Origin of the sequence: Nitrobacter sp. 62-23, from assembly GCF_001897285.1 — a bacterium.
Lineage (GTDB): Bacteria > Pseudomonadota > Alphaproteobacteria > Rhizobiales > Xanthobacteraceae > Nitrobacter.
On the sequence record NZ_MKSM01000131.1, the window covers coordinates 1 to 80,886 of the forward strand.

Here is an 80,886-nt window from a genome sequence, read left to right on the forward strand (position 1 = left end):
CAATGCCGCGCAGAGCACGCACGCCGTCCAGCAATTGTTCAATCGCGAAGAGGCGGTGTGGTCGCTGTTCGACGGACGCTTAAAAAACTACTTCGGCGTCAACTACACCAACAGCAGGGCTTACGACATAAGTCCGGGAGATCCGGTTGGGGCAATCACCACCGGCGAACGCCTCAAGTTCGACTGGCACGCGGTGGCCGAGATCGCGCGTGACAACAACCTGATCGTCGGCGCCGAGCAACAGACCGATCGCATCGAGACCACCGACCTGACAGCGCAGAACGGCAACAAGGCCGGCTTCATCGAACTGCAATCGGCTTTTGCGAAACGGTTCTTCCTGGTCGCGAATGTCCGCGAAGATTCCAACGACCGCTTCGGCGAGCATATGACCTACCGGGTCGCGCCGGCGGTCATTCTTCCCGTCACCGAGACGAAACTGAAGGCGAGCTACGGCACCGGATTCAAGGCGCCGTCGCTGAGTCAGTTGTATCAGGATTATCCGGCCTTCGGTTTCTTCGCCAACCCCAACCTGAAGCCAGAGGAAAGCACGGGCTACGACGCCGGTTTCGAACAGCCTCTGTTCAACGATCGCGTGCGGTTCGGCTCCACCTACTTCCACAACGACCTTACCAACCTGATCGACTATAACGACACGTTCACCTCACTGGTGAACGTCAACCGCGCGACCACCGAAGGCACCGAAACGTTCGTCTCCGCGCAGATCACCGGGCGTTTCGGCATCCGCGCCGATTACACCTTCACCCGCGCCGTGGATGCTGCGACCGGCCTGCAACTGTTGCGCCGGCCCAAAGACAAGTGGAGCGTGACGGCGACATGGCTCCCCCTCGATCAGTTGACATTGTCGGCGACAGTGCTTCGTGTCAGCAACTGGATCGACGTCACGCGTGACGGCTCGGCTTCCGGAATTGTCGCACCCGGCTATACGCTCGTGAACCTGCGCGGCGACTATGCCGTCAACGACCAGGTCAAGCTCTTCGCGCGGGTCGATAACCTCTTCGACCGCCGCTACCAGAACCCGACCGGTTTCCTCGCGCCCGGCCTCGGGGTTTTCGGCGGCATCCGGGTGGCGAGTTACGGAGTGCGGTAAGTCTCGAAGGACAATCGGCGGCAATCGGTTGCCCCAATTGTACCTCGGGGAATCCGGTCATCCAAGATTATCGACCACTGGATTCCGGGTTCGTCGTTCACGACGCCCCGGGAATGACGAAGTAGCTCACGCGCGCTAATCGATCGGCCGTCCCGTCATGGCGACGAGTTCTCGAACGAGGCGGTCGGACATTTGTCCGGTCACCGGTAGCCGGCGAGCCTGCTCGAATTTCCGGATCGCGGCCTGGGTGTCGGTCCCGACCGTTCCCGTCGGCTTCAACTGGCCGTAGCCGTATTCCGTCAATGTCCGCTGGACCGTGGCGACGCGGCGCGTCGCGTTGATGAGATCGGCGACGGGATCGCCATGCGGCGCAGTCGGTTTGCCGGGATTGGCAGGAGGATCGGCCGGCTTGACGTCGACCGCATCCGCCTCGACCGGCCGGGGCCGCGGCAACGGATTGGCCTGCGGCAGGGCCGGCGGCATCGTGACCGCGGATCCGAACATCGGCGACGGATGATGGCCGGCCTGCAAGAACATGGCGTTGGCGACGATGACGCCGATGGCGGCGAAAGCAAGCGATCCCGCAAGCAGGTCCTTCGGGCTGTACAGCAGGATGCGCATGGCGAGACCGCGTTCCTCGTCAGCGTCATCTCTCCCGGCAGCCGCGCGGCGACGGCGCGGCCGCGCCGCATCTCCTCCGATAGCTTGTCTAGGCACTCTTCTTCACCCGATGACCGTGATCCTGCCTGCCGGCGCGGGGGGCCGGCGTCAGCGTCGCGACATTGTCCGATGACGGCTCGACTTCAGACACGAACGTCAGCGGCAACATGACGGTCACCGTGGTCCCCTCCTCCACCTTGCTCTGCACATCGATCTCGCCCCGATGCAAGGCGACCAGACTCTTGACGATCGACAGTCCGAGTCCGGTTCCTTCGTGACGGCGCTGGTAGGTTTTTCCCGCCTGGAAGAAGGGATCGCCGATCCGCTTGAGGTCTTCCTGCGCGATGCCGACGCCGTTGTCCGTCACGCGCAGCATCAAACGCGATCCCTCCACGCGGGCCGAGACCGTGACCCGGCCACCGCGCTCGGTGAACTTGATGGCGTTCGACACCAGGTTCAGAACGATCTGCCGGAACGCGCGCGGATCGCCGGTGATCTGCGGCAAGTCCTCCGGAACGCGGGTGACGAGCTCGATGCCGCTGTCGCGGGCCTTGAGCGCGAGCAGACTACTGCTGTTGAGCAGGACCTCGCGCGGCGCGAACGGCTCGGGCACGATCTCGAAGTTTCCGGACTCCATTTTCGACATGTCGAGGATGCTGTTGACCACCGACAACAGATGCTGACCGGAATCGTTGATGAGCTGGGCATACTCCTTGCGGCGCGCCGCATCGAGCAGCAGGGCATCCTCCTGAACCATCATCTCCGAAAAGCCGATGATGGCATTGAGCGGCGTTCGCAGTTCGTGGCTCACGGTGGCGAGAAACCGGTTCCGGGCGGCGTCGGCGCGTTCGGCTGCGGCTCGCGCCAATTCCAGCGCGTGCTCCTGATGCTTTCGCTCGGTGATATCACGCATCACGGCAACGACTTCGGGTTCTTCGGAGGTCGTTGCGGCGGGGACCGGCTCGAGCGGACGGCATCGCATTTCCACCCATATAAAGTCCGCCGGATGGCGCGCCTCTCTCTGGGGACCCCGCGCGAGCTCGCGCCTGAGCCTGAATTCGACGCTTTGCGCGTCGTTGCCGAGCGCAGCCGCCGCAAGCGCGGTGAGATAGGCCGGGCGGTCGGACACGTGGACCCGCTCGAACAGGCCGTGGTCCCGCAATTCCGATACGGGCACGCCAAGCAGAACTTCCGCGGCAGGCGAAATGAACTGCACGGCGCCATTGCGCTTGTGGCGCGAAATCACGTCGCTCATGTTGCGCGCCAGCAGGCGATAGCGACCTTCCTCGACGTTCAGCAGCGAGATTCCGGTGCGCGCCAGCGCCTCGGCGCCGAACGCAATTCCCGCGGCATACAGCGTCGCGGACGCAATGCCGGACGCCATCAGGACGCTGTGCGCCGTCGCACCGGAGTCGAGCGACGGCAGGACGCCGAGGTAGCTCATCGCGATCAGCGCGAGCACGCACGAGACCGCAAGCGCCGATGCAAACCCGATGACGCGGCGGGAGGCGGACAGCGCGGCTTCCAGTGGAATCAGGGCAAGCCAGATCGCCACGAACGATCCGATTCCGCCGGTCGCAATCGCGATCATCATGACAAGGCCGGCGAGCGCGATCGACGACAGCACGTGCGCGGCTTCATAACGGCCGGTCCGCGACAGGAAATAGGCGAGCAGAATCGGAACGACGAGCCAGGCGAACGCCAACACTTCCAGCGCCGTCGGCGCACCGCGGATCGCAAGATAGACGGGAAACGCCGCGAATGCGACGAGGCTTCCCAAGAGACGCGGTCCCATGAACGCCCGATGGCGCGCTCGCGTCAACGCATCGTATCGCGCCGACGGATGCAGCAGGGCGTCGAGACAATCCTGAATAAGGGTCAATGCAGCCACGTCGCTCGCGCTTCGGCCGACGTCGTAGCAGACGCGCCGGAACGCCTCCATTTTCGTTGGCGCAACGTGTCAGAGTGAACTTAAGCGAACGCTAAGGCGGTCCGGTCCGTGACGAAACAACGCGCGCAAATGCCGTTTTCCCGCGCGTCGACAGCAGCATTCGACGAGAATGGTGAACGCGAGGTTTCCAGCATGCTGTAGCCGCCGCATCAATCGAAAATTTACACCGAATCGAGTTCCGCCGCCGCTCGCATGATTTTCTTCGCGGCAAAGACTGCGGACACACCTGTGATTCAGCACCACCTGATACGGAAGGGGACAGATTGCGGAATTCAACGCAACAGGGTGAAAAGCACATAGGGACGCGACATGTTTTTCCTGCTTCGCATGGCCTTCTGGCTCGGGCTGGTGCTCGTGCTGCTGCCGAGGGACAACGCGCCCGAGGCGAACAAGGGTCCCCAGATCAAAGCCTCCGAGGCCGTATCGGCCGCGACGGCGGCCGTCTCCGACATGAGTCACTTCTGCGCGCGTCAGCCGGCCGCTTGCGAGGTCGGCGGCCAAGCCGCGGCCGCGATCGGACAGCGCGCGCAGGACGGCGCGAAAAAGCTGTACCGGATCATCACCGACAAGCGCGCCCCCGATCATACGAGCTCGATCGGGGCCATGGCGTCGAACGCGGAAGCAGGTTCCGAGGATGCGCGGCATGACACGCTGACACCGGAGGATTTGCAGGCGGAATGGAATCTTGGCGCCCCAGCCTCAGTCCCCGCCAATTAGAGCATGATCCCAAAAAGTGGAAACCGGTTTTCAGGAAAAGATCACGCTCAAACAAAAAGATAAGCGAGGAGACTGATTCAACGCAGTTGAAACAGACTCTCGTGCGGGATGAGAAGGCGGCACTCTAAGCCGCCCCATTGGCACGGAACAATTTCCGCAAGGGATCGCAGCGCCCATATCGATTTTACCCTCAAGCGGGCCTATATAGGGCTTGCGATAATCACACATACGGACACTGGACCTGGATGACGATCGACGAGATCAGGGACAACTTCGAGTTGCTGGAGGAATGGGACGACCGCTATCGGTACGTCATCGAACTCGGACGCACCCTCGAACCGATGAGCGAAGCCGAACATTCCGCCGCGAACAAGGTTCAGGGCTGCACCAGCCAGGTCTGGCTGTCGCTCAAGGTCGCCCGCGACACCGACAATGATCCGGTGCTGGCCTATGTCGGCGACAGCGACGCGCATATCGTGCGCGGCCTGATCGCGATCCTGCTGACGCTTTATTCCGGCCGAAAGCCGCAGGCGATTCTCGATACCGACGCCATCGCCGTCTTTGACGAACTCGGCTTTCGCGAGCATCTCACGCCGCAACGCTCCAACGGACTGCGCGCCATGGTCGAGCGCATTCGCAGGGATGCGCGGGAGGCGCTGGCCGACGCGGCCTGACCGGGCGGCGCTTCGCGCCGACCGACCCGCTGGTTCGCAGGGATAGAACAGCCGATCCGGCCGTCATTCATCAGGCTCCCGCCTATCCGACAGTAAAGGCTGCGTCGCTTGCGAGCCAGGTCCGGACGTGCGCGCTCGCCTCGGCTCGTCCTGCGCTCCCCAGGCCATAGTGCCGAGCCAGCCTGTCCAGCGCCAGCTGCAATACGACTTTCGCAGATCGCGGTGGCCAGCCGCGCTCGCGCTCGACATCTTCAAGCCCGCGCAGAAAGCAGCAGACATCGATCAGCAGGCCGGAAAATTCCGGTCCGCACGCCTGCATGGCCAGCCGTACCCGTTGCCGCGACGCGATAATCAGATCGGTCATCTCGCAAGGGCCTGCTCCGGATCCGCGCGGCCGTCCTCCGGTTGGCGACGACCAGTTCGAGGTCACCCGCGGCGTCAGATTCCCGCGCGTGAAATCCGCGCGCAACCGTTCGCCGGCCGCAAACTGATCGCGGCTGATCATCGCACAGCCATCGCGGCCCTTGCGGCGCGCCAGCCAGGCGAGCGGACTCTCGCTGTCGTTGGCCATCACGGTCACAACGCCTGCATCGGTCATGATCTCGCGTTCGGCAAGCGCAAGATGCTGCGCGCGAAACCGATCGACGACTTCGGTCTGGCGGCTCTTCGGCCGACGCGTCGACTTGCCGACGCCGCGATCAGAGGCCGACATGGGGCGTTCCATCGAGGCGGGCACCGGGCGCCGCGCATTTCGTTTCGAGCAGCGCGAGACGGCGGTCCTGTTGCTCGTCGTCGCGGCTGTCTTCGACAACGCGGCATGCGTGGGAAACCGTGGTGCGGTCGCGGTCGAAGGCAAGTCCGATCGCTTCGAAACTCAGGGCGAAACCGACATGCGCCAGGTACATCGCGACCTGCCTGGCGTATGCGGCGCGCGGAGAGCCGCGCGTGGGCGACATGAGGCTTGCGGCATCGAGCCCGAATTCGTCAGCCACCAGCGCCACGATGCCGTGACAGATCTTCTTTGGAGGCGGCGGCCGGACGATTGCGGGCGGCGTGATCGGACAGGTTAGAAGCATGGAAGGAGCCTCCTTTTATAGGATTATATTCATATATCCTACAAGCTCCTTCTATCCCCGAGGATAGCATTTTTCAAAGAAAACAGTGCATCAGGCCGAGTCGCCTCGGGTGATTCAGATATTATTCCTAATATGGGATCACCCCAAAGGCGGAATATTTTCCGGTTCCACCGGAATCAATTTTTGTTTGGACGGCATTTTTCACGCCGGCCGTTATTCCACCCCCAGGTCAAGCCCCGAGGAATAATTCGGCCGAAGATTGTTGGCGTTATTTCCGCCGCCGGCGCTGCTGGCCAAGTCCCATGTTTTTGGCCAGTTGCGACCGCGTCACCGCATAATTCGGAGCCACCATGGGATAATCCGCCGGCAGCTTCCACTTATCCCGATATTGCTCGGGGCTCATATTGTACTGCGTCCGCAGATGGCGCTTGAGCGATTTGAAGCGTTTGCCGTCTTCCAGACAGATCAGATAGTCGGCCGTCATCGATTTCTTGACCGGAACGGCGGGCCTGGCCGGCTCTGCCGGCGATTCGCCCCGGCCGGAAGACACCCGGGTCAGCGCGGCATACACCTGGCTTATAAGCGCGGGAATTTCCGATGCCGGTGTCGTGTTGTTGCTGACGTAGGCCGATACGATCTCCGCCGTGAGATCGAGAAAACTCTTGCCTGCTGTATCGCTCATGATCTCAATTGTCCGGTCGTAAAGCAGCATCGATACGCTCGGAATGACGATCAAAACCTGCCTTTACACGGTAAGTATGAGCGGATTGCCGCGGGCATGACAAGGCCGGCAGGGCAAGAACGGCACGCACGCGCGCGAATTTATCAGAGTACGATCGCGAAAAGTGGAAACCGGTTTTCGGACAGGATGAGGCTGAACTCGACGCCGTTGGATCAGACTCGGGAGGGCCGGTCGGATCCCAGATCGAGATGCGCGCGCAGTCGATCGATCGACGCGAACCGCATCATGCCCTCCGGCAGTTGCGCTTCGATCGTACCGTCGGAATAAAGCGAATAGGCCATCCCGTCGACGACGCCGGACCTCAGCACGCTGACCGCAGAAGCAGTCTGGCCGTGAAGGCCGGTTGAACTGGCACCGCGGTCGCCGGCGGATGCCGACGCGGGCGGTGCGCTGCTGGGCTCGGGGCGCGACCGCTCCGGCCGCGCCCGGGCGTCATCAAATGACATCCGCGACACCTCGGACGCCGGAGCGCGCGTCGCAGGCGGAGACAAGCCCCCCGGAGCGGTCGGTTCCACCCGCTCCCGCTCTTCTCTCATGGACGACGCGAACAGGAAATTGCGCCGCGGTTTCGGTGAAGACGTCGTACCGGGGGGCGCCGGGAACTCCGGCGCGGCGATGTCCGGAACGGCACCGGCCGCGACGCGATCACGGGGCGTATCCGCCTGCCAGCGCGCCGATCGGGCGGACGGCATTCCTGCCGGACCGCTTCCCGCGTTCAGCGCGCCCTGATCGGCATCCCACGGCGGAAAGTTGTCCCCGACGCCCCTGCCCGGCGGAATTGACGCGGGAAAACTGACGCCGCGATCGGCAGCAGCCGTTTCGGAATACAGCCGGTCCGTCGCCGCCTGCAACTCACGGACCACAAGCGACAGGCTGATCATGATCAGTCCGGTGCAGGAAACGACCGCGCCGGACAGGATCAGGGTATTGCCGAAGGAGAACTCCTTGACAGGAAGTCCGAAGGCGGCGGCCACCAGACCGGCCACGAACACGCCGATCCCCACGACCAAAAGCATTCTCATCCCTCAAGCTCCGCCGCCTCGCGCCAGCCGGTGACGATAGCGGCATTGGATGCGCCTCGCCAGCCGCCAATTCGTCGCCGGCAGTGCCGGATATGGCGGCAAAAATCAACAATCGAGGGGCGCCAATGGTTCAATCCGAACGAGCCGGCGACGAGCCATGGGCGAAAAAAATGACCACAACGCGCTCGATCACGATGATTTTGATCGAATCCAGTATTTGAGCGGGCTGCGGGCGAAGCAACTCCATATCTTGCCCAACGATGGAATTGATGTAGGCTCGCGCCATCACCCTCTGCACATCACGTCAAACGCCGTCCAATCCCGGGCGGCGTTTTCACGCGCGCATAAGGATCGCTTCAGCGCGGTGCCTCCGCCAGCGCCGCAAGGATCCGCGCCCATGAGCGGATGCCCTTGTGGAAACTCTTCAGGTCGTATTTTTCGTTCGGCGAATGGATATTGTCGTCCTCCAGGCCGAAGCCGACCAGCACGGTGTCGAGCCCCAGCGTCTTCTTGAAATCCGCGACGATCGGAATCGACGCGCCGCAGCCAATCAGTAGCGCCTCCCTGTTCCATTCGTCGGTCAACGCCCGCTTCGCGGCGGCCAGCGGCTTCATGGTCCAGTCGAGCGCGATCGCGGGCGCGCCGGCGTGGTCGAGGAACTCGGCCGAGCAGTCCGCCGGCACGCGCTCTTTCACGAAGGCGCGGAAGGCGTCGCGTATCTTTTCGGGGTCCTGACCTTCGACGAGGCGGAACGAGACCTTGGCCGAGGCCTGGGCCGGGATCACCGTCTTGGAGCCCTCGCCGGTGTAGCCGCCGACGATGCCGTTGATGTCGCAGGTCGGTCGCGACAGTAGCTGCTCGATCAGCAGACGATCTTTTTCACCGGCGGGGATCGAGAGGCCGATGGGCTTCAGCATCCTGTCCGGCGTCAGATCGAGTTTCGCCCATTGCGCGCGGATGTCGTCCGGCAGGTCTTTCACGCCGTCATAGAAGCCGGGAATCATGATGCGGCCGTTGTCGTCATGGAGACCGCCGAGGATACGGGTCAGCACCCGGATCGGGTTTTGCGCGCCGCCGCCGAAAAGGCCGGAATGCAGGTCGCGGTTCGCCGCCTTGATGATCACTTCCTCATAGACCAGTCCGCGCAGCGACGTGGTGATGGCCGGCGTGTCGGGATCCCACATGCCGGTATCGCACACCAGGGCGAAGTCCGCGGCAAGGTCGCTCTTGTTCTGTTCGAGGAACGGGCCGAAGTTTTTCGAGCCAACCTCCTCCTCGCCCTCGATCAGCATCGTCACGTCGAGCGGCAGCGAACCCGCCACCGACATCCAGGCGCGACAGGCCTCGACGAACGTCATCAACTGGCCCTTGTCGTCCTCCGCCCCGCGCGCCACGATGATCTTGCGGCCGTCGGCATGGTTCGTCACCGCCGGTTCGAACGGCGGCCGATGCCACAAATCCAGCGGATCGACCGGCTGGACGTCGTAATGTCCATAGAACAGGACGTGCGGACGCGACCCGGTGTTGCCGTTGCTTTTGGCGACGATCGCGGGATGGCCCGCGGTGGGGCGGACCTCGGCGGCGAATTTCAGCGTCGCGATATCCTTGGCAAGATGATCAGCCGCCGCCTTGCAGTCGCCGGCGAATGCCGGATCAGCGGAGATCGACTTGATGCGCAGCAGCGCGAACAGCCGCTCCAGGCTGTTGTCGAAATCGGCATCGATGTGGTCGAGGACCGTTTGCAGTTGGGATGTGCCGGACATTTTGTTTTCCCTTACGTTGCGGGTCGTATCTTTCAGAATTTTTTCTCGGCTTTTTCTGCTAGCGCGGACGAATGCGGATCGCTCGCCGATAACGGACGACGGATGTGCCACGCCAAGGCGGCGATCAAAATAAACGTCGCAGCGAGGTTATTTCCGGCGGCTTGAAGAATCTTCGGGAAAAACGGCAGCGACAGCGCCATCAGCGCAAACGACAGTCCGAGCGCCGCGCCGGACATCACCCGCGCCGTGGACCGGGGATCGAACGCGGCGCGATGAAACAGCACGGTGACCGGAAAGAACAGCCACACGAAGTAATACTGACGCGCCAGGGGCGAAGCGATCGTCATCAGGCAGAACAGGATTCCGACTTCCTCGGCGGCCGACCTCGACGTCATCTTCGAGCGCGCCGGAATGATACCGATGAAGCCCAGCCCGAGCGCGGCAAAGACGGACAGCACGATCCAGTTCGCCGCCTTGTAATCGAGATCGACGACATTCATGTACTGCGCCGGTTTGGCCGGATCGATCTGGTTGTAATTCACGGGGCGCACCAGGCGATGCGTGACGGCGATGACGGACTGGTTGACCCAGGACCAATTCTGGGCGTCGCGCTGCCCGAACCCCTGCTCCGAGTTCGAGCCCACCATGCCGCGATACCATGTAGCAAGCTCCGAGACATTGCGCTCGAAGCCGCGGATCGGCGCCGGCACCAGAAACAGGAAAATGCCGAGGCACGCGACCATGCTGGTCGCGCTGGCCCAGCGGCGGCGCCATAGCAGGTAGGGCAGCACGGCGACCGGAAAGACCTTGATGGCCGCGGCGAGCGCGAACATGCCTCCCGACAGCCATGCACGCTCCTGCCAGAGCCAGCGGAAGCCGAGCAGCATCATGGCGAGAAGGACCAGGTTGGGCTGACCGAGATCGAACATATCGAAGACGAAGGTGATCGTCACGATGCCCGGCAGCGCCTCAAGCCACGGGTCGGGCGTTCTGCCCGATCCGGTCATGGCGTTGGAGAGTTGCGCCGTCATCCACCATGCGGCGGCATTGAGAAGGCAGAGCGCGAGATACAGCGGGATTTTTCCGAACCAGCTCGGTACGGCGAGCAGGATCGCCGACAACGGCGGATACAGGAAGGCAAAGCCCTCGTTCGATCCTTTCGGATACAGATCGCCGCCTTGCAGGACCTGCTGACCGGCCCAGTACCATAGCGGATAGTCCTTGGTCTTGCCGTGCCCCCAGATCTCAGGGACCAGGACGTCGGCCGTCAGCAGGATGCAGGCTGCAAGAAACAGGACATCCAGCGGTCGCCGGAGCGATGGCCATCTCAGCACGAGCGTTTTTCCGTTATCGCCGCGGCAACATCTTCGGAGCGCCTTGCGTTATCAGAAGCGGCCCCGCCTGCAAACCGCTGCCGGCGCGCTATCGCCGCAGCAGTCCTCCGAGCGCACCGCGTACCAGCGCGCGACCGACCGATCCTCCGAGCGAGCCGCCGACCGATTTGCCGAGATCGGAGACGATTCCTCCCACCACCTTGTTGGTGACGGTGCGCGTGACGCTGCGCGCGACCACCTGTCCCGTCGAGAGTTTACCGCGCGGCGTGTTGGTCCCGAACACGGTGCCGACAATCGATCCGATCTGGCCGAGAATTCCGCCTTCGGCCGGCGCATCCGCGGTCGCCGCGGTCCCGGCGACCCGCTTCTGGAGCACCTCGTAAGCGGATTCGGAATCAATCGCGGTGTCGTACTTCCCCTTCACCGGACTGTTAGCCATGATGGCCTTGCGTTCTTCGGGGGTGATCGCGCCGATCCGCGCCGACGGCGGTCGCACCATCACACGCTCGACCACGGCCGGCGTGCCATTGCCTTCCAGGAACGACACCAACGCCTCGCCCTTTCCGAGCTCGGTGATGACCTGCGCCGTGTTCAGCTTCGGATTGGGCCGGAACGTCTGCGCGGCGGCCGCGACTGCCTTCTGGTCGCGCGGCGTAAATGCGCGCAGCGCATGCTGTACCCGGTTGCCGAGCTGGGCCAGCACCTTGTCCGGAACGTCGATCGGATTCTGGGTGACGAAATAGACCCCGACGCCCTTGGAGCGGATCAGGCGCACCACCTGCTCGATCTTCTCCATCAGCGCCTTGGGCGCGTCATTGAACAGGAGGTGGGCTTCGTCGAAAAAGAACACCAGCTTCGGCTTCGGCGGGTCGCCGACCTCGGGCAGATGTTCGAACAGCTCCGACAGCATCCACAGCAGGAACGTCGCATAGAGTTTCGGGCTTTGCATCAGCCTGTCGGCAACCAGGATGTTGATCATCCCACGCCCGTCCCGATCCGTCCGCATGAAATCGTCCAACGACAGCGCGGGCTCGCCGAAAAACTTGTCGCCGCCCTGGTTTTCCAGCACCAGAAGCTGGCGCTGGATGGTTCCGACCGTCTGTTTCGAAACGTTACCGTACTGCGTTGTCAGCTCGGCCGCATGCTCGGCGATAAAGGAGAGGATGGCTCGAAGATCCTTCATGTCGAGCAGCAGTAGCCCCTGTTCATCCGCCACGCGGAAGGCGACGTTGAGCACGCCCTCCTGCACGTCGTTCAGATCCATCATGCGGGACAGCAGCAGCGGGCCCATTTCCGAGACGGTCGCGCGCACCGGATGGCCCTGCTCGCCGAAAACATCCCAGAAAATCGTCGAGAACTGATCGGGCTGGAAAGTCAGCCCCATGTCCTTGGCGCGCTTGAGGATGAAATCCTTGGCTTCGCCGGGCTCGGAGATGCCGGACAGGTCGCCTTTGATGTCGGCTGCGAACACCGGCACGCCGGCGCGCGCAAATCCCTCCGCCATGACCTGAAGCGATACGGTTTTTCCGGTTCCCGTGGCGCCGGTGACAAGACCGTGTCGATTGGCGAGCCCCAGGGTCAGCCATGCCGGCTGCTCGCCTTTGCCGATGAAAATACTGTGATCGGTATCGCCGATCCCGGTCGCGGTTTCCGCCATGATCGCCTCTTCGTGATCGCGTCGTCGAGCAGTCTTATTCTACTTCATGTTTCGCACCGATTGAAACCAGCGAACGGTCGCGCGCGACGCTTAAAATCATCACGCTGAACCGATGCGGATCATGTCGTAGCTATGCACCTCTCCTGCAATGGCGAGCCATCGCGCCGTTTTATGCGTGAATCGAACATTCGGTCTTGCATCTCGGCAACACTCGTCACGCGATTTAAGTTCAATCGCCGTTTGTTATGCCTCGTCGCTTGTATTTCGCATCGCAGGAGTAGCAAGATGAAATCATAAACAATGAGCCGGCGAGCAACCGGCGGAGGCGGGGTACCATGAACGAACTGGTCGGGCGGTGTGCCGCGAGAGCTGGCACCGATGCCGCTGTCGCGCGCGTAACCGTCGGCACGATTCCGGACTTTCAGCGCAACGATGGTCCAGCCGGCAAGGTTCAATCATCGATCGGTGCGAGGTCCGGCAGGGACAATACGACCGAACGGGCGCGATCTCTGCCGGCACGCCGTTGCCTCGCCTTCTCGCCTCAAGCACCTTCGTATTCCTGAGCGCCATGACATATCCGATCTCCAAGCTCGAAGGTCTGAGCGCCATCAACGCCAAAAAGCTGAGGTCCGTCGGCATCAGGACGACCGATGCCTACCTGGAGGCGGCCAGTACCTCGAAAGGGCGCAAGGCGCTCGCCGCCAAGACCGGATTTAGCGAACAGCAACTCCTGGAGTGGGCCAATCTCGCCGACTACATGCGCATCCCCGGAATGGGCAACGGCAAGACCAAGCTGCTGCGCGCAGCCGGCGTTACCACGGTACGCGAACTGACGCATCGCAATCCCGCCCGCCTGGCCCAGGCGATGAAGGCCGTGAACACCAAGCGCAGGTTCGTCAGCGTATTACCGTCGGAAAAATCGATCGGCGATCTGATCGCGCAGGCTCGCAAGCTCCCGCTCAAGATCACCTATTGAGCCGTCTTTTTCGGACTTGCACGGCAGTTATGCTTTTGCGTGGTTCTGACGGGCCATGTTCCTGCTCGCTTGCTCTGGATCGCGACCAGGGACCTGCCTCGACGTAGAGGCCGGTCAGCGCGCTCGACCGCTCCCCGCTGACGTTTCGCCGCATCACTTAACCCCCGAAGCGGACGACCCTTCCGAGTTCTCAGAGCCTGTTTGGAAAGTCACCGGGCACGTCCCGGCCGTTCCCCGGACGCAGCGCTGTGTGAAACGCTGCGCCGCTGAGCCGGGGTCTTTGCGAGGTTTTCTGCAACGATCCGGGGTCTGCGCCGTGTCACTTCATGCTGCAACGCGCGCGGGACACCCGGAAAGCAAACATTTCAAACAGACTCTCATAAGACCGAGCGCGTGAATACGCGGGTCGCGCACTCGGCTTTGATGAAGGTCACGCCGTCCTCGCCGATACCGGCAAGATGCGGTGGCATCGAACGCTCCGTTGCGAGGTTCGGATTGTAATCAAAGCATCTGTATTCCGTGAACGACAAAGCAAGACGAGTGAAATACTGGAGGCGGCGGATAAATTTATTATCCGTAGAAAATTTTTTGCAAAAGCAGAGGAATATTATGCTGAAAGGCGAACGTATAAGTGAACTGAAGAGATTTCCCCGCACCATACGAATTGCCCAGTCCGGCGATCCGGATCTGGATGTATTGCAACTTCTGCCCGGAAAGTGGGTCAACACGAAAAAGCTGTTGGGGCGCGGATATAATATGATCGCCCTGCCCTTCGCGTCGTCGGACTTTCCTTTCAACTACCGCCTCATGATCAACCAGTACAACGAGGTGCTGAACTTCACCATCGTCGACAAGGGCGTCAAGAACAGAGGCATTTCCAGGGAGGGCGGGATATTCAACGCCGATCAGGTCGTCGTCGCCCTGGACTACGAACAACACATCAAGCAATCCGCGGCGGATGACTTCCCCAACAGCGGTCTGGCGGGCGGTCCCGATCTGGATATCCACCACGAACCGGGCCTGTGGTTGTTCATGACCAACGAAACCGACAAACGCAGCAGTCTGGCCCGTTTGGCGTCGATCCCGCACGGCGACTCGCTTCTGGCGCTCGGAGCCGGACATGTGTCCAACAGCGCCCCCGTGATCCCCCAGATCAGCGGGTTGCCCACGGGAGTCAACGCTGCGGACAGGGCGGCCTATCTCGCGCCCTATGATCATTTTGAACAGAATCCGTTCAAGGGCAACACCACCGATCCAAGGTATCCCGGCGCGCACCCGAACTTCGCCGGCTTCAATCCGAAAGACCCCAGCGCCTTGCTGCGCAATGTCATTCCCGGAACGATACGCCGCACGACCGAATTGCGGGTCAGCACCCGGCTCGACTCCGGCGGGATCGTGAACATTCCATTTATCGTCAAGCAAGCGAACGCCTCGGAGATGGATTCGATCTTCTGGATCGTCGAGACGGAGGACGGGCACACGCGCAAGACCTACCTCCAGTATCTCCAGGTGGTGACGCTTGATTTCTTCGACCGGTTCTTCGATGAGGGCAACAACCGGGGAGACGGCATGCCGGGACCGGCGCACTGGCCGCATATCAGCATCAACACCATGGAAAAAATTGCGGGACCGAATGCTGAAATGATCGGCGGTCAGCCCACTCCGGAGTGACACAGGCCTCTGCCATGAATGACAAAGGCCCGCCCTCACGGGTGGGCCTTTGATTGACCCGCTGTGCCCGGCTTGATGCCGCGCCTCCGCTTGACACCATGTCCGGGACCGCGCAAAGCCACCGCATGGCAGCGGCCCCATCCATATCCAGCCCTATAACAGATGACACACGTCATCCGCTGCTTCGCAAGCTGCTCTCACGGCCCTATCCGGCTGTCATGGGGGTCCTGAACGTCACTCCCGATTCCTTCTCCGACGGCGGTCAATTCATCGCGCCAGACCGGGCTCTGGCGCAGGCGCGCCGCATGATCGCGGAAGGGGCCGACATCATCGATATCGGCGCGGAATCCACCCGTCCCTACGGCTCGCAACCGGTCTCGCGCGACGAGGAGATGCGGCGGCTGGAGCCGGTGCTGGCCGCCGTTGCCGCGCTCGGCACGCCGGTGTCCATCGACAGCATGAAGTCCGAGGTCATCGCCTGGGCGTTTGAGAACGGGGCCGCCATCGCCAACGACGTCTGGGGTCTGCAGCGCGATCCGGACATGGCGAGCGTGATCGCCGCTCACGATGCGCCCGTCATCATCATGCACAACCGCGACAAACCCGACGCCACCCTCGACATCATGCGCGACATCGCGGCGTTCTTCGAACGATCGCTGGAGATCGCGGCAAATGCCGGGATCCCCGCCGGCCATGTCGTCCTCGATCCGGGCATCGGCTTCGGCAAAACCCAGGAACAGAGCATGATCGCGCTGGCCCGGCTCGACGAACTGCGGACCTTTGGATTTCCGGTTCTGGTCGGCGCGTCGCGCAAGCGCTTCATCGACACGGTGGTGCCGTCGGAACCGAAGGAACGGCTCGGCGGTTCGCTCGCCGCGCATTTGATCGCGGCACGAGGCGGCGCGCAGATCATCCGCACGCACGACGTGGCGGATACGGTGCAGGCGCTGCGCGTCGCCCACGCCATCGAGGCCAGAAGGTAATCAGGGATCATCAACCATGAGCGGCACGATCTTCATTCGCGGCCTCGTGATCCATGCGCAGCACGGCGTCATGCAGCACGAGACCGAAGTCGGCCAGCGCTTCGTGATGGACATCGAGCTTTCGACCGATCTGTCGGAATCCTCCCGGACCGACCGGCTCGCCGATACCGTCTCCTATTCCAGCGTGATTGCGACCGCCAGTGCCGCGTTCAAGGACGCCAATTACAAGCTGCTCGAACGCGCGGCGGGCGCGGTCGCCGATGCGGTGCTGACGGCTTTCCCGCGCGTGAACACGATCAAGGTCACCGTGCACAAGCCTCATGCTCCGATCGCGGCGATCTTCGACGACGTCGGCATCACCCTCATCCGCGGCAGGGACTAGCTGTCGAGATGGCCAGCGTGCTGATCGCGCTCGGCGGCAACGTCGGAGACGTCCGCCAGACCTTCCGCAAGGCCATCGCCAACATCTGCGGCATGGCGCAGGCCGTGCTCGTCGCGCGCTCCTCCGACTACGCCACCCCGCCCTGGGGCGACGAAAATCAGGACCGCTTCGTCAACGCCTGCATCGAAATCGAGACCTGCCTCGACCCGCACGCGCTGCTGTACACGCTGCACAAGATCGAGAAAAAGTTCGGCCGCGATCGCGGCACGGAAACCCGCTGGGGCCCGCGCACGCTGGATCTCGATCTGATCGCCTATGACGATGTCGTCCTCGACCGGCCGGAACTGAAGCTGCCGCATCCGCGCCTGTTCGAGCGCGCCTTCGTGCTGGTTCCGCTCGCCGAGATCGCGCCGGATCGCGTGATCGCGGGGCGAACGCCGGCCGAGGGGCTGGCCGGATTATCGACCAGCGGTATCGAGCACCTGCCCGACCTCGACTGACCTTACCTGGAGCCGGCTTCTGATGGAATCAGAAGCGGGGCTCCATGATTTTGATTTGACGCGTTTTCTTCACGCGAACCGGTCCCCACTTCGCTCGAAAGCGCTCCTAAAGGATCGTTTGGCTTGTCGGCCGCCGCATGGCACTTTGCGTACCGGCTTTTTCGCAACCGAGCGCACCAATGCCCGCTGCTCCCGACGATGGCATGTCCAACCTGCCGCTGGCCGCCGATTTCGCGCCGGCCACAGTGGAGGACTGGCGCAAGCTGGTCGATGGCGTGCTGAAAGGCGCGCCGTTCGAGACGCTGATCGCAAAGACCCATGACGGCCTCGCGATCGAGCCGATCTATGCGCGCGCGAAAGGCGCGAGCGCGATTCCCGGCCGCACCGCCCCAGCGCCCTGGCAGGTGATGCAGCGGATCGATCATCCCGATGCGGCGCAAGCCAGCGCGCAGGCGCTTCACGACCTGGACAATGGCGCCACCGGCCTGACGCTGGTGTTTGCTGACGCGATCGGCGCTCGCGGCTTTGGATTGCCGCCGACAGCGGAGGCTGTCGCAAAAGTTCTCGATGGCGTTTTTCTCGACGCAGGCATCTCGATCGAACTGGAGATGGGACCGCAGTCACGCGCGATCGCCCTGCGCATTGCTGACGACATCAAAACCAAAGGAGCAGACCCGGCTGCTTGCGATATCCGCTTCGGCCTCGATCCGCTCGGCGCCTGCGCGGCATCCGGGTCGAGCCCCTCGCCGTGGAGCGACATCGCTCCGGCGGTTGCCGAGACCGCGAAGAAACTCGCCGCCATGGGCTTCCGCGGCCCCTTCCTCGTCGCCGATGGCCGGGTCATCCACGACGCCGGAGGATCGGAGGCGCAGGAACTCGCCTTCGTCCTCGCATCACTGGTCGCATACCTCCGCGCGCTCGAAAGCGCCGGCATCGATCTCGATGATGCGCGCGGCATGATCCACGCAAGGCTTGCCGCCGACGCCGACCAGTTCCTGACGCTGGCCAAATTCCGGGCGTTACGGCTGTTGTGGGCGCGGGTCGAACAGGCTTGCGGCCTCGCGCCGAAACCATTGTTCATCACAGGCGAGACCGCCTGGCGGATGCTGACGCAACGCGATCCTTACGTGAACATGCTGCGCGCCACCATCGCCGCGTTTTCGGCCGGGCTCGGCGGCGCCGATAGCCTGACCGTGCTGCCGCATACGCTGGCGTTGGGCCTGCCGGACGCCTTTGCGCGGCGCATCGCTCGCAACACGCAACTCATCCTGATCGAGGAATCCAATCTCGCAAAAGTCACTGATCCGGCGGCGGGCTCGGGCGGCATCGAAGCGCTGACGCGGCAGCTTTGCGAAGCAGCCTGGACGCAGTTTCAGGCTATCGAGAAAGCCGGCGGCGCATTCGCCGCGCTCACCCAGAACTTGATCCAGCGCAACGTTACAACGACGCGCGACGCGCGCGAGGCCAATGTCGCAAAACGCCGCGACGTCCTCACCGGCGCCAGCGAATTTCCCAATCTGCATGAAAAGCCGGCGGCCGTGCTCGACGCCGCTCCGTACACGCCCGCGCTCCGCGGCGACGCAAAGATCACCTTCGATGCGCTGACGCCGATGCGGCTCGCCGCGCCTTTCGAAAAGCTCCGCGACAGCTCCGACACATGGCTGAAGTCCACCGGCGCGCGGCCAAAAGTCTTTCTCGCAACGCTCGGCAGCGCCGCCGACTACACCGCGCGCGCGACCTTCGCCAAGAGTTTTTTCGAAACCGGCGGCATCGAGGCGATCGACCCTCCTTCGCCCCTTCCTGTCGGGGACACTGTCGCCATCGTCGCCGCCTTCAAGGCCTCCGGCGCACAGCTGGTCTGCCTCTGCTCCTCGGACGAGGTCTATGCCGATCATGCGGCCGCCACCGCGCAGGCCTTACATGCCGCGGGCGCACCTCATATCTATCTCGCAGGCCGGCCGGGAAAGCTGGAGGCCACGCTGCGGTCGGCCGGCGTGCAGGATTTCATTTTTGCGGGCGTCGATGCTCTCGCGATTCTGAACGACGCCTGGCGGCGACTGGAGCGACAATGAGCGAGCAAGTGAAACCATCGCTGACCGGCGGGTGCCAGTGCGGCGCGATCCGCTTTGCGCTGACGGCCGCGCCGATGCGGATCAGCATCTGCCACTGCCGCATGTGCCAGAAGGCTACCGGCGCGCCGTTTGCGTCTTTCGCCGATATCCCGCGCGAGAACTTCCGCTGGACCAAAGGCCAACCGGCGATGTTTCGCTCGTCCTCGATTGCGGAACGCGCGTTCTGCGCGACCTGCGGCACGCCGTTGAGCTTCAGCCGCATCGGCGGTCCGTGCATCGAGATCATGACCGGCACGTTCGACCGGCCGGATTTGCTCGTGCCGACGCGGCAGTATGGCACCGAGTCCCGGCTTGGCTGGGTCGCGACCATCGTCAACCTGCCGAGCCATACCACCATGGAAAACTACGGGACGGAGAAGATGGCGAGCATCATCAGCCACCAGCACCCGGATCATGATTGAACGACGATGACCCGCATTCCTAATTTCGCCGATGTCGCCTTCGAGCCGGTCGCTCCCGCCGCCGATGGCAGCGCCGAACCATCTGCGGAATCCTGGCTGACGCCCGAGGGCATCCCTGTCAAACCCGTCTACGGCGAAGCCGACCTCAACGGCATCGACTTTCTCGACACATGGCCCGGCATCGCGCCGTACCTGCGCGGCCCCTACCCGACCATGTACGTCAACCAGCCCTGGACCATCAGGCAATATGCCGGCTTCTCGACGGCCGAGGATTCCAACGCCTTCTATCGCCGCAACCTCGCCGCCGGACAGAAAGGCTTATCGGTCGCCTTCGATCTCGCTACCCATCGTGGCTACGACAGCGATCATCCGCGCGTCGCCGGCGATGTCGGCATGGCGGGGGTGGCGATCGATTCCATCTACGACATGCGCACGCTGTTCGCGGGCATCCCGCTCGACAGGATGAGCGTGTCGATGACGATGAATGGCGCGGTGCTGCCGGTGCTGGCGCTGTTCGTCGTCGCCGCCGAGGAACAGGGCGTGCCGCCTTCAAGCTTGTCAGGCACCATCCAGAACGACATCCTCAAAGAGTTCATGGTGCGCAACACCTACATCTATCCGCCTGCGCCCTCGATGCGGATCGTCTCCGACATCTTCGCCTATACCTCGCGCAAGATGCCGAAGTACAATTCGATCTCGGTCTCCGGCTATCACATGCAGGAAGCCGGCGCGACGCAGGATCTCGAACTCGCCTATACGCTTGCCGACGGCGTCGAATATGTCCGCGCCGGTCTCAATGCCGGACTCGATGTCGACCGCTTCGCGCCACGGCTGTCGTTCTTCTGGGCGATCGGCATGAACTTCTTCATGGAAGTCGCCAAGCTGCGCGCCGCGCGGTTGTTGTGGGCCAAGCTCATGAAGCCCTTCGATCCGAAGGATGCGCGCTCGCTTTCCTTGCGCACCCATTGCCAGACATCCGGCTGGTCGCTCACCGCGCAGGACGTCTTCAACAACGTGCCGCGCACCATGATCGAGGCGATGGCGGCGACGCAAGGCCACACCCAGTCGCTGCACACCAACGCGCTCGACGAAGCGCTGGCGCTGCCGACCGACTTCTCCGCGCGTATCGCCCGCAATACCCAGCTTTTCCTGCAGCAGGAAAGCGGCACCACGCGCATCATCGATCCCTGGGGCGGTTCGTACTATGTCGAGCGGCTCACGCACGATCTCGCGGTGAAGGCGTGGGGCCACATCCAGGAGGTCGAGGAACTTGGCGGCATGGCCAAGGCGATCGAAGCCGGCGTGCCGAAGCTGCGCATCGAGGAGGCTTCCGCCAAGACGCAGGCCCGGATCGACGCCGGCAGGCAGGCGGTGATCGGAGTCAACAAATACAGGCCCGAGAACGAAGCGCCGATCGACGTGCTAAAGGTCGACAACTCCGCGGTGCGCCGTCTGCAGATCGACAAGCTGGAACGGCTGCGCGGCGAACGCAACCAGCAAGATGTCGATGCTGCGCTCGCGGCGCTGACGCGCTCGGCCGGCGACGGCAACGGCAACCTGCTGGCGCTCGCCATCGATGCGGCGCGCGCCAAGGCCACCGTCGGCGAAATCTCCGATGCGATGGAAAAGGTGTTCGGCCGCCATCGCGCCGAAATCAGGGCCATCACCGGGGTCTACAAGCGCGAGGCGTCAGCCATGTCCGACAGGATATCAAGGGTGCAGGCGATGATCGACGCCTTCGAGGACGCCGAGGGTCGCCGACCGCGCATCCTGGTCGCCAAGATCGGCCAGGACGGCCACGACCGCGGCCAGAAGGTGATCACGTCCGCCTTCGCCGATGTCGGCTTCGACGTCGATATCGGACCGTTGTTCGCCACCGCCGACGAAGCCGCGCGGCAGGCGGTGGAAAACGACGTGCATATTCTCGGCGTGTCATCGCTCGCCGCCGCGCACCTGACCACCGTTCCGGAACTGAAAGCCGCACTGAGAAAACAGGGCCGCAACGACATCATGATCATCGTCGGCGGCGTGGTGCCGCCGCAGGATTATGACGCGCTTTATAAGGCCGGCGCCGAGGCGATCTTCCCGCCGGGGACGGTCATCGCCGAAGCCGCCGAGGAACTGATCCGCAAGCTCAACGCGCGGCTCGGTCATAGCGATGCGGCGGAGTAGCGCGGGGTCTGTTAAACTCTCCCCACCGTGATGCCCACGCTTGTCGCGGGCATCTACCTCTCTATGATCCGGACACCGAGACAAGGACGGCCGGGACGAGCCCGGCCATGACGAAGGTTGCCATGTTCACCAGCCTCAGTTCTATCGCGAGTCCGCTTCGGAGATTTTCACGTCTCGCGGCAGTCCTGGCATTCGCGGTCGTCGCTCCCGCCGTCGCCGCCGAACCCAAGCCCGACTTCGCCGTCAAGACGCAATACATCGACGCCAGCGTCATCCTGGACGACGGCATCAAATCGAATGGAGCGCTGGCGGCGGATTGCCTTGCCGAAGGCAAGCGTTGGGTGGAACACAACCGCGCCGACGCAGCGAAGGAGTTCAAGGCCTCGCCGGACCTGTTTCGCGATGGTCGCGCATGGACCTTCGAACGCAGCTACAGCCGTGTCTCGCAGGTGAGCGGTCGCTATGTCAGCGTGGTGCGCACCGACTATACCTATACCGGCGGCGCGCATCCCAACACCGATATCAACACCATCCTGTGGGACGACAGCGCCGCCAAACGCATCAGCATCCGGCCGTTTTTCAAGGAGACCGCCGATAACGGCCCGACGCTGAAAGCGCTGCGCAATGCCGCTGTGGCCGCAGTGAAGGCGGAGAAGGAGGCGCGCGGCATCGACGACGCAGGCGGGATCGACTGGTACAAGGGCATCGAGCCGACGCTGCTGAAGGTCGGCGCGGTGACACTTGCCGCATCGACCGAATCCGGCAAAAGCTCCGGCCTCGAATTCCACTATTCGCCTTATGCGGTCGGTCCCTATGTGGAAGGATCGTTCGTCGTCTTCGTGCCGTGGCAGACGTTCAAGGCATATCTTTCGCCGCAAGGTGCTGCGATCTTCGCCGGCGACCGCGCGAAAGCAGCCAAACAGGACAAATGACCCGTCCCCTTTTGGCCAACGACCTCGCGAGCGACGTCCGCGCCGGCAATCGCGCAGCGCTGGCGCGGGCCATCACGCTGATCGAAAGCCGCCGCGCCGATCATGAGGCGACCGCGCGCGAGCTGGTGCAGGCGCTGTTGCCGGATACCGGTAACGCCATCCGCGTCGGCATCACCGGATCGCCCGGCGTCGGCAAGTCAACCACCATCGACGCGCTCGGCATGTTTCTGATCGAGCACGGCCACAAAGTCGCGGTGCTGGCGGTGGACCCGTCCTCGGCGCGCAGCGGCGGCTCGATCCTCGGCGACAAGACGCGGATGGCGCGGCTGTCGGCTTCGGACGCAGCCTATATCCGCCCCTCGCCCGCCGCCGGCACACTCGGCGGCGTCGCGGCCAAAACACGCGAGGCGATGCTGTTATGCGAGGCCGCGGGCTTCGACGTGGTGCTGGTTGAGACGGTCGGCACCGGGCAATCCGAGACCGCGGTCTGCGACATGACGGATTTCTTTCTCGCCTTGATGCTGCCGGGCGCCGGCGACGAATTGCAGGGCATCAAGAAGGGCCTCGTCGAACTCGCCGACATGATCGCGATCAACAAGGCCGATGGCGACAACATCAAGCGCGCCAACCGCGCGGCGGCGGAATATCGCAGCGCGCTGCATATTCTCAGCCCCCGCTCCGAGCACTGGCAGCCGCCGGTCCTGACCTTTTCCGGGCTGACGGGATCGGGCATTCCGGAACTGTGGCAGAAGATCACGGAGCACCGCACCGCGATGCAGGCGTCGGGCGAGTTCGCCGCGCGGCGCAGCCAGCAGCAGGTGAAGTGGATGTGGTCGATGTTCGAGGATCGCATGAAGGCGCGCCTGCGCGGCGACGCCGCGATCCGCGCCAAAGTGAAGGCGACCGAAGCCGCAGTCGCCGACGGTCGCATCACCCCGGCGCTGGCGGCGGACCAGATCGCGGAGTTGCTGCGGTGAGCCTTCTTTTCCTCTTCCCTTGCGGAAGAGGGAAACCGCGCCTCACATGATAAAACTTTGATCCACCATGACCGCTTCACTCCGCATCCTCGTCACCGGCTTCGGCCCCTTTCCCGGCGCGCCGTTCAACCCGACCCTACCGCTGGTCGGACGGCTCGCGCGGCTGCGCCGGCCCGCGCTGGACGATGTCGTGATCGCAACCCACATTTTCCGCGTTACTTACGAGACGGTGGACCGCGAACTGCCGCAACTTCTTGCGGCGTACCGCCCGCACGCGCTCTTGATGTTCGGCCTCGCGACGCGCACGCCCTGGCTGCGGATCGAGACCCGTGCGCGCAATGCGGCAACGGCGATCTGGCCGGACCTGGACGGCGCGCGGATGAACAAACGATCGATTGCGGGCACGGCGGACGCGCGAGCCTTCGGGCCGCATGTCGTCAGGCTGCTGCGCGCGGCGCGGGCAACCGGCATCGACGCGCGCGTTTCGCGCGATCCCGGCAGCTATCTCTGCAATTACCTCTGCTGGCGCGCCGTCGAGGCCACGCGCTATCAAGCTGGGCCGCGCCTCGCCGCTTTCATCCATGTTCCGCCGCTGAAGCGCGACGGCTCGGCCCGTCGCCCCGGCGGGATCACGCTGGACCATCTGACCGATGCCGGCGAGGCCATGCTGCTGGAGATGGTGAAAGCGGCAAGGCGGGCGGGTCGCACTGACTTGGGTTCAAATTCATTGTGATCGGCCGCGCCTGCCCGGCGGTGGACAGTTTTGTTTGAAACGGGCATTGTGCAGCGCAGCAGCGATATCGATATGGACTGCGCACTGATTCTTCCGGACTAAAAAATGACCGACGCGAGCGTGGACGGGTGGGTGTCGCAAACCCATCGGCCGATGGGGTTTCCTGAGTTCGTCGCCATTGTCGCCGGCATCATGGCGCTGAACCCGATCGCGACCGATATGATGCTGCCGGCGATGCCGGATGTGCGCGACGCCTACGGGATCGCCAATCCCAACCACGTCCAGGCGGTGATCTCGGTGTATCTGGCCGGTTTCGGCGCCGGCCAGTTTATCATGGGACCACTGTCGGACCGCTTCGGCCGCCGCCCGGTCCTGATTGGAGGAATGCTGCTGTATAGCGCCGCGGGCCTTCTGTCGGTGATCGCACCGTCGTTCGGAATGATGATGCTGGCGCGCGTGCTGCAAGGCGTCGGAAGCTCGGCCGCCCGCGTCATCGCCACCTCCATCGTGCGCGACTGCTACACCGGGCGACGGATGGCGAGCGTGCTGTCACTGGCGATGATGATCTTCATCTCGGTCCCCGTTCTCGCGCCGTCGATCGGCCAGGCGATCCTGCTGTTTTCGGCGTGGCGTGGCATCTTCGTGGTGCTCACGGTCTATGGCCTCTTGGCCCTGCTGTGGTGCGCGACCCGGCTGCCTGAAACCCTTCCCCAAGCGGGACGCAAGCCGCTGACCGTCGCCAGCGTCTTCGATGCGTTCCGCCAGACCATCACCAACCGGCAGACAATCGGCTATGCGCTCGCCACCGGCGGCGTCCAGAGCGTGCTGTTCGCCTACGTATTCTGTTCGCAGCAGATCTTCACCGGGATCTACGGCCTCGGCGATTATTTTCCGCTCGCCTTCGCCGCGATCGCCATCGGCATCGCCGCCGCGGGTCTCTTGAACTCGCGCATCGTCGGACGGTTCGGCATGCGGGTGATTTCGCACGGCGCGCTCACGGGATCGGTGGTGATCTCGATGCTGACGCTGCTCGCGGCATGGCAGGGATGGCTGTCGTTTCCGGTCTACATGGTGCTGGCGATCGGCACCATGTTCGCCTTCGGGCTGATGTTCTCCAATTTCACCGCGCTCGCCATGGAACCGCAGGGACACATCGCGGGGACCGCCTCCTCGCTGTTCGGCTCCATCACCACCCTGATCGGCAGCGGCGTCGGCGCGCTGATCGGACAGGATTTCAATGGCACCATGCTGCCGTTCGCGACCGGCGCGTTCCTGTGCACGCTGGCCGCTCTCGCGGTCGTGCTCGTGGTGGAGCGCGGACGGCTGTTCGTGCCGCACAATGCGGTGGTTCCGACACCGCCGCGTTAACCCTGTCGCCAACAATCGCCTGCGTCCATCGTCGTCGTTTCAGCGCCGTTTGCGGCTTTTCGCGTTAAATCCTCGCATGGACATCGGCCGCCGCCATATCCTCGGAGCTTCCGCCGCGGGCGTCGCCGGCGCGCTGGCGATGCCGCCGGACGCCGCGCGCGCGGCGCCCCTGACGTCGACGCTGGGGCGCGATGCCTCCCATTACGGGGTGCGACCGAATTCACCGGACGACCAGACCCGCGCGCTGCAACGGGCGATCGACGAGGCGGCCCGCGCCAATGCGCCGCTCGCACTGCCGCCCGGCGTCTATCGCACCGGACTGCTGCGGCTCGCCAACGGCTCGCAACTCATCGGCACGCGCGGCGCGACAACGCTGATGTTCACCGGCGAGACATCGCTGCTGACGAGTGAGGGCGCCGACCATATCGGAATCAGCAATCTCACGCTTTCCGGCGGCGGCATTCCCCTCCCCGAGCGGCGCGGCCTCGTCCATTGCCTTGGCGGGCGCAACCTGAGGATTCTGGATTGCGAAATCACCGGCAGCGGCCGCAACGCGATCTGGCTCGAGAACGCCGCGGGCGAGATCTGCGGCAACATCATCGAGAAAACCGCGACCACCGCGATCGTCTCGTTCGATGCGCTCGGGCTGATAGTCGCACGCAACACCATTCTTGACGCCAACGACAACGGCATCGAGATCCTGCGCACCGCGATCGGCGACGACGGCTCGATCGTCACCGGCAACCGCATCGCACATATCAAGGCCGGCCCCGGCGGCTCCGGTCAGCACGGCAACGCCATCAATGCGTTCCGCGCCGGCAACGTCATCGTCAGCGGCAACCGCATCAGCGATTGCGACTACTCGGCCGTGCGCGGCAACTCCGCCTCCAACATCCAGATCACCGGCAACAGCGTCAGCGGCGTGCGCGAGGTGGCGCTGTATTCCGAGTTCGCCTTCGAGGGCGCGGTGATCGCCAATAACACCGTGGACGGCGCGGCGCTCGGGGTCTCCGTCTGCAACTTCAACGAGGGTGGCAGGCTCGCGGTCGTGCAAGGCAACATTATCCGCAACCTGTTGCCGAAGCGCCCGATCGGCACCGCCCCCGATGACGACGCCGGCATCGGCATCTATGTGGAGGCGGACACCTCGGTCACAGGAAACGTCATCGAGAACGCGCCGTCGTTCGGCATCGTGGCCGGCTGGGGCAAATATCTGCGCGATGTCGCGATCACCGGCAACGTGATCCGCAAGACTTTCATCGGCATCGGCGTTTCGGTGGTGGACGGCGCCGGCACGGCGCTGGTCAACAGCAACCTGATTTCGGATACGCCGCGCGGCGCGGTGGTCGGCCTCGATCATGCCAGGCCGATGACGCCGGATCTTACGGCAAATGGCGCTACCAAATACGCGCAGGTCGCGGCCAACGGCAACGTGGTGCGTTGAGGATCGATCGTCCTTCCGCCGCTCCGCTACAGCGCGTTGTAGCGCAGCACCGGGTAGCGCTCATGGAGGATGCGCGGGTCCGGCGCGATCGCGGTTGCCGGTTCGGTATCCGATGCCGATGCCATTTGCTTTCTTACCGGCGCGTCATCGTTCGCCTCGACCAACGCATCCTCAGGTAGTGACACGATCGACGCCAGCGCGGCATGCACCGCCGCGGTTCCCAAAAGCCTGGCCGGCGATTGCCCGGTCTCATCCTGCGTGACGGGAGCGGCCCTCACGGCCTGATCGCCGCGCGGCCGATCGATCGCCTGACCGTGCGGCGTCACCGTGCGCCGCGCCAGCCCGCGCCAGGTCTCGACGGCGGCCCTCGCCTCGCGAACGTTTTCCATGAAGGCGCGCTCGGAATGATAGCGCCGCCACCGGCCGCTTTCGTAAAGCTCAACGAGATAGCCAAGCCGCTGCTCGGCGATCTTGCACCAGCGATCGAGGATGTCCTGGGCGAAGTCCGGGGCATAGGCCTGAACGTGCTCCGGGGTATGCCCGGCGTCATATCGTTGGGTCATGGAAAAGTCCGCAGGGGGGAGAACGGACGCAGACGCAACGAACGAATCACGCAGTGCTTGATGGATATTCTGTGGAAAAGATCGGCGAAGTCCAGCACTTTGCGGCACGAATATGACGCTGCCTGTTGGGATTTCCACCGATGCGATCGTCTCAGCGATTCAGAAAGAAGATCGCTGGAAATGGAGAGACCCGCCAGAGAGGACAGCCGCCGACCGTCGATCGTTCGAAAATCCATTATTATTTATGGGCATTTCTGGAAATCGAGCGGTTCAAGGCGAAAGGCCATAAAGCGTAAAAAAAGCCCGACCGCCGATCAAGGCAGCCGGGCAAGTGGGGGGAAACAGGCCCAGGGCGGGCCCGAGTATCGCCAGGATGGTCTCCTACCGGCGATTCATGACGGCCCCCGTACCGGACCGAATCGAAGCGGGATCATGCTAGCCGCACGTGCGGCTCAAAAAATTGCGCTAGATCAATGCCTCTTGAACCGGATGGGTATGCTTGCCGGTTTCCCGAATCGGGTGGCCATGGATGGGTCGATCCTGACCATGCAGGGCGCGGAAGTTCGGCGACATTCACTCGGCCTTGCACCCGGCCTGGTCCGTCTCCCCTCGGCCGTGGCGGGCCTTTCCCTGGAAACAGCTTCACCCCGTCGTATTCTCACGCAAAGCCACTCATGTGCCCGTTGACGCATGCGCCTGCTGACGCTTGCGGATGCCATCCGATCGTTCACGCCCGCGCTGCCGCTATCCTGAGAGGCGTGTTTCTGATTCAGCAGAGCACGATTCCCAAAAGCGGAATTTGTTTTTGAAAAATATTGTTATTAATCAATAATATAAAAGACGAATCTGTTGATGTTGTTGAAACAGACTCCAGCCCTTTCCTCTTCTGATGGAATCAGAAGCGAAGCTCTTTTTTGACGCGTTTCTTTACACGAACCAGTAGCTTCGCCTGAAACGTTCCAGCAACGGAGGAACTCAATGAGCTGCAATGCTCAGTGAGTTGTAATAATAAGGAGCTGCAATAATGAAGAGACCCGCCCGGGGGGACAACCGGGCGGGTCAAGCCATATGGGCGCTGGGGTGGATGGGCGCTCGCGCCTGATACAGCCTCAGGGAGTTTTGGCTCCCACATTGCTTCTGTCGTCGCGCCTCCGGAAAACGTTCAAGGCGGTTCTTATTTTTTTACGATCCGGAAAGACTGATTATTTGGCGGAGGCAGCATCCGCAGGCAGGTCGGTGCTCGCCGCGGGCGCGGGTAATGACCGGTCCGCAGGGGTCGCGGGCTCCGCCTCGCCGGGGGTTGAAGCGGATGCGGCAGCGGCATCGGATGCGGTGGCGGGCGACGCGGGGTCGGACACCGTACTGACCGGCGCGGTTTCGTCCGCCGCGGAGACCGCGCCATCCGCCGCGGCCTTCACGGCCCCGTACCCATTCGCCTCGCCGGCGCCGAACAGATCGTCGCGGCCGGGCGCGCCGAGATCGCGCGCGCTTGTCGTCAGGATGGCGCGAACGTCCGCCGGCTTCAGCGCCGGATTGCGCTCCAGCACCAACGCCGCGAGGCCGCTGACATAGGCGGCGGAGAACGAGGTGCCCGATGTCATCTGGTATTTTCCGCCGGGCGCGGGAAGGAAGATATCGACGCCGGGAGCAGCGACCGCGATATGGCCACCGCGGTTGGAAGCTGCAAACAGACGGTCGTCGACATCGGTCGCGCTGACCGCGATCACACCGGCGTCGGCGGCCGGATAGAGCGGCGGCGATTTGGGACCGGCATTGCCGCTCGCGGCCACCATGACGATATCCTTTGCCACCAGGGCGGCGACACCGCGCGAGACCAGCGTATCCTTAGGACCGGCGAAGCTCATATTGACGACACGCGCGCCATGAGCCGCCGCATAGTCGAGGCTCCTGAGGATCGTGAACGACGTGCTCTCGGCCGCACCTTGCGTCACGCCGAACGCGCGGATCGCAAGAATTCGAGCCGATGGCGCACTCCCCATCAGCCGCGCATGGGCGACGATCGCGCCGGCAATGCCGGTGCCGTGTACGTGCGGCCCATCCCTGGCATCGAGCGCATCGAAACTCCCGGCAATCGAGCCTTCCAGTTCGGGATGATCGGCGTCGATCGCGGAATCGATCACCGCGACGACGACGCCTTTGCCGTGCGCCAGCGTATGAGCTTCCGGAATCCTCAGCTTCGCCAGCGCATATTGCGCGGGGTCGCCTTCGGCGACCGCAGCCGCCGCATTCTGGTCCTGCAGGACGTAACGGAAATTCGGCTGCACCGAGCGGATGGCGGCATCGGCGCGCAATTCCCGCTGCACATCCTCGACCGGTCTGCGGCCGGCAATGCGGAACAGGCTGACCGTGCTGCCGGTCAACGCAACATTCTGCGAGGCGATACGTACAAGCCGGTGCCTCCGCGCCAGCGCGGCGAGTTGCGCATCGGGCATGGCGGCGGTTTCGGCCACGATCTGGCCGGGCAGATAGTTGCGCGGCGCAGCCGTTTGCCCCGCATTCCGTCGAGGTCCGCCATTCTGATCCCGCGGCGGCGGGCCATTGCCTCCGAGGTCGGCGACAAACGGACGTCCGTTGCATTCGCCACTCATCACGCCGTCGCCGCGCGCGCAAACCGGATAGGTGTTGGGGGCGTAGCGAACATAGGGCAGGCCTGAGGCGGTGACCGCGGTGACCGGCTTCCGCGGTTTCGGCTTGCGGTCAACCGTCTTGCGGCGCGGGGGGCGCGATCGCCGGCCATCCGCCGGTTCGTCCTCGCGTTCGATGATGCGATAAGGAGCTTCGCTATAGGGAGCTTCGATCGCCCCCAGCGGCAGTCCATAACCCAAACCGCCATACCCCAGCCCGATGCCACGATGGCCCCAGCCCGGGTGGTAGCCGCCACCCATCCCGCCGCGTCCGGGCCTCATGCCGTCGCGCGATCCGAACGCCGAAGACGCCCTGGATCCTCCTTGCATGATGGTTTGCGCGTGAACTGCGGGAGCATCGAATCCAGCGAGCCAACACAGACCCGTCAAGGCAGCAGCGAGCACGGCGCTCCATCTCGCTAGGCTCATCACGCGCTGACGCATCGCGCAATCCTCCATCGTGGCCCTGTAGTTTTCGAGCAAAAGTTTTCGAGCATCCTCGGGCTTGACCCCGGGAATGGATACCGGTTCGCGTGAAGAAACCCGACTTAAATCAAAATCTTGAAGCTGTTGCCTCTGATGGCATCAGAAGCGACAGGCCCCTAAAGAGCCCGCGCCATGGCCTGCTATCCGGCGGGAACCGCAAGATTGACGATCCTCTCACTCTGAAGCCTGCTGATCAGTTCACCGGAGTCCTTCGCGGCCTTGCCGTCGAAACGCAACTGGAACAGGCCGCCTCTGGATACCGAAACAATCGTCGCCTGATAGGAATCGAGCAGCGCGCTGATGTCGGACATGCGCGCCTCCGGCGCGAACCGCACCAACGCTTGCGGGCCCGAATCCGTGGTCAGCCCGCGGGTCAACGGCTTGTCCGGCGCAGAGGAGGACGCGGTCTGGAACGAATGGTCTCCGTCCCTCGCCAGCATTGCGGCGATCACGCCGGCCTGAAGCAGCACTACGAGCCCGCCGACCGCGCCGCCCGCGGCCAGCATACGGGGCGAAAGTCCGGCAAAGAACTGCGATATCCGCACCGACAGGCCACGCGACATCGAAGCGCTTCGCGCCGGTTCGGCATCGATCGCGGCGAACAGCTTTTGCATCGCGCGCGCGGACGGCGCGCCCAGGTTTTCATTCAGCGAAATGGTTTCGGCATACTCCTGCTGGATGACCAGATACTGTTTCGCGAGGACCGGATCGTGTGCAAGCGCTTCCTCGACCCGGCGCGTGTCGCGCACGCTCAGCGTGCCGGCCGCATGCCACGGCAGCAGCGCCTCGACATCACCGGGGGCGTCCTTCACGATCTTCTTGTTCGCCGCCATCATGGCCAACCTCGTTCTACGCCGGCTGCCTTCAGCAGACCGGCCAATTTCTTGCGCGCATAAAACAACCGCGTCTTCACGGTGTTCTCGGGAATACCGACAATCTCTGCGACCTCTTCCACCGACTTCTCGTGGTAGTAGACAAGATCGACGATTTCCCGATGCTCAGCTGAAAGCTGCGTCAGGCACTCACGCAATGCGTTACTCGTATCCTTCTTCTGTACCGCCACCTCGGGATCGTCGGATTGATCCTCGATCGCATTGGCGGTCTCATCGTCCAGTTCGGCGTCCTTCCTGCGGCGCAGCGCCGACAGGGCCTTGAACCGCGTGATGGCCAGCAGCCAGGTAGAGACGGCGGATCGGCCCTCGAACTTGCCGGCCTGACGCCAGACATCAAGAAAGACCTCACTGATAAGATCTTCCGCGACCTGTTCGTTTCTCACGAGCCTCAGTCCGAAACGAAACACCTTGACGTGGTGCCGCCCATACAGCACCTGCATAGCGAGGCGGTCGCCTTGAGCGATCCGGGCGATCAATGTCTCATCCGATGCCGCCTGTGCCGCACTCACGGGCCGTCTCGTACAATTGGTCGGGGTTGCGGGGCTGAAGGTTCGACTGGCAACGCAAATCTTCTCAAATTGTCGGCATCGGAATCAGGCGCGAGCTAGCGGTCCTATACTACCATTTGCAACCCTAACAGAGTTCTGAATCGATCGTCGCGGACAGGCTTTGGCCCAACGCAGGTAGCACTCTACCAAGGATGAACCCGAATCAGCGGAAAGAGCAAGATGAACGGTAAAGGGCAAGATACCCTGAATGCCTGAAAGAGGATGGTGACACAAGCCAAGCGGGCTGGCGCCGTGGTCCCATGAGCGGAAATCTCGTGAAGAAATAAGCTTTTAGCGATCCCGCCGGCCGGCCAGAAGATACCAAAGCTAAAGACTTTTCCCCCTAGATTCCCACCAAGCTGCGTCGTCCACAGGCTGTATCCGGTCCACGCTCCTACCCGTACCGGTCCGGTCGCGACTCGGATTCAGGCGAGCAGAATATCGCTGCGTACGACGTGGGAACTCCAGGATAGAGACATGGCTTCCAAATCGACTGCCTCCCCAGCAAGTCTGCTCGACGAACTTCAGACCGTTCTCGCCCATGGCACGGTGGCGCGGCGGGTCGAAACGCTGCGCCGGGTCACCGACCTGTTCCTGAACAACGCGGTCGACTATTCCGACGACCAGATCAGCGTCTTTGACGACGTGTTCAATTGCCTGAGCCGGCACATCGAGACCTCGGCCAAAGCACTGCTCGCCAGACGCCTGGCTCCCATTGCCAAGGCTCCGCCACAGATCATTCACGCCCTCGCCTTCGACGATCAGATCGAGGTCGCAGCGCCCGTGCTGTCCCTGTCCGAGCGGCTCGGCGACGACGCGCTGGTTGAGAACGCCAGCAGCAAGAGCCAGGCTCATCTACTGGCCATCTCGATGCGGAGAGTCCTGAGCGGCGCGGTTACCGACATTCTGGTGGAGCGAGGCAACCGCGAAGTCGTCAGGAGCACCGTTAACAATCCGGGCGCGGAATTCTCCGAGCAGGGTTTCACGCGGCTCGTCGCCCGCGCCGAGACCGACGATGATCTCGCGGTCTGCGTCGGAAAGCGGCCGTCGATCCCGCGGCATCACTATCTGAAGCTGATCGCGAAAGCCTCCGCCTCGGTGAAGGCGCGTCTCGCCGCGGCCAACCCCGGTCGGGTGAACGATGTTTCCGCCGCCGTGAGCGAAGTGGCGCGGCAGGCCCGTTCGGCGCCCGGAGCCATCGGCGAGGATACCACCATCGCGCACGGGCTGGTCAGGTCTCTGTACGAAGACGGCCGACTCGATGAAAAGGAAGTCGCCTCATTCGCGAAGGCCGGGAAGTTCGACGAAACCAACGCCGCCATCGCCTGCCTCGCCAAAGTCTCGGTCGCCGTCGCCGAGAAAATGATGATCGAATCCAAAACCGAAGGCGTGCTCATTCTGGCCAAGGTCAGCGGGCTGTCCTGGCCGACCGTCAAAACCATCATTGCCATGCGCAAGGACCTGGCGGACATCGAAATCGCGGATATCGATGCCGCGGAGCGGACCTATGAACGTCTGCGCCCGTCCACGGCGCAGCAGGTGCTGCGTTTTCACCGGACGCAACAGGCGGCTGACCCGAGCCCCGCCTGACGCGCTGAACGCCTGTTTGAAAAGTTTGCTTCCGGGTGTCCCGGGCGCGCTGCGGCACGAGGTGATGCTGCGCTGCGTCCGGGGACGGCCGGGAGATGCCCGGTGACTTTCCAACAGACTCTCAGCCCAAACAGACTCTCAGCGCCGCGATTTCGCCACGATCGTTGAAATTCCCTTTTTTTGCCCCGGTATGGCCACGGCCGGCGTTTCTTTTGTCGACCGATCGGCTGACAAACGGGGAGATTGCCATGAGTATCAAGGCCAGCGGGCGCTCGGCGTTGATCATCGCCGCGGGACTTTGGTTGGGTTTCGCGGGACCGATGCGCGCGACCGACAGCGCGGCGGAACCGGCCGGTTTGACCTCCCACACTGAAAGCGCCGGAGCACCGGTCAAGCTCAGCCCCAACAACAAGTCACACAAGCGGCACGCACGAACGCGGAAATCGACCAGGCCGGAAACGAAAGCCCACGAGACGACAGCGGCTGAGCACAGCGACAGGCGGACCCCGCTGCCGCCGGCGGTCGCCGACGCAAATGCCAACGCCGAAATGCCCGGCGGAATCGAGGATTCGCCCAAGACCGAAGCCGGTGCGCTCGCCAGCAGCGCCGGCCAGATGCTGTCCATCAACCAGGGCAATCCTGCGCCGCAAGCCGGCGATACAAACGCCGCGGCCGTTGCGGAAATCGTTTCTCCCGACGAACTCAACGAAATCGACCGCGCCCTGATCGACGACAAGCCCGCCGAAGCTCATCTCGCTTTGGCGTCCATCGACATCGCGCCGTCGGCGAGCAGCGCCGATTCCGCTGCGCAGGCGGTGACGGCGAGCGATAACTCCACCTGGAACCACACCTCCCTGATCGGCAAGATCTTCATCGCCTTCGGCGGCCTGCTCACGCTCGGCTCCGCCGCGCGGATGTTCATGGCCTGATCTCGCGTTCGTACCGCCCGAAAGCCGGCCGATATTTCCGTTCTCCCCGCTGTGGTCCGCCGCCCCTCGCTGGGACCAGCGTTTGCATCGGCGTCGCAGGCCAGCGCACCTTGCGGCGTCGCTTGACCGCGGGCACATTGCCAACCGACACACATCCGTCGCGGCATGCAGCGGGAGAAGCGGGATGGCCATGAGCACGTTCGAGCACATCGTCGTCGAGAGAAAGGACGCGGTCGGCATCATCAGGCTGAACCGGCCGAAAATGCTCAATGCGCTGTCATTCGCGGTGTTTCGCGAAATCGCCGACGCCATGGACGATCTCGAGGCCGACGACGGCATCGGCTGCATCCTGATCACCGGCAATGAAAAGGCTTTCGCAGCCGGCGCCGACATCAAGGAAATGCAGCCGAAAAACTTCATCGACATGTTCAGCGAGGACTTCCAGGCGATCGGCGGCGACCGCGTCGCCAGATGCCGCAAGCCGACCATCGCAGCGGTGAGCGGCTATGCGCTCGGCGGCGGCTGCGAACTCGCCATGATGTGCGACATCATCATCGCCTCTGACACCGCGAAATTCGGCCAGCCCGAAATCACGCTCGGCACCATACCCGGCATCGGCGGCACGCAGCGTCTGGCCCGCGCCGTCGGCAAGGCCAAGGCGATGGACCTCTGTCTCACCGGGCGGATGATGGACGCGGCGGAAGCCGAGCGATCGGGTCTTGTGAGCCGTATTGTGCCCGTCGACACACTGATGGGCGAGGCAATCGCAGCAGCCGAGAAGATCGCCTCGATGTCCCGTCCCGCCGCGGCGATGGCCAAGAGCGCTGTCAATCGCGCTTTCGAGACGACGCTGTCCGAAGGACTGAACGTCGAACGCGACCTGTTCCGTTCAACCTTCGCGCTGGAGGATCGCGCCGAAGGCATGGCGGCGTTCGTCGAAAAGCGCAAGCCGTCGAACAAGAACCGATAACCGGAAAACCCGCGTCGGCGTATCCGCTCCGGGCAGACGGCGTGATACGCGGCTTGACCGGCGTATCAATCTATCTTCGCGATATTCTTTTGAATACCGCCCCAGAGCCTTTCCGCTTCTGATGGAATCAGAAGCGAAACTCTATGTTTTGATTTGACGCGTTTTCTTTACGCGAACCGGTAGCCACTTCGCTTGAAAACGCTCTAACGACGGCTTATGTCCCGCGGCTGCGCTTCAGCGCGCCGTTGAGCAGCGCACGATAAAGCCTGTCCGAAAACCTGTTCGGATGATCGAGCCCCATGCGCGCCAGCGCGGGCTGCATCGACGCATCGCCGGGGCGCAATCCCTCCATCAGCAAACCGGCGAGAGCCAATGGCGAGCGCGATGCATCGCGCAAGGATTCGAGCGCGGGGATCAGCCGCTGCTCGACTTCGGTGAAATCGCTGCCGAACGGAAACGGCGGCAACAGGCCAGCCGCCTGCGCGGGCTTCAGCGCGGCGGCGATACGCGCTGGCGTATTGTCGCAATGCACTGCCGGAATCCGGTGATCGCGCGGCAGCTTTCCGGCGTCGATCGCCTGCCGCATCAACTGGTCCTGGAAACGCGAGTCCGCGACGTTGAGCATCGCCGCGATCACCTCGGCATCCGACTTGCCACGCAGATCCGCCACGCCGTATTCGGTGACGACGATATCGCGCAGGTGGCGCGGGATAGTGCCATGACCATAGGACCAGCGGATGTTGGACACCACGCCGTGCTTCTCGCGCCGCGTCGATTCCAGCGTGAGGATCGAGCGCGCGCCCTCGAGCGCGAAGGCCTGCGCGACGAAATTGTACTGCCCGCCGACGCCGCTCACCACCTGGCCGTTGTCGAGACCGTCGGAGATCGCGGCGCCCATCAGCGTCGTCATCATGGCGTTGTTGACGAAGCGCGCATCGACGCGAGCACGGCGCCTGGCGGCCTCGTCGCCGTAAAGTTCATTGGTGAAGGACACCGCCGTCATCTGGATGCGCGCGCGCTGCGCGGGCGTCATCTCGCGCAAGGCGCGGTAGAACGATTGCGGGCCCAGAAAGAACGCGCCGTGCAGAACCGCGCCATCGACCTCGCGCCTGAGCACGCCGGCCTCGATCAGCCCGAGGAACGCCTCGAACACCATTTCGCTGACGCCATAAAGCCCGGTTGCGAACGGCGCGGTTTCTTTCATCGCGCTGTTCGGCGCAAGCCGCGCCGCGATGTCGCGAAAACGCGCATTATCACGGTGGCGAATAATCAGGCTTTGCGCCAGCGCATCGCCGACCTGGCCGATGCCGATCTGCAACGTGCCGCCGTCCTTGATCAGCCCCGCCGCGTGCAGGCCGATGGCGTATTTGGTATCCGACACAGGCTCGGACGGCGGCGCGAACAGCGGAAAATCGGTCTCGGAGCTGTCCAGGATGGCGCTGAATTCGCTGGCCGGCAGATCGCCGGCGCCGGGCATGAACGGCAGTTGCGAATTGACCTGCCCCACCAGCTTGAACGACGCCCGGCCCGCGGCGCGGGCGCGCAGGAGATCGAGCGTGGTGTCGGTGTTGCAGCTCAGACTGTAGCGCGTCTCGCCGTTTACGACGCGTTTGGCCACCAGCTGGGTGATGACGTTGAGACCACGGTCGAGGATGTAGGATGCGGCGTGGGTGTAATTGGCGGCGATGTAGTGCTGCTGGGCATAGGCGTTGCGCAGCCACTTGCCCGCCAGGAAGAAGAATTCGGTGACCTCGATGTTCGGCGGCAGTTCGCCTTTGTGCAAGGCGGCGGCGTAATCGAGGTCGGGCCAGCCGCCGAACAGGCGCTCGATCACCGGGGCGATGAATCGCTTTTCCAATTCATTCGACGGCCGCGGTTTCTCCAGCGTCAGCGCCGAGAAGAAAGTCAGGTCGAGACTGCGATCGGCTGCGGCGCGCTGGTAGAGCGCATTGATGATGTGGTTGGCCTTGCCGAGCGCGAGCGGCAATCCCACCACCAGACGTGGACCGATGTCACGAATGATATCTTCGACGATGGCGGCAGGATCGGTGAAAATTTTGGGCATCAGCAAATGGTCCGCATGTCGATCGGCGCGCTTTCCCGCCTTGCAAGCTACGGCCCTAGCCGCAGCAATACCATCGTCATTCGTTCAAATCCCGTGACAGCACCAGCCGGTCGCGGCGACGCGCTCTCACGCCTTTTGCTTCCAGGCCGGCAACGATGGCGCTGCCGTGCGCGGTGTCCTGCGCCTCGATCACCAGTTCGACCTCGGTCATGTTGGCGGACAGCGCGCTGAACAGGCGCTGATGCTGCACCTCGACGATGTTGCCGCGGAGTTCTGCGATGATGCAGGCGAGTTCGGCCAGCGCGCCCGGCTTGTCGGATATCTCCACCACGAGGTCGATCAGCCGGCCATCGCGCACCAGCCCGCGCATCAGGACATTGGCGAGCGTGCGCGTGTCGATGTTGCCGCCGGAAATGATCAACCCGACTTTCCGCCCCACAAACCGGGCAGGATTGCTCATCAGCGCCGCGAGCGCCGCCGCGCCCGCGCCTTCCGTCACGGTCTTCTCGATCTCCAGCATCTGGATAACGGCCTTTTCGATCAGGCGCTCCGCCACCGTCATCACCTCGATGCCATATTCGCGCAGGATCGCCAGCGGCAGCGCGCCGACATCGCGCACCGCGATGCCTTCGGCGATGGTCGCGCCGCCGACCGAGACCGGGCGTCCGGCGAGATGCTGCGCCACGGCGGCGTAGGACTCCACCTCGACGCCGATCACCTCGACGGCCGACGCATGGTTCGCCGCCGCGATCGCGCAGCCCGCGACCAGTCCTCCGCCACCCACCGGCGTCAGGATGCAGTCGAGCGTCGGCTGATCCTCCAGCATCTCGATCGCCACCGTGCCCTGCCCCGCGATCACGGCCGGATCGTTGTAAGGATGGACAAAGACGAGATTTTCGTCCGCGGCCAGTTGCCGGGCAAAGGCGGCGGATTCCGCCAGAATCTCGCCCTCGAGCCGAACCCGCGCCCCGAGCTTCCTCGTCCGCGACACCTTCACGAACGGCGTCGATTTCGGCATCACGATCGTGGCGGCGATGCCGAGGTTGTGGGCGTGATAGGCGACGCCCTGGGCGTGGTTGCCGGCGGACATGGCGATGACGCCGCGCTTCGCCTCCTCAGGCGACAGCGTGAGCAGCTTGTTGGCGGCGCCGCGCTCCTTGAAGGAAGCGACGAACTGCTGGTTTTCCAGTTTTAACCAGACCTCGGCGCCGCTGATATCGGACAGCGTGCGCGAATGAACCAGGGGCGTGCGGATCACCCGGCCGGCGAGACGGTCCGCGGCCGCCCGCAGATCCGCCGCGCCGATGGATTTGCCGTGCTCTGCATCGCTCATTGTCGTCCCCTGTGAGTGGTCGAACGCGGGTTTATGCTACCTGCGGGAAATTCGAAACAGGTATCGTCGGCGGCCTCGCCTTGTCCGCGCGAGGCGGAGATCATGGAAAATAGCGGGTCCAGGCCAGATTCTCGGGGACCTCGGCTATCGCCGAAGACCGAAGGCCTGATTTCGCGCAAAAAGCATACCGGCGCATTAATATTTGCGGATGCTGCGACCACAACAGCCCGGCGTCGGGAAGCCATCACCCCGCCCGGGGGCGGGAGCGGCGCATGCAAACGGCATCCGCCGCCGCCCATGATTGACGTGCTGAACGCAAGGAGTTCGAATGTCCGCCATTGATCCTTTGACCGCTGCGGGTGTCGTGCTGGCCACCGCGGCGACCGACGCCGTCTATGTGATGTTCACCGCTGCCGTCGTGGCGCGGCGGCGGGTGCCGGCGGCGACCTGGAGCAGCGTCTGGTACCTGCTCTCGTCCTTCGCCGTGATCAGCTATACCGAGAACTGGATCTATGTGGTCTTCGCCGCGGTCGGCTCCTGGCTCGGGGCGTTCGCGACCATCACCTTCCTGCATCGCCCGCCCGGCGGGCCGCCGGTCGGCGCGTCGGCGGAGTGAAGGGAGGAAAGACGATTTACGAAATCGTCGATCGTTCTCGCCGTCGTTCCGGGGCACGTCGAAGACGCGAACCCGGAATCCAGTAGTCAATAATTCTCGGATTACCGGATTCCCCGATGCGCAATTGCGCATCTGTGATCGCCGCTAATGCGGCGTCCGGAATGACGTGGGGAGACTCTCAATGAAAATCCCGCGAGCGCGGCAGGATGCGCACATTACGCGGATGGCGGATGCGTTGCGCCGGGTTGTCGGGATGATCACGACGATCATCGTTGAGCGGCTCGGCCAGCGCAGCCGGCGACGGCAGCGGATGTCGTGAGACAAGCGCGTCATTCGCCAGATGCATCAACTCCGTGGAGCGGTCGGTCAGTTGATCCGCGACCAGATGCACGACCTGCTCCGGGCTGCTCTGGATAGTGCCCTCCACTTCGATCAGCCGCGCGCCCATCACCTCCTTGCGATAACGCTCCATGATTTTTGGCCACACCACGATATTGGCGATGCCGGTCTCGTCCTCCAGCGTCATGAACACGACGCCCTTGGAACTGCCCGGCCGCTGCCGCACCAACACGACACCCGCGCATTTGACGCGGCGCTTATCGTTGGCATGCGAGACCTCCACGCAACTCACCACGCGCTCGCGAGTGAACATCGCGCGCAGAAACTCCATCGGGTGCCCCTTCAGCGACAGCCGCACGGTCTGATAATCGGCAACCACCTGCTCAGACAGCGGCATCTCGGGCAGCGGCGCAGCATGTTCGTCCGGCAGTTCGCGCGCGGCGGCGCTCTCGAACAATGGCAGCGGCACATCGTCCGGAAGGCGGCGCACCGCCCACAGCGCCGCGCGGCGGTCGAGCCCGAGCGAGCGAAAGGCGTCGGCATCGGCCAGCAGGATCAGTGCGCGCTTCGGCAGCTTCGTATCGCGGGCGAAGTCCTCAATCGAAGTGAAAGGACGGCGCTGACGCGCGGCGACGATCCGCTCGCCCCAGTCGGAGCAAGTGATCTCGTCATAGCCGGGCATAACCGTTCGAAGAACGGCGTCGCTGCGCTCGCCTATGTCCCGGCCATCCACGTCTCGGCATCCGTCATGTTTTAAAGACGTGGATGCCCGGCCCAAGACCGGGCATGACGGGAGCGTTGATCTGGTTGCATCCTTATCGACCCACTTGAACCCGTCGATCTGGCGGAAGCCGAGCCGCACCGCGTGATACGCGCTCCCGCACTCCTCCAAAATGTTCTGCGAATGGCTGAACGAAACATCGATGGGCCGCACCTCGACGCCGTTCTTGCGGGCATCGCCCACGATCTGCGCCGGCGCATAAAAACCCATCGGCTGCGAATTCAGCAAGGAGCAGCAAAACGCGTCGGGATGAAAATGCTTCAGCCACGACGAGACGTAGACGAGCTGTGCAAAGCTCGCCGCATGGCTTTCCGGAAAGCCATAAGAGCCGAATCCCTTGATCTGCTCGAAACAGTTTTTCGCGAACACGGGATCGTAGCCGCGCGCGATCATGCTGTTGACCATCTTCTCCTGAAAGGAGCCGATGGTGCCTACGTTGCGGAACGTCGCCATGGCGCGGCGCAGGCCGTTGGCTTCTTCGGAGGTGAACTTCGCAGCGACGATGGCGATGCGCATCGCCTGTTCCTGAAATAACGGCACGCCCAGCGTGCGCTTCAGAACATTCCGCAATTCATCCTTGTCGCCGCCTTTCGGATAGGGATAGTCGATTGCCTCGGGATCCATGGCGCGCCGCTTCAGGTAGGGATGCACCATGTCGCCCTGGATCGGGCCGGGACGGACGATGGCGACCTCGATGACGAGATCGTAGAACGTGCGCGGCCTCAAGCGCGGCAACATGTTCATCTGCGCCCGGCTCTCGACCTGGAATACGCCGATGGATTCGCCACGGCACAGCATGTCGTAGACCGGCTTCTCATCCTGCGGGATCGTCGCCAATTCCCATCGCTCGCCCTTGTGATCCGCGATCAGGTCAAAGCACTTGCGGATGCAGGTCAGCATGCCGAGAGCGAGCACATCGACCTTCATCATCCGTAATGCGTCGACATCGTCCTTGTCCCACTCGATGAAGGTGCGCTCGTCCATCGCCGCATTCCCGATCGGCACGTAAGTGTCGAGCCGGTCCTGCGTCAGCACGTAGCCGCCGACATGCTGCGACAGATGACGCGGAAAGCCGATCAACTCGGTAGCGAGTTCGACGGCACGGCGCACCATCGGGTTGTGCGGATCGAACCCGGCCTGCCTGACCTGCATGTCGCTGACATCATCGCCCCAGCTTCCCCAGACCGTATCCGCAAGCGCCGCGGTCACATCCTCGGTCAGGCCCAGCGCCTTGCCCACGTCGCGGATGGCGCTGCGTGGCCGATAGTGGATGACGGTGGCGATGATCGCGGCGCGGTGACGGCCATAGCGGCGATAGACATACTGCATGACCTCCTCGCGGCGCGAATGCTCGAAATCGACGTCGATATCGGGCGGCTCCAGCCGTTCCTTGGAAATGAAGCGCTCGAACAGCAGATCGACCTTGGTGGGATCGACGGAGGTGATGCCGAGAACGTAACAGACCGCCGAATTCGCCGCCGAGCCGCGCCCCTGACACAGGATGTTCTGCGCGCGCGCCCAGTGCACGATATCATGCACGGTGAGAAAGTAATGGGCGTAGTTGAGTTCAGCGATCAGGTCCAATTCCTTGCGGAGAACCGTTTTCAGATCTTCATCCGCACCTTTCGGAAAATATTTTTCGACACCTGCCCACGTCAGATCCTCCAGATGACGCTGCGCCGTCTTGCCCGGCGGCACCGGCTCGTCGGGATACTGGTATTTGAGCTGGTCGAGCGAAAATTCGATGCGCGATGCGAACGCCACGGTTTCGGCGATCGCCTCCGGAATATCGCGAAACAGCAGCGCCATCTCATGTACCGGCTTCAGATGCCGCTCGGCGTTGACTTCCAGCTTGCACCCGATGGCATCGATGACAGTCTTTTCGCGGATGCAGGTCAGTACATCCTGCAAGGGACGCCGCGCGGGATGATGATACAGCACCTCGTTGGTTGCGAGCAGCGGCACGCGCGCGGTGGTCGCGATCCGGTGCAATCGCAGCAGACGGCGACGGTCGTCGCCGCGATAGAGCAGGCTTGCCGCGAGCCAGACGCCATCCGCGCTGCTCTGCCGCAATCGCTCCAGCGCTTTAAGCGCGGCCACTGCCTCGAAGCGATGCGGCAAGGCCAGCACGAGACACTGGCCTTCGGCAAACTCCAGAAGGTCATCCAGTTTCAGGTGACATTCGCCCTTCTCCGCCGCCAGCTTGCCTTTGCTGAGCAACTGACAGAGTCGGCCATAAGCATCGCGATCGCTGGGATAGACAAGAATGTCCGGCGTCCCATCGATGAACACGAGACGCGAACCGACGAGCAGTTTTGGCTTGTGGTAAACTTTGGGATTTTGCAGCTCGGTATAAGCACGCACCACGCCCGCCAGCGTATTGCGGTCGGCAATGCCAATCATCGGAAGGCGCAATTCGCTCGCCTGATGCACATAGTCCTGCGGATGCGAACCGCCATGCAGGAACGAGAAATTGGTCATGATGCCGACTTCGGCAAAGGCCGGACTATCGCGCGGATGCTTCATGCGAACAGCCCGTGCAGGAACCAACGGAACGTCTGGACTTCACGTTCGTAAGTTCCTTCGCGATAAAGCCAATAACGTACGCCTTCCCTATCCTCGGCACGAAAATAATCACGCGTCAGCGCGCTGCCATCGGCGCGCGCGACTGCCACCTCGCCTTGTGGCGGATGCAGGCGCATGAATTCATCGTCGGGTTCGGGCGACAAGGGCTGCTCGCAGCGATTCCACCATTCCATGGCGATGCGTTCGGGTCCTTCGACGTGTGCAATGAGACACTGGCGATGACGCCATTTGAACTGCGCCGGCGGTCCATCCGGAAACATCGCCGTCACCTCGATCGGCTCCGGCGGCGCAAACAAGCGCAGCGGCCGCAGCGGCGGCTCACCCTCGATACGCTCCAACCATTCGGCACGCATGGCCGCCGCAAGATGCTGTTGCGCCGGCATCGGGACCGACGCGCGTTCCGGAATGTGGGTGTCCTGCGGCAGGTGCACGACGACGCGATGGCTGCCGATGCGGGCGGCAAGACGATCGACCAGCGCCGCCACCTCGTCATTGTCCCTGACATGCGTGTCGAGGTCGCGCTGCTCCTGTATCACGAGATCGGTCCGGACGGCGGACAGCCGCACCAGGTCGAAGCCGAAGCCGGGATCGAGCGGATCGGCCAGCGCATCGAGCCGCTCGCGGAACAGACGATCGATGGTCTCGCCGCGCGTGACCGGACGTCCGGTCTCGACGGCAATGACGCGCACCGCACCGTCGGTGCGGAAAAAAACTGCTTCCAGCCGCCGCGCTCCCTTGCCCTGTTTTTCCATCGCGGCGATGAGCGTGCGCGCAAGGCTCGCCAGCGTCATCGCGATCGCGCCGTCGGTGGCGATCGGCTCGGCGAAGCGTTTCTCGACGATAAAATCCGGCAGCGGCTTGCGCGGGTTGATCGGCGCATCGCTTTGCCCCAGCGCCTGCTCCAGTAGCGTCGTGAACGCCGATCCGAACCGCGCCGCGATCTCGTGGCGGCCGCGCGCGGCGACATCGCCGATGGTTTTCAGCCCGACGCGGCGCAGCCCGCGCGTGATCGCGTCATCCGCACCGAGCGTGAAGACCGGCAGCGCCGCGATCGCTCGGGCCTCCTCGCCGGGCGCGACGATCCGGCCATGGGCATGGCGCGTCAGCGCCCGTGCGCAGGCCGGCGTGCCGGCGATCGCCGCGCTGACGACAAAGCCCTGCCGCGTCAGCGCGCCGCACAGCGCATTCATCAGCGCCGCCTCGCCGCCGAACAGATGCGCGCAGCCGGTGATGTCCAGGAGCAGACCATGCGGCGGATCGAGCGCCACCAGCGGCGTGAAGCGATCGCACCAGTCGGCGATGCCGCTCAGGGTTTTGCCGTCGGCTATCTCATCGGCATCGAACACGTCGATCTCAGGACAGATCGCACGGGCATTGGCCAGCGGCAACCCGACCGCGAGACCAATCCGCGCGGCTGCATCATCCAGCGCGGAGATGACCAGCGCATTGTTCTGTTTGGCGACGACGATGCGAGGAAACCTCTTCTCCATCATGGTCGGGCTTGATTGCGAAGCACGACAGGCTTCAACCAGTCCGCCGTAACGCAACAACTCGCGCACGATCCGGTCGGTCGGCAGACGCGGCAGCCACAGGCTGAGAATACGTCTGCGCACCATGGAACGGGACGTCACGGAAGAGGCACTCATCACACTTCCACTCCATGATCCATTGGCCGGTCCGGCCATGACGGTTGCGGACAAGCCGCGTCTCGAGCACGGGCGAGCCCCACGCTTGCCACGCTGCGCATGATGGTGAGCGCGCCGGGCGCACGATCCATCGCGTCTCCGCTGTCGAAGGCAATGGCGTCGCCGCCACCCGCAGCAGCAGCCCGGTGACGCCGGAGCCCCCCGCCGCCAGCGTCAGCCTGCGGCTGGCGACAAGATCGAGCAGACGCGTCTCGCCCCATATCTCCATGACCACGGCGCCGAACGCATCGCAGGCCAGCGCATCGGCCGCCGTCCGCAACGCGCTCTCCACATCTGATGCATGGACCGTCACCAACAGGCACGGATCGAGACCGAGTTCGCGCCATCCGCGCATCGACAGCGCACCGGATTCGCGCGCGGAAAAATCCTGCCGCACCCAGAGCAGCGGCCGGTTTGCGCATATCCGCTGCGCAAGACCCGCAATGAAGCCGCTCGCCGTCGCGCTGTGACGCCCTTCCGCGAACACCTCGTGCACGGCTCCGCGCGCCAGCCCGCCCTGCAGCACGGCATCCGCCTCTTCATGACCGAGCGCGGCCCGGCCCGGCATTCCGCCGCCGCGACCGGCCTCGATGCGCGCGATGCGGTCGCGCAGACGCGCAAGCGTCCCTGCGCTGCTCCCGTTTCCAGCCATGATCACTATCCGTCCGTGACAATGAACTCCCGGCGGAGCGAATTGTTCATGATATGTTCTTATAATAAGCTCATCAGGCAACCGGGAGTCAACCAGCTTTTCGCGCACGATTTTTGCTCACGAATCCAAAGGCATCAAAGGAACGCCGGTCAGCGCCGGGCATTGCCTCAGAGGTTTCAGTGGCAAACCCGCCAGCGGAGACGCCCATGACCGCCTCGCCTCTCTCCCTTCCGCGTCTGCGCGAAGAAGCCGCCGGATGCCGCGCCTGTCTTCTCTGGAAGAATGCAACGCAGACCGTGTTCGGCGAAGGACCGGCGCACGCGCCGATCATGCTGGTAGGCGAGCAGCCCGGCGACAAGGAAGACCTCGCGGGGAAACCCTTCGTCGGACCCGCCGGCCAGATGCTCGACCGCGCGCTGAAAGAAGCCGGCATCGATCGCGGAAAGGTCTACGTGACGAACGCGGTGAAGCATTTCAAGTTCGTGCCGCGCGGCAAGGTCCGGCTGCACCAGAAACCCAACACGGCTGAGATCAGAGCCTGCCGCCAGTGGTATGAACGCGAACTCGCCACCGTCAAACCTACGCTCGTAGTGGCGATGGGCGCGACCGCGGCGCAAAGCGTTTTCGGCAGAATCACGCCGATCAACAAGAACCGCGGCCGGCTGATCGAGACGAACGACGGGCACAAGGCGCTGGTGACAGTCCACCCGTCCTATCTCCTGCGGTTGCCGGACGCCGATGCCAAAACGCGCGAATACGAACGTTTTGTCGATGACCTGAAAATCGCCGCAACGCAACTGACTCGCGACAAGGCGGCATAAAACGTGCATAAAATGAAAGGCCAACATCGGCGGCAACGGCCACCGATGTTGGCCTCTGCAAAGAGATCAAGCCGCCAACGCCTCGGAGTTGACACCGGCTTCGGCCAGCGTCGTCAGATCCTTGTCGGTCTTGCGTTCCTGCTGAAGCGTTTCATCGATCAGCTTGACGGCATCCTTCATGCCAAGCCGAACCGCCCACGCCTTCATGGTTCCGTAGCGCGCCATCTCGTAATGTTCCACCGCCTGCGCCGCCGCGAGCAGCCCCGCGTCCAGCGCCTCGGTGCCCTTGTATTCCTCCATGACTTCCTTGCCTTCCTCAAGAAGCCCGAGGATGGCATCGCAGGTCTTGCCCTTGGCCGGCTTTTCGATCAGTTCGAAAATTCGTTCCAGGCGCTCGACCTGGCCTTCGGTCTCGTCATGGTGTTTTTCGAAAGCCGCTCGCAGTTTGTCGGATGTTGCCGCCTTCGCCATCTTGGGCAGCGCTTTCAGGATCTGCTTTTCGGCGAAGTAGATGTCCTTGAGCTGATCAAGGAACAGGTCGTGAAGGTCCTTCTCTTTCATCATTGTAGCCTCGCGCGGTTGGGGAGGGGGAATTCCCGCTTCCTAACGCGACGTGAGGGGCTATGTTCCTAGTGGTCCAATTCTAACATTTGCATCCCGTTGCGGCAGGAAGTTCTTGCAAATGTTAGAATCAAAGGACCACTAGCAACTATCAGGTTTCTAGTGGAGTTTTGAATTTGACATTCGCCTGACGGGTTTGCTGCAAAGTGGGTAGCGAATGTCAAATTCACTCCACTAGGACCCTGCAAGAGCGTGGCCGCTCAGGCGGCAAGCATGTTCTCGACCAGCCTGATCCAGTACGAGGTGCCGTAGACGATGGCGTCGTCGTTGAAGTTGTAGGCTGGATGATGCAGGCCCGCGCTGTCGCCATTGCCGACGAAGATGAAAGCGCCGGGCCGGGCTTCCAGCATGTAGGCGAAATCCTCCGCGCCCATCATCGGCGGCGTGTCATGCACGTTGCCCTCGCCGGCGATTTCGCTGGCGATCCTCATCGCGGTTTCGGTCTGCCGGACGTGATTGACCGTGACCGGATAGCCGCGCCCGAACCTGACCTCGATCCTCGTTCCGGTCGTCAGCGCCACGCCGGCGGCAACCTCGCGTATCCGCTTCTCCATCTGGTCGCGCACGTCGGCCTTCAGGGTTCGGACGGTCCCGCCGAGTTCGACGGTCTGCGGGATGACGTTGCGGGTGTTGCCGCCATGGAACTCGCATACCGAGATCACGGCGGATTCCAGCGGATCGACGTTACGCGACACGATCGATTGCAAGGCGACGACAAGCTGCGATCCGGCCAGCACCGGATCGATGCAGAGATGTGGTCGGGCGGCGTGGCCGCCGTGCCCCTCGATCCGGAAATCGACGGCGTCGGTCGCCGCCATGATCGGACCCGGCCGGATGGCGAAGGAACCGAGCGGGACGCCCGGAAGGTTATGCATGCCGTAGACCTGATCGATCCTGAAACGGTCCATCAAACCGTCCTTGATCATCGCAGCAGCACCGGCGCCGCCCTCCTCGGCCGGCTGGAAGATCACGACGGCCTCGCCGGCGAAATTCCGCGTCTCCGCGAGGTAGCGCGCGGCGCCGAGCAGCATCGCGGTGTGGCCGTCATGGCCGCAGGCATGCATCTTGCCGGGTGTCTTCGAGGCGTAAGGCAGGTTGGTTTCCTCGTGAATCGGCAGCGCATCCATGTCGGCGCGCAGGCCGATCACCCCGACCGCGCCATCGGCGGCAGGCTTCCTGCCCTTGATGACGCCGACGACGCCGGTCCGGCCGAGCCCGGTGGCAACCTCGTCGCAGCCGAACTCCCGCAAGCGGTCCGCTACCAACGCCGCGGTGCGGCGCACGTCGTACAGCAGTTCCGGATGCTCGTGGATATCCCGACGCCAGTCGGCGATATCGGATTGCAGATCGGCAACGCGGTTGACGATGGGCATAGCGGGGTTCCGGTCGGCCGGGAGTGAATTCTATCTGTTACCTTATTAACATGACGCGATGGGCGACCCAATACGCTGATTTTGCGGCGATCGACGCCGCCTGCCATGGGCTTTCCAAGTCGCCGGTAACCGTTTCGTCATCGCGCCCGATGCAGGCGCGGGAATAAATCTGCATATTCTCCGATCAGGTCTGCATGCCCAATGACGGGCGTGGGAGACCTCCGATGAGCCACAACCACAATCACGTCGGCGACGGCGTCAGCCGCCGCAAGGTGCTTGAATGCATGACATGGGCCGGCACGGGCGTGCTCTGGACCCTTGCCGGCGGCGTGCCGCGGTCCCTCGGCATCGTCGGATCGGCGCAAGCCGCCGAAGCATCGGCATCCGCCCTCACCTTCCTGCAGATCAGCGACAGCCATGTCGGCTTCGATAAGGCCGCCAACCCGCACGCGCTCGCAACGCTCGAAGAGGCGATCGGCAAGATCAAGACGCTGCCGGCGAAGCCGTCCTTCATGATCCACACCGGCGATATCACCCACCTGTCGAAAGCGTCCGAATTCGACGACGCCGAGCGCATCATCTCGCAGTCGCGGCTCGACGTGCACTACGTGCCGGGCGAACACGACTTCATCGACGAGGACATTAAACTGTACCGCGAGCGGTATGGCCGCGGCACCAAGGGCGCGGGCTGGTATTCATTCGACGCCAACGGCGTGCACTTCATCGGCCTCGTCAACGTCGTCGATCTCAAGGCCGGCGGCCTCGGCAACCTCGGCGCGGAGCAACTGGCGTGGCTCGCGGACGACCTGACAGGCCGCTCGAATTCGCAGCCGATCGTGGTGTTCGCGCATATTCCGCTCTGGAGCGTCTATCCGACCTGGGGCTGGGGCACCGACGACGGCGCGCGGGCGCTCGATCTGCTCAAGAGCTTCGGCTCGGTGACCGTGTTGAACGGCCACATCCATCAGGTGATGCAGAAGGTCGAAGGCAACGTCACCTTCCATACCGCGCGCTCGACCGCCTTCCTGCAGCCCGCGCCGGGCACCGCGCCTTCGCCCGGGCCGATGAAGGTCGCCGACGACAAGCTGCGCAGCCTGCTCGGCACCGCCAGCATCATCTTCAAACCCGGCAAGGAGCGCCTCGCCATCATCGATACGCCGCTGCAAGGCTGAGGATCGCAGATCATGATGTCCCTGAACTTGCGCACAAGCGCCGTCCGGTTGGCAGCGGCCGCCGCGCTTGCAATGCAAATGTCCGCTGCCCATTGCGAAGAGGCGTCGGTGACGATCGACAACTTCACTTTCGAACCGGCGCAACTGACGGTGAAAGTCGGCACGACCGTGACATGGACCAACCGTGACGACATTCCGCATACGGTCGTTTCGGCCGGTCAATTCCGCTCCAAGGCGCTGGATACCGACGACAAATACTCGTTCACCTTCACCAGCGCCGGCGACTACAAATATTTTTGCTCGTTGCACCCGCACATGGTGGGACTGATCAAGGTTGAGTAACGGCCAAAAGCGAGGCATCACCTTGGGGCTCAGGCAGCGTCCCGCTGCCGGAGCCCACCCGGCTGCGAACACCACGATGCTGTTTGGCTCACCCGGAGACGATCAGACAAAAGCGCAGCGCTTTCGCGACGCGGCCCTGCCCTATCTCGACGACGTCTATACTGTCGCGCACTATCTCCTGCGTGATCCCGCCGACGCCGAGGACGCCGTGCAGGAATGCTATCTGCGCGCGTTGAAGCATTTCGACACTTACCACGGTCCGGCGATGAAGCCGTGGCTGCTCGCGATCCTGCGCAACGTCTGCCATGCGGAATTCGCCCGCCGCGCCAGGTCGGCCGCAACGGCCATCGATGACCTGCCCGAATGCGCCGAGACCACCGCGCCGCTGTGGCAGGAGACCCAGGACACGCCGGAAACGCAGGCGCTGCAAAAACGCGACGCGAACTCAATCCGGCGGATGATCGCAGCACTGCCAGAACCGTTCCACGAGACGTTCGTCCTGCGCGAAATCCAGAATCTGTCCTATCGCGAGATCGCCGAGATTGTCGATGCGCCGGTCGGCACCGTCATGTCACGGCTCGCGCGGGCGCGCGCCATGCTGCGGTCGGCATGGCTCGCGGAAGAGGAGCCATCCAGATGACCTGCAATGAAGCTGACATCCTTCTGCACGCGCTGATCGACGACGAACTCGACGCCGGTCACGCACGCGAGGTCGAAAACCATATCGCCACCTGCGCGCGCTGCACAGCCGCGCTCAAGACTTATCGCGAGATGCATGCTGCTATTGCGGCGGCGGAGATGCGCTTCACTGCGCCTGCGCACCTGCGCCAGCGGATCGAGGCGGCAATCCCGCAGGCGCGCGGCACCAGCCGCCGCTCGCTGCTTGCGGGTTTCGCCATGGGCTCCGCCGTCTCCGCGATAGCGGCGACCGGGATCGTCGCGATCGTGCTGCGCAACCACGACGAACAGCGTATCGCCTCCGAGATCGTCTCGGCGCATCTGCGATCGCTGCAGGCGGGACATCTGACCGACGTGCTCTCGACCGACCAGCACACCGTCAAACCGTGGTTCAACGGGCGGCTCGACGTATCGCCGCCGGTGATCGACCTGACGGCGCTTGGCTTCACGCTGATCGGTGGACGGCTCGACTATATCGATGGGCGAGCCATCGGCGCGGTCGTCTACAAGCGGCGCGCGCACGTCATCAATCTGTTCGTCGCGCAGACGCCGAATGCTGGACACAGCGCGGCGCGCACCGAGGATGTGCAGGGCTTCAACATCCGCCGCTGGCGCGACCACGGTCTGAACTTCTGGGCGGTGAGCGACCTCAACGCCGACGAGCTTGCCGAATTCAGCGACAAATTCGAGAAGGCGATGCAGGCGAACGGGACCGGTTAAGCATCAGGCCGACTTGCGGACGGCGTTGTCCATCAGCGTCTTGCCGAGCGACCAGATCGCGCCGGGGACCTGATGGCTTGCGGCGATGACGCTGTCGAACGAGGTCTCGATCCACTTGCAGTCTTCGTCATTGATGATGAGCGGTGGCAGCAGCTTGATCGTATGGCTGCCGTGACCGGAGACCTGGGTGAGGATCTTGTGATCCTTGAACAGCGGCACCGTGATGAGCTGACAGAACAGCCCCTTGTTGGCGGTCTCCAGCAGATTCCACGACGCTCGCAGACGCAGCGATTTCGGCGGCCCGAACTCGATGCCGATCATCAACCCCTTGCCACGCACCTCCTTGAGAAGTTCGTAACCCGGCACCATGCGGTCCAGCGCCTGACGCAAATCCTCGCCGCGCCTGGCCGCGTTCTCGATCAGCTTCTCCGCCTTCAGCACTTCAAGGGTCGCGATGCCGGCCGCCATCGCGAGATCGTTCTTGGCGAAGGTCGAACCGTGCACCACGGCGCGATCCATGCGGTTGAAAATCTTGTCGAAGATATGCTTGCGGGTCAGCACCGCGCCGATCGGCACATGGCCGCCGGACAGGGCTTTGGCCAGCAGCACCATGTCGGGCTCGACGTTCCAGTGCTCGACGGCGAGAAAACGTCCGGTGCGGCCGATGCCGGTCTGAACTTCATCCGCCACCAACAGCGTGCCATATTTCCGACACAGCGCGGCTGCTCCCGGCAGGAATTCATCGGAGGGCATGTTGACGCCCTTGCCCTGAATCGGTTCGACGATGAAGGCTGCGATCTGCCGCGACGACAGCGCCTGCTCGAGCGCTGCGAGGTCGTTGAAGGGAACGACAGTGCAGCCGGCCAACAGCGGCTCGAATCCGCCGCGGAAATTCTTGTCATCGGTCAGGGACAGCGCGCCGTAGGTCAGCCCGTGATAGGCATGATCGCAGTAAACGATGCCGGTCCGCCCCGTGGCGACGCGCGCGAACTTGATCGCGGCCTCGACGCTCTCCGCCCCCGAATTGGCAAAAAAGACCTTGTCCAGATAGGGAACATGAGCAAGCAGCCGCTCGGCCAGAACGCCGGCCAGCGTCGAGACGTCCATCTGCACGAGATTGGGCAAATCGCTGTCGAGGACGCTTTTCAGGGCCTCCCGCAGCACGGGATGGTTCCGTCCAATCGCAAAAACGCCAAATCCGCTGAGTAAGTCGAGGTAGCGGGCGCCGTCGCGATCCACCAGATATTGACCGTGACCGCTCTGGAAACCGACGTCATAGCCGATGGTCTTGAGAACCCTGACGAGCTGTTCATTGAGATGGCGGACATGCATCGCGCTGCGTTGCGCCTGCCGTTCCACAAACATCTCGGAAACGTCTAGATTTGGATATAGCATCCGCTACATACTTCGGTTGATGGCGGTTTCGTCAACTGAAAAGCATGAATCCACAATTTGACTTTTCGACTCATCCCCGGCCCACTTAAGCACAGGCTTGAAGATATGTTTCAGCGTCCAGAACATGCCATGCGTACTTTAAATTATTGCAGGATTCTCGCCACTGCCTCTGTCGTCGCAGCGGCGCTGGTGACGGCGGGATTCGAGTCGGCCAAAGCGAGCGATCCGACCGGCGACTGGCGCGTTGCCGACGGCGTCGCCAATATTCGCGTTGCCGAATGCAATGGCGCGATGTGGGGAGTCGTCTCCTGGGAAAAACAGCCCGGCGGCGTCGATCAGAACAATCCGGACGCCTCGAAAAGGAGCCGCCCGACGCTCGGAATGCCAATTCTTCTGGATATGAAAAAGAAGAAGCCCGAGAAGGAGGAGTGGGACGGTCAGGTCTATAATGCCAAGGACGGCAAAACCTATGAGTCCTCGATCAAGCTGACATCGCCGGATCAACTCGAGATCGAAGGCTGCGTGCTCGGTATCCTGTGCGGCGGCGAGACATGGACCCGCGTAGCGGGTCCGATTCCCAGCAGTCCGTCCAACAATCCTGCTGCTGCCAGCCCCGCCCACGCTGCCGCCAGCCCTGCCCACGCTGCCGCCAAAGGCGCAGCAAAATCGGGCACGGCACCGAAAGCAGGCATGGCAAAGACCAACTCGCCGAAGGCACAGGCAAAGACCACCGGTCAGAAGACAGCCACCGCCGCGACCCCGGATGATCCCGTGGGCGATATCTGTCTACTTCCCGACATTGCGGGGGCGGCCCATGAGGGCGGGCTGAAATAGCAGCACTGCTGCGAGCGTGGTGACGAGCGACAGCGCCAGCAGCTTGCCCATGCTCGCCGTACCCGGATGGCTCGACAGCCACAGGCTGCCGAACGCGGTCGCGGTGGTCAGCGCGCTGAAGAAGATCGCCCGTGTCAGGCTCGATTGCAGCAGATTCGTCCTGCCGGAACGCCAGGCGGTGACGTAGTATATCTTGAACGCCACGCCGACGCCGAGCAGCAACGGCAGCGCGACGATGTTGGCGAAGTTGAGCGGAAGCCCGATCAGGACGCAGATCTCCAGCGTCACCGCCCCCGCGACCAGCAAGGGCACCAGCGTCAGCAATACGTCGGTGATTCGGCGCAACGCCAGCCAGAGCAGAATGCTGATCGAGATCAGGGCCCACAGTCCCGCCTCGATAAATGCCTTTACGATGGTGTCGCCGGATTTGAGAATCGATACCGGTCCGCCGATCGCGGTCGGCTCGGCGGCGAGCACGGCGCTGGCAAACTTGCGCAGCGTATCATTGTTGTCCGGATCGCCGCGCGGCAACGCTTCGACACGCATGACGCCGTCGCTCTTCCAGAGCTTCACGAAATCCGGCGGCAGGGATTTCAGGCTGATCGGTTCAGCCTTCAATGAGTCGCGAATCTGCTCGAACATCAGCTTGAGCGGTTCGACGAACATGGCCTGAACCTTCTCGCGCGTCGCCTCGTTCGACTCGGCCAACCGGGTGAGGTCGTCGGCCAGTCGCTTCGCGGCCGCAGCGCCCGGCCCCTGATTGCCACCGGCGGCCTTGCGCAGGCTGTCGGCGGCCTCCTTCAGCGCGCTGACATTCTCCTCATCGGAGGGCGGCGGGTCGAGCGAATCCGGATTGAGCGCGGGACCGAGAACCTTGGCGCCCTGCGCGATCAGCTTGAGCTTCTCCGGCTGGTCGGCGGGGACAAAGCTGTCGAGCCCCCTGGTGCGTGCGACTTCCGGCAGCTTGGCGAGCCGGGCCTCGACCTGCTTTGCTTCCTGCTCGGACTTGACCATCACGTTGATGGCGTTCGCGCCGGTCTCCGGATCTTTCCGCAAATCCAGGTACGTTGCGATCGATTCGACTTTTGCGCTCCTCAGGTGAATCGGATTGAAATCGAAACGCAGGAAGTAGAGCGCGGGTGATCCGAGAATCACGACTGCGAGCGTACCCACGATGATCGCCACGCGATGCTTTTCGAGGAAATGATCGAGCGGCGCCAGAAATGCGTAGCCGACCGGATCTTTTTCACCAGGCGGATTCAGAAGACGCAGCAACGCCGGAAGCACGGTGATGCTTGCGAAAAAGGCGACCAGCATGCCGACGCCGGCGATCTTGCCGAGTTCCGAAACGCCCTTGTAATCGGTCGGCAGGAACGACAGGAACCCCGCCGCGGTCGCCATCGCCGCCAGCGACAGCGGCACCGCCGAACGCTTCGCTGCTATCAGCAGCGCCGCTTGCAGATCGTTGGTCTTGAAGCGTTCGGAGCGGTAGCGGACGCTGTACTGGATGCCGAAATCGACGCCCAGCCCGACAAACAGAACGGCGAACGCGATCGACAGAAGATTGAGCGATGTCACCATCATGAGGCCGAGCGCCGTCGTGATCGCGAGCCCGATGAACAGCGTCACGAACACCGCGAAGATGATCTTTGGCGAGCGCAGCGCCAGCCAGAGAATCACCAGCACCACCAGCACCGTGCCGATGCCGTTGACGACCGCGCCCTCCTGCACGGTGGCGAATTCCTCGTTGGCTATCGGAACCGGCCCGGTCAGGCGGACGCGGGCGCCGAACTTGCCGGCGATATCCAGATCAGTGGCGGCCTGGCGGATCGCGTCGGTGGCGTCCTTGCCGGGTTCCAGCGCGTTGAAATCGAGGTACGGCTTGACCTGGATCAGCACGCGCCTATCGGAATCGGTCAGCGGCTTGTCGCTGGCCAGTTCCCGCCAGGAAAAAAAGCCACTCCCCTTGGTCAGGACATCCTCAATGCTCTGGGAGATCAGGGAGAACGGCCGCGCCGTGCTGTCCAGCGCGAACTGACCCCGCTTCAGGCCGACAAGCGCCGTTTCGAGCGCCCCCGTCAGCCCGCGCAAGCTCGGGTCGCCGGCCATGATCTCAACAAGCGGCGCGGCCTCGCTGAATTGACCGGTGATCTGCCTGACCTCGTCGGTCGGCAGAAAAAGCAGGCCGTTTCGCTCAAAAAACGGCCCGCCGCCGAGCTGCTGAACGGCTTCGAAATGATTGTGGTCGCTGGCGAGCTTCGCCGTCAGCATGGCGCCGGCGGCCCCGGCAAACTCCGCAGTCGGAGCCTCCACGACCGCAAGGATCAGCCTTTCCTGGTCGAACGCCTTCTCAAAAGCGATGTCACGCTTCCGCCAGTCCAGATCTGGTGAGATCAACCTATTGATATCAGTGTTGATTTCAAAATTTCGCGCCGTATAGACAACCGCTCCGGCCGCCAGCACGATCGCAATCAACGCAGTAGCCCAAGCAAATCGTGTGCAAGTTTTAACGATTGAAACAACAATACCTGTCAGCACATTCTTTCTTTCTGCTACCGCTATACGTAAAAGGCACGGAATCCCGGCCTGATTCTTTGCCTGATCTAGTGGTTTTGTACCCTCTTGTCTCGGAAAAGTGGCCACAGTTTTGATCGGGGATGGTTTGCCAGACGATTTGAATGCCTCATGTCCGGGCGCCTTGTTATAGGCCGCCTTGCGGATGACAAAGTGACGAACAGGTGAGGGTTCCGGCCAAGACCTGTATCATAATACCTGAAGCGCGCATTTCGGCACGGTTGCGCCGGCTGACTCCCGCAGCTTTGCGGCGTCCTGCCTCTGTAGGCTGCGCAAGTCATGGCGAGTTCCCCGGATCACCCGTGAGATTAAACACCTGTGACTTTTCTTGATGACATATGTGATTTTAAGAAGAAAACGTTCGGACTATATGGAGTTAGATATCATGCATAAGGTGCAAATTGACTGACGTTCGCCCAATTGAAATCCTTCTGGCACAACCGCGCGGGTTCTGCGCAGGCGTCGTGCGCGCGATTGACATCGTGGAGCGCGCGCTGGAGAAGTATGGGCCGCCCGTCTACGTCCGCCACGAGATCGTACACAACAAATACGTGGTCGAGAGCCTCAAGAACAAAGGCGCAATCTTCGTCGAGGATCTGTCCGAGGTTCCGCCGAAAGCCGTCACCGTATTCAGTGCTCACGGCGTTGCGCGCAGCGTGGAAGAAGAGGCCGCCACGCGCGGTCTGCCCGTGCTCAACGCGACCTGTCCGCTCGTCAGCAAGGTCCACAACCAGGGCAAGCGCTACGTGTCCAAGGGACGGACCCTGATTCTGATCGGCCACGCCGGCCATCCCGAGGTCGAGGGAACCATGGGGCAGGTTCCCGGTCCCGTTTTTCTGGTCCAGGACGTCGACGACGTCGCGGCCCTGACCTTGCCCGCCGACACGCCGGTCGCCTACATCACGCAGACGACGCTCAGCGTCGACGACACCAGGGACATCATTTTCGCGCTCCAGCGACGTTTTACGGATATCCAGGGTCCCGATACACGGGATATCTGCTATGCAACACAAAACCGGCAATCTGCGGTAAGAGATCTCAGCAAGCTGGTGGATGTCATCCTTGTCGTCGGAGCAACCAACAGTTCGAACTCGAACCGGCTGCGCGAGATCGGCACCGAAGTCGGCGTTGCAAGTTATCTCATCTCCGACGGAAGCGAACTCAACGCGGAGTGGGTGAAGGACGCGAAAACCGTGGGCATCACCGCGGGCGCATCGGCGCCGGAAGTGCTTGTCGACGACGTCATCGAGGCCATGAGGCGCATAGCACCGGTGGCCGTCTCGGTGCTGCCGGGGCGCGAAGAAAACATCGAATTCCGGCTTCCATCTGAACTCACCTCAGCCTGATCCCTTCAAATTTCAGCTGGTAACACCAGAGAGAACACTTGTGATGGCAATACCATTTTTTAAGGAACTGAAGATCGGCGGTTATCTGATTAAGCAGAAGCTGAGGGGCCGCAAGCGCTATCCGCTCGTGCTGATGCTCGAGCCGCTGTTCCGCTGCAATCTCGCCTGCGCCGGATGCGGCAAGATCGACTATCCCGATGCGATCCTCAACCGCCGCATGACCGCCCAGGAATGCTGGGACGCGGCTGAGGAATGCGGGGCGCCGATGGTCGCCATCCCCGGCGGCGAGCCGCTGATCCACAAGGAGATCGGCGAGATCGTGCGCGGACTTGTCGCGCGCAAGAAGTTCGTCTCGCTCTGCACCAACGCGCTGCTCTTGGAGAAGAAGCTCGATCTGTTCGAGCCTTCGCCCTACCTGTTCTTTTCGGTCCATCTCGATGGCCTGAAGGAACACCACGACAAGTCGGTGTGTCAGGCGGGCGTGTTCGACCGCGCGGTCTCCGCGATCAAGGCGGCAAAGGCGCGCGGCTTCACCGTCAACGTCAACTGCACGGTGTTCGACGGCTATCCGGCCGAGGACATCGCGGCCTTCCTCGACTTCTGCGAGGAACTCGGCGTCGGCGTTTCGATCTCGCCCGGCTATGCCTATGAGCGCGCGCCGGATCAGGAACACTTCCTGAACCGGACCAAGACCAAGAAACTGTTCCGCGATGTGTTCGCGCTCGGCAAGGGCAAGAAGTGGAACTTCATGCACTCCGGCCTGTTCCTCGACTTTCTGGCCGGCAATCAGGAATATCATTGCACGCCGTGGGGGATGCCCGCGCGCAACATCTTCGGCTGGCAAAAGCCCTGCTACCTGCTCGGCGAGGGCTACACCAAGACATTCAAGGAGCTGATGGAGACCACCGATTGGGACTCCTACGGCACCGGCAAGTATGAAAAGTGCGCCAACTGCATGGCGCATTGCGGTTATGAGCCGACCGCGGCCACCGCCGCGCTGAACAATCCGCTCAAGACGATGTGGGTGGCGCTGCGCGGCGTCCGGACCACGGGTCCGATGGCGCCCGAGATAGACCTCTCCAAGCAGCGCCCGGCGCAGTATATTTTTGCCGAACAAGTGCAGAAGAAGCTGTCCGAGATCCGCAAGGACGAGGCCGCGGCTACCGCCGCCAAGCAAGCGGCCAAGGAGCAGAAGGCCTCCACCGCAGCTTGAGCGCGACGACCTGCGGGGGTCGACGCGTCAAAGGTGTCGCGTCACAGGTGCCTGATACGACAATGGCGCTGGAGATCGTCTCTCCGGCGCCATCATCTTTTTCAGAAACAAAAATGCAGAATCAGAGCCTTTCCACTTCTGATGGAATTTAAAGGCTTGGCTCTATGTTTTTGATTTGACGCGCTTCTTTGCGCAAACAGGCGGGTCAAGCCCGAGGACGTGCCTCGCTAAAAACGCGATAGAGTCTGTTTCAACTGCGTTGAATTAGACTCCTCGCTTATCTTTTTGTTTGAGCATCATCTTTTCCGAAAATGGTTTCCACTTTTCGGGATCATGCCTAGAGCCTTGCCGCTTCTGATGGAATCAGAAGCTGGCTCTATGATTTTGATTCAACACGTTTTCTCACGCGAACAGGCCCCTACTTCGGCCGAAAACGCTCTAGCGGCGCGATCAGATATCCGCCGGGACGAGGCTACCCCCGCCCAGCAGAAAGCCGCGGCAGCCTCGCAGCGAGCGCAGCGCGCGATTGAAGTCGATTCCGGTGGACACCAGCGCGCGCAGGCTCAGCGGATTTCGCGCAAGACCGCCAAGCACCTTCTTCAGGTCGATGTTGCCGTTCGGCTTGATGGCGCTGCGGGCAATCGCCGGTAGCGCGCGCGTCGCCGGATCGCTGATCACGCGCAAGGCGGCGAAAGGAAGCCCCGCTTCCGTGGCATAGGCGGCAGCGATGTGGCTTTCCATATCGACGGCCGACGCCCCGGTCGCGGCATGAAGCGCCGCTTTGCCGGCCTGCCCCACCACGACCTGCTCGACGCCGGCAAGCCCGGCGCGGACCACTTTCTGACCACCGAGGCCAGAGCCATCAATCAGTTCCTCACTGAGCGCGAGGCCGGCCTGCCAGCGCGACTCACCATCCACAACGTCCGTGGCGACCACGACATCTCCCGACTCCAGGGACGGATCGAGCCCGCCGGCGACACCGAAACTTATGACACCCCGAACCGTGGACGAATCAAAGCCCGCAAGAAGCGTGCGCAACTGCCGGGGATTGCTGCTGCTGCAAATGACGGTCATGCCAGGACCCGCAGCGATGCGGGCCTCCTGAACCAGACCGGTCACAATCAATACCGGCCGCGGGTCAAAGCCATCACCCGCGGTTATGTCGATCGCCGCCCCCAAATTCACATCCCGACCCCTACCACCTTGCTGTTCGTGCTTCTCAAATTCCGATACCGCGCCAGCGCCCAGAGCGGGAAGAATCTGGAGTAACCATGATACCGCAGGTAAAATACCCGTGGGAACCCCGTGGCCGTATAGCGCTGCTCGTCCCACAGTCCTTTTTTGGTCTGTGTGGCTATCAGGTACTTGATTCCCCTCTGCACAGCCAGATTTTCGACCTCTCCCGCGGCCATCAGGGCAAGCAGTGCCCAGGCCGTTTGCGAGGCCGTGGTCGGAGCGCTCTCGAACCCCTTGTAGTCGAGCCGGTAGCTGACGGCATCCTCGCCCCAGCCGCCATCGGCGTTCTGGATCGACACCAGCCAGTCCACCGCCTTGCGTATTGCAGGGTCCTCGCGATCGACGCCGGCGGCATTGAGCGCGCAGAGCGCCGACCAGGTGCCGTAGATGTAATTCAGGCCCCACCGGCCGTACCAGGATCCCTCCTTGAGCTGGGTCCGGCGCAGATAGTCGACCCCGGCCGCCATGACCGGGCTGCCCTGAACGGTCTCGCCGAGCTGCGCCAGCATCGAGACGCATCGCGCGGTGACGTCCTCGGTGGGCGGATCGAGCAGCGCCGCATGGTCGGAGAACGGAATGTTGTTGAGATAGTATTCGAGGTTGTCGGCATCGAACGCCGCGAAACCGCCGTCCCGGCTCTGCATGCCCTCGATCCACTCGCGGCCGCGCGCGATCGCCTCGTCGTATTTGTCGCTCTGGTCGTTGCGGCGCGCCCGATCCATTGCCATGACCACGACCGCCGTGTCGTCGAGATCGGGATAGTGGGCGTTGGCGTACTGGAACGCCCAGCCGCCAGGCCGAACGTCCGGACGTTTCACGGCCCAGTCGCCCTTGAGATCGAGTTCCTGCTTCGGCAGCAGCCAGTCGAGAGCCTTGCCGGCACTGGCCAGCGAGTCCGGCCCGCTCGCTTCGAGCAGCGCGTGAGCGGCAAGCGCAGTATCCCAGATCGGCGACACGCAGGGCTGGCAGTAGGCTTCCTCCTCGCCGATCACCAGAAGCTTGTCGATTCCGCGCCGCGTTATCGCGCGCGGCGGATGCTCGGGCGGAAACCCCAACGCATCATACATCATCACCGTGTTGACCATCGGCGGGAAGATCGCGCCGAGTCCGTCCTCGCCGTTGAGGCGCTCCTCGACGAAGGCGATCGCCTTGTCCATCGCGCGCGCGCGGAGCCGCCTGGGAAACAGCGGCTCGATCGTCCGCAAGATCCAGTCGATGCTGCTGAACAGCGCAAACCAGGCCGGGTTCTGATGCGGAGCCCTCTTCGGCATTCCGACCGTGGCCGGATCCTGAAGAAACAGTTCGCGGATACCAACGCCGCGCGGATTGCGCGCGCGCGGCTTCAGCGCCGCCAGCACCATCAGCGGCACCATAGTGGTGCGCGCCCAGTAGGAAATCTTGTTGAGATGGAACGGCGACCACATCGGCAGCAGCATGATCTCGACCGGCAGCACCGGAACGCTGCGCCATGTCAGCACGCCGAACAACGACAGCAGGAAGCGCGTGAAGACGTTCACGTTGGCCGCACCGCCACGTGACAGGATTGCTTCCCGCGCGCGCGCCATGTGCGGCGCATCGACGGAATCGCCGATCATCTTCAGGGCGAAGTAGGCTTTCACGCTGGCGCTCATGTCGAACGGACCGTCATGCACCAGCGGCCAGCCGCCGTGCGCGCCCTGAATGCGGCGGAGGTAGACCGCGATCTTGGCTTCCAGCGCCGCATCGACCGGCTCGCCGAGATAGTGCCGCAGCAAAACGTATTCGGACGGGATGGTCGCGTCGGCCTCAAGCTCGAACACGAAATGACCGTCCGCCTGCCTGAGATCGAGGAGACCGCGCGTGGCGGCGCCGATGCTGCTCCCGAGTGCGGCATCGTCGATCGGCGCGGCTGTGGCGTTCACGGAGTTCATGGCGGCTGATGTCTCAGGGTCCATGGTTTTTCAGGACGTGATCGGCGGCGCGGTTTCCGGAACGGACCGCCCCCTCGATGGTGGCGGGCAACCCCGTATCAGTCCAGTCACCGGCAAGAAACAGATTTTTCCACTCCGTCTGCGTTCCCGGACGCAGCGCATTCTGCTCGGGCGAAGCCTCGAACGTGGCGCGGCGCTCGCGCACGATCTGCCAGGCCGGCATCGCGGCTTCGATGCCGGCGACCGCGCAGATGTCCTTCCAGATCGCCCGCGCCAGGTCCTCGCGCGGCATGTCCACCAGCCGGTCGCCACCGCTGATCGTAATCGAGAGGCGGTCCGGAAACGCGAACAGCCATTCGATCAGGCCATTCACGACGCCGGTCATCGGTGGAAGATGTGACGGCGGAACGAAGCGGAAGTGCGCGTTGACGATAGCGCGGAATTTCGTCGGTACGCTCACGCCGGGCAGCAGCGCGGCCGCGGACCGCGGCGGCACCGCCATGACGACGGCATCATCCGGGCCAAGCGCGACGGTCTGATCGCCAAGCGCGAGCGCGGTGACCTGACCGTTCGCCAGGGTGAACTGCCGCACTTCATGGCCGACGTCGACGCTGCCGCCCCTGGCGCGAATGTAATCGACCGCTGGCTCGATCAGCACCCGGCTCAGCCCGTCGCGCGCGATGAGCGGACGGCACGCCTGACCACCCGCCAGCAAGGTTTCGCGAACGATTGCCCCGGCGAGACCGGCCGATCCGTTGGGCGGCTCGATATTGAGCGCCGCAAGCAGCAGCGGCAGCACCAGCCGCCTGTAAAGCACGCCCTCGCATTTGATGACGTCGCCGACGCGGGTGCGGCTATTAGCCCAGGCCAGCGGCGCAAGCGCAAAGTAATCGGCGGGTGAGGTGTCGGGCACCCGACGGGCGGGATCGAACACCCAGAACGGCACCCGCCCGTCGTTGATCCGCAGCTTCCAACGCTTATTGACGCCAAGATCGATAAACTCGAATTCAGCCTTCGGCGGCCCCTGCAAGCCGGCTTCAGTGCCGATCCTGCGCGCATAGGCCAGCACGCTCCGATTGCCGGACAGAACCAGATGGTTACCGTTATCGATCGTGAGATTGGTCGCGCCGTCGAAATAGGAGCGGCAACGCCCGCCGACCTGTTGCGTTGCCTCATGCACGCGAACCAGACAGCCGGCGTCAGCCAAACGCACGGCTGCCGAAAGACCGGAAATGCCGGCGCCGATGATGTGAACGGTCCTTTGCATCAGATCAACGCATACCGGAGGACGATAGCGATCTTCGCCGCCTGGCTCAGGTGAACCGGCGAGCGCGGAAGCTGAAAACCGCGATGCTCAAGCAGCTCCAGAATGGCGTGATAATATCTCGACATGATGCGGGGCGCGCGCACGGCCCGGCGCGGGTTGCGATTCATGATCTCGTCCGCTTCGACGAAATGCGCCCGCGCCCGCGTCACCAGCGGCGCGCAGACCTCCGGCAACGCCGGATTTGAAATCACGGCCGCCGGATCGCAACTGTCGATGCCGCCGTCGAGCAGGCCCTCCCGCGGCAGGTACAGCCGCCCCAGCGCCGCATCCTCATCGACATCGCGCAGGATATTGGTCAGTTGCAGCGCGCGGCCGAGATGATGCGAGAGCAAAACGCCGTCCTGCTCGGGAAGCCCGAACACTCGGACCGATAGCCGGCCGACCGCGCTCGCGACCCGATCGCAATACAGGTCGAGCGTGGCCTCGTCAGGCGCGCGGATATCCGCGAGCACATCCATTTCCATGCCGTCGATGACGGCGAGAAAATCCTCGCGCCGCAGCTCGAATGCGCTGACGGAGGCCGCATAGTCGCGCAACCGCTCCGGCGCATGCCCTTGATAGAGCGCGTCGATGTCGTCGCGCCATTGTTGGAGCGCGGCCCGCCGTTCCGGCCGTGGGCTATCGGAATCGGCGATGTCGTCGACATAGCGGCAGAACGTGTAGATCTGGAACATGGCTTCGCGTTGCGCGCGCGGCAGGATGCGCATCGCCGCGTAGAACGAGCTGCTGGCCGCAGTCGCCCCGGAACTTGCATCGGCTGTCGTTTCGATCGTCATGCGCCAGCCGCCGGGGTCGGGCGCCGCCGGACCGAGCGCCGAAGCATCTCCGCGGTGATTCCGGCGACACTATAGCCAAGCAATTGCAACGGCTTCAGATGAACCGTCTCGCTCAAGGGGTCGCGCACCTTCAACAGGGCCACGATCCGGTCGGCGAACATCTGGATGACCCCGACTTCAAGCCCGAGCCGGATATCCTTGATTTCCGCCGCGAGCGGCCGCCCCTCATGGAGCAGCGCTTCGGTTCGCGCGGCCAGGGCGTGCAGGCATTGCAAAAGCGCGGGCGTTGCCTTGTCGCCGCCGAGCATCTCGACCGACGCGCCGGACGCGGCCAGCGCATCGCGCGGCAGGTAGACGCGGTTCAGATTCCTGTAGTCCTTGCCGCAGTCCTGAAGATGGTTGTTGATCTGCAGCCCGGCGCACAGCGCATCGGACGCGGCCCAGGTCGACGTGCTCTCGCCGTGGACGTCGAGCATGAACCGTCCGACCGGCATCGCCGAATAACGGCAATAGTCGATCACGTCGTCCCAGGTCTCATAGCGCAGCTTTGTGACATCCATCCGGAACGCCTTCAGCACGTCGATCGCGTGGCGCGGCGGCATCGCACGTTGCGCCAGCGCATTGCGAAGATTGACGGCTTCAGGCTGCGTGTCCCCCTGCCCCAGGAGTTCGCTCTCGAACAGATCGAGCCAGGCGAGTTTGTCCTTTTCGCAGAGTTCGGCGTGATCGGCGATGTCGTCCGCGGTCCGCACGAAATTGTAGAAGGCGAGAATGAGCGCCCGGTGACGCGGGTGAATGATCCACGACGCGACAGGAAAATTCTCGTCGCGGTGGGTCTTTCCGGATCGCAACTGGTTCGCGGCAGGCATCGGGACTGGCTACGCTGATCTGGATTGCAAATTGGTCTCCCGCCAATTCCAGAAAACCGGACAGGCGGGATTGCTCGCGAACCCATATAGGGGAAACCGCCAGCTAAACCAATGCTATCTTTCGCCTTTTAGCCATAACCCATCAGCGCCGCCGGCGGCCGGAAACGAGTTGTCTGCTTTCCGGAGCGCTTTACTGGCCGTGGTTCAGCAGAACTTGGTTGCATGCCTTCGTCAGCTTCGGACGGTTCTCCTGCAGACAGGCCAGGACGGTGAAATCGCCCTGATCCATCACCTTGCGGCAGAAACGACTGACGTCCCGAGAGCAAGCGCGCTGTTCCGCTTCGGTCCCCCCGTGCTGGGACTGTGCCATCGTTACGGTCGAGCCGAATGTCAACAGAGCGAATGACAGAAAAATTTTAGACATCGTATTCCTTCATTACAACGGCAGAAAATTCGATCCTGTACACGCCCGGGCGTATCCAGATGACCGGTCTTTCAAACGGCGGAGAGTTCGCCCGTATCGATACCCATACTAGAAAAGATCGCAAGGGCGCATGCGGCTACTCCATCAATCGGACACGACATACGCCGGTCGCGGCCCGACATATGCGCGATTTCAAAAGCACTGTGAAATGCGGCTAAATTTGCGGCGGCGGCGCGTTACCGCAACCTGCCCCACAGCTTTTCAGATAACCATATCTAACACGCTGAAATATATCGACTAAAGTACAACCAGAGAATCGACCACATATTCATGCGGCCAATCCGCCATGGCGTCCTCCTGTGAGGGCTCATATCTGCGAATATCGGGCCGCGCGGCCGCCATCGATGCAGATAACCGGCAGAACATCGGCTATGCTACCGCGCTTGAACATCGCGCGCCAAGGCGACACCTAGAACTTTGGCGCGGCAAGAGGTCATGACACGAGGTCATGGGCCGAGCACCTTTTTATGGAAACCGAATATGAAACTGTTCGCCTCCAGGCTGATCCGGAAGTCGACGATTGCAGCCGGCCTTATTGCAGGCCTCACCCTGTCCGCATCGGCGAGCTTCGCCCAGAGCGCTCCCTTTGCCGGCTTCGCAGGGAACTGGTCGGGCAAAGGCACAGTGACGCTGGCTGACGGATCGAAAGAAAACATTCGCTGCAAGGCGTCCTACAGAGTGGATCGCGCGGACAGAGCCTTGAAACAAAGCCTGCGTTGCGCCAGCGACAGCTACCAGTTCGATCTCTCCAGCGACGTGGTCAGCGAAGGCACCCGACTGACCGGGAACTGGAGCGAAGCCAGCCGCAATCTGTTCGGCTCCGTGCACGGCCGTGTCAGCGGCGGCGAGATTGAGGTGTTCGTCGAAGCTCCCGGCTTCGCCGCCAACCTAACGGCGCGCACCCGCGGCAACCGGCAATCGGTATCGATCACGTCAAAGGGCGAAGTCAGGAACGTTTCCATCACCATGGCGCGGAACTGACCATTAAACGTTACGTCGGAGCGGGATGAGGAAAAGCCGCGGGGAAGCGGTTTTCCGCCGCATCCCGCTTACGCGGCTGCCGATACCGCTTATTTCGTCGTCGGGTTCGCCTGACCACCGCCCCCGCGCAGCCGCTCGGCAAAGGTGATCAGCCACATCGCCGTCGGCCGCAGGATCAGGAAGTCCGCGACCAGGGCTGCGACCATGGCGAAGGCGCTGAGCCAGCCGAACAGTCGCAGCGACGGCAGATCGGAGAACACCGTCACCACCAGGCCACACGCCAGCACCACCGTGGTCAGGATCAGCGCCGGTCCCATCAGCACCGTCGCGCGCTCGACCGCCTCCCCCGCACTGACGCCCGGCTTGCTCTCGGATCGCAGGCGATTGAGGAAGTGGATCGTCGCGCTGAGCCCGAGGCCGAATGAAACCGTGAGCGCCACCACGCTCGCGAACTGCAGCCCCTCCCCGAGCGCCCACAGCACCGTGCCGGATAGCACGACCGGAAAAATCCCCGGCAGGATGCAGGCGAACATCACGACCACCGACCGGAACGCGAGCCCGATAAACACCGCGACCAGCACAAACTCGATCGTCAGACCGTGGTTGAGCTTCTCGATCATGCTCGCGCTGTTGCGCGCGGCGATGGCAGACAGGCCGGTGACCGCAATTTCATAACCGGGATGCGCGTGTCTGACCGCGTCCATGGCGTGGTCGAGCTTGTCCACCACCGGCAGAATCTGGCTCGAATCGCGGTCGGGCACGCGGCCGGACACCACGACCGCCCTCTGGTCTTTAGAAATAAAGCGGCGCACCAGATGCTTGGGGAGAAGGTCGACATATTCCTTGAGCGTCGCCACGTCGTCGGTGTGGGCTTTCTCCGCAAGCCAGCGGCGCAGGGTTTCCAGCGACCAGACGTTGCCGACGCCGGCCTGCTCCTCGACCAGCTTGTGAACCTCTGCGATTACGGCAAGCGTCTGCGGCGAATACAGCGTCTCGTCCTTGGGGAATTCGATCAGGACATCGATCGGGTTGGCGCCGGTAAGCTTCGCATCAAGACGGCCGCTCGCCGCCACCGCCTGCTGCTTGTCGGGGACCTGATCAGCGAGCCGGTAGCGCGGTTCGAGGTTGGCGTAGAACACCGCCAGCCCGCCAACCACCAGCAGGGCAAGCAGGCTGAAGAAGCCGGGATGGCCCACCATTCGCACCGCGATCCAGGCGCAGAAGCGGCGCAGCGCCTGCACGCCCCAATCAGCCTTTTTGAACTTCTCCGCGAAACGTCGTTCGTCCCGCACCAGCAGGACCCCGAACACCGGCACCAGCAACAGCACCGCGAGCAGCGCGATGATCGTCGCCAGCAAACCGGCCTCGCCGAAACTGCGAATCAGGTCCGAGTTCGAGAACTGCAAGGCGATAAAGGAAATTCCCGCGGTCGCATGGGTCAGCACGCAGGCCGGACCGACCACGAGGACCGCGTTTCGGAAGGCGGAATACTTGTCTTCGCCGGCGATCAGGCGGTCGCGCGCCGCGAACGTCAACTGCATCGAATCGGAAAAGCTGATGACCATGATGAGCGGCGTCATCACGTTGAGGAACATGTTGAGGCTGAAATTGGCCCAGCCCAGCACCCCGAGCGCCAGCAGAATTGCAAGCAGCGGCGGAAACGCCGCGACGACCATGAAGGATACCTTGCGGAAGAACAGGATGGCGATCAGGCAACCCGCCAGAATGCCAGCGACGTTGTAGATGATCCCGTCGCGCTCCACCGCGTTGCGGATTTCGAGCTGCATGACCGGCACGCCGGAAAGCTCTCTGGTGAGTTTGGTACCAGCGAGATCGTCGTTCATCACCTGGCGGATCTGGCCGATGGTGGTGCTCAGCCCGCTGCTTTCGACGATCGAAGGCTGCAGCGACAGCACGACCAGCGCCAGCGTGCCGTCCTCGGACAGCAGTTTGCCGCGAATGATCTCATTGGATTTCACGGTTTCGATGAATTTGTCGTAGTCGGCGCCCTGCGGCAATTCGGGCGGAAACAGCGCCGCCGGCAGCTTACCGGGTTCGGGCGCCTGGCGCGCCGAGAACAGCGAGATCAGACCGCGGACGCCGTCGACCAGTTGCAGGTCGGTGACCATATCGCGCAGCTTTTCAAGATTATCGCGTTCGAGCAGCGTCTTGCCTTCAACCACGACCAGCACGTCGAACTCCGTCGACGGGAAGCGCTTGGTCACTTCCTCGTATTGACGAAACTCCCGGGTGTCGGAGCGGAACAACTGGCTGAGCGAATCGTCGATCTTGATACGCTGGATTCCGAACACCGCGCCGATGACCAAGGCGAGCAGAATGATGCAGGACAGAATCGGCGCGCGGACCCCAATCAGGCCGATCCGCTCGAGTCCGAAGGCGATGCTGTGCGACCGCGCAGCCGGAGCGGTCACATCGGCAGCATCACGGTTTCGCTCAAGCATGCGCTTGTCCCTGTCTTGGCATCATGGTCCAGCGGAGTGAACTTGATATTGGAGCGAGCCCGAAAATCCGGCTGGCTGCTCGCTTTAACCCTTGACCGCACGCATAAATTTCGGCGCAAGGTTTAGCGGTTTCCCGGGTGGACTACAAGCAAGGGCAATCGCCGCATGGGCCCTTCCGCCGGGTGCATCCCGTCCGGGGCCGCCCACTGTAATCCTGGTCTATTCCGCGGGAACAGAGGCTTCCCGCAACTTCAGCGAATAATAGGAGGCGTTGGTTTTACCGCGCGAGGCGGAGCGCGCGAACACGATGAGGTGATGGGCGACCAGGATCGAGCTGATGAGATACTCGATCTCGCCACGCGCCAGCCGGCGCAGCGCGAATTTCCAGAATATACGCTTGTAGTCGCCGCGCACCCCGACCCTCCAGAAGATGTTGCGCAGCATGGTCAGGCCTAGCTTGATATTCCGCCATGACCTCTGCTGGGGCGTCCGCGGTTGGACCCGCTTCGGATAGGTTTTTCGGATCTGGTACTCGTAGCGTTCCAGAACTTTCTCGGGTTGATAGGCGCGGCCCATGCAGTCGCGCCAGGTTTCCACGACGTGGTCGTAAGGCAGGCGGAAATCGACGTTGGAATCGCGGCCCTCATCCTCGATCAGCCGATTCTCGCGCGCGAGGCGATCCCACAGCGGCGTCTTCGGCAGTGCCTGCAGGAGATTGATCGTCAGGAGCGGTATCTGCGACTGGTCGATGAAATCGAGCAGGTGCTGCCCGGTCTCGGGCTTGTCGGTATCGAGCCCGAGGATGATCCCGGACACCACCTCCATGCCGTACTCGTTCAGCGTCCTGATCGCTTCCATGATGGGGACCATCATGTTGTGATCCTTGTGCATCGCTTTCAGCGCCACCGGATCCGGCGTCTCGATTCCGCAGAAGATGGTCGCGAAGAAAGCTTCGCGCATTTGTGACAGGATCTCCGGACGCTTGGCGATATTCAGCGTCGCCTCGCAGGAGAAGCGCAGCACATAGCCGGTCTTCTTTTGCCATGCGATCAGGTGCGGCAAAAGGTCCAGCGCGGCCTTGCGGTTGCCGATGAAATTGTCGTCGACGAAATAGACCGAGCCGCTGATGCCGCACTCCAGCAGCTTGTCGAGCTCGCGGGTGATCTGTTCGGGAGTTTTGAGACGCGGATTGCGGCCGTAAAGACCGGGAATGTCGCAGAACTCGCACTGATAAGGACAGCCGCTGGAATACTGGATGCTGCCAAGGAAATAATGTTTGATATCGGCCAGTTCGTAAGCGGGGATCGGAAACTTGTCCATGGCCAGCCGGTCGGCGGTCTTGAGCACAAGCTGGTGATCCGGCCGCGACGGATCACGCGCCAGGCGTCGGATCAATTCGTCGGTGGCATCGCCGAGTTCACCGACGTGAAGATAATCAAACGACGGATAGTAGTCGGGGCATGCGCTGACCGAGGGGCCGCCGAGCACGACCGGCAGATCGAAAGCGTGAGCGCGGCGGCAGATATCGTTCATCTGCTGGCGCTGGATGTGCATGCCGCTGACCAGCACGGCTTCGGCCCATTCGAAATCCTCGTCCGTGGCTGCGCGAATGTTCTCGTCGATGAAACGGACTTTCCAGTCGGCAGGCAGATAGGCTGCGATCAGCAGAAGTCCCTGCGGCGGCATGAAGGCCTGCACGCCGGCGGTCAGGGGATAGGCATGCTCAAACGTGCCGAACGACGACGTATAGCGGGGAAAGACGCAAAGAATGCGCCGAATGCCGTATTGTTGTCCCGCGCTCCTCATCGCACCTCCCCGTTGTGCAAATGTGGAAACCCCTACTAACCTCCGACGCTTGCAATGGTTCCGGATCACGCGAGAACGGTTTCAGAGATCCATTTTCGGTGATCAGACTATTGCCTTACTTTTTGATCGAGCATGATCTCATCGAAAATCGACTCCCGAATCAAGTCGAGGGGCGCGCGCGCAGGCCTTTTTGGGATTATGCTCTTAAGCGCGGATCATCGGTTCGATACTCGCCGCGATCTCGAAAATCCGGCGATCCGAGCCGCCGGCCGCGGCCAGCATCAAGCCCACCGGCGCCTCGCCCTCGCGATGACAGGGAAGCGAGATCGCGCAGCCATCGACGGTGTTGATCAGCGCGCAGTTGCGCAGCGACAGCATGTTGGCTCTCGTGTAGGCCGCATCCCCAGCAAGATCGGCGATCACCGGCGGCGTCATCGCCACCGTCGGCGCGACCAGCGCATCATATGGCGCGACGCGGCGCTCGAAGCCTGTAATGATCGCGCGGCGCATGGCGAGGAGATCGACATAATCGGCGGCGCTGAGGCTTTCGCCGCGCCGGATGCGGCTGATGACGCGGGGATCGTAAAGGTCCGCCTTTTTTGCGATCAGCGCGCGGTGCCAGGCCCAGCTTTCCGCCGCCGAAAATCCGCCGCCGACATTCAGCGATGCGATATCGGCGAATTCGGGGACGGCCATGCGTTCGATTAAGACGCCAGCGCCGGCCAGCCGATCCAGCGCGCGCTCGAACGCGCGGGCGACCGCGCTGTCCAAATCGTCCAGCATCACCGTTGTCGGCACCGCGAGACGCAGGCCTTTTGCCGGGCGCGGCGCAACCGGCACGATCGCTTCATTCGCCAGCACCGCATCCATCACCGCGCAGCAGCCGACCGAGCGCGCGATCGGCCCGTAGCTGTCCAGCGTGACCGACAGCGGAAGCCCGCCCTCGAGCGGAATCCGGCGCGCGGTCGGCTTGTAGCCCACGATGCCGCAATAGGCCGCCGGAATCCGGCACGAGCCGCCGGTGTCGGTGCCGAGTGCGCCATGCGCCATGCCGTCCGTGACCGACACCGCCGCGCCCGACGACGATCCGCCCGGCACGTGGCCGACGTCGCGCCGCCAGGGATTTTTCGGCGTGCCGTAATGCGGATTGATGCCGAGTCCCGAATAGGCGAATTCGGTCATGTTGGTGCGCCCGATCACCACGAACCCAGCGCGGCGCAGGCGCGCCACGACCGGGGCATCGCTCGCTGCCGGTGGTCTATCGTCGAGCGTACGGGAGCCGGCGCGCGACACCTGCCCCTTGATGTCGAACAGGTCCTTGATCGAAACCGGAATGCCGGCGAACGGTGACGGCGCGGCGTTGATCTCGCGCAATCTGTCCATGGCCTCGGCGGCGGCAATCGCGTCCTCCGCATCGACATGGATGAACACCCGCGCGCCCTCGCCCGCTTTGTCGGCGATTTTCGCAAGGCAGTCATCGACGAGCTTGCGCGCCGAGGTGCGCCCCGCCGCGAGATCGGCGGCGAGCGAAGCCAGGGTCGGATGGTCGGACATTGACGAACCCTCGCGAAACGGAGCGATCATGGCTTAACCGCTATTGCGCAGGCCCGCGGAAATTCCGTTGATGGTGAGCTGGATGGCGCGCAGCACCTGCTCGTCGCTGCTCTGCGCGCGATGGTCTTTCAACAATTCAACCTGCACATGGTTGAGCGGGTCGAGATAGGGAAAGCGGTTGCGGATCGAACGTTCAAGCAGCGGATTGCCGGCGAGCAGCCGCTCCTGCCCCATGATGATGAGCAGCATGTCGATGGTGAGATGCCACTCGCGGCGAATGCGTCCGAAGATGGTCGCGCGCAGCGTCGCATCAGGCACCAGATCGGCATAGCGCGACGCGATCGCGATCGAGCTTTTCGCGAGCACCATATCCATGTTGGAAAGAAGCATGCGGAAGAATGGCCACTCGCGATAAAGCTCCTGCAAAAACGCCATGCCCTTGTCGGGATGATCCGCTATCCAGGATTCCACCGCGCTGCCGAACCCGTACCAGCCCGGCAGCATCAGCCTACATTGCGCCCAGCTGAATACCCACGGGATTGCCCGGAGGTCCTCGATCCTGCGCGTCTTCTTGCGCGAGGCCGGCCGGCTGCCGATGTTCAAGGTCGAGATCTCGTTGATGACGGTGGAGGCCCAGAAATAGTCCTCAAAACCTGGCGTCTCGTAGACGAGATTGCGATAGGCCGCGAAGGCGCGTGACGAGAGCGACTCCATGGCGTCCAGATATTCAAGGCTCGGCGCGCTCTGCCGCGGCTGCAACAGGCTCGCCTCCAGCGTCGCGGCAGCAAGGATTTCCAGATTGTTGCGGCCGACCTCGGCGTTGGAATATTTGCTGGAGATGATTTCGCCCTGTTCGGTGATCCTGATCTGGCCGTTCACGGCGCCGCCGGGCTGGGCGAGGATGGCATCGTAGCTCGGGCCACCGCCGCGCCCGACCGAACCGCCGCGACCGTGAAACAGGCGCAACCGCACATGGTGGCGCTCGAATACTTCGACGAGGCCGATCTCGGCTTTGTAAAGCTCCCAACCGGACGTGACAAAGCCGCCGTCCTTGTTGCTGTCGGAATAGCCGAGCATCACCTCCTGCAGGCCTCCGCGACTGTCCACCAGCGCCCGATATTCCGGAAGCGACAGCAGCCGGTCCATGATGCCGGCGCAGGCCTGCAGAGCCTCGATGGTCTCAAACAGCGGCACGATGTTGATGGCGCTGTGGCCGGTAGGGTCGATGAGATCGGCTTCCTTGAGCAGCAATGCGACCTCGAGCAGGTCGGAAACACCTTCGCTCATCGAGATGATGCATTGAGGGATCGCGGCGGGACCGAACATTTCGTGCGCCTCCGCCGCGGCATGGAACACCGCGAGTTCGCTTCGTGTCTCCTCGCTGTATGTGATGAAGGGGGACGTCAGCGGTCGCGCGCTGCGCAGTTCCCGCAACAGCACGACGATCCGCGCCTCCTCATCCAGGTCCAGATAGGAGGTGCCTGGCGCAGCGGCGTCAACCAGTTCAGCGATGGTGCGCTCGTGAACGGTGGAGTTCTGCCGCAGGTCGAGACAGGCCAGATGAAAACCGAAGCAGTCGGCCGCGCGGCGCAGATGGCGCAGGCGCCCCCGCGCGATCACCTCGGATTTATTCTGGGTCAGCGAGCGATGGAGAACATCGAGATCGGTGCTGAATTCGGCGGCGCTCTCATAGGGCGGGGAATTGCCGTATCGCGGGCGCAGCGTGTCCGCCTTTAGCTTCACGGCCGTGGCCGACAGCCGCGCGTAGATGCCTGATATCGCGAGGCGGTAAGGCTCGCCGCGGCGATGGGGCGAGGTGTCGGCCGATCGTTCGGCGAGAGCGCGCAGTTCGGGGGAGATACCTGTGAGATCGGCGGCCAGCGACAGTTCGCGGCCGAGTTCGTGCAGCTCGTCAAGGTAGTAGCGCAGGATCCGCGAGGCTTGCATCCGCAGGGTGCCGCGCATCACATCCGCCGTCACGAACGGATTGCCGTCGCGGTCGCCGCCGATCCAGCTTCCGATCCGCAGGAACGACGCCATTTCGCCCGAGGCGTCTTCGCCGGAAGCGTCCTGCAAGCGGTCTTCCAGCACGCAATGCAATCGTGGCACCTCGCGCAGGAAAGTGTAGTCGTAGAACGAAAGCCCGTTGGCGACCTCGTCGAGCACCGTGAGCTTGGTCCGTCGCAACAGATTGGTTTGCCACAGCGTCAGCACCGCGCGGCGCAACTGTTCCTCGCTGGCCTCGAATTCCCCAGGGGTGAGCTGCATCCGCTCGCGCCGGTCGAGTAACGCCGCGACCTCCATCTCGCGGTCGATGGTGCTCTTGCGACGAACCTCGGTCGGGTGGGCGGTCAGCACCGGGCTGACCAGCGCGCCGTCGAAGAACTCCCGCAATTCGGCGCCGCTGAACCCAGCCTCGCGCGCGCAGGCCAGCGTATGCGCCAGCCTGCCCTCGTGCCGAACCCCGTCCGCGAGCGTCTGGCTACGCATCTGGCGGATGTTGTTCTGATCCTCGGCGATGTTGGCAAGATGCGAGAAATAGCTGAAGGCGCGGACGACAAGCACGGTCTCGTCCGTCGACATGCCGTCGAGGATGGTCTCCAGTTCGCGACGCGCCGGCTTGTCGTCGTCACGATGAAAGCGGATCGAGGTCTGGCGGATGCGTTCGACCAGATCGAACACGGCTTCTCCTTCCTGATCGCGCACGGTATCGCCGAGAATGCGTCCGAGCAGCCGGATGTCGTCGCGCAGCCGCGCATCGAGCGCGGCGGCGTCAGACTCTGGCTGGCTAACGCGAGGTAACGGCATCGTCAGACTGGACATACCCTGCTCCTGAAAGTCCGGACCTTTCAGTCGCAATTTTCTTGCTGCGACGCAAGAAACCATGGCCCACCAATGCACAAAAGATGAGCACCCGCACCGGGCAATCGGGGGATTTTCGTTGTTTTTTGCGCAGGAGGACCCAGGACTGCAACCGACGCTGTTCACGCCGCTCAGGCCGCGTGGATGCGTAGCCCATTTTCGTTTGCAGATTTCCCCGGCACGACAAGTATTTACATAATAAACGGGTTATCTTTGCATTTGCTAAGATACGAAATACCGACGGGCCCGGACACTCGCTCTTTTGGGAGTGACGCGCCGGGCAAGCTCCTCGCGGCCACATAGGCTGCATGGCGACCATTGTGAGCCAAAAAGCCCGACAAGGAGGACCAGCGTGCCCAACGAGCGTTTGCAATTTTCCGGGTCGGACGGTTCCGAACTTGCAGCCGCACTGGATCTGCCCAACGGCGAACCGGCAGCCTACGCGCTGTTCGCGCATTGCTTCACCTGCGGCAAGGACGTGCTCGCGGCAAGGCGCATCGCTGCGGCACTGACGACGCATGGAATAGCGGTCCTGCGATTCGATTTCACCGGACTTGGCGCCAGCGAAGGAGAATTCGCCAACAGCACGTTTTCCTCCAACGTCACCGATATCGTTCTGGCGGCCGATCATTTGCGCCGGACCCGCACGGCGCCGGCTATCCTGATCGGCCATAGCCTTGGCGGCGCGGCAATCCTCGCGGCAGCGGCCAGGATTCCCGAAGCGAAAGCGGTGGCGACGATCGCAGCGCCCTCCGATCCGGCCCACGTCACGCATCTGTTCGCCGATCGCCTCGCAGACATCCGCGCACACGGCTCGGTCGAGGTCTCCCTCGCCGGCCGCCCATTCCATATCAAACGGGAATTCCTCGACGATATCGCCGAACACAACCTGATGGAAAAGGTTGCAGAGTTGCGAAAGGCGCTATTGATCCTGCATTCGCCGACTGACGACATTGTCGGAATCGACAACGCCACCCGTATTTTCGTCGCCGCAAAACATCCCAAGAGCTTCATATCGCTTTCGGGAGCCGACCATCTGTTGAGCCGGAAAAGCGACGCCGATTACGTCGCCGACGTGATCGCCGCCTGGGCGCAACGCTATCTCGAAGCGGCACCGAGCAGCCAGACCGAGGATTCGGGTTCGCCTAGCGTCGTCGTTCGAGAAACCCGCCGCGGCAAATTCCAGCAGACCGTGACCGTCGGTCCGCACCGGCTGACCGCCGACGAACCCAGCGCCGCCGGCGGCGACGATACCGGACCCGGTCCGTACGATTTCCTGCTCGCAGCACTCGGGGCCTGCACGTCTATGACGCTGCGATTGTATGCCGACCGCAAGGCGCTGCCGCTCGATCGCGTCGCCGTGACGCTTCGGCACGGCAGAATATATGCAGAGGACTGCACCGAGTGCGAAACCAAAACCGGCATGATCGACCGGATCGAACGCGAGATCACGATGGATGGAGCACTCGATCCGGAGCAACGCGGGAAGCTGATGGACATCGCCGACAAATGTCCGGTTCACCGGACGTTGACGTCGGAAGTCCGCATCGTAACACGCGCGTCGGAAGCGGAAGGATTTTAGTGAGCCGGCGAAGCCGAATCCCGCGAAGGCGCGCGTCCATCGACGCGGAGCGGTCCACGCAAACCGATTGCAGCGCCGGCGACGATTCCGGTGATTGCCACAAACGACGCCAGCGCCAGCGTCGAAACACCGGTCAGGCCCTGTCCGACCGAACATCCATAGGCCATCGCCCCGCCCGAGCCCATGAACGCTGCACCGGTGACTGAACGCAGCATGTGACGCGGCGAGTTGTAGGCCTCAAGGTGAAAACGGCGCGTCGCTAGCGCGGTGATGAGGCTTCCGAGCACGACTCCCGGCACCAGCGCAACGCCGAAGTTCATCGTCAACCCGGTCGACAGCATCACGTATTGCACGGTATCGGCGACCGGAGCGACGAAAGTGATCGAGGTGACCGGAACCGGATTGAAATCGTCGGCGCCGAGATACCCGGTCGCATACCATCCGCCAGCAACGAGGAGACCGATGATGAGGCCAGCAGCGATCTGGCCAGCGGAGCGCCGGAATGGCGCATGCGAGAACGCGAAAATTATCAGCGCACCACTCACGATCGCCCCCGCCAGCGCGCGAGCGAAGGTTTCACCGAGACCGAACGTTCCCGCCAGGGCCGGCAGCGAGTTGAAATTCGGAGTGGATTGGCTGGCTTGCAGCATGGCGATACGCGCCGGCGCGATCAGGCCTTTCAAGGTCATCTGCGCGGCGATGCCGAGAACGATCACCACCACCAGCGAACGCAAATTGCCGCGCCCCAGCAGAATCAGCGCGCGCGATCCGCAACCGTTCGACAGCACCATGCCGTAACCGAAAATGATTCCTCCGGCGAACATCAGGGCCGCCGAAAACGAGGGCTGCAGATAGATCGATTTGCCCAGATCGACGAAGCCCCCGCCGGCGAGCAGTTGCGTGGCGGCGACCGCAACGCCTGTCGCCAGCGCGTAGGTGCGGACCAGCCGTCCATCGCCCTGCCCCCAATATCCGCGCAAGCTGCTCATCAGACAGAAGCCGCTGAGCAGGCCAATCGCGCCGAAAGCGAGGCCGATCAGAAAGCCGGCATAAACGGTGACGTGGGAATCAGGCGACACGACATGTCCTTCTCAGTCCGACGTCATAATATGGGGTGCGGCAGCGACATCAAGCAGGCGGAGGCCGATGGGTTAGAGTCGGTGTGGAGGCGATGCCCCCACGGCGGTCTACTTTTTGCCCTTTGTTCCAGCTCCAAGGCCGGACATGCTGGCGAACATGTCCTGAAAGCGCTCCGCCATCTTCGGATCAAACCAGTTCTGCAGAATTGCCTCCGGCGAAAACTTGTCGATGTTCTCCGCCATTTTCTGCTGGAGTTTGTCCATCATGGCGTTCTGCATCGGCTGAACGTCCGGAAGCCCCATAAACTGGCGGGCCTCGACCGGCGTACACTCGATCTCGATATTCACTTTCATGGCACGCTCCTGCATCGGCCCCGATATTTGCGAACAGTATCGCCGCGAGAATGCCTGCGGCGCAAGCAATCATCACGCCGCGCAAGCCGCAAATAGTTCAGCCAAAGCGTCCCGGAGAAAAAGGCTTTGGATCGGCCAGCGGCTCCTCGCCTGTCATCATCTCTGCGAGCAAACGGCCCGTTACCGGCCCGAGCGTCAGGCCATGATGCTGGTGTCCGAAGTCGAACCACAATCCGGCGTGGCGGGCCGCCTTTCCGATCACCGGCAGCATATCGGGCATGCACGGGCGTCGTCCCATCCACGGCGCCGCATCGATCGCCTGGCCCAGCGGAAACAGCTTGCGCGCGATAGGGAGCGTTCGCTCGATCTGCACGGGCGACGGCGGCGCATCGCGGCGGGCGAATTCAGCGCCGGTCGTCAGGCGGATGCCGCGATTCATCGGCGCCAGCAGATAACCGCGATCCGAATCGAGAACGGGATGATTGAGCACTGCGTTGCCGCGCGGCGCCAGATGCAGGTGATAGCCGCGCTTGATGCCGAGCGGCATATCATAACCAAGAGGCCGGAAAACGTCATCCGACCATGGTCCGAGCGCGATCACCGCTTCGCGCCCGGCCAACGCTCCGTTCGGGCCGTCGACACGCCACGCGGCATCTCGCCGGGTCAGCGTCCGCGCGTCGGCCTCGATGAAACGGCCGCCGCGGCGCACGAATAACGCCGCATAGGCTTTCGTCAGCGCGCCCGGATCCGGAACGAAGCCCGGCGCGGGCCAGTGAATGGCGCCGGCGAACGTTCCCGACAGGTCGGGCTCGCGTGCCGCAATTTCATGATTATCAAGAACCTCGGCTTCGACCCCGTAGCGGCGTGCACGCTCGAGATCGGCGACGCCTTTGTCGAGTGTCGCATTGGAGCGGAACAGCTTGATCCATCCTGTCCTGCGCAACAGGTGCGGCACACCCGCCTCGGCGATCAGCGCTTCATGCTCGACAAGGCTGCGGCTGATCAGCGGCAACGCGGCCATCGCGCTGCGAAACGCCCGCTCCGGTGAAGACGCCAGAGCATACCGAAGCAGCCACGGCAAAAACGCCGGCAAATCACGAAAGCGATAATGCGCTTCCGCGGACCGGTTCAGCGCATAACGCAGAACCTGACGCAAATCGTAGGGAAACACGTAAGGGAAAACGGATGCGCATTCGATTAGGCCGGCGTTCCCGTAACTCGTCTCCTCGCCCGCGCCCTCATGACGGTCGACAAGAATGACATCCCGCCCTCGTTTCTGGAGATGCAGGGCGGCGGAAACACCGACAATTCCCGCACCCAGCACCAGAACATCGGCCTTGACCGCCGCCACCCGACTCTCCGAAGCAAAATCGCACGGCCACGCCGAACGCTATCGTTACTATTTAAGCATCGCCGTTCGGCGACGCAAACCGGCCGGCAATGGCGGGCCGGTGTTCGACTCGTTCGGAAATGCCGCTGACGCCCATGCCAATCCCGGCAACATTGAGGAGAGCGAAGGCAAAGCATGCGCATGGGCAATGACGGCTTTCGGGCCCGTCGCCGAAAGCCATGATCAGATATCGCGATTCCGGTTCGACGTCCCGTCCGTTCGATATGCCGTCGCGTCCGCTATGCCCGGTGCAACGCATTCGAGTCCGCATCGAATTCCGCAATCTCCTTGTTGCGCTCCGACGCCATGGCAGCCAGGTGATCGGTCGCGATCGCCACGTAAACGGCCGGAAGCACGAACAGGGTGAACAGCGTTCCGATCATCATGCCCGACACGACGACCAGACCGATCGAAAACCGGCTCGCCGCTCCCGCGCCCGACGCCATGAGCAGCGGCAGCAGGCCGGTGACCATCGCAGCGGTCGTCATCAGGATCGGACGCAGCCTGACCCGCGCCGCCATCTCGATGGCCGAGCGTTTGTCCAGGCGTTCGTTGAGCTGCAACTCGTTGGCGAATTCGACCATCAAAATGCCGTGCTTGCTGATGAGGCCGATCAGCGTCAGCAGGCCCACCTGCGTATAGATGTTGATGGTCGCAACCCCGAAGAACAGAGGGATCAGCGCGCCCGAGATCGCCATCGGCACGCTGATCATGATGACGAGCGGATCGCGCAGGCTCTCGAACTGCGCCGCCAGCACCAGGAAGATGATGATAAGGGCAAAGCCGAAAGCGATCGCGAGCTGATTGCCTTCAGTCACGTATTGACGTGCATCGGCGAGATAATCGTGGCTGAAACCCTTCGGCAGCTTCCTCGCCTGCTGCTCGAGAAAGTCCACCGCCTGGCCCACCGTCACGCCTGGCATCGGCACGGCCTGGAAGGTCGCCGCGTTGAGCTGGTTGTAGTGCGTCAGCGCGTTGGGGTCGGTTTCGGTCTTGATCGTCACCAGCGTGGACAGCGGAATCTGCTGGCCGGTATTGCTCGGCACATAGTAGCCGTCGAGCGATTCCG

The 80,886-nt window shown here is 63.0% G+C and carries 67 protein-coding genes and 1 pseudogene; 31 read left to right on the top strand and 37 right to left on the bottom strand.

What is annotated here, in order from left to right; genetic code table 11:
- Positions 1 to 1,108 (top strand): TonB-dependent receptor (locus BGO16_RS15715; RefSeq protein ID WP_292619898.1); only part of this gene is annotated, 1,108 nt, incomplete at its 5' end.
- Positions 1,109 to 1,243: 135 nt separating this feature from the next.
- Here the strand turns inward: BGO16_RS15715 and BGO16_RS15720 are convergent.
- Together BGO16_RS15720 and BGO16_RS15725 are read right to left on the bottom strand one after the other, a co-directional pair.
- The gene (locus BGO16_RS15720; protein WP_292619900.1) at positions 1,244 to 1,825 is read right to left on the bottom strand and encodes a peptidoglycan-binding domain-containing protein; all 582 of its coding nucleotides are present in this window, start codon (positions 1,823 to 1,825) and stop codon (positions 1,244 to 1,246) included.
- The gene (locus BGO16_RS15725) at positions 1,818 to 3,650 is read right to left on the bottom strand and encodes a PAS domain-containing sensor histidine kinase (RefSeq protein ID WP_292620002.1); all 1,833 of its coding nucleotides are present in this window, start codon (positions 3,648 to 3,650) and stop codon (positions 1,818 to 1,820) included. Before BGO16_RS15725 ends, BGO16_RS15720 begins: the two co-directional genes overlap by 8 nt.
- A 378-nt stretch (positions 3,651 to 4,028) precedes the next feature.
- Between BGO16_RS15725 and BGO16_RS15730 the strand changes: the two genes are divergently transcribed.
- Positions 4,029 to 4,436: a DUF5330 domain-containing protein gene (locus BGO16_RS15730; RefSeq protein ID WP_292619902.1), complete on the top strand. Its 408-nt coding sequence runs from the start codon at positions 4,029 to 4,031 to the stop codon at positions 4,434 to 4,436.
- A gap of 245 nt (positions 4,437 to 4,681) precedes the next feature.
- On the top strand, positions 4,682 to 5,110 hold the full coding sequence (locus BGO16_RS15735) for a SufE family protein (RefSeq protein WP_292619904.1): 429 nt from the start codon (positions 4,682 to 4,684) through the stop codon (positions 5,108 to 5,110).
- Positions 5,111 to 5,192: 82 nt separating this feature from the next.
- Here the strand turns inward: BGO16_RS15735 and BGO16_RS15740 are convergent, their stop codons facing one another.
- The 8 genes from BGO16_RS15740 to BGO16_RS15775 all read right to left on the bottom strand — a co-directional run bounded on the left by BGO16_RS15740 (position 5,193) and on the right by BGO16_RS15775 (position 12,704).
- Complete coding sequence (locus BGO16_RS15740; protein ID WP_292619906.1) at positions 5,193 to 5,822, bottom strand: DUF6456 domain-containing protein; 630 nt, start codon at positions 5,820 to 5,822, stop codon at positions 5,193 to 5,195.
- On the bottom strand, positions 5,809 to 6,186 hold the full coding sequence (locus BGO16_RS15745; protein ID WP_292619908.1) for a helix-turn-helix domain-containing protein: 378 nt from the start codon (positions 6,184 to 6,186) through the stop codon (positions 5,809 to 5,811). The genes BGO16_RS15740 and BGO16_RS15745 overlap by 14 nt, the downstream gene beginning before the upstream one ends.
- 268 nt (positions 6,187 to 6,454) lie before the next feature.
- Positions 6,455 to 6,868 carry a MucR family transcriptional regulator gene (locus tag BGO16_RS15750; protein ID WP_292619910.1) on the bottom strand — a complete coding sequence of 138 codons (414 nt, stop codon included), beginning with the start codon at positions 6,866 to 6,868 and terminating at the stop codon, positions 6,455 to 6,457.
- 212 nt (positions 6,869 to 7,080) lie between these two features.
- On the bottom strand, positions 7,081 to 7,950 hold the full coding sequence (locus BGO16_RS15755; protein WP_292619912.1) for a hypothetical protein: 870 nt from the start codon (positions 7,948 to 7,950) through the stop codon (positions 7,081 to 7,083).
- Between the two features lie 130 nt (positions 7,951 to 8,080).
- Complete coding sequence (locus tag BGO16_RS15760; protein WP_292619914.1) at positions 8,081 to 8,236, bottom strand: hypothetical protein; 156 nt, start codon at positions 8,234 to 8,236, stop codon at positions 8,081 to 8,083.
- A 70-nt stretch (positions 8,237 to 8,306) separates the two neighbouring features.
- Positions 8,307 to 9,713, bottom strand: coding sequence for a M20/M25/M40 family metallo-hydrolase (locus tag BGO16_RS15765; protein WP_292619916.1), 1,407 nt, complete (start codon positions 9,711 to 9,713; stop codon positions 8,307 to 8,309).
- Positions 9,714 to 9,745: 32 nt separating this feature from the next.
- On the bottom strand, positions 9,746 to 11,047 hold the full coding sequence (locus BGO16_RS15770) for a glycosyltransferase family 87 protein (RefSeq protein WP_292619918.1): 1,302 nt from the start codon (positions 11,045 to 11,047) through the stop codon (positions 9,746 to 9,748).
- A gap of 88 nt (positions 11,048 to 11,135) precedes the next feature.
- Positions 11,136 to 12,704, bottom strand: coding sequence for a helicase HerA-like C-terminal domain-containing protein (locus tag BGO16_RS15775; RefSeq protein ID WP_292619920.1), 1,569 nt, complete (start codon positions 12,702 to 12,704; stop codon positions 11,136 to 11,138).
- A 568-nt stretch (positions 12,705 to 13,272) separates the two neighbouring features.
- Between BGO16_RS15775 and BGO16_RS15780 the strand changes: the two genes are divergently transcribed.
- The 13 genes from BGO16_RS15780 (at position 13,273) to BGO16_RS15840 (ending at position 27,375) form a co-directional block, all read left to right on the top strand.
- A complete protein-coding gene (locus tag BGO16_RS15780) occupies positions 13,273 to 13,680 on the top strand; it encodes a DUF4332 domain-containing protein (RefSeq protein ID WP_292619922.1) in 408 nt (135 codons plus the stop codon).
- A gap of 519 nt (positions 13,681 to 14,199) precedes the next feature.
- Positions 14,200 to 15,351 (top strand): heme-binding protein, encoded by a 1,152-nt coding sequence (locus tag BGO16_RS15785; RefSeq protein ID WP_292619924.1) that lies wholly within the window; start codon positions 14,200 to 14,202, stop codon positions 15,349 to 15,351.
- Between the two features lie 125 nt (positions 15,352 to 15,476).
- A complete protein-coding gene (folP, locus tag BGO16_RS15790) occupies positions 15,477 to 16,334 on the top strand; it encodes a dihydropteroate synthase (protein ID WP_292619927.1) in 858 nt (285 codons plus the stop codon).
- 16 nt (positions 16,335 to 16,350) lie between these two features.
- Positions 16,351 to 16,716: a dihydroneopterin aldolase gene (gene folB / locus BGO16_RS15795; protein WP_292619929.1), complete on the top strand. Its 366-nt coding sequence runs from the start codon at positions 16,351 to 16,353 to the stop codon at positions 16,714 to 16,716.
- Between the two features lie 8 nt (positions 16,717 to 16,724).
- Positions 16,725 to 17,216, top strand: a complete 492-nt coding sequence (folK, locus tag BGO16_RS15800) for a 2-amino-4-hydroxy-6-hydroxymethyldihydropteridine diphosphokinase (RefSeq protein ID WP_292619931.1) — start codon at positions 16,725 to 16,727, stop codon at positions 17,214 to 17,216.
- Between the two features lie 179 nt (positions 17,217 to 17,395).
- A complete protein-coding gene (locus tag BGO16_RS15805; RefSeq protein WP_292619933.1) occupies positions 17,396 to 19,288 on the top strand; it encodes a methylmalonyl-CoA mutase family protein in 1,893 nt (630 codons plus the stop codon).
- Entirely contained in the window at positions 19,285 to 19,749 is a 465-nt protein-coding gene (locus BGO16_RS15810) for a GFA family protein (RefSeq protein ID WP_292619935.1), read from the top strand. The genes BGO16_RS15805 and BGO16_RS15810 overlap by 4 nt, the downstream gene beginning before the upstream one ends.
- 6 nt (positions 19,750 to 19,755) lie before the next feature.
- Positions 19,756 to 21,921: a methylmalonyl-CoA mutase gene (scpA, locus tag BGO16_RS15815; RefSeq protein WP_292619937.1), complete on the top strand. Its 2,166-nt coding sequence runs from the start codon at positions 19,756 to 19,758 to the stop codon at positions 21,919 to 21,921.
- 122 nt (positions 21,922 to 22,043) lie between these two features.
- Complete coding sequence (locus tag BGO16_RS15820) at positions 22,044 to 22,853, top strand: DUF3298 and DUF4163 domain-containing protein (protein ID WP_292620003.1); 810 nt, start codon at positions 22,044 to 22,046, stop codon at positions 22,851 to 22,853.
- Positions 22,850 to 23,830, top strand: coding sequence for a methylmalonyl Co-A mutase-associated GTPase MeaB (gene meaB, locus BGO16_RS15825; RefSeq protein ID WP_292619939.1), 981 nt, complete (start codon positions 22,850 to 22,852; stop codon positions 23,828 to 23,830). The genes BGO16_RS15820 and meaB overlap by 4 nt, the downstream gene beginning before the upstream one ends.
- A 67-nt stretch (positions 23,831 to 23,897) precedes the next feature.
- The gene (locus BGO16_RS15830; RefSeq protein WP_292619941.1) at positions 23,898 to 24,563 is read left to right on the top strand and encodes a pyroglutamyl-peptidase I; all 666 of its coding nucleotides are present in this window, start codon (positions 23,898 to 23,900) and stop codon (positions 24,561 to 24,563) included.
- Between the two features lie 105 nt (positions 24,564 to 24,668).
- Complete coding sequence (locus BGO16_RS15835; protein WP_292619943.1) at positions 24,669 to 25,931, top strand: multidrug effflux MFS transporter; 1,263 nt, start codon at positions 24,669 to 24,671, stop codon at positions 25,929 to 25,931.
- 76 nt (positions 25,932 to 26,007) lie between these two features.
- Positions 26,008 to 27,375, top strand: a complete 1,368-nt coding sequence (locus BGO16_RS15840; RefSeq protein WP_292619945.1) for a TIGR03808 family TAT-translocated repetitive protein — start codon at positions 26,008 to 26,010, stop codon at positions 27,373 to 27,375.
- Between the two features lie 26 nt (positions 27,376 to 27,401).
- Here the strand turns inward: BGO16_RS15840 and BGO16_RS15845 are convergent, their stop codons facing one another.
- Positions 27,402 to 27,938 (bottom strand): TIGR03809 family protein, encoded by a 537-nt coding sequence (locus BGO16_RS15845; protein WP_292619947.1) that lies wholly within the window; start codon positions 27,936 to 27,938, stop codon positions 27,402 to 27,404.
- A gap of 60 nt (positions 27,939 to 27,998) precedes the next feature.
- Here BGO16_RS15845 and BGO16_RS15850 point away from each other — a divergent pair, with 60 nt between their 5' ends.
- Complete coding sequence (locus tag BGO16_RS15850; RefSeq protein ID WP_292619949.1) at positions 27,999 to 28,625, top strand: hypothetical protein; 627 nt, start codon at positions 27,999 to 28,001, stop codon at positions 28,623 to 28,625.
- A gap of 515 nt (positions 28,626 to 29,140) precedes the next feature.
- Here BGO16_RS15850 and BGO16_RS15855 read toward each other — a convergent pair.
- The 3 genes from BGO16_RS15855 to BGO16_RS15865 all read right to left on the bottom strand — a co-directional run bounded on the left by BGO16_RS15855 (position 29,141) and on the right by BGO16_RS15865 (position 32,471).
- The gene (locus BGO16_RS15855) at positions 29,141 to 31,027 is read right to left on the bottom strand and encodes a S8 family serine peptidase (protein WP_292619951.1); all 1,887 of its coding nucleotides are present in this window, start codon (positions 31,025 to 31,027) and stop codon (positions 29,141 to 29,143) included.
- 182 nt (positions 31,028 to 31,209) lie between these two features.
- Positions 31,210 to 31,905, bottom strand: a complete 696-nt coding sequence (locus BGO16_RS15860; RefSeq protein WP_292619953.1) for a hypothetical protein — start codon at positions 31,903 to 31,905, stop codon at positions 31,210 to 31,212.
- Positions 31,902 to 32,471, bottom strand: a complete 570-nt coding sequence (locus BGO16_RS15865; protein WP_292619955.1) for a sigma-70 family RNA polymerase sigma factor — start codon at positions 32,469 to 32,471, stop codon at positions 31,902 to 31,904. The genes BGO16_RS15860 and BGO16_RS15865 overlap by 4 nt, the downstream gene beginning before the upstream one ends.
- Before the next feature lie 516 nt (positions 32,472 to 32,987).
- Here BGO16_RS15865 and BGO16_RS15870 point away from each other — a divergent pair.
- From BGO16_RS15870 to BGO16_RS15880, 3 genes are all read left to right on the top strand, one after another.
- Positions 32,988 to 34,100 carry a DUF2336 domain-containing protein gene (locus BGO16_RS15870; protein WP_292619957.1) on the top strand — a complete coding sequence of 371 codons (1,113 nt, stop codon included), beginning with the start codon at positions 32,988 to 32,990 and terminating at the stop codon, positions 34,098 to 34,100.
- A gap of 248 nt (positions 34,101 to 34,348) precedes the next feature.
- On the top strand, positions 34,349 to 35,029 hold the full coding sequence (locus BGO16_RS15875; RefSeq protein ID WP_292619959.1) for a hypothetical protein: 681 nt from the start codon (positions 34,349 to 34,351) through the stop codon (positions 35,027 to 35,029).
- A gap of 190 nt (positions 35,030 to 35,219) precedes the next feature.
- Positions 35,220 to 35,999: an enoyl-CoA hydratase gene (locus BGO16_RS15880; RefSeq protein WP_292620004.1), complete on the top strand. Its 780-nt coding sequence runs from the start codon at positions 35,220 to 35,222 to the stop codon at positions 35,997 to 35,999.
- A gap of 214 nt (positions 36,000 to 36,213) precedes the next feature.
- Here BGO16_RS15880 and BGO16_RS15885 read toward each other — a convergent pair whose 3' ends face one another.
- Both BGO16_RS15885 and BGO16_RS15890 read right to left on the bottom strand, forming a co-directional pair.
- Positions 36,214 to 38,064: an acetyl-CoA hydrolase/transferase C-terminal domain-containing protein gene (locus BGO16_RS15885; protein ID WP_292619962.1), complete on the bottom strand. Its 1,851-nt coding sequence runs from the start codon at positions 38,062 to 38,064 to the stop codon at positions 36,214 to 36,216.
- A gap of 76 nt (positions 38,065 to 38,140) precedes the next feature.
- Positions 38,141 to 39,397: a threonine ammonia-lyase gene (locus BGO16_RS15890; RefSeq protein ID WP_292619964.1), complete on the bottom strand. Its 1,257-nt coding sequence runs from the start codon at positions 39,395 to 39,397 to the stop codon at positions 38,141 to 38,143.
- 328 nt (positions 39,398 to 39,725) lie between these two features.
- Here BGO16_RS15890 and BGO16_RS15895 point away from each other — a divergent pair, with 328 nt between their 5' ends.
- Positions 39,726 to 40,013: a hypothetical protein gene (locus tag BGO16_RS15895; protein ID WP_292619966.1), complete on the top strand. Its 288-nt coding sequence runs from the start codon at positions 39,726 to 39,728 to the stop codon at positions 40,011 to 40,013.
- 178 nt (positions 40,014 to 40,191) lie between these two features.
- On the opposite strand, the gene BGO16_RS15900 is transcribed toward BGO16_RS15895, so the two are convergent.
- The 3 genes from BGO16_RS15900 to BGO16_RS15910 are packed head-to-tail and all read right to left on the bottom strand — an operon-like array spanning position 40,192 to position 46,056.
- Complete coding sequence (locus tag BGO16_RS15900; RefSeq protein ID WP_292619968.1) at positions 40,192 to 43,659, bottom strand: error-prone DNA polymerase; 3,468 nt, start codon at positions 43,657 to 43,659, stop codon at positions 40,192 to 40,194.
- Positions 43,656 to 45,335, bottom strand: coding sequence for a DNA polymerase Y family protein (locus BGO16_RS15905; protein WP_292620006.1), 1,680 nt, complete (start codon positions 45,333 to 45,335; stop codon positions 43,656 to 43,658). Before BGO16_RS15905 ends, BGO16_RS15900 begins: the two co-directional genes overlap by 4 nt.
- Positions 45,244 to 46,056, bottom strand: a complete 813-nt coding sequence (locus tag BGO16_RS15910; RefSeq protein WP_292619970.1) for a DNA repair protein — start codon at positions 46,054 to 46,056, stop codon at positions 45,244 to 45,246. Before BGO16_RS15910 ends, BGO16_RS15905 begins: the two co-directional genes overlap by 92 nt.
- Before the next feature lie 197 nt (positions 46,057 to 46,253).
- Here BGO16_RS15910 and BGO16_RS15915 point away from each other — a divergent pair.
- A pseudogene (locus BGO16_RS15915) lies at positions 46,254 to 46,877 on the top strand (UdgX family uracil-DNA binding protein); the annotation flags it as partial.
- 66 nt (positions 46,878 to 46,943) lie between these two features.
- Here the strand turns inward: BGO16_RS15915 and BGO16_RS15920 are convergent.
- Both BGO16_RS15920 and BGO16_RS15925 read right to left on the bottom strand, forming a co-directional pair.
- Positions 46,944 to 47,441: a DUF892 family protein gene (locus BGO16_RS15920; protein ID WP_292619972.1), complete on the bottom strand. Its 498-nt coding sequence runs from the start codon at positions 47,439 to 47,441 to the stop codon at positions 46,944 to 46,946.
- 257 nt (positions 47,442 to 47,698) lie between these two features.
- Positions 47,699 to 48,871 (bottom strand): M20 aminoacylase family protein, encoded by a 1,173-nt coding sequence (locus BGO16_RS15925; RefSeq protein ID WP_292619974.1) that lies wholly within the window; start codon positions 48,869 to 48,871, stop codon positions 47,699 to 47,701.
- A gap of 224 nt (positions 48,872 to 49,095) precedes the next feature.
- Between BGO16_RS15925 and BGO16_RS15930 the strand changes: the two genes are divergently transcribed.
- From BGO16_RS15930 to BGO16_RS15945, 4 genes are all read left to right on the top strand, one after another.
- Positions 49,096 to 50,043, top strand: a complete 948-nt coding sequence (locus tag BGO16_RS15930; RefSeq protein WP_292619977.1) for a metallophosphoesterase — start codon at positions 49,096 to 49,098, stop codon at positions 50,041 to 50,043.
- Between the two features lie 12 nt (positions 50,044 to 50,055).
- Complete coding sequence (locus BGO16_RS15935; RefSeq protein WP_292619979.1) at positions 50,056 to 50,385, top strand: cupredoxin family copper-binding protein; 330 nt, start codon at positions 50,056 to 50,058, stop codon at positions 50,383 to 50,385.
- 76 nt (positions 50,386 to 50,461) lie between these two features.
- Positions 50,462 to 51,025, top strand: coding sequence for a sigma-70 family RNA polymerase sigma factor (locus BGO16_RS15940; RefSeq protein ID WP_292620007.1), 564 nt, complete (start codon positions 50,462 to 50,464; stop codon positions 51,023 to 51,025).
- Positions 51,022 to 51,783, top strand: coding sequence for an anti-sigma factor (locus tag BGO16_RS15945; RefSeq protein ID WP_292619981.1), 762 nt, complete (start codon positions 51,022 to 51,024; stop codon positions 51,781 to 51,783). Before BGO16_RS15940 ends, BGO16_RS15945 begins: the two co-directional genes overlap by 4 nt.
- A 3-nt stretch (positions 51,784 to 51,786) precedes the next feature.
- Here the strand turns inward: BGO16_RS15945 and hpnO are convergent, their stop codons facing one another.
- Positions 51,787 to 53,178, bottom strand: coding sequence for an aminobacteriohopanetriol synthase HpnO (gene hpnO, locus BGO16_RS15950; protein WP_292619983.1), 1,392 nt, complete (start codon positions 53,176 to 53,178; stop codon positions 51,787 to 51,789).
- 129 nt (positions 53,179 to 53,307) lie between these two features.
- Between hpnO and BGO16_RS15955 the strand changes: the two genes are divergently transcribed.
- Positions 53,308 to 54,012: a DUF2147 domain-containing protein gene (locus BGO16_RS15955; protein WP_292619984.1), complete on the top strand. Its 705-nt coding sequence runs from the start codon at positions 53,308 to 53,310 to the stop codon at positions 54,010 to 54,012.
- Here BGO16_RS15955 and BGO16_RS15960 read toward each other — a convergent pair.
- Positions 53,965 to 56,550 carry an MMPL family transporter gene (locus BGO16_RS15960; protein ID WP_292619985.1) on the bottom strand — a complete coding sequence of 862 codons (2,586 nt, stop codon included), beginning with the start codon at positions 56,548 to 56,550 and terminating at the stop codon, positions 53,965 to 53,967. The genes BGO16_RS15955 and BGO16_RS15960 overlap by 48 nt on opposite strands.
- 455 nt (positions 56,551 to 57,005) lie before the next feature.
- Between BGO16_RS15960 and ispH the strand changes: the two genes are divergently transcribed.
- Entirely contained in the window at positions 57,006 to 57,932 is a 927-nt protein-coding gene (gene ispH / locus BGO16_RS15965; RefSeq protein WP_292620008.1) for a 4-hydroxy-3-methylbut-2-enyl diphosphate reductase, read from the top strand.
- Positions 57,933 to 57,975: 43 nt separating this feature from the next.
- The gene (gene hpnH / locus BGO16_RS15970) at positions 57,976 to 59,145 is read left to right on the top strand and encodes an adenosyl-hopene transferase HpnH (RefSeq protein WP_292619986.1); all 1,170 of its coding nucleotides are present in this window, start codon (positions 57,976 to 57,978) and stop codon (positions 59,143 to 59,145) included.
- Between the two features lie 450 nt (positions 59,146 to 59,595).
- On the opposite strand, the gene BGO16_RS15975 is transcribed toward hpnH, so the two are convergent.
- From BGO16_RS15975 to BGO16_RS16000, 6 genes are all read right to left on the bottom strand, one after another.
- Complete coding sequence (locus tag BGO16_RS15975; RefSeq protein WP_292620009.1) at positions 59,596 to 60,306, bottom strand: phosphorylase; 711 nt, start codon at positions 60,304 to 60,306, stop codon at positions 59,596 to 59,598.
- Positions 60,307 to 60,326: 20 nt separating this feature from the next.
- A complete protein-coding gene (gene shc, locus BGO16_RS15980; RefSeq protein WP_292620010.1) occupies positions 60,327 to 62,291 on the bottom strand; it encodes a squalene--hopene cyclase in 1,965 nt (654 codons plus the stop codon).
- Positions 62,292 to 62,304: 13 nt separating this feature from the next.
- The gene (gene hpnE, locus BGO16_RS15985) at positions 62,305 to 63,558 is read right to left on the bottom strand and encodes a hydroxysqualene dehydroxylase HpnE (protein ID WP_292619987.1); all 1,254 of its coding nucleotides are present in this window, start codon (positions 63,556 to 63,558) and stop codon (positions 62,305 to 62,307) included.
- Positions 63,558 to 64,394 carry a presqualene diphosphate synthase HpnD gene (gene hpnD, locus BGO16_RS15990; protein WP_292619988.1) on the bottom strand — a complete coding sequence of 279 codons (837 nt, stop codon included), beginning with the start codon at positions 64,392 to 64,394 and terminating at the stop codon, positions 63,558 to 63,560. Before hpnD ends, hpnE begins: the two co-directional genes overlap by 1 nt.
- Entirely contained in the window at positions 64,391 to 65,263 is an 873-nt protein-coding gene (gene hpnC / locus BGO16_RS15995) for a squalene synthase HpnC (protein ID WP_292619989.1), read from the bottom strand. Before hpnC ends, hpnD begins: the two co-directional genes overlap by 4 nt.
- 190 nt (positions 65,264 to 65,453) lie before the next feature.
- Positions 65,454 to 65,687, bottom strand: coding sequence for a cysteine rich repeat-containing protein (locus BGO16_RS16000; protein WP_292619990.1), 234 nt, complete (start codon positions 65,685 to 65,687; stop codon positions 65,454 to 65,456).
- A 540-nt stretch (positions 65,688 to 66,227) separates the two neighbouring features.
- Here BGO16_RS16000 and BGO16_RS16005 point away from each other — a divergent pair.
- Complete coding sequence (locus tag BGO16_RS16005) at positions 66,228 to 66,728, top strand: hypothetical protein (RefSeq protein ID WP_292619991.1); 501 nt, start codon at positions 66,228 to 66,230, stop codon at positions 66,726 to 66,728.
- Between the two features lie 89 nt (positions 66,729 to 66,817).
- Here the strand turns inward: BGO16_RS16005 and BGO16_RS16010 are convergent, their stop codons facing one another.
- The 4 genes from BGO16_RS16010 to ppc form a co-directional block, all read right to left on the bottom strand.
- Positions 66,818 to 69,190 (bottom strand): MMPL family transporter, encoded by a 2,373-nt coding sequence (locus BGO16_RS16010; protein ID WP_292619992.1) that lies wholly within the window; start codon positions 69,188 to 69,190, stop codon positions 66,818 to 66,820.
- A 219-nt stretch (positions 69,191 to 69,409) separates the two neighbouring features.
- Positions 69,410 to 70,996: a B12-binding domain-containing radical SAM protein gene (locus BGO16_RS16015; RefSeq protein WP_292619993.1), complete on the bottom strand. Its 1,587-nt coding sequence runs from the start codon at positions 70,994 to 70,996 to the stop codon at positions 69,410 to 69,412.
- Between the two features lie 204 nt (positions 70,997 to 71,200).
- Positions 71,201 to 72,550, bottom strand: a complete 1,350-nt coding sequence (locus BGO16_RS16020) for an amidase (RefSeq protein WP_292619995.1) — start codon at positions 72,548 to 72,550, stop codon at positions 71,201 to 71,203.
- Between the two features lie 33 nt (positions 72,551 to 72,583).
- Positions 72,584 to 75,358 (bottom strand): phosphoenolpyruvate carboxylase, encoded by a 2,775-nt coding sequence (gene ppc, locus BGO16_RS16025; RefSeq protein WP_292620011.1) that lies wholly within the window; start codon positions 75,356 to 75,358, stop codon positions 72,584 to 72,586.
- 406 nt (positions 75,359 to 75,764) lie between these two features.
- On the opposite strand from ppc, the gene BGO16_RS16030 reads away from it, so the two are divergent.
- Entirely contained in the window at positions 75,765 to 76,994 is a 1,230-nt protein-coding gene (locus BGO16_RS16030; protein ID WP_292619996.1) for a bifunctional alpha/beta hydrolase/OsmC family protein, read from the top strand.
- Here BGO16_RS16030 and BGO16_RS16035 read toward each other — a convergent pair.
- The 4 genes from BGO16_RS16035 to BGO16_RS16050 form a co-directional block, all read right to left on the bottom strand.
- A complete protein-coding gene (locus tag BGO16_RS16035) occupies positions 76,991 to 78,073 on the bottom strand; it encodes a YeeE/YedE family protein (protein ID WP_292619997.1) in 1,083 nt (360 codons plus the stop codon). The two genes, BGO16_RS16030 and BGO16_RS16035, sit on opposite strands and share 4 nt — an antisense overlap.
- Positions 78,074 to 78,181: 108 nt before the next feature.
- Entirely contained in the window at positions 78,182 to 78,427 is a 246-nt protein-coding gene (locus BGO16_RS16040) for a DUF6489 family protein (protein ID WP_292619998.1), read from the bottom strand.
- A 97-nt stretch (positions 78,428 to 78,524) separates the two neighbouring features.
- Positions 78,525 to 79,778 carry an FAD-dependent oxidoreductase gene (locus BGO16_RS16045; protein WP_292619999.1) on the bottom strand — a complete coding sequence of 418 codons (1,254 nt, stop codon included), beginning with the start codon at positions 79,776 to 79,778 and terminating at the stop codon, positions 78,525 to 78,527.
- Between the two features lie 278 nt (positions 79,779 to 80,056).
- The coding region (locus tag BGO16_RS16050; protein ID WP_292620000.1) for an efflux RND transporter permease subunit at positions 80,057 to 80,886 on the bottom strand (830 nt) is incomplete at its 5' end.

Excerpts from the sequence above, each read along its gene's own strand:
- BGO16_RS15745 (WP_292619908.1), bottom strand. The coding sequence starts at position 6,186 with ATGCTTCTAACCTGTCCGATCACGCCGCCCGCAATCGTCCGGCCGCCG.
- BGO16_RS16020 (WP_292619995.1), bottom strand. The coding sequence starts at position 72,550 with ATGTCCGACCATCCGACCCTGGCTTCGCTCGCCGCCGATCTCGCGGCG.
- BGO16_RS15780 (WP_292619922.1), top strand. The coding sequence starts at position 13,273 with ATGACATATCCGATCTCCAAGCTCGAAGGTCTGAGCGCCATCAACGCC.
- BGO16_RS15835 (WP_292619943.1), top strand. The coding sequence starts at position 24,669 with ATGACCGACGCGAGCGTGGACGGGTGGGTGTCGCAAACCCATCGGCCG.
- BGO16_RS16040 (WP_292619998.1), bottom strand. The coding sequence starts at position 78,427 with ATGAAAGTGAATATCGAGATCGAGTGTACGCCGGTCGAGGCCCGCCAG.
- BGO16_RS15905 (WP_292620006.1), bottom strand. The coding sequence starts at position 45,335 with ATGGTGCGCAGACGTATTCTCAGCCTGTGGCTGCCGCGTCTGCCGACC.
- hpnH (WP_292619986.1), top strand. The coding sequence starts at position 57,976 with ATGGCAATACCATTTTTTAAGGAACTGAAGATCGGCGGTTATCTGATT.
- BGO16_RS15810 (WP_292619935.1), top strand. The coding sequence starts at position 19,285 with ATGAGCGAGCAAGTGAAACCATCGCTGACCGGCGGGTGCCAGTGCGGC.
- BGO16_RS15925 (WP_292619974.1), bottom strand. The coding sequence starts at position 48,871 with ATGCCCATCGTCAACCGCGTTGCCGATCTGCAATCCGATATCGCCGAC.
- BGO16_RS15850 (WP_292619949.1), top strand. The coding sequence starts at position 27,999 with ATGGATATTCTGTGGAAAAGATCGGCGAAGTCCAGCACTTTGCGGCAC.
- BGO16_RS15890 (WP_292619964.1), bottom strand. The coding sequence starts at position 39,397 with ATGAGCGATGCAGAGCACGGCAAATCCATCGGCGCGGCGGATCTGCGG.
- BGO16_RS15930 (WP_292619977.1), top strand. The coding sequence starts at position 49,096 with ATGAGCCACAACCACAATCACGTCGGCGACGGCGTCAGCCGCCGCAAG.
- BGO16_RS15805 (WP_292619933.1), top strand. The coding sequence starts at position 17,396 with ATGCCCGCTGCTCCCGACGATGGCATGTCCAACCTGCCGCTGGCCGCC.
- shc (WP_292620010.1), bottom strand. The coding sequence starts at position 62,291 with ATGAACTCCGTGAACGCCACAGCCGCGCCGATCGACGATGCCGCACTC.
- BGO16_RS15900 (WP_292619968.1), bottom strand. The coding sequence starts at position 43,659 with ATGAAGCATCCGCGCGATAGTCCGGCCTTTGCCGAAGTCGGCATCATG.
- BGO16_RS15765 (WP_292619916.1), bottom strand. The coding sequence starts at position 9,713 with ATGTCCGGCACATCCCAACTGCAAACGGTCCTCGACCACATCGATGCC.
- BGO16_RS16010 (WP_292619992.1), bottom strand. The coding sequence starts at position 69,190 with ATGCTTGAGCGAAACCGTGATGCTGCCGATGTGACCGCTCCGGCTGCG.
- BGO16_RS15875 (WP_292619959.1), top strand. The coding sequence starts at position 34,349 with ATGAGTATCAAGGCCAGCGGGCGCTCGGCGTTGATCATCGCCGCGGGA.
- BGO16_RS15940 (WP_292620007.1), top strand. The coding sequence starts at position 50,462 with ATGCTGTTTGGCTCACCCGGAGACGATCAGACAAAAGCGCAGCGCTTT.
- BGO16_RS15860 (WP_292619953.1), bottom strand. The coding sequence starts at position 31,905 with ATGATGGCGGCGAACAAGAAGATCGTGAAGGACGCCCCCGGTGATGTC.
- scpA (WP_292619937.1), top strand. The coding sequence starts at position 19,756 with ATGACCCGCATTCCTAATTTCGCCGATGTCGCCTTCGAGCCGGTCGCT.
- BGO16_RS15740 (WP_292619906.1), bottom strand. The coding sequence starts at position 5,822 with ATGTCGGCCTCTGATCGCGGCGTCGGCAAGTCGACGCGTCGGCCGAAG.
- hpnD (WP_292619988.1), bottom strand. The coding sequence starts at position 64,394 with ATGACGATCGAAACGACAGCCGATGCAAGTTCCGGGGCGACTGCGGCC.
- folP (WP_292619927.1), top strand. The coding sequence starts at position 15,477 with ATGGCAGCGGCCCCATCCATATCCAGCCCTATAACAGATGACACACGT.
- ppc (WP_292620011.1), bottom strand. The coding sequence starts at position 75,358 with ATGCCGTTACCTCGCGTTAGCCAGCCAGAGTCTGACGCCGCCGCGCTC.
- folK (WP_292619931.1), top strand. The coding sequence starts at position 16,725 with ATGGCCAGCGTGCTGATCGCGCTCGGCGGCAACGTCGGAGACGTCCGC.
- BGO16_RS15840 (WP_292619945.1), top strand. The coding sequence starts at position 26,008 with ATGGACATCGGCCGCCGCCATATCCTCGGAGCTTCCGCCGCGGGCGTC.
- BGO16_RS15910 (WP_292619970.1), bottom strand. The coding sequence starts at position 46,056 with ATGGCTGGAAACGGGAGCAGCGCAGGGACGCTTGCGCGTCTGCGCGAC.
- BGO16_RS16015 (WP_292619993.1), bottom strand. The coding sequence starts at position 70,996 with ATGAGGAGCGCGGGACAACAATACGGCATTCGGCGCATTCTTTGCGTC.
- folB (WP_292619929.1), top strand. The coding sequence starts at position 16,351 with ATGAGCGGCACGATCTTCATTCGCGGCCTCGTGATCCATGCGCAGCAC.
- hpnO (WP_292619983.1), bottom strand. The coding sequence starts at position 53,178 with ATGCTATATCCAAATCTAGACGTTTCCGAGATGTTTGTGGAACGGCAG.
- BGO16_RS15945 (WP_292619981.1), top strand. The coding sequence starts at position 51,022 with ATGACCTGCAATGAAGCTGACATCCTTCTGCACGCGCTGATCGACGAC.
- meaB (WP_292619939.1), top strand. The coding sequence starts at position 22,850 with ATGACCCGTCCCCTTTTGGCCAACGACCTCGCGAGCGACGTCCGCGCC.
- BGO16_RS15935 (WP_292619979.1), top strand. The coding sequence starts at position 50,056 with ATGATGTCCCTGAACTTGCGCACAAGCGCCGTCCGGTTGGCAGCGGCC.
- BGO16_RS15855 (WP_292619951.1), bottom strand. The coding sequence starts at position 31,027 with ATGCGTCAGCGCGTGATGAGCCTAGCGAGATGGAGCGCCGTGCTCGCT.
- BGO16_RS15730 (WP_292619902.1), top strand. The coding sequence starts at position 4,029 with ATGTTTTTCCTGCTTCGCATGGCCTTCTGGCTCGGGCTGGTGCTCGTG.
- BGO16_RS16005 (WP_292619991.1), top strand. The coding sequence starts at position 66,228 with ATGAAACTGTTCGCCTCCAGGCTGATCCGGAAGTCGACGATTGCAGCC.
- BGO16_RS15885 (WP_292619962.1), bottom strand. The coding sequence starts at position 38,064 with ATGCCCAAAATTTTCACCGATCCTGCCGCCATCGTCGAAGATATCATT.
- hpnE (WP_292619987.1), bottom strand. The coding sequence starts at position 63,558 with ATGCAAAGGACCGTTCACATCATCGGCGCCGGCATTTCCGGTCTTTCG.
- BGO16_RS15755 (WP_292619912.1), bottom strand. The coding sequence starts at position 7,950 with ATGAGAATGCTTTTGGTCGTGGGGATCGGCGTGTTCGTGGCCGGTCTG.
- BGO16_RS15880 (WP_292620004.1), top strand. The coding sequence starts at position 35,220 with ATGAGCACGTTCGAGCACATCGTCGTCGAGAGAAAGGACGCGGTCGGC.
- BGO16_RS15750 (WP_292619910.1), bottom strand. The coding sequence starts at position 6,868 with ATGAGCGATACAGCAGGCAAGAGTTTTCTCGATCTCACGGCGGAGATC.
- BGO16_RS15870 (WP_292619957.1), top strand. The coding sequence starts at position 32,988 with ATGGCTTCCAAATCGACTGCCTCCCCAGCAAGTCTGCTCGACGAACTT.
- BGO16_RS15760 (WP_292619914.1), bottom strand. The coding sequence starts at position 8,236 with ATGGCGCGAGCCTACATCAATTCCATCGTTGGGCAAGATATGGAGTTG.
- BGO16_RS15735 (WP_292619904.1), top strand. The coding sequence starts at position 4,682 with ATGACGATCGACGAGATCAGGGACAACTTCGAGTTGCTGGAGGAATGG.
- BGO16_RS15920 (WP_292619972.1), bottom strand. The coding sequence starts at position 47,441 with ATGATGAAAGAGAAGGACCTTCACGACCTGTTCCTTGATCAGCTCAAG.
- BGO16_RS15775 (WP_292619920.1), bottom strand. The coding sequence starts at position 12,704 with ATGGCGGAAACCGCGACCGGGATCGGCGATACCGATCACAGTATTTTC.
- BGO16_RS15830 (WP_292619941.1), top strand. The coding sequence starts at position 23,898 with ATGACCGCTTCACTCCGCATCCTCGTCACCGGCTTCGGCCCCTTTCCC.
- BGO16_RS15845 (WP_292619947.1), bottom strand. The coding sequence starts at position 27,938 with ATGACCCAACGATATGACGCCGGGCATACCCCGGAGCACGTTCAGGCC.
- BGO16_RS15895 (WP_292619966.1), top strand. The coding sequence starts at position 39,726 with ATGTCCGCCATTGATCCTTTGACCGCTGCGGGTGTCGTGCTGGCCACC.
- BGO16_RS16000 (WP_292619990.1), bottom strand. The coding sequence starts at position 65,687 with ATGTCTAAAATTTTTCTGTCATTCGCTCTGTTGACATTCGGCTCGACC.
- BGO16_RS15955 (WP_292619984.1), top strand. The coding sequence starts at position 53,308 with ATGCGTACTTTAAATTATTGCAGGATTCTCGCCACTGCCTCTGTCGTC.
- BGO16_RS15820 (WP_292620003.1), top strand. The coding sequence starts at position 22,044 with ATGTTCACCAGCCTCAGTTCTATCGCGAGTCCGCTTCGGAGATTTTCA.
- hpnC (WP_292619989.1), bottom strand. The coding sequence starts at position 65,263 with ATGCCTGCCGCGAACCAGTTGCGATCCGGAAAGACCCACCGCGACGAG.